101 protein-coding genes and 1 riboswitch (1 of these 102 only partly in view) are annotated in these 112,665 nt (G+C 68.0%); of the genes, 61 read left to right on the top strand and 40 right to left on the bottom strand.

Features of this window, described 5'->3' with window-relative positions; all coding sequences use genetic code 11:
* Positions 1–921: the 5' portion of an FGGY-family carbohydrate kinase gene (locus tag KUV62_RS19500; RefSeq protein ID WP_222605411.1), read on the bottom strand. 687 nt of this gene lie to the left of the window's left edge; 921 of the gene's 1,608 nt are visible here — the first part of the coding sequence; the start codon lies at positions 919–921; the stop codon falls past the left edge of the window.
* A 490-nt stretch (positions 922–1,411) separates the two neighbouring features.
* On the opposite strand from KUV62_RS19500, the gene KUV62_RS19495 reads away from it, so the two are divergent.
* From KUV62_RS19495 to KUV62_RS19465, 7 genes are all read left to right on the top strand, one after another.
* Entirely contained in the window at positions 1,412–2,053 is a 642-nt protein-coding gene (locus KUV62_RS19495; protein WP_222605410.1) for a DUF2291 family protein, read from the top strand.
* Complete coding sequence (locus KUV62_RS19490; RefSeq protein WP_222605409.1) at positions 2,050–3,591, top strand: sugar ABC transporter ATP-binding protein; 1,542 nt, start codon at positions 2,050–2,052, stop codon at positions 3,589–3,591. Before KUV62_RS19495 ends, KUV62_RS19490 begins: the two co-directional genes overlap by 4 nt.
* A gap of 11 nt (positions 3,592–3,602) precedes the next feature.
* Positions 3,603–4,637 (top strand): ABC transporter permease, encoded by a 1,035-nt coding sequence (locus KUV62_RS19485; RefSeq protein WP_222605408.1) that lies wholly within the window; start codon positions 3,603–3,605, stop codon positions 4,635–4,637.
* 93 nt (positions 4,638–4,730) lie between these two features.
* The gene (locus KUV62_RS19480) at positions 4,731–5,681 is read left to right on the top strand and encodes a D-ribose ABC transporter substrate-binding protein (protein WP_222605407.1); all 951 of its coding nucleotides are present in this window, start codon (positions 4,731–4,733) and stop codon (positions 5,679–5,681) included.
* A gap of 211 nt (positions 5,682–5,892) precedes the next feature.
* Positions 5,893–6,153: a type II toxin-antitoxin system Phd/YefM family antitoxin gene (locus KUV62_RS19475; protein ID WP_261395780.1), complete on the top strand. Its 261-nt coding sequence runs from the start codon at positions 5,893–5,895 to the stop codon at positions 6,151–6,153.
* Positions 6,131–6,397, top strand: coding sequence for a Txe/YoeB family addiction module toxin (locus KUV62_RS19470; protein ID WP_222605406.1), 267 nt, complete (start codon positions 6,131–6,133; stop codon positions 6,395–6,397). The genes KUV62_RS19475 and KUV62_RS19470 overlap by 23 nt, the downstream gene beginning before the upstream one ends.
* A 115-nt stretch (positions 6,398–6,512) precedes the next feature.
* The gene (locus KUV62_RS19465) at positions 6,513–8,438 is read left to right on the top strand and encodes a DUF3604 domain-containing protein (RefSeq protein ID WP_222605405.1); all 1,926 of its coding nucleotides are present in this window, start codon (positions 6,513–6,515) and stop codon (positions 8,436–8,438) included.
* 112 nt (positions 8,439–8,550) lie between these two features.
* Here the strand turns inward: KUV62_RS19465 and fba are convergent, their stop codons facing one another.
* The 5 genes from fba to KUV62_RS19440 all read right to left on the bottom strand — a co-directional run bounded on the left by fba (position 8,551) and on the right by KUV62_RS19440 (position 12,672).
* The gene (gene fba, locus KUV62_RS19460; RefSeq protein WP_222605404.1) at positions 8,551–9,585 is read right to left on the bottom strand and encodes a class II fructose-bisphosphate aldolase; all 1,035 of its coding nucleotides are present in this window, start codon (positions 9,583–9,585) and stop codon (positions 8,551–8,553) included.
* 4 nt (positions 9,586–9,589) lie between these two features.
* Entirely contained in the window at positions 9,590–10,558 is a 969-nt protein-coding gene (locus tag KUV62_RS19455; RefSeq protein ID WP_222605403.1) for a class 1 fructose-1,6-bisphosphatase, read from the bottom strand.
* A 63-nt stretch (positions 10,559–10,621) separates the two neighbouring features.
* Positions 10,622–11,083: an RpiB/LacA/LacB family sugar-phosphate isomerase gene (locus tag KUV62_RS19450; RefSeq protein ID WP_222605402.1), complete on the bottom strand. Its 462-nt coding sequence runs from the start codon at positions 11,081–11,083 to the stop codon at positions 10,622–10,624.
* Positions 11,080–11,865 carry a triose-phosphate isomerase gene (locus tag KUV62_RS19445; protein ID WP_222605401.1) on the bottom strand — a complete coding sequence of 262 codons (786 nt, stop codon included), beginning with the start codon at positions 11,863–11,865 and terminating at the stop codon, positions 11,080–11,082. Before KUV62_RS19445 ends, KUV62_RS19450 begins: the two co-directional genes overlap by 4 nt.
* A 330-nt stretch (positions 11,866–12,195) precedes the next feature.
* Entirely contained in the window at positions 12,196–12,672 is a 477-nt protein-coding gene (locus tag KUV62_RS19440) for a 6,7-dimethyl-8-ribityllumazine synthase (RefSeq protein ID WP_222605400.1), read from the bottom strand.
* A 71-nt stretch (positions 12,673–12,743) separates the two neighbouring features.
* Positions 12,744–12,876, bottom strand: a riboswitch (FMN riboswitch).
* Between the two features lie 151 nt (positions 12,877–13,027).
* Here KUV62_RS19440 and KUV62_RS19435 point away from each other — a divergent pair.
* Entirely contained in the window at positions 13,028–14,005 is a 978-nt protein-coding gene (locus tag KUV62_RS19435) for a murein L,D-transpeptidase catalytic domain family protein (RefSeq protein WP_222605399.1), read from the top strand.
* Positions 14,006–14,995: 990 nt separating this feature from the next.
* On the opposite strand, the gene KUV62_RS19430 is transcribed toward KUV62_RS19435, so the two are convergent.
* A complete protein-coding gene (locus KUV62_RS19430; protein WP_222605398.1) occupies positions 14,996–16,090 on the bottom strand; it encodes a ParB/RepB/Spo0J family partition protein in 1,095 nt (364 codons plus the stop codon).
* Positions 16,087–17,391 carry an AAA family ATPase gene (locus KUV62_RS19425; protein ID WP_222605397.1) on the bottom strand — a complete coding sequence of 435 codons (1,305 nt, stop codon included), beginning with the start codon at positions 17,389–17,391 and terminating at the stop codon, positions 16,087–16,089. Before KUV62_RS19425 ends, KUV62_RS19430 begins: the two co-directional genes overlap by 4 nt.
* A gap of 554 nt (positions 17,392–17,945) precedes the next feature.
* Here KUV62_RS19425 and KUV62_RS19420 point away from each other — a divergent pair.
* Together KUV62_RS19420 and KUV62_RS19415 are read left to right on the top strand one after the other, a co-directional pair.
* Positions 17,946–18,629 carry a hypothetical protein gene (locus tag KUV62_RS19420; RefSeq protein ID WP_222605396.1) on the top strand — a complete coding sequence of 228 codons (684 nt, stop codon included), beginning with the start codon at positions 17,946–17,948 and terminating at the stop codon, positions 18,627–18,629.
* Positions 18,630–19,256: 627 nt separating this feature from the next.
* Positions 19,257–20,510, top strand: coding sequence for a hypothetical protein (locus KUV62_RS19415; protein WP_222605395.1), 1,254 nt, complete (start codon positions 19,257–19,259; stop codon positions 20,508–20,510).
* A 284-nt stretch (positions 20,511–20,794) separates the two neighbouring features.
* On the opposite strand, the gene KUV62_RS19410 is transcribed toward KUV62_RS19415, so the two are convergent.
* On the bottom strand, positions 20,795–21,688 hold the full coding sequence (locus KUV62_RS19410) for a LysR family transcriptional regulator (protein ID WP_222605394.1): 894 nt from the start codon (positions 21,686–21,688) through the stop codon (positions 20,795–20,797).
* A 58-nt stretch (positions 21,689–21,746) separates the two neighbouring features.
* Here KUV62_RS19410 and KUV62_RS19405 point away from each other — a divergent pair, with 58 nt between their 5' ends.
* Positions 21,747–22,520 carry an SDR family NAD(P)-dependent oxidoreductase gene (locus KUV62_RS19405; protein ID WP_261395779.1) on the top strand — a complete coding sequence of 258 codons (774 nt, stop codon included), beginning with the start codon at positions 21,747–21,749 and terminating at the stop codon, positions 22,518–22,520.
* Here the strand turns inward: KUV62_RS19405 and KUV62_RS19400 are convergent, their stop codons facing one another.
* Both KUV62_RS19400 and KUV62_RS19395 read right to left on the bottom strand, forming a co-directional pair.
* Complete coding sequence (locus KUV62_RS19400; protein WP_315901602.1) at positions 22,521–22,970, bottom strand: cyclophilin-like fold protein; 450 nt, start codon at positions 22,968–22,970, stop codon at positions 22,521–22,523.
* A 3-nt stretch (positions 22,971–22,973) separates the two neighbouring features.
* Positions 22,974–24,170 carry an MFS transporter gene (locus KUV62_RS19395; RefSeq protein ID WP_222605393.1) on the bottom strand — a complete coding sequence of 399 codons (1,197 nt, stop codon included), beginning with the start codon at positions 24,168–24,170 and terminating at the stop codon, positions 22,974–22,976.
* A 223-nt stretch (positions 24,171–24,393) separates the two neighbouring features.
* On the opposite strand from KUV62_RS19395, the gene KUV62_RS19390 reads away from it, so the two are divergent.
* The 6 genes from KUV62_RS19390 (at position 24,394) to fdhA (ending at position 30,063) form a co-directional block, all read left to right on the top strand.
* On the top strand, positions 24,394–25,482 hold the full coding sequence (locus KUV62_RS19390; protein WP_222605392.1) for an alpha/beta hydrolase: 1,089 nt from the start codon (positions 24,394–24,396) through the stop codon (positions 25,480–25,482).
* A gap of 909 nt (positions 25,483–26,391) precedes the next feature.
* Positions 26,392–27,093: a 7-cyano-7-deazaguanine synthase QueC gene (queC, locus tag KUV62_RS19385; RefSeq protein ID WP_222605391.1), complete on the top strand. Its 702-nt coding sequence runs from the start codon at positions 26,392–26,394 to the stop codon at positions 27,091–27,093.
* Positions 27,093–27,446 (top strand): 6-carboxytetrahydropterin synthase QueD, encoded by a 354-nt coding sequence (gene queD, locus KUV62_RS19380; RefSeq protein WP_222605390.1) that lies wholly within the window; start codon positions 27,093–27,095, stop codon positions 27,444–27,446. The genes queC and queD overlap by 1 nt, the downstream gene beginning before the upstream one ends.
* Positions 27,443–28,153 (top strand): 7-carboxy-7-deazaguanine synthase QueE, encoded by a 711-nt coding sequence (gene queE / locus KUV62_RS19375; RefSeq protein ID WP_222605389.1) that lies wholly within the window; start codon positions 27,443–27,445, stop codon positions 28,151–28,153. The genes queD and queE overlap by 4 nt, the downstream gene beginning before the upstream one ends.
* A 17-nt stretch (positions 28,154–28,170) precedes the next feature.
* Positions 28,171–28,635 (top strand): preQ(1) synthase, encoded by a 465-nt coding sequence (gene queF / locus KUV62_RS19370; RefSeq protein WP_222605388.1) that lies wholly within the window; start codon positions 28,171–28,173, stop codon positions 28,633–28,635.
* A 246-nt stretch (positions 28,636–28,881) separates the two neighbouring features.
* The gene (gene fdhA, locus KUV62_RS19365) at positions 28,882–30,063 is read left to right on the top strand and encodes a formaldehyde dehydrogenase, glutathione-independent (RefSeq protein ID WP_222605387.1); all 1,182 of its coding nucleotides are present in this window, start codon (positions 28,882–28,884) and stop codon (positions 30,061–30,063) included.
* A 622-nt stretch (positions 30,064–30,685) separates the two neighbouring features.
* On the opposite strand, the gene KUV62_RS19360 is transcribed toward fdhA, so the two are convergent.
* The 5 genes from KUV62_RS19360 to KUV62_RS19340 all read right to left on the bottom strand — a co-directional run bounded on the left by KUV62_RS19360 (position 30,686) and on the right by KUV62_RS19340 (position 36,457).
* A complete protein-coding gene (locus tag KUV62_RS19360; RefSeq protein ID WP_222605386.1) occupies positions 30,686–31,978 on the bottom strand; it encodes a TRAP transporter large permease in 1,293 nt (430 codons plus the stop codon).
* 174 nt (positions 31,979–32,152) lie between these two features.
* Positions 32,153–33,154: a TRAP transporter substrate-binding protein DctP gene (dctP, locus tag KUV62_RS19355; RefSeq protein WP_222605385.1), complete on the bottom strand. Its 1,002-nt coding sequence runs from the start codon at positions 33,152–33,154 to the stop codon at positions 32,153–32,155.
* Positions 33,155–33,180: 26 nt separating this feature from the next.
* Entirely contained in the window at positions 33,181–33,666 is a 486-nt protein-coding gene (locus KUV62_RS19350) for a TRAP transporter small permease (protein ID WP_222605384.1), read from the bottom strand.
* A 38-nt stretch (positions 33,667–33,704) separates the two neighbouring features.
* Positions 33,705–34,844 (bottom strand): MaoC family dehydratase N-terminal domain-containing protein, encoded by a 1,140-nt coding sequence (locus tag KUV62_RS19345; protein WP_222605383.1) that lies wholly within the window; start codon positions 34,842–34,844, stop codon positions 33,705–33,707.
* A gap of 35 nt (positions 34,845–34,879) precedes the next feature.
* Positions 34,880–36,457: an acyl-CoA synthetase gene (locus tag KUV62_RS19340; RefSeq protein WP_222605382.1), complete on the bottom strand. Its 1,578-nt coding sequence runs from the start codon at positions 36,455–36,457 to the stop codon at positions 34,880–34,882.
* Positions 36,458–36,603: 146 nt separating this feature from the next.
* Between KUV62_RS19340 and KUV62_RS19335 the strand changes: the two genes are divergently transcribed.
* From KUV62_RS19335 to KUV62_RS19325, 3 genes are read left to right on the top strand one after another with little or no spacing between them, the layout of a single operon-like run.
* Complete coding sequence (locus tag KUV62_RS19335; RefSeq protein ID WP_222605381.1) at positions 36,604–37,389, top strand: IclR family transcriptional regulator; 786 nt, start codon at positions 36,604–36,606, stop codon at positions 37,387–37,389.
* A gap of 15 nt (positions 37,390–37,404) precedes the next feature.
* Entirely contained in the window at positions 37,405–37,830 is a 426-nt protein-coding gene (locus KUV62_RS19330) for a PaaI family thioesterase (RefSeq protein ID WP_222605380.1), read from the top strand.
* Complete coding sequence (locus KUV62_RS19325) at positions 37,827–39,089, top strand: CaiB/BaiF CoA transferase family protein (protein ID WP_222605379.1); 1,263 nt, start codon at positions 37,827–37,829, stop codon at positions 39,087–39,089. The genes KUV62_RS19330 and KUV62_RS19325 overlap by 4 nt, the downstream gene beginning before the upstream one ends.
* Before the next feature lie 44 nt (positions 39,090–39,133).
* Here KUV62_RS19325 and KUV62_RS19320 read toward each other — a convergent pair whose 3' ends face one another.
* A complete protein-coding gene (locus KUV62_RS19320) occupies positions 39,134–40,225 on the bottom strand; it encodes an AbrB family transcriptional regulator (protein WP_222605378.1) in 1,092 nt (363 codons plus the stop codon).
* A 60-nt stretch (positions 40,226–40,285) separates the two neighbouring features.
* Here KUV62_RS19320 and KUV62_RS19315 point away from each other — a divergent pair, with 60 nt between their 5' ends.
* Positions 40,286–40,957: a GntR family transcriptional regulator gene (locus tag KUV62_RS19315; protein WP_315901601.1), complete on the top strand. Its 672-nt coding sequence runs from the start codon at positions 40,286–40,288 to the stop codon at positions 40,955–40,957.
* Positions 40,958–40,996: 39 nt separating this feature from the next.
* On the opposite strand, the gene KUV62_RS19310 is transcribed toward KUV62_RS19315, so the two are convergent.
* Complete coding sequence (locus KUV62_RS19310) at positions 40,997–42,235, bottom strand: urate hydroxylase PuuD (protein ID WP_222605376.1); 1,239 nt, start codon at positions 42,233–42,235, stop codon at positions 40,997–40,999.
* 154 nt (positions 42,236–42,389) lie between these two features.
* Between KUV62_RS19310 and KUV62_RS19305 the strand changes: the two genes are divergently transcribed.
* A complete protein-coding gene (locus KUV62_RS19305) occupies positions 42,390–43,316 on the top strand; it encodes a LysR family transcriptional regulator (RefSeq protein WP_222605375.1) in 927 nt (308 codons plus the stop codon).
* Here KUV62_RS19305 and uraH read toward each other — a convergent pair.
* The gene (uraH, locus tag KUV62_RS19300) at positions 43,301–43,657 is read right to left on the bottom strand and encodes a hydroxyisourate hydrolase (RefSeq protein WP_222605374.1); all 357 of its coding nucleotides are present in this window, start codon (positions 43,655–43,657) and stop codon (positions 43,301–43,303) included. The two genes, KUV62_RS19305 and uraH, sit on opposite strands and share 16 nt — an antisense overlap.
* Positions 43,658–43,871: 214 nt before the next feature.
* Here uraH and KUV62_RS19295 point away from each other — a divergent pair, with 214 nt between their 5' ends.
* Positions 43,872–45,287, top strand: a complete 1,416-nt coding sequence (locus KUV62_RS19295; protein ID WP_222605373.1) for a uracil-xanthine permease family protein — start codon at positions 43,872–43,874, stop codon at positions 45,285–45,287.
* Positions 45,288–45,420: 133 nt separating this feature from the next.
* Entirely contained in the window at positions 45,421–46,911 is a 1,491-nt protein-coding gene (locus tag KUV62_RS19290; protein WP_222605372.1) for an inorganic phosphate transporter, read from the top strand.
* Between the two features lie 44 nt (positions 46,912–46,955).
* Here the strand turns inward: KUV62_RS19290 and KUV62_RS19285 are convergent, their stop codons facing one another.
* Positions 46,956–47,789 (bottom strand): bifunctional allantoicase/(S)-ureidoglycine aminohydrolase, encoded by an 834-nt coding sequence (locus KUV62_RS19285; protein ID WP_222605371.1) that lies wholly within the window; start codon positions 47,787–47,789, stop codon positions 46,956–46,958.
* A 316-nt stretch (positions 47,790–48,105) separates the two neighbouring features.
* Here KUV62_RS19285 and KUV62_RS19280 point away from each other — a divergent pair, with 316 nt between their 5' ends.
* The 11 genes from KUV62_RS19280 to KUV62_RS19230 all read left to right on the top strand — a co-directional run bounded on the left by KUV62_RS19280 (position 48,106) and on the right by KUV62_RS19230 (position 64,137).
* A complete protein-coding gene (locus tag KUV62_RS19280) occupies positions 48,106–50,397 on the top strand; it encodes a FepA family TonB-dependent siderophore receptor (protein WP_222605370.1) in 2,292 nt (763 codons plus the stop codon).
* Positions 50,398–50,470: 73 nt separating this feature from the next.
* Positions 50,471–51,025 carry a TRAP transporter small permease gene (locus KUV62_RS19275; RefSeq protein ID WP_222605369.1) on the top strand — a complete coding sequence of 185 codons (555 nt, stop codon included), beginning with the start codon at positions 50,471–50,473 and terminating at the stop codon, positions 51,023–51,025.
* Positions 51,019–52,290: a TRAP transporter large permease gene (locus tag KUV62_RS19270; protein WP_222605368.1), complete on the top strand. Its 1,272-nt coding sequence runs from the start codon at positions 51,019–51,021 to the stop codon at positions 52,288–52,290. The genes KUV62_RS19275 and KUV62_RS19270 overlap by 7 nt, the downstream gene beginning before the upstream one ends.
* A gap of 20 nt (positions 52,291–52,310) precedes the next feature.
* Positions 52,311–53,282 (top strand): TRAP transporter substrate-binding protein, encoded by a 972-nt coding sequence (locus KUV62_RS19265; protein WP_222605367.1) that lies wholly within the window; start codon positions 52,311–52,313, stop codon positions 53,280–53,282.
* Positions 53,279–54,196, top strand: coding sequence for an alpha/beta hydrolase (locus KUV62_RS19260; protein WP_222605366.1), 918 nt, complete (start codon positions 53,279–53,281; stop codon positions 54,194–54,196). The genes KUV62_RS19265 and KUV62_RS19260 overlap by 4 nt, the downstream gene beginning before the upstream one ends.
* A gap of 171 nt (positions 54,197–54,367) precedes the next feature.
* The gene (locus KUV62_RS19255) at positions 54,368–55,729 is read left to right on the top strand and encodes an ATP-binding protein (protein WP_222605365.1); all 1,362 of its coding nucleotides are present in this window, start codon (positions 54,368–54,370) and stop codon (positions 55,727–55,729) included.
* Positions 55,730–55,785: 56 nt separating this feature from the next.
* A complete protein-coding gene (locus KUV62_RS19250; protein ID WP_222605364.1) occupies positions 55,786–57,432 on the top strand; it encodes a (2,3-dihydroxybenzoyl)adenylate synthase in 1,647 nt (548 codons plus the stop codon).
* Entirely contained in the window at positions 57,429–57,665 is a 237-nt protein-coding gene (locus KUV62_RS19245) for an acyl carrier protein (protein WP_222605363.1), read from the top strand. The genes KUV62_RS19250 and KUV62_RS19245 overlap by 4 nt, the downstream gene beginning before the upstream one ends.
* A 5-nt stretch (positions 57,666–57,670) precedes the next feature.
* Positions 57,671–61,543, top strand: coding sequence for a non-ribosomal peptide synthetase (locus tag KUV62_RS19240; protein ID WP_222605362.1), 3,873 nt, complete (start codon positions 57,671–57,673; stop codon positions 61,541–61,543).
* A gap of 72 nt (positions 61,544–61,615) precedes the next feature.
* Positions 61,616–62,821: an FAD-binding domain-containing protein gene (locus KUV62_RS19235; protein WP_315901600.1), complete on the top strand. Its 1,206-nt coding sequence runs from the start codon at positions 61,616–61,618 to the stop codon at positions 62,819–62,821.
* On the top strand, positions 62,818–64,137 hold the full coding sequence (locus KUV62_RS19230) for an ABC1 kinase family protein (RefSeq protein ID WP_222605360.1): 1,320 nt from the start codon (positions 62,818–62,820) through the stop codon (positions 64,135–64,137). Before KUV62_RS19235 ends, KUV62_RS19230 begins: the two co-directional genes overlap by 4 nt.
* 12 nt (positions 64,138–64,149) lie before the next feature.
* Here KUV62_RS19230 and KUV62_RS19225 read toward each other — a convergent pair whose 3' ends face one another.
* From KUV62_RS19225 to KUV62_RS19210, 4 genes are read right to left on the bottom strand one after another with little or no spacing between them, the layout of a single operon-like run.
* The gene (locus KUV62_RS19225) at positions 64,150–65,184 is read right to left on the bottom strand and encodes a transketolase family protein (protein ID WP_222605359.1); all 1,035 of its coding nucleotides are present in this window, start codon (positions 65,182–65,184) and stop codon (positions 64,150–64,152) included.
* Positions 65,181–66,029 carry a transketolase gene (locus tag KUV62_RS19220; protein WP_222605358.1) on the bottom strand — a complete coding sequence of 283 codons (849 nt, stop codon included), beginning with the start codon at positions 66,027–66,029 and terminating at the stop codon, positions 65,181–65,183. The genes KUV62_RS19225 and KUV62_RS19220 overlap by 4 nt, the downstream gene beginning before the upstream one ends.
* Before the next feature lie 57 nt (positions 66,030–66,086).
* A complete protein-coding gene (gene dhaL, locus KUV62_RS19215; protein ID WP_222605357.1) occupies positions 66,087–67,829 on the bottom strand; it encodes a dihydroxyacetone kinase subunit DhaL in 1,743 nt (580 codons plus the stop codon).
* A 14-nt stretch (positions 67,830–67,843) separates the two neighbouring features.
* A complete protein-coding gene (locus KUV62_RS19210; RefSeq protein WP_222605356.1) occupies positions 67,844–68,656 on the bottom strand; it encodes a sugar phosphate isomerase/epimerase family protein in 813 nt (270 codons plus the stop codon).
* 337 nt (positions 68,657–68,993) lie between these two features.
* On the opposite strand from KUV62_RS19210, the gene KUV62_RS19205 reads away from it, so the two are divergent.
* The 4 genes from KUV62_RS19205 to KUV62_RS19190 all read left to right on the top strand — a co-directional run bounded on the left by KUV62_RS19205 (position 68,994) and on the right by KUV62_RS19190 (position 72,694).
* Positions 68,994–69,749, top strand: coding sequence for an SDR family NAD(P)-dependent oxidoreductase (locus KUV62_RS19205; protein ID WP_222605355.1), 756 nt, complete (start codon positions 68,994–68,996; stop codon positions 69,747–69,749).
* Between the two features lie 152 nt (positions 69,750–69,901).
* Positions 69,902–70,870, top strand: a complete 969-nt coding sequence (locus KUV62_RS19200; protein WP_222605354.1) for a TRAP transporter substrate-binding protein — start codon at positions 69,902–69,904, stop codon at positions 70,868–70,870.
* Entirely contained in the window at positions 70,867–71,424 is a 558-nt protein-coding gene (locus tag KUV62_RS19195; RefSeq protein ID WP_222605353.1) for a TRAP transporter small permease, read from the top strand. Before KUV62_RS19200 ends, KUV62_RS19195 begins: the two co-directional genes overlap by 4 nt.
* Before the next feature lie 13 nt (positions 71,425–71,437).
* Positions 71,438–72,694 (top strand): TRAP transporter large permease, encoded by a 1,257-nt coding sequence (locus tag KUV62_RS19190; RefSeq protein ID WP_222605352.1) that lies wholly within the window; start codon positions 71,438–71,440, stop codon positions 72,692–72,694.
* A 79-nt stretch (positions 72,695–72,773) separates the two neighbouring features.
* On the opposite strand, the gene KUV62_RS19185 is transcribed toward KUV62_RS19190, so the two are convergent.
* On the bottom strand, positions 72,774–73,763 hold the full coding sequence (locus KUV62_RS19185) for a LysR substrate-binding domain-containing protein (RefSeq protein WP_222605351.1): 990 nt from the start codon (positions 73,761–73,763) through the stop codon (positions 72,774–72,776).
* 256 nt (positions 73,764–74,019) lie between these two features.
* On the opposite strand from KUV62_RS19185, the gene kduI reads away from it, so the two are divergent.
* The 10 genes from kduI to KUV62_RS19135 all read left to right on the top strand — a co-directional run bounded on the left by kduI (position 74,020) and on the right by KUV62_RS19135 (position 84,039).
* A complete protein-coding gene (gene kduI, locus KUV62_RS19180) occupies positions 74,020–74,844 on the top strand; it encodes a 5-dehydro-4-deoxy-D-glucuronate isomerase (protein ID WP_222605350.1) in 825 nt (274 codons plus the stop codon).
* Positions 74,844–75,587, top strand: a complete 744-nt coding sequence (kduD, locus tag KUV62_RS19175) for a 2-dehydro-3-deoxy-D-gluconate 5-dehydrogenase KduD (protein WP_261395778.1) — start codon at positions 74,844–74,846, stop codon at positions 75,585–75,587. Before kduI ends, kduD begins: the two co-directional genes overlap by 1 nt.
* A 245-nt stretch (positions 75,588–75,832) precedes the next feature.
* On the top strand, positions 75,833–76,801 hold the full coding sequence (locus tag KUV62_RS19170; protein ID WP_222605349.1) for a TRAP transporter substrate-binding protein: 969 nt from the start codon (positions 75,833–75,835) through the stop codon (positions 76,799–76,801).
* Positions 76,802–76,861: 60 nt separating this feature from the next.
* Positions 76,862–77,368 (top strand): TRAP transporter small permease, encoded by a 507-nt coding sequence (locus KUV62_RS19165; RefSeq protein ID WP_261395777.1) that lies wholly within the window; start codon positions 76,862–76,864, stop codon positions 77,366–77,368.
* Between the two features lie 18 nt (positions 77,369–77,386).
* Entirely contained in the window at positions 77,387–78,664 is a 1,278-nt protein-coding gene (locus tag KUV62_RS19160; protein WP_222605348.1) for a TRAP transporter large permease, read from the top strand.
* 5 nt (positions 78,665–78,669) lie between these two features.
* The gene (locus KUV62_RS19155) at positions 78,670–79,479 is read left to right on the top strand and encodes an NAD-dependent epimerase/dehydratase family protein (protein ID WP_222605347.1); all 810 of its coding nucleotides are present in this window, start codon (positions 78,670–78,672) and stop codon (positions 79,477–79,479) included.
* A 1-nt stretch (position 79,480) separates the two neighbouring features.
* Entirely contained in the window at positions 79,481–81,004 is a 1,524-nt protein-coding gene (locus KUV62_RS19150) for an aldehyde dehydrogenase (NADP(+)) (protein WP_222605346.1), read from the top strand.
* A gap of 142 nt (positions 81,005–81,146) precedes the next feature.
* On the top strand, positions 81,147–82,049 hold the full coding sequence (gene kdgD, locus KUV62_RS19145) for a 5-dehydro-4-deoxyglucarate dehydratase (RefSeq protein WP_222605345.1): 903 nt from the start codon (positions 81,147–81,149) through the stop codon (positions 82,047–82,049).
* Positions 82,046–83,182: a mandelate racemase/muconate lactonizing enzyme family protein gene (locus KUV62_RS19140; RefSeq protein ID WP_222605344.1), complete on the top strand. Its 1,137-nt coding sequence runs from the start codon at positions 82,046–82,048 to the stop codon at positions 83,180–83,182. Before kdgD ends, KUV62_RS19140 begins: the two co-directional genes overlap by 4 nt.
* A 65-nt stretch (positions 83,183–83,247) precedes the next feature.
* Entirely contained in the window at positions 83,248–84,039 is a 792-nt protein-coding gene (locus KUV62_RS19135) for an amidohydrolase family protein (RefSeq protein ID WP_315901599.1), read from the top strand.
* A 39-nt stretch (positions 84,040–84,078) separates the two neighbouring features.
* Here KUV62_RS19135 and KUV62_RS19130 read toward each other — a convergent pair whose 3' ends face one another.
* From KUV62_RS19130 to KUV62_RS19105, 6 genes are all read right to left on the bottom strand, one after another.
* Positions 84,079–85,158 carry a glycoside hydrolase family 105 protein gene (locus KUV62_RS19130; RefSeq protein WP_222605342.1) on the bottom strand — a complete coding sequence of 360 codons (1,080 nt, stop codon included), beginning with the start codon at positions 85,156–85,158 and terminating at the stop codon, positions 84,079–84,081.
* The gene (locus KUV62_RS19125; protein ID WP_222605341.1) at positions 85,155–86,726 is read right to left on the bottom strand and encodes a glycoside hydrolase family 28 protein; all 1,572 of its coding nucleotides are present in this window, start codon (positions 86,724–86,726) and stop codon (positions 85,155–85,157) included. Before KUV62_RS19125 ends, KUV62_RS19130 begins: the two co-directional genes overlap by 4 nt.
* Before the next feature lie 61 nt (positions 86,727–86,787).
* Complete coding sequence (locus tag KUV62_RS19120; RefSeq protein WP_222605340.1) at positions 86,788–88,044, bottom strand: ABC transporter substrate-binding protein; 1,257 nt, start codon at positions 88,042–88,044, stop codon at positions 86,788–86,790.
* A 21-nt stretch (positions 88,045–88,065) separates the two neighbouring features.
* On the bottom strand, positions 88,066–89,178 hold the full coding sequence (locus KUV62_RS19115) for an ABC transporter ATP-binding protein (RefSeq protein ID WP_222605339.1): 1,113 nt from the start codon (positions 89,176–89,178) through the stop codon (positions 88,066–88,068).
* Positions 89,178–90,101 carry a carbohydrate ABC transporter permease gene (locus KUV62_RS19110; protein WP_222605338.1) on the bottom strand — a complete coding sequence of 308 codons (924 nt, stop codon included), beginning with the start codon at positions 90,099–90,101 and terminating at the stop codon, positions 89,178–89,180. The genes KUV62_RS19115 and KUV62_RS19110 overlap by 1 nt, the downstream gene beginning before the upstream one ends.
* A 4-nt stretch (positions 90,102–90,105) precedes the next feature.
* Positions 90,106–90,987: a carbohydrate ABC transporter permease gene (locus tag KUV62_RS19105; RefSeq protein ID WP_222605337.1), complete on the bottom strand. Its 882-nt coding sequence runs from the start codon at positions 90,985–90,987 to the stop codon at positions 90,106–90,108.
* A gap of 203 nt (positions 90,988–91,190) precedes the next feature.
* Here KUV62_RS19105 and KUV62_RS19100 point away from each other — a divergent pair, with 203 nt between their 5' ends.
* Positions 91,191–92,111, top strand: coding sequence for an AraC family transcriptional regulator (locus KUV62_RS19100; RefSeq protein WP_261395776.1), 921 nt, complete (start codon positions 91,191–91,193; stop codon positions 92,109–92,111).
* Here the strand turns inward: KUV62_RS19100 and KUV62_RS19095 are convergent.
* Both KUV62_RS19095 and KUV62_RS19090 read right to left on the bottom strand, forming a co-directional pair.
* Positions 92,083–92,403 carry a cupin domain-containing protein gene (locus KUV62_RS19095; RefSeq protein WP_222605335.1) on the bottom strand — a complete coding sequence of 107 codons (321 nt, stop codon included), beginning with the start codon at positions 92,401–92,403 and terminating at the stop codon, positions 92,083–92,085. The genes KUV62_RS19100 and KUV62_RS19095 overlap by 29 nt on opposite strands.
* 73 nt (positions 92,404–92,476) lie before the next feature.
* Entirely contained in the window at positions 92,477–93,211 is a 735-nt protein-coding gene (locus tag KUV62_RS19090) for a FadR/GntR family transcriptional regulator (RefSeq protein WP_222605334.1), read from the bottom strand.
* A 238-nt stretch (positions 93,212–93,449) separates the two neighbouring features.
* On the opposite strand from KUV62_RS19090, the gene KUV62_RS19085 reads away from it, so the two are divergent.
* Genes KUV62_RS19085 through KUV62_RS19065 form a run of 5 tightly spaced genes read left to right on the top strand, consistent with a single transcriptional unit; the run spans position 93,450 to position 97,951 of the window.
* Positions 93,450–94,472, top strand: coding sequence for an ABC transporter permease (locus KUV62_RS19085; protein ID WP_222605333.1), 1,023 nt, complete (start codon positions 93,450–93,452; stop codon positions 94,470–94,472).
* Positions 94,469–95,371 (top strand): ABC transporter permease, encoded by a 903-nt coding sequence (locus tag KUV62_RS19080; protein ID WP_222605332.1) that lies wholly within the window; start codon positions 94,469–94,471, stop codon positions 95,369–95,371. Before KUV62_RS19085 ends, KUV62_RS19080 begins: the two co-directional genes overlap by 4 nt.
* 3 nt (positions 95,372–95,374) lie before the next feature.
* The gene (locus KUV62_RS19075) at positions 95,375–96,217 is read left to right on the top strand and encodes an ABC transporter ATP-binding protein (RefSeq protein ID WP_222605331.1); all 843 of its coding nucleotides are present in this window, start codon (positions 95,375–95,377) and stop codon (positions 96,215–96,217) included.
* Positions 96,214–96,960, top strand: coding sequence for an ABC transporter ATP-binding protein (locus KUV62_RS19070; protein ID WP_222605330.1), 747 nt, complete (start codon positions 96,214–96,216; stop codon positions 96,958–96,960). Before KUV62_RS19075 ends, KUV62_RS19070 begins: the two co-directional genes overlap by 4 nt.
* A complete protein-coding gene (locus KUV62_RS19065; protein WP_222605329.1) occupies positions 96,944–97,951 on the top strand; it encodes a dienelactone hydrolase family protein in 1,008 nt (335 codons plus the stop codon). Before KUV62_RS19070 ends, KUV62_RS19065 begins: the two co-directional genes overlap by 17 nt.
* A gap of 152 nt (positions 97,952–98,103) precedes the next feature.
* On the opposite strand, the gene KUV62_RS19060 is transcribed toward KUV62_RS19065, so the two are convergent.
* Together KUV62_RS19060 and KUV62_RS19055 are read right to left on the bottom strand one after the other, a co-directional pair.
* Entirely contained in the window at positions 98,104–99,696 is a 1,593-nt protein-coding gene (locus KUV62_RS19060; protein WP_261395775.1) for an ABC transporter substrate-binding protein, read from the bottom strand.
* 42 nt (positions 99,697–99,738) lie between these two features.
* On the bottom strand, positions 99,739–100,887 hold the full coding sequence (locus tag KUV62_RS19055; RefSeq protein WP_222605328.1) for a mandelate racemase family protein: 1,149 nt from the start codon (positions 100,885–100,887) through the stop codon (positions 99,739–99,741).
* Positions 100,888–101,089: 202 nt separating this feature from the next.
* Between KUV62_RS19055 and KUV62_RS22835 the strand changes: the two genes are divergently transcribed.
* The 4 genes from KUV62_RS22835 to KUV62_RS19035 all read left to right on the top strand — a co-directional run bounded on the left by KUV62_RS22835 (position 101,090) and on the right by KUV62_RS19035 (position 104,550).
* The gene (locus KUV62_RS22835) at positions 101,090–101,842 is read left to right on the top strand and encodes a FadR/GntR family transcriptional regulator (RefSeq protein ID WP_315901598.1); all 753 of its coding nucleotides are present in this window, start codon (positions 101,090–101,092) and stop codon (positions 101,840–101,842) included.
* A 158-nt stretch (positions 101,843–102,000) separates the two neighbouring features.
* Complete coding sequence (locus KUV62_RS19045) at positions 102,001–103,062, top strand: methionine ABC transporter ATP-binding protein (RefSeq protein WP_222605327.1); 1,062 nt, start codon at positions 102,001–102,003, stop codon at positions 103,060–103,062.
* Positions 103,052–103,726 (top strand): methionine ABC transporter permease, encoded by a 675-nt coding sequence (locus tag KUV62_RS19040; RefSeq protein WP_222605326.1) that lies wholly within the window; start codon positions 103,052–103,054, stop codon positions 103,724–103,726. The genes KUV62_RS19045 and KUV62_RS19040 overlap by 11 nt, the downstream gene beginning before the upstream one ends.
* Before the next feature lie 47 nt (positions 103,727–103,773).
* Positions 103,774–104,550, top strand: a complete 777-nt coding sequence (locus tag KUV62_RS19035; protein ID WP_222605325.1) for a MetQ/NlpA family ABC transporter substrate-binding protein — start codon at positions 103,774–103,776, stop codon at positions 104,548–104,550.
* A gap of 294 nt (positions 104,551–104,844) precedes the next feature.
* Here the strand turns inward: KUV62_RS19035 and KUV62_RS19030 are convergent, their stop codons facing one another.
* The 5 genes from KUV62_RS19030 to KUV62_RS19010 form a co-directional block, all read right to left on the bottom strand.
* On the bottom strand, positions 104,845–105,894 hold the full coding sequence (locus tag KUV62_RS19030; protein WP_222605324.1) for an L-idonate 5-dehydrogenase: 1,050 nt from the start codon (positions 105,892–105,894) through the stop codon (positions 104,845–104,847).
* A 10-nt stretch (positions 105,895–105,904) separates the two neighbouring features.
* The gene (locus tag KUV62_RS19025) at positions 105,905–107,182 is read right to left on the bottom strand and encodes a TRAP transporter large permease (protein ID WP_222605323.1); all 1,278 of its coding nucleotides are present in this window, start codon (positions 107,180–107,182) and stop codon (positions 105,905–105,907) included.
* Between the two features lies 1 nt (position 107,183).
* A complete protein-coding gene (locus KUV62_RS19020; RefSeq protein ID WP_222605322.1) occupies positions 107,184–107,684 on the bottom strand; it encodes a TRAP transporter small permease in 501 nt (166 codons plus the stop codon).
* Between the two features lie 124 nt (positions 107,685–107,808).
* Positions 107,809–108,786 carry a TRAP transporter substrate-binding protein gene (locus KUV62_RS19015; protein ID WP_222605321.1) on the bottom strand — a complete coding sequence of 326 codons (978 nt, stop codon included), beginning with the start codon at positions 108,784–108,786 and terminating at the stop codon, positions 107,809–107,811.
* A gap of 37 nt (positions 108,787–108,823) precedes the next feature.
* On the bottom strand, positions 108,824–109,522 hold the full coding sequence (locus KUV62_RS19010) for a GntR family transcriptional regulator (RefSeq protein ID WP_222605320.1): 699 nt from the start codon (positions 109,520–109,522) through the stop codon (positions 108,824–108,826).
* 126 nt (positions 109,523–109,648) lie between these two features.
* Here KUV62_RS19010 and uxuA point away from each other — a divergent pair, with 126 nt between their 5' ends.
* The gene (uxuA, locus tag KUV62_RS19005) at positions 109,649–110,863 is read left to right on the top strand and encodes a mannonate dehydratase (RefSeq protein WP_222605319.1); all 1,215 of its coding nucleotides are present in this window, start codon (positions 109,649–109,651) and stop codon (positions 110,861–110,863) included.
* A gap of 1 nt (position 110,864) precedes the next feature.
* Positions 110,865–112,328, top strand: a complete 1,464-nt coding sequence (locus KUV62_RS19000; protein ID WP_222605318.1) for a mannitol dehydrogenase family protein — start codon at positions 110,865–110,867, stop codon at positions 112,326–112,328.
* The last annotated feature ends 337 nt before the right edge of the window (positions 112,329–112,665 follow it).

Raw genomic sequence — 112,665 nt, 5'->3', positions numbered from 1 at the left:
GGCCATGTTGGTCTGCACCTGCGTGACCATGCGCGCATCCGGCAGGCAGATGACATAACCGGAGGTGCCGTTCAGCGTCACCGCGTCGTCGCGCATCGCCTGCATGTGGACGCCGGTCGATCCGATGGTCGAACAGGCGGCCCCGGGCGTTCCGGTATGCACGCCCGCCCCGAGCGCCGTCATCACCATGTCGACATAGCCAAGGCTCACCGGCGTGCCCTCGGCCAGCCCGGTGGCGGCGGCGGCCCGCGCGCTCAGCGGATGGGTGGTCTGGCTGCCGTCGACGATTTCAGGCAGCAGGTGGCGGCGCGCGCTCAGCCCCAGCGCCTCGATCACCAGCTCGGAATAGGCGCGGGTGCGGAAATCCCCGAAGGTGAAGCTCGCCTCCGACGGGTCGGTCGCCCGCACCCCGGTGAGGTTGAGATAGAGCCAGTCCTTGCAGTGCAGCGCCACCTCGGCGCGGTCGAGCCGCTCCGGGCAATGGCGCTGCATATGCGCCATCTGCGCCCCCTGCTGGCAGGTGTTGAGCGCGGTGCCGGTGGCGTGGAAGCGCGCCGCGTCACCGGGCTGCGCCGCCAGCGCGCGGGTGGTGGCGGCGGCGCGGGCGTCGAGCCAGAGCCAGGCGTCGCCCACCGGGCGATCCTCGGCCCCAACGAGCCAGGTGCCGTCGCCCTGTCCCGTCACCGCCAGCGCCGCGGTGCGCGCGGCGAGCTGCTCGACCTTGTCGCCAAGCCCGCGCAGCGCCTCGGCGCATTCGGTCCAGGTGCGGTCCATGTCCTGCGTCGCGGCGCCGTCCGGCGTCGCGAGATAGCGGTTGGGCACCGCCGAGGCCGCCAGCTGGCGCCCGCTCAGGGTGAATGCCACCGCCTTGATGACCGAGGTCCCGGCGTCGATGCCGATGATGATGTCGCGTTCAGCCATGCCGCACCGCCTCACGATGCGTCTGACCGGCCGGGCAATGCCGCTGCGCCATGCCGCTCCTCCCTTTCCAGATGCCGCCGGCTCCTCCTGCCGACGCGGCGATTCCACCGGGCAACACCCGGGGAACGCCCTCAACCATACCGGCGCGGCGCATCATGTCGAGTGTAATTTTTTACTTCCATCGTAATTTATTTCATCTAAGGTGAGGACAGCGACGCAAACACCCTCGCCAACCATTCGGAGGAAAAGGCTGGCGAAACAGAGGGTTCAGCGTCGTAGCGGGAGAATCGCCGGATCACCGGGGCTCTCGCGAAACGGGAGGATCACGGCCCAGACCCCGGTCTGGCCACATCGGATCTCATCCGGGCGCCGCTGCCCGGCCTTTGCCCCGCGAAGGCCGCCGGAGAGGCTTTGCCCGGATCTGTCCAGCCCCCTCCCGCAACGGATCAACCGGCCCCGAGAACGGGGCCCGACGGGAGGAGCGACGGGCATGAGTGCCAGCGAGATTTCGATCAAACCGCGTGTCGGACGGCGGGGCCTGATCCTCGGCGCCGTGGCGCTCTGCGTGGTGGCCGCGATGGCGCTCGACACCACCGTCGTGACCATCGGCTCAGAGCAGGACACCCGCGTCGCCGGCTTCTCGCCCGATGCCTACGGCGCCGAGCAGTTCCCCCGCATCCGCGACGACATCAGCGCCCGCGCCGTCGATGCGGCGACGCTGGCCGCTGCCTTGGCCGAGGACAAGGCGGCCGCCGCCGCGCAATACGGCACCGGCGGTGCCATGCCGGTGCTGCCGGTGCGCCTCACCGGCACCGTCGGCGAGGGCAAGGGCGGGATCTACGATGTCGCGGTCGAGGGCGTCGACGGGGTCCGCATCCGGGTCCAGACCGGCCCGGCGATCAACGGCACCGATCTGCGCGACGCCCCGGGCGACATCGCCTTCGGCGAATTCAAGAACCAGATCGAATACCAGGATGCCGGCGCCGGCATCAACCGCGCCATGAAGGCCGCCGTTCTCGAGGGCATCGACACCTCCGCCCTGACCGGCAAGCAGATGACCGTCATCGGCGCCTTCAAGCTGATCAATCCGAAAATGTGGCTGATCACCCCGGTCGAGGTCACGGTGCAATGACCGTGCAGCAGGCCATCCGTCCCGGCGCCACCGGCGAGGTCGTGATGTCGGCCCGCCACGTCGCCAAGCATTACGGCGCGGTGAAGGCGCTCAAGGGCGTCAATTTCGACATCCACCGCGGCCAGGTCACCACGCTCTTCGGCGAGAACGGCGCCGGCAAGTCGACCCTGATGAAGATCCTCTCGGGTATCGTGACACCGACCTCCGGGCAGATCCTGCTCGATGGCCAGCCGGTGACTTTCAGCGGCGCCAATGACGCGCTGGCGCAGGGCATCTCGATCATCCACCAGGAGCTGGCGCTGGCCCCCAATCTCAACGTCCGCGACAACATCTTCATGGGCCGCGAGATCCGCACCGCGCGCGGTGTCGATTTCGCCGAGGAAGAGCGCGTCACCCGCGCCCTGATGGAAGAGCTCGAGGAAGACATCGATCCGCTGACCCCGGTCGAGGAGCTGCGCCTCGGTCAGCAGCAGATCGTCGAGATCGCCCGCGCCCTTCAGGCCCGCTCGCGCATCCTGATCATGGACGAGCCGACCTCGGCGCTCTCGGCCTCCGAGGTCGAGGTGCTGTTCAAGGTGATCAACGACCTGACCGCCAAGGGTGTCAGCATCGTCTACATCTCGCACCATCTCGAGGAGGCGCTCGAGGTGACCGATCACGCGGTGGTGCTGCGCGACGGCGAGATGACCGCCTGGGCACCGCGCGCCGAGATCGATCTCGAGTGGATCGTGCGCAACATGGTCGGCGAGAATTTCGACCTCGGTAGCCCGCCCGAAAGCGAGATGGGGGCCCCTGCCCTCTCGATCGAAGAGCTCTGCGTGCCCGATCCCTCGGGCCACGGGCTGGTGGTCGACCACATGAGCCTTTCCGTCAAGGCCGGCGAGATCGTCTGCATCTACGGGCTGATGGGCGCCGGGCGCACCGAGATGATGGAATGCGCCGCAGGCCGCCTCGCCGCCAGCGGCGGCGCGGTCAGGCTGCACGGGCAGGACGTCTCGCGCCTGTCGATCGCACAGCGCATAGAGGCCGGCCTGGTGCTGGTCCCCGAGGACCGGCAGCGCGACGGGCTGGTGCAGACCATGACCGTCGGCCAGAACCTGTCGCTGGCCTCGATCGGCGCCTTCACCCGCGGGCTCTTCACCTCGCGCAAGGCCGAGCGCGCCGTGATCGAGACCTCGATCCGCGAGGTCACCGTCAAGACCGATGGCGGCGGCGCGATGATCGGCTCGCTCTCGGGCGGCAACCAGCAGAAGGTGGTGATCGGCAAGATGCTCGCCACCCGGCCCGAGGTCATCCTGCTCGACGAGCCGTCGCGCGGCATCGACATCGGCGCCAAGGCCGAGGTCTTCAAGCTTCTGGCCGAGACCGCGAAGCAGCGCGGCCTGGCGGTGGTCTACACCACCTCCGAGGTCGGAGAATGCCTGAGCATCGCCCACCGCATCGTCGTCATGCACCGGGGCCGCATCGCCGCCGAGTTCGACCACACCGCAACCAAGGAACAGATCATGGCCGCCTCTGGCGAAGCCGTGCACCACTGAGGGAGGCCATCATGGCGGACATCACGACTTCCAAGCCGACAACGGGTGGCAGCAGCATGAATATCGGAAAGATCCTTCTCGAAGGCCGCGCCTTCTTCGCCCTCGTGGCGATCATCATCGTGTTCTCGATCCTGTCGCCGGTCTATTTCAGCGTCGGCAACTTCCTGATCATGTCGAGCCACGTGGCGATATTCGGCCTGCTGGCCATCGGCATGCTGCTGGTGATCCTCAACGGCGGCATCGACCTCTCGGTGGGCTCCACGCTGGGGCTTTCGGGGGTGGTCGCAGGCTACCTGATGCAGGGCGTCGAAATCCCGGCCGCCGGCGTCATCCTCTACCCGCCGGTCTGGGCGGTGGTGCTGCTGACCATCTGCCTCGGCGCCTTCGTCGGCGCGATCAACGGCGTGCTCATCGCCTTCTTCAACGTGCCCGCCTTCGTGGCCACGCTCGGCATGCTCTACGTCGCCCGCGGCGTGGCGCTCCTGATGACCAACGGCCTGACCTACAACAACCTCGGCGGCGACGCCGCCTTGGGCAATACCGGCTTCGACTGGCTCGGCTTCAACCGCATCGGCGGCGTGCCCATCGGGGTCATCGTGCTGGCGTTGGTGGCGCTGACCGTGGGCCTCGTGCTGGCCCGCACCGCCTTCGGCCGCTGGCTCTACGCCTCGGGCGGCAACGAGCGCGCCGCCGAGCTCTCCGGCGTGCCGACCCGCAAGGTCAAGGTCTCGGTCTACGTGCTCTCGGGCATCTGCGCCGCCATCGCCGGCCTCGTGCTGAGCTCGCAGCTGACCTCCGCCGGCCCCACTGCCGGGACGACCTACGAGCTCACCGCCATTGCCGCGGTGGTGATCGGCGGTGCCGCCCTCACCGGCGGTCGTGGCAACGTCCGCGGCACCATGCTCGGCGCCTTCGTCATCGGCTTCCTGAGCGACGGTCTCGTGATCATCGGCGTCTCGGCCTACTGGCAGACCGTCTTCACCGGTGCCGTGATCGTGCTCGCCGTGCTGCTCAACAGCCTGCAATACGGCCGCACCGGCCGCTGAGATTTCGCGGATGCGGGGCGAGGAGACCCCGCACCCGAACCCCTCTGCCGGAACCTCCGGCAGTTCCAAAACCCAACGGGAGGACCCCAAACCATGAAACTCACCCGCCGCACAATCCTCGCCACCGTCGCCGCCCTGCCGCTCATGGCACAGGCCGCGATGGCCGACGGCCTGATCTCGATCATCGTCAACGATCCCTCGAACCCCTACTGGTTCACCGAGGGCGAGGTCGCCAAGGCCACCGCCGAGGAGCTGGGCTACGAGGCCAACGTCGCCGCCCACAAGGGCGACACCAACACCGAGAGCAATCTCGTCGACACCGCAATCACCAACCAGGCCAAGGCCATCATCCTCGACCCGGCCAATGCCGACGGCTCGGTCGGCGCGGTGAAGAAGGCGGTCGAGGCCGGCATCCCGGTGTTCATCGTCAACGCCGAGATCAACCAGTCCGGCCTCGCCAAGGCGCAGCTCGTCTCGAACAACGCCCAGGGCGCGGCGCTCGGCGCGATGGCCTGGGTCGAGGCGATCGGCGGCGAGGGCTCCTATGTCGAGCTCTTCGGCGCCCCCTCCGACAACAATGCCCAGACCCGCTCGAACGGCTTCGAGACCGTGCTGAGCCAGTATCCCGACCTCGAGAAGAAGGCGCAGGAAGTCGCCAACTGGGACCGCACCCAGGGCTATTCCAAGATGCAGTCGATGCTGCAGGCCAACCCCGACATCAAGGGCGTGATCTCCGGCAATGACGAGATGGCCCTCGGCGCCATCGCGGCACTCAAGGAAGCCGGCCAGCTCGACGGCATGATCGTCGGCGGCTTCGACGGCTCCCCAGACGCGGTCGACGCGGTCAAGGCCGGCGAGCTGACCTACACCGTGCTGCAGCCGGTGGCGATCTTCGCCGAGGAAGCGGTGCGCCAGGCGGATCACTTCATCAACACCGGCGAGCTCAAGGTCGCCGAGGAGAAGCAGCTCTTCGACTGCCTGCTGATCGACGCCAGCAATGTCGAGAACTACACCGCCGCCTTCACGCTCGAGCAATCCTCCTGATCGACCGTCTGAACGCAGCGACAGGAAGGGGGCCCGCGCGGCCCCCTTTCTCATGCCACTCCCCCGCCCCGGCACGGGCCAGCGGCCCGCGCCGGCCCTTGACATGTACAGGATTCTGACCATATCAATCGAGACCGCAGCGCCCCTGCCCCGACCAGCCCGTCCGGCGCGTGGCGCAACACCGGCTCCGGGAGGGATCGCCATGAATGTCATGACCTATACAGACGCCCGCAACGGCCTCGCCAAGGCGCTCGACAAGGTGGTCGAGGACCGCGAGGAGCTGGTCATCACCCGCACCGGCCGCGAGGGCGTGGTGATGGTGGCGCAGGAAGAGTGGGACGCGATCCAGACCACGCTCTACCTGCTGTCCTCGCCGCGCAACGCCGCCCGCCTGCGTGCCTCCATTGCCGAGTTCGATGCGGGTGAGGGTCTCGAGGTCGAGCGCGTCGATGAAGATTACGTTCTCAAGTAAGGCCTGGGCCGAGCACCGCCACTGGCAGGACACCGACCGGCAGGGCTTGAAGCGGCTCAACAAGCTGATCGAGGAATGCCGCCGCCACCCCTATGACGGCACCGGCAAGCCCGAGCCGCTCAAGGGTGACCTGAGCGGCTGGTGGTCCCGCCGCATCACCCGCGAGCACCGGCTGGTCTACCGCGTCCGCGGCGAGGGCACGGCGCAGGTGCTCGAGATCGCGCAGTGCCGGTTCCATTATTGAGCGCCGACACTGGAGCGCCGAACAGTTTCGATCGAAAGCTTCAATTCTCGGAAACCGCATGCGATACTCCTTGGGGTTGCACTGCGTATTTCTGATATAATCCTGAGGTCAGTCCATGAAGCTCACGCGTTTCCAAACCCGCAGCACGACCCTGTCAGTTTCCTGGACGATCGCCGCCACCGCATTCGCTGCAAGCCTCACCTGCGCGCAGGCGCAGGAATTCACCCTGAGCGAAGACAGGGTCGCCACCCCCGACACACCCTATTCGCCCTACGTCGATGAGCACTTCCCGCAAAACGTCTATTTCGGTGATACCCATCTGCACACCTCCTGGTCGGCAGATGCCGGCATGGCAGGGGCAACCCTCGGGCCAGACGCCGCCTATCGGGTGGCGCGGGGCGAGGAGGTGGAAAGCCAGAGCGGCCAGCGGTTCAAACTGATCCGCCCGCTCGACTTCGTGGTTGTCGCCGATCACGCGGAAAATCTCGGCATCGCGGATTACCTCGATCGCGGCGATCCGATCTTGCTGGACACGGAAGTCGGACGCCGCTGGTACGACTATTTCCAGGCCGGGACGGGGCTGGATGCCGCCTACGAATGGAGCGCGGCGAATGCCGAGGGCAAGGATCCCATCGACAGCCCCGAGATGCAAATCCGGGTCTGGGACAAGGTGATCGAGAACGCCGAGCGCTACAACGAGCCCGGTGTGTTCACCGCCTTCATCGGATACGAGTGGACCTCCGGTCCCGGCAGCAACAACCTGCACCGCAACGTCATTTTCCGCGACAATGCGGACAGGACCCGGCAGGTCGTGCCGTTCTCGGCCTTCAACAGCGATGACCCGGAAGACCTCTGGCAATATCTTGGCGATTACGAGCAGAACACCGGCGGCCGGGTGCTGGCGATCCCGCACAATGGCAACCTGTCCAACGGCATGATGTTCATGCTCGAAACCTTCGATGGCGAGCCGTTCGACGCGGACTACGCGACGAAGCGCGCGCGCTACGAGCCGCTGCTGGAGGTCACCCAGTCCAAGGGCACCGGCGAGGCGCACCCGCTGCTGTCGCCCGATGATGCGTTTGCGGATTTCGAGCTGATGGATGCGTCGAACCTGACCGGGACGGTGGCCAAGGAACCCGGCATGCTGAAGACCGAGTATGCGCGCGAGGCTCTGAAGCTCGGCATGGCGGAAGAGGCGCGGCTTGGCGTCAACCCGTTCAAGTTCGGCATGATCGGCTCGACGGACAACCACAACGCCATCTCCTCGACGCGGGAGGAAAACTGGTTCGGCAAGATCTACTACGTCGAACCCGGCCTTCACCGGAAGGATGGCGTCTTCATCGAGAGCGCCGTCGATCCGCGCTTCTCCATCTACGACCGCGACATGGGCGCCTCCGGCCTCGCAGCGGTCTGGGCGACGGAAAACACCCGTGAAGCGATCTGGGATGCGATGAAGCGGCGCGAGGTCTTCGCCACCAGCGGCACCCGTCTGCGGGTCCGCGTGTTCGGCGGATGGGACTTCGAAGAGACCGAGGTGAACCTGCCCGATTTCGCCAAGGAGGGCTACGCGCGCGGCGTCCCGATGGGCGGCGACCTGCGGCCCGGTCCCGACGGCGCGGCGCCGCGCTTCCTCGTCCGCGCCCTGCGCGATCCCGACGGCGCCAACCTCGATCGCGTCCAGATCATCAAGGGCTGGATCGACGACACCGGTGCCACCAAGGAGCGGATCTACGACGTCGCCTGTGCCGACCGCGACATCGTGGACGGCGCCTGTGCCGGGGATGTCGGCAACACCGTCGATCTCACCACCGCGACCTATACCAACGACATCGGTCGCGCCGTCCTGAGCGGCTGGTGGGAAGACCCGGAATTCGACCCAGCGCAGCGGGCGTATTACTACGTGCGCGTGATCCAGATCCCATCGCCGCGCTGGACCGCCTATGACGCGGTCTATTTCGGTGTGGAGATGCCCGAGGGCACGGCCATGACCGTGCAGGATCGCGCTTTCACCTCGCCGATCTGGTATACGCCGGAGGGCTGACGGCCGGAGCAGCCGCCGACCGACACACGGTCACGTCAGGAACAGACCGCCTGCTGCGCGTCGCAGACATCGGTCCCCCCGCGCCGCTAAAGATTCAGCCCCCGACCGCCGCTCAATACCGCCGCGCCATCGCCTCCAGCGGGACGGGCGTGATGCTGCTCGCGTGGCCGGCGGTGCCGAAGGCCTCGAAGCGGGCCTTGCAGAGCGCCGTCATCAGCGCCTTGCCTTCCTTGAGATACTTGCGCGGGTCGAACTCGCCGGGGTTGTCCGACAGCACCCGGCGCACCCCCGCCGTCATCGCCATCCGGTTGTCGGTGTCGATGTTGACCTTGCGCACCCCCGAGCGGATGCCGCGCTGGATCTCCTCCACCGGCACACCCCAGGTCGGGCGCATGTCGCCACCGTAGCTGTTGATCAGAACCCGCAGATCCTCGGGCACCGAGGACGAGCCGTGCATCACCAGGTGGGTGTCCGGCAGGCGGCGGTTGATCTCCTCGATGACGCTCATCGCGAGGATCTCGCCATCCGGCTGGCGGGTGAACTTGTAGGCGCCGTGGCTTGTGCCCATCGCCACCGCCAGCGCGTCGACGCCGGTTTCGCGCACGAAGCGCTCGGCCTCTTCCGGATCGGTCAGCAGCTGCTCTTCCGAGAGCTTCTCGGTGGCGCCGTGGCCGTCCTCCTGATCGCCCATGCCGGTCTCGAGCGAGCCCAGCACGCCAAGCTCTCCCTCGACCGAGACGCCGCAAGCATGGGCCATCTCGGTGACCCGCGCGGTGATGTCGCGGTTGTAGGCATAGTCTGCCGGGGTCGTGCCATCCGCCAACAGCGAGCCGTCCATCATCACCGAGGTGAAGCCGTGCTGGATCGCGGTGGCGCAGGTCGCCAGATCGTTGCCGTGGTCGAGATGCATGCAGACCGGCACCTCCGGGAAGGTCTCGACCAGCCCGTCGATCAGCCGCGCCAGCAGCACGTCGCCGGCATAGGCCCGCGCCCCGCGCGACGCCGCCAGGATCACCGGCGCGTCGGTCTCGCGCGCGGCGGTCATGATCGCCAGACCCATCTCCATGTTGGAGATGTTGAAGGCCGGGACGGCGTAGTCGTTCTCGGCGGCGTGGTCGAGCAGCTGGCGAAGCGTGATGCGGGGCATGGGGTCAGGTCTCCTCCCGGATATAGCGGGCAATGGTGTCGATCTCGTCCGACGCCCCGAAGGCCAGCGCCACGTTCTGGTGCGGCGTCTCGGGGATCAGGTCGAGGATGCGGGTGGTGCCGTCGGTGGCGCGGCCGCCGGCGGCCTCGATCATCAGCGCGATGGGCACCGCCTCGTAGGCCAGCCGAAGCCGGCCCTGCTGGTAGCCCTCGCGGCGGTCGGCGGGGTAGATGAAGGCGCCGCCCTTCAGAAGGATGCGGTGCAGCTCGCCCACCGCCGCCGCCAGCCAGCGCATGTTGAAATCGCGGCCGCGCGGGCCGTCCTTGCCGGCGCGCAGATCGCGCGCCCAGGCCTGCAGCCCCTCGGGCCAGTGGCGCTCGTTCGAGGCGTTGTAGGCGATGGTCGAGGCGGTCGGCTTCAGCGTCACGTCGCGGGCGCTCATGCGGAAATCCTGCCCGTCGAAGGTCGCGATCCGGACCCCCTGCCCCGTGGTGTAGCCGAAATCCAGCGAATGCCCGAACGAGGCATAGCCCGCGGCGACCGCCTCCGAACCGCGCCGGCGGAAATCGCGCGGGCCGGTCGGGTAGATCACGAAGAGCATGCCCAGCGGTGCGCCGATGCCGATCGAGCCCGAGCCGTCGATCGGGTCGATGGCGATGTCGTAGAGCCCGTCGGGATCGAGCGTCTCGACCTCCTCGGCTTCCTCGGAGAGCATGTGACGCACCCCGCAGCCATGCAGCTCGGCGAGGATGTGGTCATGCGCGCCCACGTCGAGCGCCTTCTGCGCGTCGCCGCTTTCGTTGTTGCCCACCAGCTCCGCCGGGTTGCCCGGCAGCTTGCCCGCCGCCAGCCGCGCCGCGATGGCGGGCAACGCGTGGGCCAGCGCGCCGATGATGCGCCCCACCCCGTCTTCGGGCAGGCAGGCGGGCAGGATCTCCGCCGTGATCAGGCGGTCGTTGGGCAGGGTCAGCATGGCAGGAATTCCGTGGCTCGGGGAGGCCCGGCTGAAAGCGCGCCGGGCCGGGATGCCCCCTGTTTAAGCCGTGTGATACTTGGCGTCGACCGCGTCGATGGCGCGCACGTTGCCCGCCGATTTACCCATCGGATCGAAGGAGGCCGAGAGGAACGCGTCGGCGATGTCCTTGGCCAGCTCGACGCCCACCACCCGCGCGCCCATGGTGATGATATGGGCGTTGTTGGAGGTCGCGGCCTTGCCGGCGGAATAGGTGTCGTGGGTCTGCGCCGCGCGGATGCCGGGCACCTTGTTGGCCGCAAGGCAGACGCCGATGCCGGTGCCGCAGCACAGGATCGCCTTGTCATAGGTGCCGTCCTTGACCTGCGAGGCCACCCGGTCCGACAGGTTGGCGTAGAAATCGTCGGGCCCGGCCTCGGTGCGCGAGATCTCGGCCACCTCGTAATCGGGGTTCTGCGCGAGATACTCGGCCAGCGCGATGGCGAGGGGTTCTCCGGCGCTGTCGCCGGCCACTGCGATCTTCATGTCAATTCCTCCGTCTTGACGTTTGAGTCCAGCACCGCGCTGCAACGCGCGAGAATGTCGAGATAGCCGGCCACGTCCCAGGCCGAGCGCCCGATGAACAACCCGTCGATATGCGGACAGGCGATCAGCTCGGCGCAGTTGCCCGGGTTGACCGAGCCGCCATAGAGGCAGGGAATGCGGCGCCCGAGGATCTCCTCGGCAACGGCGATGATCTCGGCCTGCCGCGCATCGGCATAGTCGGCGGTGGCGGGGATGCCGTTTTCGCCGATCGCCCAGACCGGCTCGTAGGCCAGCCAGATCTCCGCCTGCTTCTGAGCATCAGAGAGCTTCGAGAGCGCCCCGCGCACCTCGCGCGCCAGCACCTCCGCCGCTCGGCCGCCCTCGCGGTCGGCCAGCGTCTCGCCGATGCAGATCAGCGGCACGAGGCCGTGGCGCACCGCTGCTTCGGTCTTGAGGCCCACGGTCTCGTCGGTCTCGCCGAAATGCTCGCGGCGCTCGGAATGGCCGAGCTCGACGATCTCGAGCCCGCAATCGGTCAGCATCGGGGCCGAGATCTCGCCGGTCCAGGCACCCTGATCGGCCCAGTGCATATTCTGCGCACCGACAAGAACCGGCATCTCCGCCAGCACAGCCTTGACCTCGCGCACCGCAGTGAAGGGCGGGATCACGAAGCTCTGGATGCGCGGATCGAGCTCTGCCGCCGCCAGCCCCTCGGCCCAGGCACGGGCCTCCGCGAGGGTCTTGTTCATCTTCCAGCTGGTGCCGATCCAAACGCTTGGCATCGAGTCGTCTCCTCCGTCGTCGAGAGACATGATAACACCGATGCGCACTTTATCAACATCATTTTTGTTATTTTGTGATTTAGGATGTTAACATCCGGCACGACAAGCACAGCGCACCGCCCTGCCATGGCGACGCCCGATAGGAGCCGGACACAGCCCAAAACCCGCCTGCGCAGCGCTGCGCGGCGGTGTCGGGTGGAGTGATGCATTGATGTGATGAAAGGTGTCGGGCCTTTGCGGCCCTGCCCCGGCACGGCGGCGGCCTGCCGCCCCTCTCCGGGGATCAGCGCTGCGGCCCGGACGCGATCCGGCCCGCAGCTTGAGGCGATATCAGCCGTTGACGACCGACAGCTCGGCGCGCGCCGGCACCACGATGTCGAGCACGCCCTTCACGGCGTGGGCCGCCTCGGCGCCCTTCTTGACGAAATGCTCGGTGAAGAAGGCGTTGTGCACCTCGGTCTCCTGGTAGTGGTGCGGCGTCAGCGAGACGGAGAACACCGGCACACCGGTCTGCATCTGCGCGTCCATCAGCCCCTTCACCACCGCGTCGGCGACGAAGTCGTGGCGATAGATGCCGCCATCGACAACGAAGGCCGCGGCGACCACGGCGTCGTAGCGCCCGGTCTCGGCCAGCCGCTTGGCCAGCAGCGGCATCTCGAACGCGCCGGGCACGTCATAGGCATCGACGCTGGCGCCGGGCAGGATGTCGGCGGCCTCGGCCAGGAAGCCCTCATGCGCACGGTCGACGATGTCGGCATGCCAGCGCGCGCGGATGAAGGCGATACGGGTCTGTGTCTGATCGGTCATTTCGGAACCCTCCGTTGATCACAAAAGGTCCCAGAGCTTTCGAACGCACAGGGCGCGCGAACGCCCGGCACGATACGTCTCTTCCATCCGGACTTTCACCGTCGGCCCCGGAATTCCACCGGATCTGCTAGACCCCTTCGCTTGGAAGGGCGCTCGCGGGCTGTCACCGCCGGTGGGGAATTTCACCCCGCCCTGAGAACTCGGGCACCATAGGCGAGTCGCTCTGTAACGCAAGCGAAGGATGCGGCGCCCGGTCGCCCGCAAGCGACGCGGTGCAATGGAAACAATATTTGATTGCGCAAACGGGGGTCTACTCGTGTTATGACTGTAAAAAACGTCAGGCAGGAGATCCCCGATGCAGTCCGTCCGCCGTCTCGCCACGACCGCCATGACCGTCCTGGCCCTCGCCGCGCCACTGGCCGCGGCCGCCGCCTCGCCCGGCCCCGAGATCCCGGGATGGCTTCACCGTCACGTCGGCACCGGCGACGGCCAGATCGCCCCGGTCGTGCTGCAGCGGGCGCGGGCGCTCTACCGCGCCAACCTCTCACGCGGCAAGGTGACAAACCCGTGCTACCTCGCGATGGATGCCACCCGCCCGAGCACCGCGCCCTCCGGCGCGCCCGGCAGCCGGTTCTACCTGATCTGCGAACAGAGCCAGACCTTCCGCGCGGTCTCCTCCGGCTACGGCAACGGGCGCAAGCTCAGCGGGCATGATTTCTCCAACGGCCGGCAATGCGCCAAGAACTTCAGCAATGCCGAGGGCTCGAAGCTGACCATGGGCGGCAACTATCTCACTGCCGAGACCCGGACCTCGTTCAAGGGCTACTATTCGCAATCCGGCAAGCGCACGCCGTTCTACCGCACCTTCCTGCTGTTCGACGGCACCGGCGAGACCGAGAACGCCCGCGAGCGCGCCATCGGCGGCCACCCGGCGGTGTTCCTGAAATGGCAGTGCCGCTACAAGAACCCGCAGAGCCCGCATGCGGATGACGAGGGCTACGTCCCCTATGGCAGCCTGGTGAACTACACCGGCGGCCGAAGCAACGGCTGCACCACATGGTCGCCCGCCGTCTCGCAGGAGATCCTGTCGCGCGTCGAGGGCAACCCGACGACGCTCTACATCTACCCCGAGGGGCGCGATATCGAGGCGGTGGCAAACGCGGCCAAGGCCGGCCGGTCGCTGGCGCAGGCCGGTCTCTACTGGAACGCCGCCTGCATGAGCGCAATCGGGGCGCCGAGGTTCTGGCCGAAGCGCACGCTGCAGCCCGTCATCGACCGCTGGCGCGCCTCCCTGACCCCGGCCCCCGACCGCCCCCTGCCCGTCTGCAAGTGAGCCGCAGCAGAGCCCCCTGCCCTTCCGGCTGATGCGGCAATCCGTCTGCTGATGCCGGCGGGCGGCGGTGGCTCTGGCAAGATGCGCCAGATTGCTCCCGACTGACAGGTTTCTGCCGTGCCGCGCGGGCTCGCCGCGATGTTTCCTTGTTATTTCAATGATCTAGGCGGCTCTGCTAGGCCGCCACCGGCCCGTTATGCCCTGTGGGCCGCCAAAGCCGCCCTGTCTGCGTGCTTGTCCCCACGGGGACAGGTCATTCTTCGCGACGGGCGGATCATCCTGCACCGCTCCCGCTCGGTGACGCGCACAAAATACGGAGCGGGCTTGGCGCTGTCCCCGCGGGGACAACATGCTGTCGCCGGCCAAGAGACCGCTCCCTTGGCCCCGGCTGGAAACGTTGTCCCCGCGGGGACACACGGATCTTAGGGCAACCGGGGCCATGTGTTGCCGCGGCCACCCTGCCCGATCCGCAGGTCTGTCCCCGTGGGGACAGCACACTTTGTCCGGGTGACAGCCTGCGTTTAGCCCGCATCTCTCGCTCTCTTGGCGGAGTGTCCCCTCGGGGACAACGCGCTGTCACGGTCCAAGAGACTGCACCCTCGCCCCTACTCTGGAAAGGCTGTCCCCACGGGGACACGCTGATCTTCGCGCAACCGGAGCCGTGTATTTCCCGGCCACCCCGGCCAGATCCGCAGCCCTGTCCCCGCGGGGACAGCACGCTTTGATCGGGTGAGAGCCTGAGTTTCAGCCTCCACCTTTCGTTCGCTCGGCAAAGTGTCCCAGTAGCAACAAGCGCAGCTTTGCCATGTGGAGCATAGATCTTGGCGAGGAAAGGACGCGCCATCGGCGCCACGATCGGGCTCGGTTGCGGATGCTGTCCCCGCGGGGACATGCGAGAAAGATCAGGCTCTACGCTGCCCCCTAGAGACAAAGAAGCGGCGCCCGGTTTCCCGTGGCGCCGCCAGCTGTCCTGCGGATTTTCGCCCTGCCCTAATCGTCGAGCGCGGCCATGAATGCGGTCACCGCGGCCTCGAGCCGGTGCCGGTCGATGCTCGAGAAATCGCGCTCCATCTGCAGCTCGACCTTGCCGTCACGCGCCGCGCAGCGGACTGTCCCCGCGGGGACAGTGCAGCGCAGCGTGGTCTTGGCGGCGGCATTCCGCGCCGATCCGGCGCGCGGCTTAGGCGCTTTCGGGGCGGCTTTCAGAAGATCCTGAAGCACCGCCGCCTCGTAATCCGGCGACACCTCGCCAAGCCCCTCGAGCGCCGCGCGCAGCCGGGCCTCGAAGCCCTCCTCCGACGCGAGCCGCTTGTTCAGGTCGAGCCCGAGATTGCGCGAGATCGCCTGAGGGTGCTGCAGCGCGTCGCCGACCTGTTCGATCAGCGAGCCGAAATGCCGGATGTAGCTGCGCTTCTGCCGGCCGGCCGAGGCGAAGAGCACGTCGATGGCCGAGCTCAGATCCTCGGCCGAGGTGCCGGGATCATCGGCATAGCGCAGCGCCAGCACCGCCATCTCGGCGAAGGAGATATCGCGGCGGACGAGGTTTTCGTCGACCATGCGGCGATAGAGCTGCTCGAGCGCGGCGCCGGTGGCGATCAGCCCGGCGGGGATCTTGGCGAAGGCCTCATCGCCGGTTTCGGCGTAGAGCTCGCGATAGGCGCGCAGGCGGCGGAAGCCCTGGACCAGCTCGTAGCCGTCGCCAGAGGGCTCGACCTGGATCGGGTTGGAGAGACCAATCGCTTGAATAGAGTCTTTCAGCTCGCCGATATCGGGATCGGCGCCCGGGCCGCGATCGCGGGTCAGCTTCTCGATGCGGATGGCATCGAGCGGGATCAGGTCGGTGATCAGCCCGGCGCGCTTCAGCCGCACATGCTCATGCGCGAGCCGGTCATTCTCTTCCCGGATCGCGCGCTCGGCCTCGGCGCGCTGGCGCAGCGCGTCGGCATTTTCGGAGATCGCCGCCGCCATCGGCCCGCGCCGCCCCTCGGGGCGGGCTGGCTCGGGCGCTTCGGCCGGCTTTGCCCCGGTATAGACGCCGTCTGCGTTACCGGGAAAATCGATGTCAAAACCGCGTCGCTTGCTCATGCCTCATCCTCCAGCTTGTCCCATGCGGTCAACACGTGGCCGCGGAATTCCTCGTAGGCGCGATCGAAAGAGGCGCGCGCCCGGCGCCAGGTCTCGCGGGTCATCTCACGATAGTCGATCTCGTAGATCGAGCTCAGGAAGCGGCCCGACTGTTCGACCGCGCGGGTCATCTCGATGGCGTTCTCCGTTACCCTGTCTTCCCAGACCTTCTGGAAAGCTGAACGCATCGCGCGGTGCAGCTCGTTGCCCGGCTCGTAGCGGGTCAGCAGGAAGCGGACGTCCTGGAAGACCTTGGGCAATTGCAGTGTCCCCGCGGGGACAACCCCCTCGAAGCCGCTCAGATCGGCGAGCGCTTCGGAGAGCTGGCCGATGAAGGAGGTGGTGGAATCGTATTCCCAGTAGCCGGGGCCGGAGGGGATATAGAGCATGTCGGCGGCGAAGACCGCGTTCATGCTCTGGTAGCCGATGGCCGGCGGGCAATCGAAGATCACGAGGTCATAGGCATCCGGGGGCAGGGCATCGAGATAGCGCGACACCGCGGCGAAGAACGACCACTCGGGATTGAGGTGGCGGTACTGAGCCGAGGCGAACTCGACGAATGCGGCGTTGGCGCAGGAGGGGATGACGTCGATGGTGGGCCAGCTGGTGGGCTTGATGAAATCGGTCACCCGCAGATCGCGTAGCCCCATGCCGGTGATCGCCTCGGGCAGCTTGCGCTGGGGCAGGGCGGAGCCGCTCTCGGCGCCGCGCATGGCGGCGTTCATACGGTCGGTCTCGCGGATCAGGTCTCGCGCCATGATGCCCCAGACGGTGAACTCCTCGGTGATGTCGCTGAGCCCCATCGAATGCGACAGCGTCGCCTGCGGATCGAAGTCGACGCAGAGCACCCGGTAGCCATCGAGCGCCGCGGCATGGGCGAAATGCAGCGCCACGGTCGACTTGCCGGCGCCGCCCTTGAAGTTGGAGATCGCCACGCGGAAGGCGCGCTTGCCGGCGGGCCGCGGCGGCATCATGCTCTTGCGGTTGACCTTGAGCTTGCGGCGGATTTCGTTGATCTCCTCGAGCGCGTACCAGCGCTGGCGGCCATCCTCCTCGACGAGCCCCTGGGGCAGGGAAGGGTCGGCGGCGAGCCGGCCCCGCAGGGTCGACTGGTTGACCTGCAGGATCAGCTCGGCCACCTCCCAGCTCGAGAACCGCCTGAGCCGCTTCTCGCGCTCGGGAGAAAAGGTCTGCTGCCGGATCCAGCTTTGCATCTTGAGGGATTGCGCCTGCATCTGCGCGAGGTCGTCATGGGTGAACATGGGCTCTCCTGTCTGTATCCCTCTGCACTGTCCCCGCGGGGACAGCGGCTCCGGTTGGCTGTCCCCGTGGGGACAGATTGCCCGAAACCCGGGGACGTTAATCTGCTCTGCTTCGTTATTTACGCTGATTTGCCAGATTTGACAAAATCTATTATCGTCGGGACGGCAATTCTGGTTGTTCTGCAAAACGTCCATTTCCCAAGGCGCCCATGGCCCCGACCGCTTCGCCCCCCGATTCGGCAAGCGTTTGAGGAGAGAGCAGAAATATTGGGGGACAGCAGGCAGCGTACCGCCAGATATTGGGGGACATTTTTGTCTGAATAGGGGTCACCCTGCCTGTCCCCCAATACCTAGATACCCAATTTTTCATTCGAAAAAGGGTAGGGGGCCGGGAGGCAAATGCCGGAAGCCTTGACAGAATCGGATATCAGGACGCAAATGAGTGACGAGCTGGAAAGAGCGCTGAGTTAACGGCGCCTTTACCATCACGGGCCATGACACGAGCCCGGAGCAGAGGCAGACCCGGGGATCCGGGCTCAAGGCGAGGGCGGCAGATGCTTGCCAAGAAACCGGTCGGGCGCAATGCCGCGGCTTTCAAATACGACCTGCTCACCGTGATGGGAGCCTACGCGCTCGCCCAGGAGAAGGGCCAGCAGCGTCTCGTTCTGCGCCTGATGACACTGATCACCGCCCGCTACAACTGGGGCCGCGACGAGCTTGCCGTGGGCCAGCGCGAGATCGCCCGGCTCTGGCAGGTCGACGAGCGCACGGTCAAGCGGCAGATGGCCAAGCTGCGCGCCATGGGCTGGCTGGTGGTCAAGCGCCAAGGCGCGCGCGGACGGGTCAGCGAATACGCGCTCGGGATCGAGCGCATCCTCGAGGACAGCCGTGACCGCTGGGCCGATGTCGGGCCCGATCTGGCGCACCGGCTCTCGGGGACCGAGGAGGCACCGGAAAAGATCGTGCCGCTGCCGGTCAAGGGCCGGGTCGCCGCGCCGGACCTCAGCGATGGCAGCGAGTGGACCCTCGCCAAGGCGCTGCTGCATGCCGAGGATCCGGGGCTCTACGGCGCCTGGATCGCCGCGCTGGAGCGCGGCGGCAGGGCAGGGGGCCGGCTGCACCTCAAGGCGCCCTCACGCTTCCATGCAAGCTACGTCGCCACCCATCTCGCGGGGCGCGTGCTGAGCGCCTGCCAGTCGGTGGATGGCGGCATCGACGAGGTGATCGTCGACAGCTGAGCGCTGTGGCGGCGGTTGTCCCGCGGGCTGGCTGGCGTCGGTAGCTGGGGGCGCTGCCCCCGTCCGCGTGCCGCGGACTCCCCCGGGATATTTTTGGCCAGAAGAAGACCGGGGAGAGGGCGATGCCTTCGGGCGCGCCGGGGGACGGCCGTTGATTGCAATGCGCCTCCGTCTCCTGCTGCCTATGACCGCAGATAGAACTGCGCAGGGCTCAGTGTCCCATTTGGTTGGGTTCCTGCCACGCGATCTGGCCTTCGCGCTTCGCAAAGCGCAAGGGCGGTCTCGGCGCGCAGCCGCCTAAGTGCCTGACGCAGCGGGTCCATCGGAGAGCGTCACAAAGGGCAGGAGGGCCGATATTCGCTGCGGTCGCTCTCAGGGGCCGCTCTGCGCGAGAAGCTGACTGAGGTGCATTCCCGGAAAGCTCCCGTTCGGGCAGGGCGCGACGATCGGCCTCTGCAAGCCCAGACTTGCCCTCGTCTCGCCGAAGGGAAACAGAATTCAGGAAGAACGTATCTTGAAATTGATATCTATCAACGTCGATGTGCTCGGGAAACGCTAAACTCCTCGCGGGATCAGTGGACCATCCCGGAACCGGGGCTTCGTCTGCTGTTAAGAGGAGGGAAGACAATGATCACATCGCGTAAGTTTCTCGCGCTCTCGGCTAAGACCGTCCTGTTGGCAGGGGTCGCCGCCGGAGCGCTTTCGCTCGCAACGGTCGATTTCGCGCAGGCGCAAGGCCATGGTTCGGGAGGCAGCTCGGACTCAGGCGGCAGCGGCGGCAGTGCCGGGGGCGGCAGTGGCAGCGGCAGTAGCAGCAGTGGCGGCAGTGTCGCCAAGAGCGGCGGCGGGTCGGTGGACACCGGGAGCAGTTCCACGGGACAGAGTTCTTCTCGCGGGCAGGGGAGCGCCGGCGTGCAGGTGGCGCGTCCCGCCGCGCCTGCGACGCAAGAGGCCGACGAAGACAGCGACCGGCCGGAATGGGCCGGAGGCAATCCGGAGCTGAATGATCATGCCGGCGCCGGCACGGGAAACCCATCTTCCGGTACGAGCAAGGGGGACCTCTACGGCGACATCGTGGTGCTGCTTAGGGATCTCGCAACTGGTGAACCGATCGTCGCCGGGACCAGCGTCGATCCCGAAACCGGCGAAGAGATCACCGAAGTCTACGTCTGCCTCGACGCCGACTGCACCGACACCGTGGCGACGGAGTTCGGGGAGATCCCCGAAGGCACAGCCGCCATCGAGGTCGATTTCGGAAGGTCGTCGGTGGCGCGGTCTCCTGCAAGCGTGACGGATCACGCTCTGGAGGAAGCTCTGGACAAGCTGGAGGTTGCCGAGGACGTGGCCCTCGATGTGTCGGGGAGGATCGTCTACAGCGTTGACGGAGTCTGGTACACGATCGACTCCCCCCTGGAGAACCTTGCCCTCTACACCGATCTCGCGACCGGGCTTGCTTCCGACGCGACATCCGAAACCGAAGCGGCCCTCGATGCCGTCGGCTTGGCCACGCTGGACACCGCCGCATCGCTGCTGGCCGGCCTGGCCGACAAGACAGGGGATATCACGCTCGACTACCTCGTGAACGAGAACGTCATTTCCGGTGTCGTGGAGGCCGGCGACTACTACGATTACGCGACATTCGAGTATGCGCGGGACTATCCGACCGATTACACCTACTGGGTGTCGATCGACGGCGCGCTTCCCGTGACGGCGACGGTGGATATCAACGCGTATCTTGCAGATGAGTCCGTCAACGGCGAGCTTCCCGCCCCCGACGATTACGCGGCACTCTTCGCAGCCGCGGCGGACGATGCTCTGGAGGTGATCGAACTCGTGCATACGCAGATCTACACCGAGCTTCTGCCTGGCACAGTCGAGTGACCTGATGCGATTTGCAGAGGGCGCGGGCTTCGGCTCGCGCCCTTCGCCTGCGCTGTATTGTCTAGGTTACACGGGCAGCGAGGGGCCGAGAGTCCCGTGCCTTGGTCGGCCAACGGTCAGTACAGGACCAATCCCTGAACAGAGCGAACTGATAACCGCGGGTTCCAAGGGGGGCAGGTCCTTCACAGCCCACCGTCCAGCGCTATGGGAAACAGGGACATTCGCTTGCATCTTTGCATGGCACGGTCGGCCTCTGTCTGGTGATAGGGACGACCCCGCGCATGTCAGCTCCTATGCCGCAGCGCCTCCAGAACAGCGCGGAACGCGGGCGAGGGCTGGCGTCGGTTCGGGTAGTAGAGGTGGAACGGGTCGAAGAGCGGGCAGTAGTCCCCGAGCACCTGCACCAGGCGACCGGCCTTCAGATGCGGCTCGGCAAGGTCCACCGACATGTAGGCGCAGCCGAAGCCGGCAAGCGCTGCGTCGAGCACCAGGAAGATATTGTTGAACGCAAGCTGCCCGTCGACCTTGACCCGCAGATCATGCCCGTCCTCGCGGAATTCCCAAGGGAAGTTGCGTTTCGCTGATTGCAGGTGGAAGTTGACGCAGGGCAGGTCCGCCAGATCGCGCGGATGCTGTGGTTTCGGGTGCGCCTCAAAGACCTCAGGCGCGGCGACGACGATGTAACGCAGGGGCTCACCGATCCGGGCCGAGATCATGTCCTTGGCCAGGTGCTCGCCCCGCCGCACGCCGGCATCGAAGCCTTCTGCGACGATGTCGTTGAAGCCGTTGTCCAGCGTGATCTCCACCTTGATATCGGGGTTGGCGCGCAGCAGCGGTTGCAGCTTTGGCCACAGAACTTGGCTGATGCCCAGCTCCGATGAGACGAGGCGCACCGTGCCGGCGGGGGTCTCGCGCAGGGTGCCAAGCTCGTCGAGCTGCGCATCGATCTGGCCGATGTGGTGGCTGATTCCGTCCAGCAGGCGCTGGCCGGCCTCGGTCGTGGCCACCGCGCGCGTTGTGCGGGTCAGCAGGCGCACGCCCAATCGCTCTTCGAGTTGGCGGATCGTGTGGCTCAGCGCGGATTGCGACACGCCGAGACGGGCGGCAGCGCGGGTGAAGTTGCTTTCCTGCGCCACGGCGATGAAGGCGCGAAGGTCGTTCAGGTTTTCGCGGGGCACGGGATGTCTCTTGCGATTTGTCGATTTATCGAATGCGATTACATCCAGATTTTGCACAATGAGCAAGAAGGACAGGCAAGCGATGGCAAGAATTTTCGTGACCGGGTCGACCGCAGGAGTCGGACGGAATGCCGCCACGCGCCTGCTTGAGCAGGGGCACGAGGTCATCCTGCACGCGCGCAACGCCAAGCGCGCCGAGGATATCAGCGGTCTTGCGGCTCAGGCGCAGGTGCTGACAGGGGATCTCGGGGATCTTGCCGCGGTGCGACGCATGGCTGGATATCTGAACGCCATCGGTCCGATGGATGCGATCATCCATAACGCTGGGATCATCGATGCGCAGCGTAACGAGACGCCGGATGGCCTGTTGCGGGTGCTGATGGTCAACGCTCTGGCGCCCTACATGCTCAGCCTACTGGCAGAGCAACCGGCGCGTTTGATCTTCACCGGCAGTTCGATGCACCGCGGCCATGGCGAGGTGCTGGAGGATATGGAGTGGACGCGTCGCCCGTGGTCATCGAGCAGCGCCTATGGGGAAAGCAAGCTGATGGTCATGGCCCTGGCCGCCGCATTCGCACGCAGGCTGGACGGGGTCACCTGCCACACGGTCGATCCCGGTTGGGTGCCGACGCGCATGGGAGGCGCCTCCGCCGGCGATCCGCTGGATCAGGCGCATGTGACCCAATGTTGGCTTGCCACCGGTGCCGACGAAGCGGGCGGCTACTGGCACCACATGCGCAGGCAGCGCCCGGATCCGAAGGTCGAGGACCCGGCGTTTCAGGACACGGTGCTCGCGCGCTTCTCGGAGATGACGGGCGTGCCTGTGCCCTGATCATACCGTCTCGATCCGGACGGGATAGGTGCCCTTGTGCAGCAGGGGCGCCACACTGCCTTCGATATGGCCCAGCCGGATCAGGTCGTCGCGGAAGGTGTAATCATCGTGGAACAGCGCGAGGTTGCCCCAGCCGAGAAAATAGCACAGATCGCCCGGCGTCTCGTCCTCGAAGGCCTCGAAGCCGCCTTCGTCGAGACGGCGCGGCAGGTGCACGATCTTCTCGTTGTTGGAAAAATCCTGGATCTCCAGCTCGGTCGGCAGCATCGAAATCAGGTCACGCACCGTCGGATTGTTGACCAGCTGATAGATCACCTGTTGATCGTCGAAGCTGATCCGCAACCGCATGGCCCCTGTGCCGGACTCTGCGCGGGCCACGGCGGGCAGCAGGACGGTGGATGCCGCGCCCGCGATAACGGAGCGCCGTGTCGGAAGGATCGGGCGTTTCACCGGTCAGCTCTCCGTGTTCGGTTTGAGAAGATTCTGGCCCGTGCCGGTGAGGACCAAGGCGACGAGGGCCAGAAGGACGCTGCCTGCAAAGGTGGCCTCGATCGAGATCAGGTCCAGCAGGAAGCCCCCGATCACGCCACCGAGCAGGATCGACGCCTGGATCACCGCCACCATCAGTCCGCCTGCCGCCTCCGGCAGGTCATCGACGTTGCGCGACATCCAGCTCATCCAGATCACCGACATGGCGGTGTTCATCGCGCCCCAGATCGCCAGCAGCAGGCCCGCCGCGATCACCGATCCCCCGGCGATCAGCAGGGCCGCCGTGCATCCACCCATCACCAGCGCGGGCAGGCACAGCATGCGCTCGACCCGGCCGCCGACCATGCGGCCGGACAGCGACGAACCCACGAACCCCGCGGCCCCAAGCACCAGCAGCAGCACCGAGAGCAGGTCGACGCCCACGCCGGTGACCTGTTCCAGGAACGGGCGCAGGTAGGTGAACATGGTGAAGGCCGAGCCCCAGGTGAAGGTGATCGCCACCAGCCCGCGCCGGAAATAGCGCCGCCGCAGCAGCGTGCCGAAGGTGGACAGGCTCTGGCGCGTCCGGACGGGTAGGGAGGGCAGGGCGATCAGGTGCCAGACAAGGTTCAGCGCCACGATCGGCGTGAGCGCCCAGAACACGCCGCGCCAGCCGACGATGTCACCAAGGTAGCTGCCGAGCGGTGCGGCAAAGGCCGCCGCGATGGCCTGTCCGCCATACATCAGCCCAAGCGCGCGGGGCACGTCACGCTCCGGCACCAGCCGCATGAGGATCGAGGTCGCCAGAGACCAGAACCCGCCCACGCAGATGCCCAGCAGCGCCCGACCTGCCATCAGCACGGCGAAGGATGGCGCCATCGCCACCACGATCAGCGAGATCAGCATCAGCCCGGTCAGCACCATCAGCACCGTCTTGCGGTTGATCCGGCCCGCGATCGTCGTGATCGCAAGGCTGGTGGCCACGGCGAACAACCCGCTGATCGAGATCGCCTGACCCGTCTGCCCCGTCGTCGCGCCAAGGCCCTCGGCCATCGGCGTCAGCAGGCTGACCGGCATGAACTCCGAGGCGATTAGCATGGCGACGCAAAGTGACATGGACCACACCGCGCCCCAGGCGCCGCTCGGTGCGTTGTCGGTCTGCTCCAGAGGGGTATCGGTCAAAGCCTGCTCCGTCGGTTTGTCTTCCCGCTCTTCTATCCGGCGGCGCAGCGCGCGATTATGCGTGAATCTTGCATGCAGTGATGTGTGAAATGGGTCAGAGGGCCGTCTCGGCACCGGCCTCATTCATGAGAAGCCCTCATCACGACATGCGGATTCATGGTCTTAATCGCGCAGTCCCGACGCCCCACCTTTGTTGCAGCAACAGCAACCACAGGGATCACGCATGACCGAGACACCGCAAACCTCCGCCGAAACCGACCTTCCCAACGAACGCCGCCGCAACCTGCTGAAGATGGCCGGCGTCAGCGCCGCCGCCGTCGCCGCGGCTTCCTTTGGCAAGCCGCTGCGCGCCCAGACCAGCGAGTGGGATAAGACCTTCCCGCAAAGCGACGCGGTCGAGCATTCCAAGGTCGAGTTCACGAATCGCTATGGCATCACGCTGGTCGGCGATCTCTATATGCCCGCCGAGCGCCTTGATGGCGCGATGCCCGCGCTCGCCATCGCCGGCCCCTTCGGCGCGGTGAAGGAACAGGCCGCCGGTCTCTACGCCCAGATCATGGCCGAGCGCGGCTTCGTGACGCTGGCCTTCGATCCGTCCTATGTTGGCGAAAGCGGCGGTCAGCCGCGCTCGGTGGCCTCCCCGGACATCAACACCGAGGACTTCATGGCCGCGATCGACTTCCTCGGCCTGCATGATGCGGTCGACCGCGAACGCCTTGGCATCATCGGGATCTGCGGCTTCGGCGGCATGGCGCTGAACGCGGTCGCAGCCGACAAGCGGGTGAAAGCCGTCGCGACGACCTCGATGTATGACATGTCGCGCGTGATGGCGAAGGGCTACTATGACAGCCTGACCGACGAACAGCGCGCTGCGGGGCTCGAGGCAATGAGCCGCCAACGCTGGGAAGATGCGGCCTCGGACAGCCCGGCGCTTGCGGGCGGTCTGCCGGACAGCCTCGACGGGATCGATGACCCGGTGATCCGGATGTATCATGCCTACTACAAGGACCCCGAGCGCGGCTATCACCCCCGGTCGGTGAACTCGAATGACGGCTGGACCGTGACCAACCCGCTGTCCTTCATGAACATGCCGCTACTGACCTATGTCGACGAGATCAGCCCGCGTCCGATGCTGGTGATCGCAGGCTCCGAGGCGCATTCGCGCTACTTCTCGGAAGATGCGGTGGCCGCTGCGGCCGAGCCGAAGGAGCTGATGATCATCGAGGGTGCGGATCACGTCGATCTCTACGATCAGGTCGACATCATCCCGTTCGACAAGCTCGAGGCGTTTTTCGGCGAGAACCTCGCCTGAAGACGCGCGACGCATGACGGGGTGCGGCCTGCCGGGCCGCACCCTCTTTCATTCCGAAGGCCCGGAAGTCGAAGCGGCCGCCGCCGGGCGGTCCGCGCTTTGCATCGGCCGACCGAGTGAAACCACCTTGCACCACGAATGCCCGAGCCGGCCTGGCACTTCGATCCGCTGCGGGCCGGCTGATGCTGCGTCGGGCCGGGCTCTCATAGCATTCTGCCGCATCAGCCGCTCGATCCGGTGCGGGCCTAAGGCGCGCTCTTCCTCGGGCACGTCATGCCAGACGCGGCGGTCGCTGTAGGCGGCGATTGCTGGCCTTGAAGCTCCTGTCGAGAGCGATGACGAGCTTCAAGCCCTGGGTCGCCCGGTCGCTGATCGGTCGCTTGAGTTAGGCGTGGAATCCTGACCGGTAGACACCCAGCATCTCGCACATCCAGCTGACGGGCCCTGTGCGTCGCAACGAATGCGACCGTCCTGTCGCTTCACACGCGAAAAACGCTGCGGCCTTTTCAGTATGTCAGGCTCTCTCCTGAGCTTGGCGACCTCCTTCTTCAGGGCCGCAATCTCCGCCAGTTCGGCGTGCTGCTGCCCGCTTTCGGGAAACGCCATCGCAGGTGTCGAAGGGGCTTCACCCATCCAGCGACGCAGGACGCTCTCCGCAGGTTCCGTATCCCCGGCACGCTTGAGAGACCAAGACACGTCGCTCCGCCACAGGCTTCACCGATGGCCGCGCAGAGCCGCAAGCGCTGCAAGGTTGTCGACGGAGGGCGAACCTGGATGTCGCCACACAGCGGCTGCCAGGAGACTTGGCCCGCGCGGTCCGCCCGGAAGTGCTCTTGCGTGATCGCGGCATCACGACTACACGCCCCCCACCGGTCGCAGCCTACCCGGTCAACAAAACAAGGGTCCAGAATGAAAACTCTCGTAATCTGCTCGGGCGGACTCGATTCCGTGTCGCTCGCCCACATCATCGCCGAAGAGCATCAGCTCACCCGGCTTGTGTCCTTCGACTATGGCCAGCGCCACAGCAAGGAACTCGAATTCGCCGCCGCGGCCGCGCGTCGCCTCGAAGTGCCGCACCACCTCATCGACATGCGGACCGTTGGTGCCGCCCTGACGGGATCGGCGCTGACCGATGACATCGACGTGCCTGATGGGCACTACGCCGAAGAGACGATGCGCATCACCGTCGTGCCGAACCGCAACGCGATCATGCTGGCCATCGGCTTCGGTGTCGCGGCCGCCAACGGAGACGATGCCGTCGCGACCGCGGTCCACGGCGGCGACCACTTCATCTACCCGGACTGCCGTCCCGCCTTCACGCAGGCCTTTGATGCGATGCAGCGTATGGCGCTCGACGGTTATGCTGACGTGCGCCTCTACACGCCGTTCGTGAACCGCACCAAGGCCGACATCGTTATCGAAGGCGCGAAATACGGTGCCCCCTTCGTCGAGACATGGTCCTGCTACAAGGGCGGGGATGTTCATTGCGGGCGCTGCGGCACCTGCGTCGAGCGGCGCGAAGCCTTCCATCTCGCGGGCATTGCCGACCCGACGACCTATGCCGATCCCGATTTCTGGGCCGGCGCCGTTGCCGAGCGGGAGGCCCGCTGATGTTCTGCATCCGAAAGGAATTCCACTTCTCGGCCTCGCACCAGCTCGCGCATCTGCCCGACGACCACCAATGCGCCCGGCTGCACGGGCACAACTACATCGTGGTGGTGGAGCTGGCTGCGCAGACGCTCAACGAGGACGGCTTCGTGCGTGACTACCACGATCTCAAGCCGCTCAAGAGCTATATCGACGACACGTTCGACCACCGGCACCTGAACGATGTGCTCGACATGCCGTCGACCGCCGAGAACATGGCCAAGCACTTCCATGACTGGTGCAAGGCTCGGTGGCCGGAGACCAGCGCCGTTCTGGTCAGCGAGACCCCGAAGACCTGGGCCGAGTACCGCCCATGACGACCCTTCGCATTGCCGAAATCTTCGGCCCGACGATCCAGGGCGAAGGCGCGCTGATCGGCGAGCCGACACTCTTCGTGCGTGCCGGCGGGTGCGATTACCGCTGTTCGTGGTGCGATAGTCTGCACGCGGTGGAGAGCGCCTATCGCCACCAGTGGGCTGCAATGACGCCCGACGCGATCTGGGCAGAGCTGCGCCGCCTGTCCGACGGGCAGCCCATCACCGTCTCGATCAGTGGCGGCAACCCGGCGATCCAGGATTTCGGTCCGCTCATCGCGATGGGGCGCGCCGCGGGCTACCGTTTTGCCTGTGAAACCCAGGGGTCGGTGCCGCGGGCGTGGTTCTCGGATCTCGATACGCTGGTCCTGTCGCCGAAGCCGCCGTCCAGCGGCGAGACGGTCGACTGGAGCCTCTTCGCGCAGTGCGTCGAAGCGGGTCGCGGAGCCCGCGAGACGGTGATGAAGATCGTCATCTTCGACCAGCCCGACTACGAATGGGCGAAGGACGCGCACAGCCGCCACCCCGAGCTGCCGCTCTTCCTGCAGCCCGGCAATCCCGAGGTCGATCCGGCGGTGCCGGTCGATCCGCAGGCGCTCGCCGACCGGCTTGGCTGGCTGACCGAGACCGCGATGGCGGACCGCTGGTTCGCGCCCCGCATCCTGCCGCAGCTCCATGTCCTGATTTGGGGCAACAAGCGCGGCGTCTGATCTTCCGGAGAGATTTCATGACCGACACGATCTACAGCAACCTCAAGCAGCTCGGCGGCGAGACGCGCATTCCCGAAAGCCCCGAGACGGCCGAGCTGGAACGGGTGGCCAACCCGCAGGCGGACGTTCAGTACAACGTGCGTTTCACCGCGCCCGAATTCACCTCGCTCTGCCCGATGACCGGGCAGCCCGACTTCGCGCATCTGGTCATCGACTACGTTCCCGGCGCTTGGCTGGTGGAGTCGAAATCGCTCAAGCTCTTCCTCACGTCGTTCCGCAATCACGGCGCATTCCACGAGGATTGCACCATCTCGATTGCACGCCGGCTGGTGGACTTCCTCGAGCCCGATTGGCTGCGGATCGGCGGCTACTGGTATCCGCGCGGCGGAATTCCGATCGACGTGTTCTGGCAAACCGGTGCCATACCACGAGACGTGTGGATTCCCGATCAGGGCGTTCCGCCCTATCGCGGTCGGGGCTGACGATCCTGCCCGGCGCTCGGAGATGCGCAGCGCTCGGGCGATCCTCTGCACGGGGTTGGGTGCGGACGCTCGGGTGATGGCCTCGGGGTCACGAAAACTCGTTCTGTCGCGGGCGTTCGCGGCGAGGTCGCTTCCCGCCATGTGATCCGGATCGCCAAGGATAGCATCCGGCGAACGAGGCCCTGCATGCCTTCGCATGCCGACATGAGGCGCCTCGCCTGTGCAAGATCTATGGAGGAGACGCACATGAGCAATATCGGGGTTGTGTACACTGGCCCTGGGTCAGTCGAGGTTCAGAAGATCGACGATCCGAAACTTCAGGCGCCGGATGGGCGCAAACTGGAGCACGCGGTCATCCTGAAGGTCATTTCGACGAATATCTGCGGCTCCGACCAGCACATGGTGCGCGGGCGCACGACCGCCGAGCCGGGCCTCGTGCTCGGTCACGAGATCACGGGGGAGGTGATCGAGATCGGGTCCGATGTCGAAATGCTGACGGTCGGGGATGTCGTCTCCGTCCCGTTCAACGTGGCCTGCGGCCGCTGCCGGTGCTGCCGCGAGGGGGACACGGGCGTCTGCCTGACGGTGAACCCGGAGCGCGCGGGCGGAGCCTATGGGTATGTCGACATGGGCGGCTGGATCGGCGGTCAGGCCCGCTATGTCACGGTGCCCTACGCGGATTTCAACCTGCTGAAGTTCCCGGACCGGGATCAGGCGCTGGCCAAGATCCGCGACCTGACCATGCTGTCGGACATCCTGCCCACCGGATTCCACGGCGCCCTGCAGGCGGGTGTCGGCGTCGGGTCCATCGTCTATGTCGCGGGTGCAGGCCCCGTGGGCCTCGCGGCGGCGGCCTCGGCGCGCATCCTCGGCGCCGCGGTGGTGATGATCGGCGACTTCAACAAGGAGCGTCTCGACCACGCGGCCAAGGTTGGTTTCACACCGGTCGACCTGTCGAAGGGCGACAACCTGCCAGAGATGATCGCGGAGATCACCGGCTCTCCCGAGGTTGACGCGGCGATCGACGCGGTCGGCTTCGAGGCGCGCGGCCATTCGGGCGGCGAGCAACCGGCCATCGTGTTGAACCAGATGATGGAAATTACCCGCGTCGCGGGCGGGATCGGCATTCCCGGGCTATACGTCACCGAGGATCCCGGCGCGGTCGACGACGCCGCGAAATCCGGCAACCTGTCGATGCGGTTTGGCCTGGGCTGGGCCAAGGCTCAGAGCTTCCACACCGGTCAGACGCCTGTGCTGAGATACAACCGCCAGCTCATGCAGGCGATCCTGCACGACCGCCTGCCGATCGCGGACATCGTCAATGCAACGATCATGCCGCTGGATCAGGCTGCGGAGGGCTACAAGAGCTTTGATAGCGGTGTCGCGAAGAAGTTCGTCCTCGATCCGCACGGTATGCTCGCGTCCTGATCCCCTTTCCGCAAGCGTCAGGCCGTCGCCCCAAGGGGCGGCGGTCATCTGATATGCCGCGCGCTGCCTGAGGTTCGACAGGACATCCCTATGGGCATCGGTTCTTCGGCACTCGCCGCTCTCGATGCGCTCTACCCGCGTCAAAGCGCTGCCGCCGATGCGACAGGCGCGCTGTCTGCAAAGCGCTGCCCCGTGTCGTTTTCCGTGTGCGACTTGACGGCCAGATGAGCAGAGGCCATCTGGCTCGGCCAGCTGCGATGTGGATGCGCTGCCTCGCGCGATTTGACTCGATGTGCTGCCAGATCAACCTTGGAATGTCTCCATGGCACGAAGAGCCGGTAAGGCCGGGTGCTCCTGGCCTGCGCCCATTTTGGCGGGCTAGAAGCGCATCCGGCATTGCGCCAAATGCAGTGCAAGCGACAGCCGGTTAAGGGGCGCTGCCCCCGCCGCAGCAGAGCTGCGTCTCCCCCGAGGTATTTTTCAACCAGAGAAGGGGGCGAGGCTGTGCGGATTGGGGGAGGCCGGCTTGTTGGCACCGGATGGGGTCTGGGCGCGCGGGACAGGGCGGAGAGGCCGGCCAGAGGTTGGGCTGGCCGGTCTTGTCTCGGGGCTGCCGGGCGGCTTAGCGCGACATCATCAGCTCGGGCAGGAACAGGGTGATCTGCGGGAAGGAGAGCAGCAGCACCAGCACGATGATCTCCATGCCGAGGAAGGGCAGGATGCCGCGGAAGATCGTGCCGAGCGGCACCCGGGTCTGCGCCGCCGCGACGTAGGCATTGAGCCCCAGGGGGGGCGTCAGCAGGCCGATCTCGACGGTCTTGGTCACCACGATGCCGAACCAGACCGGGTCGTAGCCCATCGCCATCGCGGTCGGGAAGGCCAGCGGCATCGCCAGCGACAGGATCGCCAGCTGGTCCATGAACATGCCCATGACCAGCAGCACGAGGATGATGATCGCCATGATCGCCTCGCGCGGCATCTCGGTGGTGGCGACGAATTCCAGCATGGCATGGGTGATGCGGGTGAAGGCGAGGTAGTTGGAGAAGATCGCCGAACAGGCCACGATGGCCACGATCATCACCGTGGCGCGGATGGCGCGGCTCACCGAGGTGCCGAACTGCACGAAGTTCAGCGTGCGCTGCAGCATCACGATGATCAGCGAGCCCATGACCCCGAGCGCCGCCGCCTCCGAGGGCGAGGCGAGCCCGCCATAGATCGCCCCGATCACCGCCAGCAGCAGGATCACCATCGGGATCACGTGAACGCTCTGGCGCAGCGCGCCCTTGAGCTCGAACGGGTCGCCCTTCGGCGCCTGGTCGGTGGTCTGGGCGATGATCTTGATCACCAGCGCGAGCCCTGCCGCAGTCAGGACGCCGGGCAGGATGCCGGCGATGAACAGCTTGCCGATCGAGGTCTCGGTCAGCACGCCGTAGACCACCAGCACGATCGAGGGCGGCACCACCACGGCGAGCGTGCCGCCGACGCTGACCACCGCCGCCGCGAGGCGGTCGGAATACCTGTGGGCGCGCATCTCGGGGAAGGCGGAGGCGGCCATCGCGGCGGTCGAGGCGGTCGAGCTGCCGACCAGAGCGGCGAGGATCACCGAGGCTGCGACGGTGGCGATGGCGAGCCCGCCCTTGACGTGGCCGATCCAGCGCTGGCAGGCGACGATGGCGCGGCGGGTGACATCTCCGGCGGTCAGCAGCTCCGCCATCAGGATGAACAGCGGGATGGCCACGAGGATGAACGAGGCCGAGGTGTCGAAGAAGGTGCGTTCGAGCACCGCCAGCGCCGGGCGGGTGCCCAGCTGGGCGGCGAGACCGACGCTGCCGGCGATGCCCATGGCGAAGGCGATCGGCACGCGGAACACCATCAGGGTGGCGAGCAGCAGCAGGATGGCGAAGAAGGTCAGCATGAAGGGTCCGTGCGCGTCTTGAGGATCGGGCAGCCGCGCGGCTTTGGCGGCTGCCCTCTGGATCGTCGTGCCCCGGTCCTTGTTCGGGTCTTGCCCGGACTCTGGACCTTGCCTCGGAAGGGGGGCTCCGAAACCTCCCCGGAGGTCGTCTTGCTTGGGGCGGAACGCTGCGGCTCAGTGGCCGGTCAGTTCGCTGTAGGTCTCGAGCACCGAGGCGGCACCGTCATGATCGATGCGCGCGACCCAGTCGGTGCTGACGGCGCTGACCGCCTCGGTCACCGCGGCGAGCTCGTCCTCGGAGAAGCTGTAGGTGTCGATGCCCTCGGATTTCCACTGCTCGATGAGCCCGGCGACGGAGGCATCCTGCGCCTCGGCCACATGCGCCGCGGTCTCGGCTCCGAGGCTGACCAGCTTGGCCCGAGTCTCTTCGGGCAGCCCGTCGAACAGATCGCTGCGGATCACCATGACGAAGCTGTAGCCGCCGAAGGAGCCGTTGGTCGAGATGTGGCTGACCACCTCGTTGAGCTTGTAGCCGGGCACCGAGGCGAGCGGGAACAGCACGGCGTCGAGCCGACCGCGCTCGACGGCGGTATAGACCTCGGGGCCGGGGATCGAGATGCCGACGCCGCCAAGGCTGCGCGCGGTCATCGCCTGGGTCGAGCCGGAGGTGCGGATGTCCTGCGAGGCCCAGTCGGCGGGCATGCCGAGGCGTGTCTTGGCGAGCACCTGGTAGGGCGGCAGCACGAAGCCGAAGATCGGTGTCACCCCTGCGGCGAGGAACTCGTCGCGCAGCGGGCCGGCCTCGAGCATGGTCTGCAGCGCTTGGGTGCCCTCGGCGGCGGAGCCGTAATAGCCCGGCAGCGCCACCACCGAATTCAGCGGCAGCACGTCGGCATGGTAGGGGGTACCCAGGAGCGCGGCATCGAGGATGCCGTTGTTGACCGCGTCGAGCTGGGCCTTGGACTTGGCCGCCTGCTGCGAGGGGAAATGCTCGAAGCTGATCTCGCCGCCGGTGGCCTCCTCCACCGCCGCCATCCACTTCGTCGTGCCCTCGACCGACACGATATGCGTCGTCGACTGGAAATCGCCCAGCCGCAGGGTCTCGGCCGCCAGCGGCGCCGCCGCGAGGGCCAGGGCGGTGCCCAGCACCGTCATCACCTTGGTCTTGATCGTCATGGTGTCTCTCCTCCCTTGAGAAATCATCACAAATCTGCCGGTTCGCGTCTCCTCAGCGCGTCGTGCAGCAGTCTCAGGACCAGAACGCCGCATCCCAGGGGGACGACCGCATAGGCCCAACCGAGGGGCCAGTCGACCACCCCGTATTCCACATCGTTGTTGAGGATCGCCTCGAGGGCGAACTCGCCCGACATCACCGTCACCGCGCCGAAGAACAGCGCCGGCAGCAGCAGCCGCAGCCGCGCCACGACACGGCCGAACAGCCCCGGCAGGCGCTCGGGCGTGAGCTCGAGCGCCAGGTGGCCGCCATCGCGGAACACCCGCGACAGCGACAGGCAGGCCAGCGCCGGCATCAGGAACAGCTCGGTCAGTTCGAACTGGATCTGCACCGGGCGGTTGGCGAACAGCCGCAACAGGATGTCGAGATTGATCAGCCCGGCGACCAGCACCAGGCAGAGGCACCCCGCGATGTGCAGGATGTCCTCGAGTTTTCTCAGTCCAGTCTCAAGCATCGGCGCTCCTCCCTTGCCGCTGCGTGATGGACGGGCGCTCAGCGCTTCGGCAGCTCGACGATCGCCGAGCCCATGGCCGAGAGCTCGCCGTCCTGCTGTTCGGCGCGCTGCTGGATCTCCAGCAGGAAGCGTCCGTCCTCCTCGAATTTCCGCACCACGCTGCCGTGGATCAGGATGATGTCACCTTCCGGGTTGTGCCGGCGGACCTGGCACTTGGCCTGGCGCAGGAAGCCGTCATCGCCCATCCAGTTGGTGATCTGGTGGGTCAGCCACGAGGTTCGCTCGGGGCCGTAATCATAGGCGCCGGGGGCGCCGACCTCGAGCGCGAACTCCTCTTCCCAATGCACCCGCTCGGGGCAATCGGGGATGCCGTAGCGGTTCTTCGGGCCGGCGCTCGGGTGCTTCTGCTGCAGCTGCCAGGCGAGCTTGTTGGCGCGGATGTAGAGCCCGCCCCAGCCCTGGGCGTAGGCGATGAAGCCGGTGGCCGTCATCGGGCCCTTGACCATGGTGGGCAGTTCCTCGCCCTCCGCCACGTTATCCCAGTAGCGGGTCTCGGCGCCGCGCACCGTCTCCTGCTCGTAATACTTGTAGTAGCTGTCGAGCTCGTCCTGGCTCCAGACCTTGCGGCCCTTTGCCTTGGCCTCGGTATACTTGGTGCCGTTCTCGCGCGCCTGGTCGCGGTCGGTTCGGAAGCACCAGCTGTCGGCATCGGCCACCAGATCGCCGGTCGCCGCGTCGTAGAAATCGACGTGGTAGATCTGCTGCACGGCGCGGCCGGCAAAGCGGGTCTCGTGCTCGATCAGGTCCTTGAGATAGGCTTCGGTGCGGAATTCCATGTTGCGGGTGATCGTCTTGTGCCAGTTCCAGTTCGCGCCCGACCACATGGCGTGCACCCCCGGCAGACCCCCGACATAGCCGGAGATGATGCGGTTGGTGGCAAACAGGAAGCTCGGCAGAGCGATCACGTCGCCATACTTGGTGCCCGCGGCATAGTCCGGGTCGCACCAGAGCGGATTGTCGTCGCCGATGCCATGGGCATAGTGACGGATATTGTCGCGTGTCGCCTCGTAGCACCACGGCTCCACGGTCTTCTCGATCTTCACCCCGACCCGCTGGCGCAGGTCGTCGAGCCCCTCCTGGGTGATCTTGGGAAATTTTCTCTGGGTCATGTCGTTCATCTACGTCTCTCCTCGAACGTCGGTGGCGGGGCGGATCACTCCGCGGTCTCGAAAGCCTCGGCTTCGCGGTCGCGCAGGATCTTGCGGTTGACCTTGCCGGCGGGGGTCTTCGGCAGCTCGCTGACGAAGACGATCTGGCGGGGGTATTCGTGGCGGGCGAGCCGGGCGCGGACGTGATCCTGAATGTCCTGCACCAGCGCGTCGGCCTCGGCGCCTTCGGGCGGGGCGGCCCGCTTGAGGATGATGTGCGCCTTCACGATCAGGCCGCGCACCGGGTCGGGGGCGCCGATGACGCCGCATTCGGCCACCGCCGGGTGGCTCAGGATGGCGTCCTCGACCTCGACCGCGCCGATTGTCCAGCCGGCAGAGATGATGACATCGTCGGCCCGGCCGCCGTGATAGAAATAGCCGTCCTCGTCGACCCGGCCGAGATCCTTGGTCGGGAACCACTGGCCGCGCTTGCGCACCATCAGCTCGCCGGTCTCGCCCGGCGCGGCGGGGCTGCCATCGGCGCGCTGCACCTCGACCTCGACCCCCGGCACCGCCTTGCCCATGGCGCCGTCGCGCACCTCGAGATCGTCGGCGCCGGGATAATTGGCGATGATCACGCCGATCTCGGTGGTGCCGTACATCGAGCGCACCTTGGTTCCGAAGACCCGCTCGACATAAGCTGCGGTCTCGCTGTCGATGGGCTCGCCGGTGAAGGAGAGTTTGTCGAACTGGTAGCTGAAGCGCTCGGCCTGGCCGGAATTGCGCATCATGCGGTAATGGGTGGCGGCGGCGGTGAGGTTGGTGATGCGGAAATCCTGCAGCGCCTTCAGCAGCCGGACCGGATCGAACTTGCCGCTGAAGGTGCCGGTGGAGACGCCCATGGCGAGCGGCGCCAGCGTGCCGTGCCAGAGCCCGTGGCCCCAGGCCGGGGAGGACGGGCAGAAGAAGCGGTCGCCGGGGCGGATGCCGGTGGCGTAGAGCGCCGCGACCATCAGCGTGACGATCGACTGGTGGCTGTGCTGCACCGCCGCCGGCAGGGCGCGGGTGGTGCCGGAGGTGTATTGCAGCACCGCGAGATCGTTGCCCGAGGTGTCCCAGTCGAAACGGGCGGGCAGGGTGTCGAGCCCCGACAGGAAGGCCTCGTCGACGGTGATGACGTTCTTCGCCCCGCCCTCGATCGCCTCGGGCGCCTTCTCGGCATTGGTGAAGAAGACCTTCGGGCGGCAATCGCCGACCCGCAGTCGGATGCCGTCGGGGCCGAAGAGGGAGAACATCGGCACCGCCACCGCGCCGGCCTTTATGACGCCGAAGAGCGCGCAGTAGAAGGCCAGCGACGGCTCGATCATCACCGCCACGCGGTCGCCCTTGGTGATGCCGCGCCCGGCGAGGTGATGCGCGATCTGCGACGACCGGCGCGACAGCTCCTCGAAGGTGATGATCTCGTCACGGCCATCCGCATGGGCCACCCGCAGCGCCACCGCGTCGCCCTCCACGTGCCGGTCGATGCACTCATGGGCGATGTTGAAGCGCTCCCGCGTGCCGTCGAACAGCTCCCACAGCCGGTCCTTGGCGTAGTGCGTCTGCGCGTCGGCGTAGGACGTGAAGTCCACAAGGCTGGTCATCTGGGGGGCCTCCTCGTTGGCGGGTCGGCGCGGCGCGGGGCGCTGCATCCGGTTCGTTGACAACGGTAGGGATCGCAGGCAATCATTGTCAATACGCTATTATCATTGTATATAGGCAATGAAATCTGGCGAAATCGAGGATGGACATGACCACGGAACAGGCATCATCAGGCAGCAAGCGGGCGGTTCCCGCGGTGACGCGCGCCCTTGCGATATTGAGGTTTCTGGCGCGCTCGGCGGAGCCTGTCGGGGTCAACCCGATGGCGCGCGAGCTGGAGCTCGTGCCGAGCACCTGCCTGCACATCCTGCGGGTGTTGCAGGACGAGGGGCTGGTGGATTTCGATTCGGCCACCAAGCGCTATTCGATCGGCGTGGGCATCCTGCCGCTGGCCCGCTCGGCGCTTCAGCGCAACACGTTTTCGGTGCTGATCCAGCCCAAGCTCTCGGAGCTGTCGCAGGCTTTCGGGGTCACCAGCATCGCGACGCAATTCGCCGAGCCGGGCCAGATGATCGTGGTCGCGCTGTCACAATCGAGCATGCCGTTCCGCTTGCAGGTCGATCTCGGCAGCCGCTTCCCGGCGCTGATCAGCGCCACCGGGCGGCTCTTCGCGGCGCATAACGTGGCCGATCCCGAGAGCCTGCGCGCCCGGTTCGACAAGCTGGTCTGGGATCACCCGCCGAGCTTCGAGCACTGGCTCGAAGAGGTCGCGGAGGCGCGTGCGCGAGGTTACGCGCTCGACCGGGGCAGCTATATTTCCGGCGTCACGGTGATCGCGGTGCCGGTGTTCGGAGCCGGCGGGCGGATGATCCGCTCGCTGGTGGCGATCGGAATCTCGGAGCGGCTGGAGGACCGCGAGATCCCGAAGCTGGCGCAGGCCATGTGTGCCATGCGCGACGAGGTTCAGGATCTGCAGATCGACGCAGGAAGCTAGGAGGGGAGCTTGGAGATGGGTGAGGAGGAGGCCGGCCTCGAGGGCTGGACGCCGATCGATATCGGGGGGTTCATGGGTGAGATCGGGCCGCTGTTGCGGCCGGTGGCGCGTGGCGCGCAGGAGGTCTGGGCGCTGCGGGTGGGCGCGCGCCACCTCAACCCGCTGGGGCTGGTCCATGGCGGCGTGCTGACCAGCCTGCTGGACCAGGCGGTGGCGCTTGCCGCGTGGAAGGCGGCGGGGCGGCAGCCGGTGGTGACGGTGCAGATGGACACGCGCTTTCTCGGCGCCGCGCGGGAAGGCGATCTGCTCGAGACCCGCGCCACGCTGCGCCACGCGGGCGGCGCGCTGCTGTTCGTCGATGCGGAGCTGTGCGCCGGGGAGGCGCCGGTGGCGGCGGCCTCGGCGATCATGAAACGGATGAGCAGGGGGGCAAGCGCATGAGCGACAGCCAGAGCGACCATCGGGCGGAGGCGCGCAAAGGCCCGCTTGCCGGCCTCCGGGTGCTGGATTTCTCGCGCATCCTCTCGGGGCCCTATGCCAGCATGGTGCTGGCCGATCTCGGTGCCGAGATCATCAAGATCGAGCCGATGGGCGGCGGCGACGACACCCGCAACTTCCCGCCGTTCCAGGGCGGGCTCAGCCACTACTACATCGCGCTCAATCGGAGCAAGAAGAGCATCGCGCTCGATCTCAAGTCGGAGGACGGGCTGCGCATCGCGCGCCAGCTCGCGGCGACCTGCGATATCGTGCTGGAGAATTTCCGCCCCGGCGTGATGGACCGTCTGGGTCTCGGCTACGAGACCCTGCGCGCCGGCAACGAGCGGCTGATCTACGCCTCGATCACCGGCTTCGGCGCCAACAGCCCGCATAGCGACAAGCCCGCCTTCGACATCGTGGCGCAGGCGCTGTCGGGGGTGATGAGCGTCAACCGCGAGCCGGGGCAGGCGCCCAACAAGCTGGGGCTGCCGCTGGGCGACATGGCGGGCAGCATTTTCTCGCTCTTCGGCCTGCTCGCCGCACTGCACGAGCGCAACGTCACCGGGCAGGGGCGGCACGTCGAGGTTGCGATGCTCGACAGCATGATCGCGTTGCAGGGTTATCTGTCGCAGATCTACTTCGTCAGCGGCGAGAGCCCGCAGCCGGTGGGGACGCAGCATCCGAGCATCGTGCCCTATGGCGCCTTTCCGACCGCAGATGGTCACGTCATCGTGGCCTGCCTGACCGAGCGCTTCTGGCACAATTTCGCGCGCTGCATCGGCCGGGCCGACCTGATCGACGATCCCCGCTTCGCGGCCTACGAGGCACGGCTGGCCAATCGAGGCGCGCTCGAGCCGCTGATCCATGCGGCGATGGCAGGGGAGGGGACCGAGCACTGGCTCTCCCGGCTGACCGAGTTCGACGTACCCAACGCGCCGATCCTGTCGATCGGGGAGGCGCTGGAGCAGGAGCACGTGGCGGCGCATGGCCTGATCGAGGAGGTCACGCACCCGGAGGCGGGCCCGTTGCGGCTGGTGCGCGGGCCGATCCTTTTCGATGGCGAGGGGCCGTCGCCGGCGTCGCCGCCCTCGCTGCTCGGGGCCGACACCGGGGAGGTCCTGCGCGAGGCGCTCGGGCTCGGCGAGGCGGAGCTGCGCGCGCTCGAGGCGCGCGGGGTGCTGTCCTGCGGGGCAGGGCCGACGCCGCGGCGCGACGCGGGCTAGGAACGGCGGCGCGGGGCGCGGGGAAGGCGCATGGGGCGCCGGCGCTACCTGTGCTTGCCGAGCTTCACGCCGATGAGCCGCGCGGCGATCGGTGCGCCGGTCACCACCAGCAACACCCGCAGCAGGTGATGCACCACCACGAAGCCGAGGTCGGCCCCGGCGATGATCGCCAGCACCGTCATCTCCGCCTGCCCGCCGGGGGCGAAGGCGAGGAAGCCCTCAAGCGGGTCGGCGAAGCCCAGCAGCACTACCATCTCGGTCACCGCCAGCGCCAGCAGGGCGAGGATCAGGACATAGACCGTCCCCGCCAGCACGTCGCGCCGGAGCTCCTGCAGGGTGATCCCGACATAGCCGACGCCGATGCCCATGCCGATGAAGAACTGCGCCGTCTGGATCGCCTCGGCGGGTGGCCTCGTGTGGATCAGCCCGCCCAGCGACAGCGCCGCGGTGACGATCAGCGGCCCGATGATGGTGGCGCCGAAGAGGCCGATGCGCTCGCCGCCCTTCCAGCCGATCCAGCCGGCGGCGACCATCAGCGCCATCTCGTGCCACGGCAGATCGGAGGCGGCGGCGCCCATCGGCGCGTCGAGGCTGAGGTCGAAGCCGCTGATGATGATCATCGGCGCCACGGTGACGATGATCAGCACCCGCGTGGCATGGGCCAGCGACAGGGCACGCACGTTGGCGCCGGCATCCTGCCCGAAGGCCAGCATGTCCTGCAGCCCGCCGGGCATGGCGGCGAAATAGGCGGTGGCGAGGTCGTATTTGCAGACCTTGTGGAAATACGGCACCCCGATCAGCGCGATGGCGGCGATATAGGGCGGGATGAAGGCCACCGAGGCGGCCATCTGCGGCAGCCGGGCCAGCACGTCCGGCGTCACCGAGGCGCCGACCGCGATGCCGAGAATGGTCCGCGCCGCCTTCGAGATCACCCCGAGCCCCAACAGCCGCGCGCCGAACAATGCCGCTAGCAGGCAGGCGCTCATCGGGCCGAAGAGGAAGGGCAGCGGCAGAGAGAGCAGCACGAAGGCCAGCGCGCCCGCGATCGAGAGCGCCAGCGTCAGCAGGCGACGCCGCAGCACCGGCGGTTCGGGGGGCGGGGCGACCGCGAGGATATCGGGCTCATCTTGACGCATTGTATCCACGTGTATACGTACGGATGCATGACAGATGCAACCCGTCCCGACACGAATTCCGTGACTGCCTCTCAACCCGTCGGAGCCTACGCGCTTCTGCTGCAGGAGATCACCTCGGGCCGCCTCGAGCCGGGCACAAGGATCACCGAGACCGAGCTGGCCGAGCGCCTGCAGATGAGCCGCACGCCGGTGCGCGAGGCGCTGCGACGGCTCGAGGCGGAGGGGCTGGTGACCCACAAGCCGCGGGTCGGCGTCATCGTGCGGCAACTGAGCTATTCCGAGCTGATGGAGCTCTACGAGATGCGCTGGGTGCTCGAGGGCACGGCGGCGCGGCTGGCGGCGCGGGCGGCCTCGGACGTGGAGATCGAGGAACTGGCGGCGATCAATGACGAGATGGCGGCCTGCGCCGGCGACGGCGCGGCGCTCTACGCGCTGAACCGGCAATTCCACACCACGCTGATCGCGGCGGCGCGCAATCGCTACCTCGTGAAATCGGTGCGCTCGATCGAGCTGACGCTGCAGATCCTCGGGCCCACGCCGCTGCGCGAGATGCGCCGGGCGCAGGAGGTGATCGCCGAGCACGCGGCCGTGGTCGAGGCGCTGCGCGCCCGCGACGGGGCCGGGGCCGAGGCGGCGATGCGGGCGCATATGGACGCGGCGCAGCGCACCCGGCTGCGCCAGCTGCGCAAGCATGGCCGGCTGTCGGAGAGCGACGACAGCGATCTGCCCTGAGCGGGGGAGGGAACAGGGAACAGGGAACGGGTGGCGGGATCAGCTCTCGCCGGCGGTGACCTCGCGATACCAGATGACGATCTGGCGCCGCGCCTCCGGGTCCATCTGGATGGCGTTGGGCGGCGGCATGGCGTGGCTGCGCCCGGCCTGCATGTAGATCTGCCGTGCGTGGCGGGCGACATCGGCCTCGGTCTCGAGCACCACGCCCTTGGGCGGCCAGTTGAGTCCGTCCCAGGACGGCTCGCGCCCGTGGCACATGGAGCAGTTGCCGATCACCGCGTAATAGGCCTCCTCGAACCCTGCGGCGGAGGCGAAGCGCTCTTCATAGGGCGTCAGCGCGCGGGCCTCGCTCTCCTCGTAGCTGTCCATGCCCGGTTGGGTCGAGAGCCAGGCGATCAGCACCATGATCACGACGGTGACCGGCCAGGTCCAGTGCGGGCCCTTGCCGGTGCGGTGCATGGTGTTGAAATAGTGCCGGATGGTGACCCCGGTGAGGAAGATCAGCGCCGCGATGATCCAGGCGTACTCGGTAGCGAAGGCCAGCGGGTAGTGGTTCGACAGCATCAGGAAGACCACCGGCAGGGTCAGGTAATTGTTGTGGGTCGAGCGCACCTTGGCGATCTTGCCATACTTGGCATCCGGCGTGCGCCCGGCCTTGAGATCGGCCACCACGATGCGCTGGTTGGGCATGATCTGGAAGAACACGTTGCCTGTCATGATGGTGGCGGTGAAGGCGCCGAGATGCAGCAGCGCGGCGCGGCCGGTGAAGATCTGGTGGTAGCCCCAGCTCATGATCACCAAGATCACGAAGAGCAGCAGCATCAGCAGGGTCGGGCGCTCGGAGAGCTTCGACTTGCACATCGCGTCATAGGCCAGCCAGCCGATGGTCAGCGAGCCGCCGGAGATCACGATGCCCTGCCACAGCGCCAGCTCGGCCTTGGTGGGATCGAGCAGGAAGAGCTCGCCGCCGACCCAGTAGACGATCATCAGGAGCGCCGCCCCGGAGAGCCAGGTCGAATAGCTCTGCCACTTGTGCCAGGTCAGGTGCTCGGGCATCCGCGCCGGGGCGACCATGTATTTCACCGTGTGGTAGAAGCCGCCGCCATGCACCTCCCATTCCTCGCCATGCGCGCCCTCGGGCAGCGCGGCGTTGGGCTTGAGCATCAGGTCGAGCGCGATGAAGTAGAACGACGCGCCGATCCAGGCCATCGCGGTGATGACGTGAAGCCAGCGGACGCTGAACGCGATCCAGTCCCAGATGATGGCCATGTCGTACATGCGGGTGTGCTCCCTCGGGTGCTGTCGGCGGGTGGTCTCAGGCGGCTGGCGCCCGGCGTTCGGGTCGGGCCGGTGCGTCGTGGCGCAGCCTATCCCACCGGATTTTATTCTGGTATTTCAGGAATTCCCAAGGAGCATCAAAAAAAGCCGAACAATGTCCTACTTCGACAACATCCGCACCTTCGTCCGTGTCTATGAATTGGGCAGCATGTCGGCGGCGGGGCGGGATCTGCGGATTTCCTCGGCGGTGACCTCGGCGCGGATCTCTCAGCTCGAGGAGCATCTGGGCGTGCGGCTGTTCCAGCGGACGACGCGCAGCCTGTCGCCGACCGAGCACGGCCAGAGCTTCTATCGCGGCGCCACCGAGATCCTCGAGGCGGTGGAGAGCGCCGAGGCGCAGATCGTCAACGTCACCGAGAACCTGAAGGGCTCGCTCTACGTGGCGGCACCGCTCGGGGTGGGGCGGCGGCTGATCGCGCCGCGAGTGCCGGAGTTTCTCGCGGAGTATCCGGAGGTGAGCGTGCGGCTGCGGCTCTCGGACCGCAAGATCGACCTGACCACCGAGGGGCTCGATCTGGCCTTCTTCCTTGGCCAGCCGGAGGACAGCAACCTGCGGATGCGCAAGATCGCCGATGTCGATCGCGTGCTCTGCGCCGCGCCGGCCTATATCGCCCGGCGCGGGATGCCCGCCGATGGCAACGCGCTGATCGCGCAGGGGCATGATTGCCTCAACCTGCGCTTCCCCGGCGCGCAGGAATTCCAGTGGCGGCTGATGACGCCGGACGGCCCGCGCCGCTTCGCCGTGACCGGGCGCTACGAGAGCGACGATGGTGACGTGCTGACCGACTGGGCGCTGTCGGGGCAGGGGATCGTGCTGAAGCCGCGCTTCGAGGTCGCCGATCACCTCGCCTCTGGGGCGCTGGTGCCGGTGGCGGAGGCGACGCCGCCGGCCCCGATCCAGATGGCCTGCCTGTTCACCCACCGCCGCCGGCAGGATCCGAAGACGCGGATCTTCATGGAGTTCATGATCGAGCGCATCGCCGCGGCCTTCGCGCCCGGCGCGGCTCAGGAGCCGCGATAGGTCGAGTAGCCGAAGGGCGAGAGCAGCAGCGGCACGTGGTAATGCGCGTCCGGCTCCGAGATGCCGAAGCGGATCGGCACCAGATCGAGGAAGCGGGGGCTTTCGGCGGGCACGCCGCAGGCGTCGAGATAGGCACCGGCATGAAACAGCAGCTCGTATGTCCCGGTGGCGAAGCCGGCGGCGGGCAGGATCTGTTCGTCGGTGCGGCCATCGGCATTGGTGACGAGCGTTCGCAGGTGGGTCCGGGTCTCGCCGTCGAGCCGGAAGAGCTCGATCGTCAGCCCCTCGGCCGGGCAGCCGCGGGCGGTGTCGAGAACGTGGGTGGTCAGATAGCCGGTCATGGCGCGCTCCTGCAGGAATTGCCGCCAGTCTAGCCGCGCGCGCCCGGGTGCCGCAAAGCGGCTGTTGCCGAAGGCTCCTTCGTGATTTTTTTGAAAATGGCGCGGGATTTTCTCGTCTATCCCTTCGGGAATACAAAAAACATACCAGCTGCACCGCGGGGTCGAAGGCGGCCCGGCGCGGGCGAAAGCGGCATCCAGCGGGAGACGACAGACCATGGCAGACACATCCCTCGGCACGCCGGAGCAGCTGCGAGACCCGGACTACACCCCGCCGCTGATCAAAGCGGTGCCGCTCGGCATCCAGCACGTCTTGGCGATGTTCGTCTCCAACGTCACCCCGGCGATCATCGTCTGCGGCGCCGCCGGGTTCGGCTTCGGCTCGGACTCGCCGGATTTCCCGCAGATGATCTACATGATCCAGATGTCGATGTTCTTCGCCGGCATCGCCACGCTGTTCCAGTCGATCGGCTTCGGCCCGGTGGGGGCACGGCTGCCGATCGTGCAGGGCACCAGCTTTGCCTTCATCCCGATCATGATCCCTCTGGTCGCCGGCAAGGGGGTCGAGGCCGTCGCCGTGCTGATGGGGGGCATCCTGGTGGGGGGCCTGTTCCATGCAAGCCTCGGGCTCGTCATCGGGCGCTTGCGCTTTGCGCTGCCGCCGCTGGTGACGGGGCTTGTGGTGACGATGATCGGGCTGGCGCTGGTCAAGGTCGGCATCCAGTACGCCGCCGGCGGGGTTCCGGCCATCGGAACGCCGGAATACGGCTCGGGGATCAACTGGCTGATGGCCGGGACGGTGATCCTTGTGACGCTGGCGATGAAATTCTTCGCGCGCGGGATGCTGTCGGTCTCGGCGGTGCTGATCGGGCTGCTGGCGGGCTACGCGCTGGCGGTCGCTCTGGGGCAGGTCAATCTCGGCAGCGTCGGGCGCGCGGCGCCCTTCGCGCTGCCCAACCCGCTGCATTTCGGGCTCGAATTCTCTCTCGCGGCGATCCTCGGCTTCTGCGCCATGTCCTTCGTGTCGGCGGTGGAGACGGTGGGCGATGTCTCGGGGATCACCAAGGGCGGCGCGGGGCGCGAGGCGACCGACCGCGAGATCCAGGGCGCGACCTTCGCCGACGGGCTCGGCACCGCGGTCTCGGGCCTGTTCGGCGCGCTGCCCAACACCTCGTTCTCGCAGAATGTCGGGCTGATCGCGATGACCGGGGTGATGAGCCGCACGGTGGTGACCATCGGGGCACTGTTCCTGATCCTCTGCGGGCTGGTGCCTAAGATCGGCGCGGTGATCTCTTCGGTGCCGATCGAGGTCTTGGGCGGCGGCGTCATCGTGATGTTCGGCATGGTGGTGGCGGCGGGCATCTCGATGCTGTCGGACGTGACCTGGAACCGCCGCAACATGGTGATTTTCGCCATCGCGCTGTCGCTGGGGCTCGGCCTGCAGCTCGAGCCGGGGGCGCTGCAGCATCTGCCGGGGACTGTGAAGGTGCTGGCGACCTCTGGCATTCTGCCGGCGGCAGTGATCGCCATCGTGCTGAACCTGCTGTTGCCCGAGGAGCTGGCCTCGGAGAGCACCGACGAGGTTTCGGGCGGGCTCTCGGGGCAGGGGCGAGGGCGCTCGACGGGCGCCTGAGCCCAGCACGGGAGCCCGGCGGACACGGGCGCGACGCGGCCAGAAAGACGCGCCTGACGGCGGTGCTGTCACGAAACTGTTGTGAAACTGTTACATTCGGGCTAGGCGCCCCGGGACAGAACGGGAGCGCAGCATGTCACGAAACGACCTCGATCCGAGCCACCTCGAAACGCTCGATCGCGACCTTGGCCGCGTGTCGAAGCTCAACGAGGCGGCCTCCTTCTCCAAGCGTCCGGTGATCGGGCTCGGGGTGGCGCTGGCCTTCGTGGGCTTCGCGGCGCTACTCGCGGCGCTGATCTTCGGCGGCGCCAGCAACACGCTCGTGGTGGTCATCGCGGCGGCCTTCGGCGCCTACATGGCGCTCAACATCGGCGCCAATGACGTGGCCAACAACATGGGGCCGGCGGTGGGCGCCAACGCGCTGAGCATGGGCGGCGCCATCGCCATCGCGGTGGTGTTCGAGAGCGCCGGGGCGCTGATTGCCGGCGGCGACGTGGTCTCCACCGTGGCCAAGGGCATCATTGCGCCGGAAAGCATGGGCAGCTCGGCCAGCTTCATCACCGCGATGATGGCGGCGCTGCTGGCCTCGGCGCTGTGGGTCAACCTCGCGACCTGGATCGGCGCGCCGGTCTCGACGACGCACTCGGTGGTTGGCGGCGTGATGGGCGCGGGCATCGCCGCGGCGGGCTTTGCCGCGGTAAGCTGGGGCCAGATGGGCGCGATCGCCGCAAGCTGGGTGATCTCGCCGCTGCTGGGCGGGCTGATCGCCGCGGGCTTCCTGTGGTTCATCAAGTCGAACATCATCTACACCACCGACAAGATCGCCTCGGCCCGACGCTGGGTGCCGGTGCTGGTGGGCATCATGGGCGGCGCGTTTGCCACCTATCTCGCGGTCAAGGGGCTCAAGAAGATCATCAAGATCGAGCTAGGCGACGCGCTGCTGATCGGCCTTGCGGCGGGGCTGGCGATCTGGCTGGTGATGATCCCGGTGATCCGCCGCCAGTCCGAGGGGCTTGAAAACCGCAACCGCTCGCTCAAGGTGCTGTTCGGCATCCCGCTGGTGGTCTCGGCGGCGCTCCTGAGCTTTGCCCACGGCGCGAATGACGTGGCCAACGCGGTCGGCCCGCTGGCCGCCATCGTGCAGGCCTCGACCACCGGCGATTTCACCCATGCCTTCGGGATCCCGCTCTGGGTCATGGTGATCGGCGCGCTGGGGATCTCCTTCGGCCTGTTCCTCTTCGGACCCAAGCTGATCCGCATGGTCGGCAACCAGATCACCAAGCTCAACCCGATGCGCGCCTATTGCGTGGCGCTGTCGGCGGCGATCACCGTCATCGTCGCAAGCTGGCTCGGCCTGCCGGTGAGCTCGACCCATATCGCGGTTGGCGGCGTGTTCGGCGTCGGCTTCTTCCGCGAGTGGGATGCCGAGCGCCGGATGCGCCGGGCGCGGGCGGCGATCCCCGGGGCAAACGGGCTGTCGCCGGAGGAGCGCCGCCGCCGTAAGCTGGTGCGGCGCTCGCATTTCCTGACCATCATCGCCGCATGGGTCATCACCGTGCCCGCCGCGGCGCTGCTCTCGGCGGGGATCTTCGTGATCATCCGCGGGGTGCTCGAGGTCTCCTGACCGCGCGGGGCAGGGCCGCGGCGGGCGGCCCTGCCATGCCCGGCTCAGCCGCCGGCGCCGAGGCGCAGCGGCATGTGTCGGTTGACGTCCTTGTAGAGCAGGTAGCGGAAGCGGCCCGGGCCGCCGGCATAGCAGGCCTGCGGGCAGAAGGCGCGCAGCCACATGAAATCGCCGGCCTCGACCTCGACCCAGTCATTGTTGAGCCGGTAGGCCGCCTTGCCCTCGAGCACGTAGAGCCCGTGCTCCATCACGTGGGTCTCGAGGAAGGGAATGACGCCGCCGGGCTCGAAGGTCACCACTGTGACATGCATGTCGTGGCGCAGGTCGGACGGGTCGACGAAGCGGGTGGTGGCCCAGGCGCCGTTGGTGTCGGGCATCGGGGAGGGGGCGATGTCCTGCTCGTTGAGGATCAGCACGTCGGGCTCCTCGAGCCCGGGCGCGGGCTGCCAGATCTTGCGGATCCAGTGGAAGCGCAGCACGCCCTCGGCGCGGTTGTGCAGCGCCCATTGCGCCGAGGGCGGCAGGTAGGCATAGCCGCCTTCGCGCAGCACGTGGGTCTCGCCGCCGACCTCGAGCGTGGCCTCGCCCTCGACCACGAAGAGCACGCCCTGCGCGCCGGCCTCGTGCTCGGGCGCATCCGAGCCGCCGCCGGGCCGCACTTCCATGATGTACTGGCTGAAGGTCTCGGCGAAGCCGGTCATCGGGCGTGCGAGGATCCAGAGACGGGTCTCGGACCATCCCGGCAGGAAGCTGGTGACGATGTCGCGCATGGTGCCGCGCGGGATCACCGCGTAGGCGTCGGTGAAGATGGCACGGTCGGTCAGAAGCTGGTCCTGGCCGGGAAGCCCGCCCTGGGGGGCGTAGTATTTTGCGGACATCGAGGTCTCCGGGTTGGTCGGTCTGGGGTGAGTATGGCGGCTCGGCATTGCCGGTTGAAGCCGCGGGTATCGGTCATCAGTTTTAGGGAAAATTTGATAATTGCGCGGGGCCGCTCGCGGCACCGCCGGCGCTGCCTGCCGCTGCGGCGCCGGGAGCCGGTGTCGGGCTTAGGAGACGGCCGTCGTATAAATACAACAATCCCTACAAATATTGTCAGATTTATGCGAAGCGGTTGAGCCGCCCCTCAGGGAATGCTCATAGGCGGCAAACGCCAGCTATCGCCAGCACGAGTCACGAAACTTGAAAGGACAGTGCATGGCACGCGCACGCGCGAGGCTGGCCTCCGGGTCGGCCCTTCTCCTGTTGTCGGTTGCGGCGGTGACGCCGCTCGCGGCACAGACCCTCCCCGAAGACGACACCGGCGCCTATGATCTCGGGACCATCGTCCTGACCGCCGAGGAACAGATCAAGCAGGCGCTCGGGGTCTCGACGATCACCGAGGAAGATATCCAGCGTCAGCCGGTGGTCAACGACGTTGCCGAGATCATCCGCAAGATGCCCGGCGTGAACCTTTCCGGCACCTCGCCCTCGGGCCAGCGCGGCAACCAGCGGCAGGTCGACATCCGCGGCATGGGGCCGGAAAACGTCCTGATCCTGATCGACGGCAAGCCGGTGCTGTCGCGCACCTCGGTCAAGCAGGGCCGGTCGGGCGAGCGCGACACCCGCGGCGACACCAACTGGGTGCCCGCCGAGATGGTCGAGAGCATCGAGGTCATCCGCGGCCCGGCGGCGGCGCGCTACGGCTCCGGCGCCGCGGGCGGCGTGGTCAACATCATCACCAAGGCCCCCGACGAGGACCTGCTGCAGCTCGGCACCAGCTTCGACATGCCGGAAAGCAGCGACGAGGGCATGACCCAGCGCTACAACCTGCTCTGGGCCAAGCGCCTCAACAGCGATTTCGCGCTGCGCTTCTCGGCCAACTACAACAAGACCGATGCCGACGATCCCGACATCAACGAGAGCGAGGTGAGCTGCGAGATCGATCCCGACAGCGGCGAGGACTCCTGCACCTACCCGCAGGCGGGCTCGGAGGGGGTCACCAACAAGGACTTCACGTTGCGCCTCGACTGGACGCCGAGCGACCGGAACCGGTTCAATGTCGAGCTGGGCTATTCGCGGCAGGGCAACATCTATGCCGGCGACACGCTGCTCGGCAACGAGCGCAGCGCCAGCGAGGACGTGGTCTCGCTCGCCGACGACGGCGAGGAAACCAACGTGATGAAGCGCGGCACCTTCGCGCTGACCCATCTCGGCTCCTATGGCTGGGGCGAGACCAACAGCTTCATCCAGTACGAGCGTACCGACAACACCCGGCTGGCGGAGAACCCGGCGGGCGGCGTCGAGGGCTCGATCAGCAGCACCGACGACTGGGACACCGCGATCCTTGAATCGGTGGTGGTGAAATCCGAGGCCTATATCGGCCACACCCTCGCGAACCGGCCGGCCGAGATGACGCTCGGTGCCGAGTATCGCTGGGAAAAGCTCGACCTGAGCGACTACAGCTCGTTCTCGTCGATCACCACCGATGACGGCAGCATCGACAGCAGCGGCTCCGACGGCTTCACCGAGCAGAACACGCTGGGTATCTATCTCGAGGAAAACATCCTCTGGAACGACCGGCTGACGCTGACCCCCTCGCTGCGCTACGACCGCGCCGACACCTTCGGCGGGACCTTCTCGGGCGGGCTCAACGCCTCCTACGACCTGACCTCGGAATGGACCATCAAGGGCGGCATCGCGCAGGCCTACAAATCGCCCACCGTCTACCAGCTCTCGGACGGCTACGTGTACACCACCCGCGGCAACGGCTGCCCCTACCCGTATTACCGCGACGGGCCGTGCTACGTTCTGGGCAATGATGATCTCGACCCGGAGACCTCGATCAACAAGGAAATCGGCATCCAGTACACCGGGCTGCAGGGCATCAACGCCACGCTGACCTATTTCCACAACGATTACCGCGACAAGATCCAGGCCGGCACCACCCAGATCGGCACCACCACCGTCGACGGTGCGCAGCAGCGTCTCTACCAGTGGGAAAACGTGCCGGAGTCCGAGGTCTCGGGCCTCGAGGGCAGCTTCGCCTGGGATTACAGCGACCAGTTCCGCTTCGCGGTCAACGGCACCTACATGATCTCCTCGACCCAGAAGGTGAAGATCGATGGCGGCACCACCACGGGCGGTGAGAGCTACGATTCCACCGAGATCGAGGTGCCGCTGTCGCTGGTGCCCGAATACACCATCAACGCCTCGGTCGATTACCGGGTCAACGACAAGCTGACGCTGATCCCGTCGCTGACCCATTACGGCAAGATCGAAGCGGCGAAGTATTCCGGCACCACCGGCTACGAGACCGAGGAATCCGAGGATCGCGATCCCTACACGCTGGTCAATCTCGGCATGACCTACCAGTTCGACAACGGCTTCGATCTCAAGGCGGGCGTGACCAACATCTTCGACACCTCGATCAAGCGGTCGGGCGAAGGCGCCGAGACCTACAACGAACCGGGCCGGTCCTACTATTTCGGCCTGACCAAGACCTTCTGAGGCGCTTGACCCCGCCACCGCCCGGCGCGTCCGGGCGGTGGTTTACCTGTTTCTCGATCATGGGCACGGTTCCTTGTCGACCGCATCTTCCTCGCCGGATTCCGCCGCAGGCCGCCTGCAGGCCTTCGACGCGCGCCTCGCGGCCGCCGAACTGCGCCTCGCGGCGCTGCTTCTGCTCGCCATGCTGCTCTGCATGGGCGCGGGCGCGGTGATGCGCAGCGTCGGGCAGCCGCTGATCTGGAGCGACGAGCTGGCGGTGCTGCTGATGGTGGCGGCGGCGTTCTTCGCCGCCTCGAGCAACCTGTCGAGCGGGGCGCATGTGGCCGTCGACCTGCTGGCGCGGCGGCTGCCCGCGCGCGCCGCCTGGCTTGTCGAGGCGCTGCTCTTCGCGCTGCTCGCGGGCTTCCTCGCCTGCCTCTGGGTCTGGCTCGACCCGGTCGGGCTCTGGGGTGCCGGTTCGGGCGCGGCGCTGGCGCGGGAGAGCGGCAATTTCACCTATACCGAGCCCACCATGACGCTGGGCGTCGCCAAGATCTGGTTCTGGCTGCCGATGCTGCCGGCGACGCTGGGCGCGCTGGTTCACATGGCTGCCCGCCTCGCCCGCAGGCCCCGGAGCGCGCCATGCTGAGCCTTGCCGCCTTCGCCCTGCTTCTGACGCTCGGCCTGCCGGTCGCCTTCGCGATGATCGCGGGCGCGGTGCTGCAGATCGTGCTCGGCGGCAACGCGGTGCTGCTCCTGAGCCTGCCGCAGCAACTCTTTCAGGGCATGGAGAGCTACGGGCTGCTGGCGCTTCCGATCTTCGTGCTGCTGGGCGAGCTGATGAATGCCAGCGGCGCCGGGCGGCGGCTCTTCGCGCTCGCAGGGCTCTGCGCCGGGCGTCTGCGCGGCGGGCTGGCGCAGGCGACGCTGCTGTCGAACGCGCTGATGGCGGCGGTGCTGGGCTCTACGGTGGCGCAGATCACCCTGATGTCGCGGCTCGCGGTGCCCGAGATGGCCCGCGCCGGCTATCCGCGCGACATGGCCGCGGCGCTCACCGCTGCCGGCGGGCTGCTGGCGCCGGTGCTGCCGCCCTCGATGCTGCTCATCGTCTACGGGGTGATCGCGCAGGTGCCGATCGGAGACCTCTTCCTTGCCGGCATCGCGCCGGGTCTGGCGATGCTGCTGGCCTTCGTTGGCCTCACGGCCTTCCTCGGGCGCGGCGGGCGCTTCCCCGCCGCCGCCCCGGCACCGGAAGCGCCCGCGCGGGTCATCGCCGAAGCGCTGCCGGCGCTGGCGATCCCGCTGGCGATGATCGGCGCGATCCTCTCGGGCCTCGCCACGCCGGCCGAGGCCGGGGTGGTGGCCGTGCTCGCGGTGCTGCTGGTGGGCGGGCTGGTCTACCGCGAGCTGCGACCCGCCCGGCTCTGGGCCGCGCTGATGGCCACCGCGCGCACCACGGGCACCATCCTCTTCCTGATCGCAGCCGCCAGCCTCTACGCCTGGGTCGCGGCGTGGGAGAACCTGCCCGCCATGGTGGCTGGCTGGCTGGCGGCGCTGTCGGACGATCCGCTGGTCTTCCTGCTGCTGGTGAACCTGCTGCTGCTCGGCATGGGCATGGTCACCGATCCGCTGCCGGCGCTGATCCTCGTGGTGCCGGTGCTGCTGCCGGTGGCCACCGATGTCTATGGCATCGACCCGATCCATTTCGGCCTCGTCGCCTGCATCAACCTCACCATGGGGCTGATGACGCCCCCGGTGGGCGTTGGCCTCTTCACCGCCGCGATGCAGACCGGCGTCCCCGCCGGGCGGCTGGCGGCGCTGGTGCTGCCCTATCTCTGCGGCGTGGCGCTCGTGCTCGCCGCCCTGGTGCTCTGGCCGGACCTCGCGCTCGGTTTGATGCGCCTTCTGCAATGATCTCCCGGAGGACCTTTCCCATGCGACTGAAATCCGCGCTTCTCGGCCTTGGCCTCGGTGCCCTCGGCCTCGTCACCACGCTGCCGGCGCAGGCCGAGCAATACCGGCTCGGCCTGATCACCCCGCCGCCGCACCAATGGACCAAGACCGCAGAGGCCATCGCCGCGGAGATCGCCGAGGCCACCGAGGGCCGGGTCGAGATCCTCGTGATGCCTTCGGGCCAGCTCGGCAACGAGGCGCGGATGCTGCAGCAGCTGCAGACCGGCGCCATCGATTTCGCCCTGCTGACCGCCGCCGAGTTCGCCAACCGCGATGCCGATTACGGCGTGTTCTACGCCCCCTTCATCGCCGACGACGCGCAGGACGCCGCTCGCCTCTTGCGCGGCGAGGTGGCCGGGACGCTGCTGGACCGGATGGACAATTTCGGCCTGCACGGGCTGGCCTGGGGCATGGCGGGGCTGCGCCAGATCGTGACCTCGGGGCCGGTTTCGTCGGTCGCGGATCTTGAGGGTCAGCGCATCCGCACCGTGCCGCTGGCGCCCGAGATGGCGTTCTGGACCGGGCTCGGCGCGGCGCCCACCCCGATGCCGCTGCCGGCGCTTTATGACGCCTTCGCCAACGGGCAGGTCGACGGCATGCAGATCGACCACGAGGGGACGTGGAACTCGGGCTACTGGAAACACGCCGGCACCGTGATCGCCTCCGGCCACATGATCTTCCCGATGGCCGCCGTGGCCTCGGGGCGCAAGTGGCAGACGCTCTCCGAGGCCGACCGTGCCACCGTCTCGAGGATCTTCGAGACCCGGGTGGCCGGGATGGTCGATCTGTATGGCGAGATCGACGCCATCAACCTGGCCCGCCTGCAGGAGACCGGGGTGCCGGTGATCGAGGTCGACCGGGCGTGGTTCGGGCCTGCGGTCGAGGCGTGGTACGAGAGCTGGCGCGCCAAGGCGCCGCTGCTCGCCGATCTCGAGGCCGAGGCGGCGCGATGAGGCTGGTGCTGGCCGTTCTGGCGATGCTCGCGCCTTTGGGCCTGGCCGCCCAGCCCTCGCCCGAGCCGCTGGGGCCGTCGATCCTCGACACCGATTCCGAGGTGGTGGACGTGTGGAGCTTCACCCTGCCGGCGGAAGAGGGGCCGGCCGACCGCATCGGCGTTCTGATCCCGCGCCGCGGCGCGCCCGAGGGCGGCTTCCCGGTGCTCTTCCTGCTTGACGGTCAGGCGGTGATGGAGCTCTTGAGCGACGATTTCCTCGCCACGCTCGATCCCGCGCGGATGCCGGTGATCGTGACGCTGGGCTACGACACCCGCCAGCGCTTTGCCGGCGACGCACGCACCCGCGACTACACCCCGCCCGACGCCGAGGGCGGCCCGGCCGCCGATCCCCGTGGCCGCCCCGGCGGCGGCGCGGCGGCGTTTCTCGAGCGGCTGCGCTCCGAGATCCTTCCCGAGGTCACGTCCCGCGTGGCGCTCGACATGGACCGGAGCGCGCTCTGGGGCCATTCCTATGCCGGTCTCTTCGTGCTCTGGGCTGCGGCCGATCCGGCCTCGCCCTTTGCGCGCCATGTCTCGGCCAGCCCGTCGCTCTGGTGGGACCATGGCAGCTTCCTCGGCCAGCTCTCGGCGCAGATCGCGGCGGGAGGCTGGCGGCCGCGCCGGCTCGATCTGCACAAGGGCGAACTCGAACGCGCGCGCGCCAGCAACCCCGACAATCCCAACGCCCAGAAACTGGTGAAGATGCGCGCGGCGCTGCCCGAGGGCGCGCTCGAGGCGCTCAACGCAGAGCTGCGCGAGGCCGGTGTGCCGGGGCAGCTGACGATCTTCCTCGGTCTGAGCCACGGCGAGACCTTCCGCGCCTCGGTGCTGCGGGTGGTGGGAGAGGCGTTTTCCGCGACGGAGGCGCGCTGACCGCGCGTGTCAGTCGCCACGGGGGCCTGCGCGCGCCCGCTCAAGACCAGGGGCCACCCCGGCCCCGCGCGGCACAAGGCGTGCCGCCCACACAGCCACAGCCTTGCTGCAGCCGACAGGGGTTTCATCGATCCGACCGGACCGGAGGTCCGGCAAGCAAAAGGCTATGACATGACACAGATCCAACGTTCCGGTCTCTGGCTGCGCGGTGTCGCGCTCTCGGCGCTGGTGATCGCCTCCGCCGGGATGGCCGCGGCCGAGCCGTTCTCGGCGCTCGGCAGCTTCGACGGCCGCATCGGCGCGTCCGGCCCCGAGCGCGGCCCGATCCTGCCCGGCGGCGAGGCCCAGATCATGGGGCGCGGCTTTGCCCCCGGCCAGCCGGTGAGCCTGCGCCAGAACGGCGAGGCGCTGGCCGGCTCGCCCTTTGCCGCCGACGGCGAGGGCAACCTCGCCGCCAGCCTGACCATCCCCGGAAGCGCGCAGGCCGGGGTCTACCCGGTGGTGGTCGAGCTGGGCGGTGAGGTGCCCTTCGCCACGACCTTCGATCTCAAGGTCTCGAAGCAGCTGGGCAGCGTGAATGCCGACGCCTACACCCAGACTGCCGCGCAGGTCGCGACCCGTCCCTACCAGGTGGCCGTGGGCGCGGAGGCGCTTTACGTGACCAGCGCCGTGGGCCGCCCGCCGGTCAGGGAGTCGGAGCTTCTGAAGCTCGACCCGGAGACCCTCGAGATCCTCGCCAAGGCGGTTCCCGAGGCGGCCCCGGCGCGCGAGGACGGCTCGGATGGCGGGCTCTTCGCGGTCTATGGCGTGGGCGTCGCGCCGGGGCAGGTCTGGGTGACCAACACAAGGCAGAACACCGTCGCGGTCTATGACAGCGCGGATCTGAGCCTCATCAAGCAGTTCGCGCCGGGCACCGTGAGCCACCCGCGTGACGCGGTCCATCACGACGGCAAGGTCTATGTCAGCGCCACCTTCGAGCCGACCGTGCACGTCTTTGACACCGAGACGCTGGAAGAGCTGGAACCGATCGCGCTCAGTTCGTCGCGCCGCGGGCAGGATTTCACCGCCGCGAGCCTGTCGCTGGCCCCCGAGGCGGGCAAGCTCTTCGCCTCGTCGCTGCGCAGCGAGGAGGTCGCGGTGATTGATCTCGCATCGGGCGAGGAGGTGGCGGTCTGGCCGGTGCCGGGTTCGACCAGCACCATCGGGCTTGCGGCCAGCCCCGATGGCAGCCGGGTCTATACCGTGGCGCAGGGAAATGACGCGGTCACCGTGCTCGACGGCGCCAGTGGCGAGGTGCTGCGGCAGGTCAACGTGGGCGCGAGCCCGCTCAACGCGGTGGTCGATGCCGCGACCGGGCATGTCTATGTCGCGGTGCGTGGCGGCCATGCCATCGCGGTGCTGGATCCGGAGGGCACGCTGGTCGCCAATCTCGAGAGCAACGCCACGCCCAACCACCTCGCCAGCGACGGGGAAGGCCATGTCTTCGTGGTCGATCAGGGCACAGGCAGCCTGACCCGCATCGCCGCGAAGTGACCCTTCCGGGGGTCGCCCGACCGGCGGCCCCCATCCCAAGAGATGAGCGTATCCCCATGACCGAGCCCCGCCAGACCTGGCCCGCCGAGTTCGCCGCGCGCTACCGCGCCAAGGGCTACTGGCGCGGCGAGACCTTCCCGCGCCTCCTGCGCGAGCGCGCCGCCGCCCATCCCGAGCGCATCGCCATCATCGGCGGCGAGACCCGCTGGAGCTATCGCGAGCTCAACGACCGCGCCCGCCGCTTCGGCGCCGGGCTGCTGGCGCTGGGGCTGCGCCCCGGCGAGCGGGTGCTGATCCAGATGGGCAACGTGCCGTCCTTCTTCGAGGCGGTGTTCGGCGCCTTCGCCGCCGGGCTGGTGCCGGTCTACGCATTGCCGGCGCACCGTCGCACCGAGCTGATGCACCTTGCGGGCAAGGCCGAGGCCCGGGCGATCCTCGTGCAGGACCGCATCGAGCGCTTCGACCATGCCGGCATGGTGCTGGGACTGCGCGCCGCGCTGCCCGGGCTTGCGCATGTCATCGTCGCGGGCGACGCGCCCGAGGGGGCGCTGGCGATGGCGCAGGTGAGCGGCGATCCCGCCACGCTGCCGGCCGATCCCGATCCGCAGGCGGTGGCCTTCTGCCAGATCTCCGGCGGCTCCACCGGCCTGCCGAAGCTGATCCCGCGCACGCATGACGATTACCTCTACTCGATCCGCGGCAGCAACGAGATCTGCGGCATCGACGAGACCAGCGTCTACATGGCGGCGCTGCCGGTGGCGCATAATTTCACCATGTCCTCGCCCGGCTGCTTCGGCGCGCTCCATGCCGGGGCGCGGGTGGTGCTCTGCCCCGCCGCCATGCCGCAGATCGCCTTCCCGCTGATCCGCAAGGAAGGCGTGACGATCACCGGGCTCGTGCCGCCGCTGGCGCTGCTCTGGCTCGAGGCGGCGGAGCGTGCCCGGCCCGAGCTCCCCAGCCTGAAGGTGCTGCAGGTCGGTGGCGCCAAGTTCCTGCCCGAGAGCGCCAAGCGCGTGGCGCCGCTGCTCGGTTGCCGCTTGCAGCAGGTCTTCGGCATGGCGGAGGGGCTGGTCAACTATACCGCGCTCGACGATCCCGAGGCGCTGGTCACCGAAACGCAGGGCCGCCCGATCAGCCCCGATGACGAGCTGCTGATCCTCGACGATGCCGGTCAGCCCGTTCCCGAAGGGCGCCCGGGCAACCTGCTGACCCGCGGGCCCTACACCATCCGCGCCTACCACGACGACGACAGCGCCAACGCCCGCAGCTTCACCGAGGACGGGTTCTACCGCACCGGCGACATCGTGCTGCGCCTGCCCTCGGGGCATCTGGTGGTGCAGGGCCGCGCCAACGACCAGATCAACCGCAACGGCGAGAAGATCTCGGCCGAGGAGGTCGAAGACCTGCTGCTCGGCCATGGATCGGTATTCGACGCGGTGGTGGTCTCGATCCCCGACGCGCGGCTCGGCGAGCGCGCCTGCGCCTTCATCCAGCCGCGCGCGGGCACGGATCCGAGCCCGGCGGAGCTGCGCAGATACATGCGGGGCCGCGAGGTCGCCGCGTTCAAGATCCCCGACGAGATCCGCATCGTTTCGGGCTTCGCCACCACCGCCGTCGGCAAGATCAGCCGCCGCCAGCTGCGCGAGAGCCTGCGCGCCGGGGTGCTGGCCGAGAGCAACCAGACAGAAGAGACCGCGAAATGATCCAGACCGCCCTGACCCTCGAAAAGATGCGCAGCGACATCGCCGCCGCGCTCGACATCCCCGCGGCGGAGGTCCCGGACGACGCGCATCTCGGCGATCTCGGGCTCGATTCCATCGCGCTGATGCGCCTGCTCATGGGCTGGGAGGAGCTGCAGCCGAGCCTGCCCTCGGGCAAGCTCTATGAATGCGAGACGCTGGCGGAATTCTGGGCAGCGGCGCAGGCAGAGGCGTGAGCGGGATGGAACTTGCGGAGTGGCGCCCGCTGACCGAGGCGCAGGCAGGGATCTGGTATGCGCAGGCGCGAGATCCGCAGAGCCCGGTCTTCGTCACCGGGCAGGCGCTCTATATCGACGGCCCGCTCGAGGCGGCGGCGCTGTCGCGCGCGGTGGCGCGGCTCGGCGGCGAGGCCGAGAGCCTGTCGCTGCGGCTGCGGGCGGGGCCCACTGGCCCCGAGCAACGCATCGTGCCGGGAAGCGCGCCGGGGCTTGTCGTGAGGGCGCGCGAGGGTGTGGGGCTGGCCGAGGTCGAGGCCGAGATCCTCGCGGAGGCTCAGCGGCCTATGGATCTGGAGCGCGGGCCGGTGGCGGGGTTCACGCTCTGGCGGCTCGCACCCGCGCGCCACATCCTGACCGAGCGCATCCACCACATCGCCGCCGACGGGCAGGCGATGGTGCAGGTGACCCAGCGCCTCGCGGCGCTCTACGCGGCGGAGCTCTCCGGGGGCGATGCCGGCGAGGGGCTGGCGCACTACGCCCGGGCGCTCGAGGAGGAGGCGCGCTTCGGCACGGCGGCTGCGCGGGCGCGGCAGCGGGCCTTCTGGCACGCGCGGCTGGCGGATCTGCCGGAGGTCGAGAGCGTGAGCCGCGGCAGGGCGGACGGGGACGGGCACTGGTTCCACCGCGCCGAGCGGCCCTTGCCCGGGGCCACGGGGCAGGCGCTGGCGCGGCTCTCGGACAGAACGGGTCTGCACTGGACCGACGTGCTCACCGCACTGGCGGGCGCGTATGTCGGGCGGCACCTGCCATCGGTGGCCTCGGGCGAGAGCCGCGACGTGGTGCTGGGCATCCCGCTGCAGAACCGCATGGGCCGCACCGCGCGCTGCGTCTCGACGCAGGTCAACGTGCTGCCGCTGCAGCTGCGGCTCGATGAGGGCGCGCCGCTGCCGGACTGGCTGCAGACCGTCGGGGCAGATCTCGCGGGGATGCGGCGCAACGCGCGCTATCGCGGCGAGGCGCTGCAGCGCGAACTGGGGCGGATCGGGGCCGGACGACGGCTCTGGGGGCCGCTGGTCAATATCCTGCCCTTCGAGGCCTGTCCGGAGATCGCGGGCTGCGAGACGCGACTGAAGATCCTCGGCGCCGGCTCGGTTGATGACCTGACGCTCTGCTTCCGGGGCGATCCCGAGGCCGGGCTGCTGGCGCAGGTCGACGGCAACACCGCGCTTTATTCAGAGGCCGAAACAGAGGCCCATTGCGCCCGGCTCGAGGCCTTCCTGACGGCGGCCCTCTTGGCCGAAAGGCTGCGTGATGTGCCGACGCTGACCAAAGCCGAGACCCGCGCCCATCTCGAGACCCGCAACGCCACCGCGCGGGAGGTGCCGCGCACCACGCTCACGGCGCTGATCGAAGCGCAGATGGCGGCCAGCCCCGCGGCCCCGGCGCTGGTCTTTGGCGAGACCTGCCTGAGCTACGGCGAACTCGACCGCCAAAGCGCCGCGCTGGCGCGGCGGCTGGCGGGGCGCGGCATCGGACCGGGGGCGCTGGTGGGGCTGGCGCTGCCGCGCTCGCTCGATCTGCTGGTGGCGCTCATCGGCACGCTGCGTGCCGGCGCCGCCTTCCTGCCGCTCGACCCGGAGGACGGCTCCGCGCGCCGCGCCGACATGATCGCGCGCGCTGCCCCTGCGGTGATCCTCGCCACCCCGGGCTTTGCCTGCGAAGGCGCGCCGGTGCTGGGGGTCCTCGACGACGGGCAGGAGGCCGAGCCGAGCCCCGCCGGCCCGGAGGATCCGGCCTATGTGCTCTTCACCTCTGGCTCGACCGGGCGGCCCAAGGGCGTCGTGGTGGCGCATGACGCCATCGTCAACCGCCTGCTCTGGATGCGCGAGACCTATGGCTTCGGCCCCGGCGACCGCATCCTGCAGAAGACGCCGACCAGTTTCGACGTCTCGGTCTGGGAGCTGGTCTTGCCGTTCCTGTCGGGGGCCACGCTGGTGGTCGCGCCGCCGGGAGCGCAGCGCGACCCGGTCGCGCTTGCGGGGCTCGTGCGGACACAGCGCATCACCGCGATGCATTTCGTGCCCTCGATGCTGGAGCTGTTCCTCGACGCGCCGGCCTCGCAAGGGCTCGCCATCGCCCGGGTCTTCGCCAGCGGCGAGGCGCTGCCACAGCGGCTGGCCGAGCGCTTCCACCGGCGCATCACCGGGCGGCTCTTCAACCTCTATGGCCCCACCGAGGCGGCGATCGACGTCACGGCGCAGGAGGCGCTGGCGGGGCAGGGGGGCGAGGCGGTGCCGATCGGGCGGCCGGTCTGGAACACCCGCACCTACCTGCTCGATGCCGCGCTGCGCCCGGTGCCCGACGGGGTGCCGGGGCGGCTCTACCTCGCGGGGCGGCAGCTGGCGCAGGGCTATCTCGGCCAGCCCGAGCTGACCGCCGAGCGCTTCCCGCCCGACCCGTTCCGCCCCGGCGGGCGGATCTACGACACCGGCGATCTCGCGGTGAGCGACGCGCGGGGCGTGATGACCTTCGTGGGCCGCGCCGACCAGCAGGTGAAGATCCGGGGCGTGCGGGTCGAGCCGGCGGAGGTCGAGCGGGCGCTGTTCGGGACCGGGATGGTGGCGCAGGGGGTGGTGATCGTCGAGGCCGCCCCGGGCGGCGCGCGGCTGCTGGCCTACGTGGTGCCTGAGCCGGGCGCGACCGCGGAGGCGATCCGCGCGGCGCTGGCGGGGCAGCTGCCGGTGGCGATGTTGCCCGCGCAGGTCATCACGCTCGACGCGCTGCCGCTGACCCCGAGCGGCAAGCTCGACCGCAAGGCGCTGCCGGCGGCGGAGGGGCAGGGGGGCGCGGGGCGCGCGCCCGAGAGCCCCACCGAGCGGATGTTGGCGGCGCTCTACTCCGAGATCCTCGCGCTTCCGCAGCCCGTGGATGCGGAGACGGATTTCTTCCTCGCTGGCGGGGACTCGCTGCGCGCGGTCGCGCTGTCCCTGCGCATCGAGGAGGCGACGGGGCGCGATCCGGGGCTCGGCGCGATCCTCGAGAGCCCGGTGCTGGCCGATCTGGCGCGACGGATCGAGCGCGGCGCGGGCGGCGATGACGGCACCGGGCCGGTGCTGCGGCTGTCTGGCGGCGAAGGGCTGCCGGTCTTCGCGGTGCACCCGGCGGGCGGGCTCTGCTGGTGCTACCGCACGCTGGCGCAGGCGCTGCCCGGACGCCCGGTGATCGGGCTGCAATCGCCGCTGCTCGACGCCGGGTCGCGCGCCCCCGTGAGCGTGACCGAGATGGCGCGGCGCTATGTCGGCCGGATCGAGGCGGCGCAGCCCGAGGGTCCGCTGACGCTGCTCGGCTGGTCTCTGGGTGGCATCATCGCCCATGCCATTGCCGCGGAGGCAGAGCGCCGGGGCCGCGAGGTGGCGCGGCTGGTGCTGCTCGATGCCTACCCGTCGGAGTGCTGGCGCGATGAGCCCGAGCCCGACGAGACCGCGGCGCTGCGCGCGCTGCTCGCCATCGCGGGCTTCGATCCCGAGGCCCATGCCGGGCTCGACAGCCGCGCCGCGATCCTCGACTTCCTGAAGGCGGCGGGGCACCCGCTGGGGCAGGTGCCGCGGGCGGTGCAGGACGGGGTGATCCGCTCGGTGCAGGCCACCAACGCGCTGGTGCGCGGCCATCGCGAGCCGCGCGTGCGCGCGCCGCTCCTGCATGTGGGCGCACTGCGCGACCAGGCCGGCACCAACCGCAGCGCCGCGCTCTGGCAGCCCTTCGCGGGCGACGTGGAGAGCCTGCCGCTCGACTGCCACCACCCCGACCTGATCGCGAGAGAGATCGTCGCGGCCTACCTGCCGGCGCTTTCAGACGCGGTCGAGCCGGTGCTCGCCCGGCCTGAAGGCGCGGCATAGGCGCGTGTCGCGGTGACTTGAAACCGGGCGCCATCGCCGCATCTTCCTGATCGGATGACGAGGGAGGATGGCGTGACCGCGACAGAGGCAACCCGCGATGCGGCGCTGCGTCGGCTCGGCGCCTTTCAGCCGCGCATGGGGCGCGACTATGCCGAGCTGCGGAATTTCGATCTCGGCGCCGGTGCGCATGATCATGTCTCGACGCTCTCGCCCTACCTGCGCCGGCGGCTGCTGACCGAGCGCGAGACCATCGCTGCGGCGCTTGAGGCGCACGGGCCGGAGGCTGCCGGGGCGTTCATCGCCGAGGTGGCCTGGCGCAGCTATTTCAAGGGCTGGCTCGAGCAGCGGCCGCAGGTCTGGGACGCATATCGCGACGGGCTCGCGCGCGATCTCGCGAAGCTGGAGCGGGATGCGGCGCTGCGCGCGCGTGTGGCGCAGGCCTGCGAGGGGCGCACCGGGATCGCCGGCTTCGATGAATGGGCCGCCGAGCTCAACGAGACCGGCTACCTGCACAACCACGCCCGCATGTGGTTTGCCTCGATCTGGATCTTCACGCTCAAGCTGCCCTGGCGGCTGGGGGCGGATTTCTTCCTGCGTCAGCTGCTCGACGGCGACCCGGCCTCGAACACCTGCAGCTGGCGCTGGGTTGCCGGGTTGCACACGCGCGGCAAGCATTACGAGGCGCAGGCCGCCAACATCGCGCGCTTCACAAGGGGCCGGGTGCAGCTGCCCGAGGATTGTCTGGCGCAGGCGACCGCGCCACTCGATGCGCCGCTGCCGGAGCGGCAGGCGCTGCGCCCGGTCTCGGCCCCGCGCGACGGGGTGCCGACGCTGCTGCTGCTGACCGAGGAGGAGTGTCAGCTCTCCGATTTCGCGCCGGAGCGGCTCGACCTGAGGGGCGTGCTCGGCCTCAAGGCCAGCGCGCTGCGCTCGCCGCTGCCGGTGGCGCAGGCGGTCTGCCGCTTCGAGGCGGCGGCGCTGGAGGATAGCGCCGGGCGGCTTGGGGCCGAGCCCGCGTGGGACGCGGCCGGCGACCCGGTGGGGCTGGTGCGCCATGCGCAGGCGGTCGGGGCGGCGCAGATCGCCACCGGCTACATCCCGACCGGCCCGCTGCACGACTGGATCACGGCGGCGAGCCCGGCGCTCGAGGCGGCGGGCATCGCCCTGACCGAATGGCGGCGCGACTGGGATGCGCTGGTCTGGCCCCATGCCACGGCGGGGTTCTTCAAGCTGCGCAAGCAGCTGCCGCACATCCTCTCGCAGGCGGGGCTGACATGAGCGAAGACCGCCCCGGCGCCAGGCCCGTCCCGATCCCCTCCGGCCGAATGACACGGGCGCTGCGGCTCGGCGGCATGGCCGCGGGCATCGCCGGCAACATGGCGATGGGTGCGCTCGGGCAGGCGGGGCGCGGCAGCCGCCCGGAGATGCGCGGCCTGTTGCTGACTCCGACGAACCTCACCCGCGTCGCCAACGAGCTGGCGCGAATGCGGGGCAGTGCGATGAAGCTCGGCCAGCTGATCTCGATGGACAGCGGCGAAGTGCTGCCGCCGGAGCTTGCCGAGATCCTTGCCCGGCTGCGCGATCAGGCCGATTTCATGCCTCCGAAGCAGCTCCGCGACGTGCTCGACGCGGCCTGGGGTCCGGGCTGGCGGCGGGCGTTTCGCGCTTTCGACGTGCGCCCGGTGGCGGCGGCGAGCATCGGGCAGGTGCACCGTGCCGAGCTGGCGGACGGGCGCGAGGTGGCGATCAAGGTGCAGTATCCCGGCGTCGCGCGAAGCATCGACAGCGACGTCACCAATGTCGGCGCGCTGCTGAAGCTCTCGGGGCTGCTGCCCAAGGGGTTCGAGCTGGCGCCCTATCTCGACGAGGCGCGGCGGCAGCTGCATGAAGAGACCGATTACGTCCTCGAGGGCCGCCAGCTGCGCCGCTTCTCCGAGTTGCTGGCCGGGGATCCGCGCTTCGTCTTGCCCGAGTGGCACGAGGATTGGAGCACGCCGCGGGTGCTCACGATGAGCTGGTGCCCCGGCCACCCGATCGAGAGCCTCGTCGGCGCGCCGCAGGAAGAGCGCAACCGGGTCGCCCAGGCCCTGATCGCGCTGTCGCTGCGCGAGATCTTCGGCTTCGGCCTCACCCAGAGCGATCCGAACTTCGCCAATTTTCGCTACCAGCCCGAGACCGGGAAGATCGTGCTGCTCGATTTCGGCGCGGCGCGGGGGCTCGATCCGGGGGTGATCCGCGACGGGCGCGCCCTGCTGCGGGCCGGGCTCGACGATGACCCTGGCGCGCTGCTTCGTGCTCTCGAGGCGCTGCGGATCGCCGCGCCGGGGGATGGGTTCGGCCCGAGGCTGGCGGAGTTGACGCGGATGCTCTTCGCGGCGCTGCGGGCCCCCGGTGGCTACGATTTCGCCAACCCGAGTCTGCGCGAGCGGCTGCGGGCGGAGGGGCTGAAGCTCGCCGAGGCCGGCTACCTGCCGCCCGATCCGCCGATGGACGTGCTCTACCTGCAGCGCAAGCTCGGCGGCATTTCCCTGCTGGCGACGCGGCTCGGCGCGGTGCTGCCGCTAGAGGCGGAGCTGCGCGCCCATCTCGGCTGAGCGCGGGCAGGCTCAGAGCCAGCCGCGAATGCGCGCGGCCACGCGGTCGACCGAAAGCCCGTACATATCGTGCAGTGTTGGCAGGGCGCCGGCCTCGAGGAAGGCGTCGGGCAGGCCGATCATCCGGAAGGACGGCGTCACGCCCGCCTGCAGCAGCGTCGCCGCCACCGCCTCGCCCAAGCCGCCGTTGACGCTGTGGTTCTCGGCGCTGACCACCAGCCGCCCGCCGCGCCCGGCCTCGGCCAAGATCGTGTCGGCGTCGAGCGGCTTGATCGTGGGCACGTGCAGAACCGCGACGTCTACGCCGTCCTTCGCCAGCGCCTCGGCGGCGTCGAGGGCGCGCATGGTCATGATGCCCGAGGCGATGACCAGCACGTCGCGCCCGTCGCGGATCATCTGGGCACGGCCCAGCTCGAACCTGTAGTCGGGCTTGTGACGGGTCAGCACGCTCGGCACCTTGCCGCGCAGCAGGCGGGCATAGACCGGGCCGGGATGGGCGATCATCGCGGGCACCATGCCGGTCACGTCGCAGGCATCGCAGGGGTCGATCAGCACCATGTCGGGCAGGCCGCGGAAGATCGCCAGATCCTCGGTGGCCTGATGGCTGGGGCCGTAGCCTGTGGTGAGGCCGGGCAGGGCGCAGGCGATCTTGACCGGCAGGTTTTCCTCGGCGATCGCCATGGCAATGAAGTCATAGGCCCGGCGGGCGGCGAAGACCGCGTAGGTGGTGGCAAACGGGATGAACCCCTCGCGCGCCAGCCCGGCAGCGGCGGAAAACAGCAGCTGCTCGGCCATGCCCATCTGGTAGAAGCGCTCGGGCAGGGCGTTGGCGAAGACATGCAGGTCGGTGTATTTCGACAGGTCCGCCGACAGGCCGACGATGCGCGGATCGTCCTTTGCCGCCTCGACCAGCGCCTGACCGAAGGGGGCGGAGACGGTGTCGTAGCCCTCCGCCGCCAGCGAGGCGATCATGGCGGATGTGGCGACGGGCTTGCCCTCGGGCACGGTGCGCGGCTGGTATTTGCGGGCTTTCGAGGCGTGGGTCATTGCGGCTTTCCTTGTTCCAGCCGGTCGAGCGCGCGGGCCCACTCCCCGGGCTCGACCCGGACGAAATGGTTCTGCTCACGGGCCTCTAGGAAATCGACGCCCTTGCACATGCGCGTGTTGCAGATGATGACGCGCGGCTTCGGCTCGGGCAGGGCGCGGGCGGTGTCGAAGGCCGCGACCAGCGCGCCGAGGTCATTGCCGTCGACCTCCTGCGCGTGCCAGCCGAAGGCCTCCCACTTGGGGGCTTCGGGGCCTTGGGCGAGCGCGTCGCGCGACGGGCCGTCGGCCTGCTGGTTGTTGAAATCGACGAGGCAGATCAGGTTGTCGAGCCGCCATTGCACCGCCGACATCACCGCCTCCCAGGTCGAGCCCTCGCCAAGCTCGCCATCGGACATCAGGTTGTAGACAAAGCGATCCGAGCCCTTGCGCTTCAGCCCCAGCGCCGCGCCCACGGCGATGCCGAGCCCGTGGCCCAGCGAGCCGCCGGTGATCTCCATGCCCGGCGTGTAAGAGGCCATGCCCGACATCGGCATCCGGCTGTCATCCATTCCATAGGTGGCAAGCTCTTCCTCGGGCAGGATGCCAGCCTCCATGAGGGCGGCATAGAGCGCGATGGCGTAGTGTCCGATCGAGAGGTAGAAGCGGTCGCGCCCCTCCCATTCCGGATCGTCGGCGCGCCAGTCTATGGCGTGGAAATACGAGGTGGCGAGCACGTCGGCCACGCCGAGCGCCTGCCCGACATAGCCCTGCCCCTGCACCTCGCCCATGAGCAGCGCCTTGCGACGGATGTTCCAGGCGCGCCTCTCGAGCGAGACGTTCGAGACCGCTGCGTCGGGACGTGTCATGACCTGTCCTTTCTTGGTGGGATACGCCCGGCCCGCGAGGACGCGCCGGGCCCGAGATCAGTGGCGCGCCGCGTCGGTCATGGCGACGAGCATCACATGCGCCGAGGCCGCGCCAGGGTCCATGTGCCCCAGCGAGCGCGCTCCGAGCTTGGCCGAGCGGCCTCGGCGACTCTCTATCTCGGCGGTGTAGTCGCGGCCGTTGCGGGCGCCCGCGCAGGCGGCCTCGAGGCAGGCGAGCACGTCGCCGCCCGATTGCAGCGCCTCCTTAGCCTTGGCCACCGCCGGCACCCAGGCGTCGATCATCGTCTTGTCGCCAACCTGCGCGCCGCCGCGCGACTGGATGCCGGTGCAGATGCCCTCGATCCACGCCACGGTGGCGGCGGCGTCGAGGTTGAGCCGGTCGGAGACCATCGCGCCCGCCTTGCGGAACGCCGAGGCATAGAGCGGCCCCGACGAGGCGCCGACCGCATCGAGAAACGCCTTGGCCATGCGCTCGGAGATCTCGGTCACGGTCTCGTCTCGTGGATCGGCCAGCTCCTTGCGCACGGCGGTCCAGCCGATATCCATGGTGACGCCGTGATCGCCGTCGCCGATGACGCCGTCGAGCTCGGAGAGCCAGTCGCGATTGTCCCGGATCGCCGCGCCCATCGCCAGCATCATGACGCGGAATCGCTCGGGCGTGATCGGGCCGTCGGTGGCGAGGCTGGCGTGATCGACCGAGGCGCCGACCCCGGCGCTGGCATGGTCGCGGCGGGTGAGCGTTCCGGCGGGGGCGAGATCGCCCGCCACGGTGAGCGCCGGGGTGCGGCAGGGGGTGTCGAGCAGCGCCTTGAGGTCGTCGTCGAGCTTCAGGAGCGTGATCGAGGCGCCGGCCATCTCGAGCGAGGTGCAGTATTCCCCGACCCAGGCGAAATGGATGCCGATGCCGCGCGCCTCGAGGATCCTGGCGGCGCGCCGGTGCAGCAGGTAGAGCTCGAGCGGGCCGGTGGCGCCGAGCCCGTTGACGAGCACCGCGACCTCGTCGCCATGGGTCAGGCCCATGTCGGCGAGGATTGCCTGCATCAGCTCCTCGGCCACCTCGTCGGCGGTCTCGAGCTTGCCGCGGCGCATGCCGGGCTCGCCGTGAATGCCCATGCCGATTTCCATCTCGTCATGGCCGAGCTCGAAATTCGGCTTGCCGGTCTGCGGCAGCGAGCAGGCGCTGAGTGCCACGCCCATCGAGCGGCAATTCTCGTTGGCCCTGGTGGCGGCGGCGACCACGCCGGCGAGGTCGCGGCCCTGCTCGGCGGCGGCGCCGGCGATCTTGAAGACGAAGAAATCGCCCGCGATGCCGCGCCGCTCGCCCTCGCGGCCCTTGGGGGCGGAGGCGACATCGTCGGTGACGGCGAAGGAATGTGCCGGCACGCCCATGGCTTCGCATTCTTCGGCGGCCATGTCGAAATTCATCACGTCGCCGGTGTAATTGCCGTAGAGAAACACCACGCCGGCCCCGCCATCGACGGCGCGGGCGGCGTCCATGATGTGCTCTGGCGAGGGCGAGGCGAAGACATTGCCCACCGCCGCCGCATCGGCCAGCCCGCGCCCGACATAGCCGGCGAAGGCGGGCTCGTGCCCCGAGCCGCCGCCGATCACGATGCCGACCTTGCCGTCGCGCGGGCCGTCCTTCGCGACGATGGCGCGCCCGGTGGCGCCCTCGACCTTGAGCATGTGCGGATGCGCCAGCAGCATGCCCTCGATGGCTTCGGGGATGATGTCTTCGGGTGCGTTGATGAGCTTCTTGGTGCGGATGTCGTCGGTCATGTGGGCCTCCCCCCTCATTGGACGAATGTCTTTGCGGCGGCTGTGGTCTGCTCGATCCAGGGCTGCTCCTTGGCGATGGCGTCCTCGAGCGTGCCGCCCTCGATCATCAGCCAGTGCTCGAGGATGACGCTCATGTCCTTCGGGCAATGGGCGAGCTGGTCGAGCGTCCAGCGGATCGGCGCGCGCCCCGTCCCGAGCGGCACGCCGTGGATGCGGAAGCCGACGCCATAGGTGTCGGGCGTGATCTCGTAATCCTTGAGATGCAGGTTGATGGTGTAGGGCGCGAGCAGCGAGATGGTCTTCTCCGGCCACTCGTTCGCGCAGATCGAGTTGGCCACGTCGAGGCAGACGCCCAGATGATCGTCGCCCACCGCCTCCAGCAGCTCGACCATGCGCGGGCTGGGGTAATTGAAGTGGTTCTCGATGGCGATTTTCATGCCGGCGGCGCGGGCGGCATCGACCCGCGGACGCAGCGCCTCGGCGAGCTCCGGCACCGGCATGTGGCCATCGGCCTCGTCGAGCGCCACGCGCAGGATCTTCGCATGCAGGCGCTTGCCGATCTCGATGTAGCGGTCGACCTCGTCGGCATCGAAGCACTGGGTGCCAAGCTCGAGCGCCAGCCCCTTCTCCTGCGCGAGTTCGAAGAGCCGGTGATGATCGGCCGGCTCGAGCCGGTCGAGCGGCATGTTGTCGGCATATTGCACGACGCTCAGCCCCAGCGCCTCGGCGCGGTCGAGCAGGTCGAAGGCGCTGAGCGGGCGGGCGGGGCGTTGGTCCTTGATGCCAATGGACCAGCGATAGGCGTAGCTGCCCAGTCCGAGTTTCATGATGTCCTCCCAAGTTCCGTCTGCGCCGGTGTCGCGGGGGGACGACCGGCGCGGATGACCAGAAGGGATAGCCGGTTTCGGGCGTCGTAGCTTTGAAGTTCTCCTAACAAGCTCGTTAAGTTTCATTCATTTATTCGCGGCCCCAGCTTTGTCATGGTCCTTCAAACCGCGGCAGGGGAGAGCCGCAGGGGAGGACCAGCATCACAGCCATATCCCCGGGGGATACCGCGCGGCCCGGCCGCCGCTGCCCCCTTGCCCGCAGAGATACCGGACCGGCATGGGCCGTCCGCACGCAGACCGAGCGGGGAGGCCCGCCGAGAGACAGAAGGAAGACCAGATGGGACTGCTGAGTGGAAAATTCGCCATCGTGACCGGTGCCGCCAGCCCGCGCGGCCTTGGCAAGGCGACGGCGAAGCTGTTTGCCGAGCACGGCGCGACCGTTGCGATCACCGATCTTGACGAGGCGCAGGCGCAGGCCGCCGCCGCCGACCTGCCGGGCGAGGGCCATGTGGGCATGGCCTGCAACGTCACGGACAAGGACGCCTGCTTCGCCGTCGCCAAGGCGCTGATCGAGAAGTTCGGCGCGGTCGACATCCTCGTGAACAACGCCGGCATCACCCAGCCGCTCAAGATCATGGAGATCGCACCCGAGAATTACGATGCGGTGACCGATGTGAACCTGCGCGGCACACTCTACATGACGCAGGCGCTGATCCCGCACTGGCGCGAGCGCCAGACCGGCTCGGTGGTCAACATGTCATCGGTTTCGGCGCAGCGCGGCGGCGGCATTTTCGGCGGCCCGCACTACTCTGCCGCCAAGGCCGGCGTGCTGGGCCTCACCAAGGCGATGGCGCGCGAGCTGGCGCCCGACGGCGTCCGGGTCAACGCGATCTGCCCCGGCTTCATCGCCACCGACATCACCGCCGGCAAGCTCACCGACGAGATGCGCGCGCAGGTTCTGGCCGGCATCCCGATGGGCCGCGCCGGCACCGCCGACGACGTGGCGGGCTGCGCCCTGTTCCTGGCCTCGGAGCTCTCGAGCTACTGCACCGGCACCGAGGTCGACGTGAACGGCGGCTCGCTGATCCACTGATCCCACGCAGGGAGGAAACACCTCCCGTCGCCATTCAGCGGTTCACGCGGGCGGCGGGACACCGTATCTCCGGGCGGGAGGACTGCCCGGGGGCAAGCCGGAGATACCGGCGCGGGGCCCATGCGCCCCGGACCAACCAAGGAGGAGACACCATGAAATTCACCCTGACCGGCGCGCTTCTTGCCGCCACCGCCCTGAGCTCTGCCCCGGCCTTCGCCGATGAGGTGATCTTTGCCCACGGCGCCAACCCCGGCAACCCGCGCTACGCCGCGGCCGAGATGTTTGCCGACCTGGTGCCCGCCTGCACCGGCGGCGAGACCACCGTCAATGTCGCGGCCTCGGCCACCATGGGCAACGATGTCGAGATGCTGACCTCGGTCGCCGGCGGCGTCATCCAGATGTCGGCCAACAGTCAGGGCCCGCTGGCGCAGATCGTGCCAGAGGCCGGGATGCTCGGCCTGCCCTTCCTGTTCGAGGACCTGCCCACCGTGTGGAGCGTGCTCGACGGCGAGGTCGGCGAGATGCTCGACCAGAAGGCGCAGAATGCCGGGCTGAAGATCCTGACCTTCTGGGACAACGGCATCCGCCACGTCTCCCACACCTCGAAGAACGTGCCGACCCCGGCCGATCTCCAGGGCATGCAGATCCGCACGCCCTCGGACGAGACCACCATCGCCGCCTTCGAGGCGCTCGGCGCGTCGCCGGCACCGCTGGCCTGGTCCGAGCTGCCCACCGCGCTGCAATCGGGCGTGTTCGAGGGGCAGGAAAACCCGCTGACCAACATCTACTCGGCCAAGCTGCACGAGATCACCCCCTACATCACCCTGACCGGCCACAAGTATGAATCCACCCCGGTGGTGGCCTCGATGGTCTGGTGGTCGGGCCTCGACGAGTCGACGCAGGCGTGCATCCAGGGCGCGGCCGAGCAGGCGGGCTGGTATCAGCGCGGCCTGTCGCTGAGCCAGGGCAAGTCGCTGCGCGAGACGATGGAAGCCGAGGGCGCGACCTTTGCCGAGGTCGAGGACCGTCAGGCCTTCATCGACGCCACCGCCGGGGTCTACGACCAGTATGAAGGCCAGTATGGCGACCTGATCGGGGCGCTGCGCGAGGCCACCCAGTGACCGGCGAAAGCCCCACCAAGGGGAGCGGCCCGCGCCGCTCCCTGCTGCGCCTGCTCCACGTGGTGGAGCGGGTGATCGAAGGCTCGGGCGCGGCGATCATCTTCGCCACGCTCTCCTTCACCTTCTGCGCACTGCTGGTCAACGTGGTGCTGCGCTATGCCTTCGGCAGCGGCCTGGCCTGGGCCTACGAGATCCACGCCATCCTGTTCCCGTGGCTGGTGGCCGGCGGCATCGCCGTGGCTTCGGTGCGCGGCTGGCACATCTCGGTCGACGCGCTGATCGGCATCCTGCCGGACGCGGCGAAACGCGCCGTGGCGCTGCTGGTCTCGGTTGCGATCCTGGCCATCGCGGTGACGGTGATCCGCACCAGCGGGCCGATCATCAAGGCCTCGCAGTTCCAGCGCCTCTCCGAGATCCCGGTGTCGCAATACTGGGGCTATATCAGCCTCTACTACGCCTTCGGCGCGATGGCGGCGCAGGCGGTCATCACGCTGGCGCGGCAGATCCTCGCCCCGGATTACGACCGCGACCTGCCGCAGCAAAGCTTCAGCTGAGAAAGTCCCCGACATGGTCAAGCTCCTGATTATCGTGTTCCCGGTGCTGCTCTTGGTCTCGGTGCCCGTGGCCCATGCCATGCTCGGCGCCACCGCCTTCGCGCTGTGGATGGAGGGCAAGCCGATGGCGGTGATCGCGCAGCGGCTCTATTCGCCGACCCAGAGCTTCCCGATGCTGGCGATCCCGTTCTTCATCCTCGCCGGCAGCCTGATGATGTCGGGCCGCTTCGGCGAGCATCTAGTAACCATCGCCAAGCTGCTGGTCGGCCGCTTCAAGGGCGGGCTGGCACAGGTCTCGATCATCGGCTCGGTGATGTTCGGCGGCGTCTCGGGCTCGGCGGTGGCGGATGCCTCGGCGCTCGGCAACGCGCTGATCCCGGTGCAGAAGAAGGAGGGCTATCCGGGCGGTTTCGCCGCCGCGGTCAACGCCTCCTCCTCGACCGTCTCGGTGCTGATCCCGCCCTCGATCCCGTTGATCCTCTACGGGCTGGTCTCCAACACCTCGATCATCGACCTCTTCGTCGCCGGGATCCTGCCGGGCGTGATGCTGGGCATCGGAATGTTCACCGCCGTGTGGTGGGTGGCGCGCCGCCTCAACCTGCCGACCGCCGAGGTGCCCGGCGGCTTCCGCGCCTACAAGGGTGAGCTGCTGCACGCGATCCCGGCGCTGCTGATGCCGATCTTCGTCATCGGCACGCTGCGCTTCGGCATCGCCACGCCCACCGAGGTTTCGGTGATGGCTGTGGCCTATGCGCTCTTCGTCTCGGGGGTGATCTATCGCGACCTGTCTCTCAAGGACATTTGGCGCGCGATGATCGACACCGGCGTGATGACCGGCGCGGTGCTGATCATCATCATGGCCTCCTCGGCGATCCAGTGGATCCTCACCGCCGAGCGCACGCCGCAGACGCTGGCGATCTGGGTGACCGAGACCCTGAGCGAGCCGTGGATGGTGATCCTGGCGCTGAACCTCGTGATGATCATCGTCGGCACCTTCCTAGACCTGCCGGCGGCGGTGCTGCTCCTGGGGCCGCTCTTCGTCACCATCGCCAACGCCATCGGGCTCGACCTGGTGCAGCTCGGGCTGATGATGGTGGTGAACCTCGCGGTTGGGCTCTACACGCCGCCCGTGGGCACCACGCTGTTCATCTCGGCGGCAATCGCGCAGACCGGGATCGGCTCGGTGGTGAAATCACTGCTGCCGTTCTACGCGGTGTCGATCGTGGTGCTGCTGCTGATCTCCTACGTGCCCTTCCTGACCATCTACTGAGGCTCCCGGCGACCGCGACCTCCTCTTCCGCGCGGGCGTCTCGCGGCCCCGGCCCCCGCCAGCTTCCGGGCGATGTGTCTCAGTCGGAGGTAAACTCCTCGCCCGGAAGCTGGCGGCCCTGCTGCTCGTCAATGCGCAGGCCGAACCCGGTGACCAGATCGCGGGCACGGGCGTCATGCGCGGCGCCGAGCTCGCGGATCCAGTCGGAGAAGATCCGCACGATGCGGCGGTTGGTGTGGCGCGCCGGGCAGACCAGCCAGTAGGCCGGGAAGCGGATCGCCTCGAAGGCGGTGGAGAGCGGCACCAGCGCGCCGCTTTCCAGCTCGGGCAGGGCCAGGGTCGTGCTCTCGAGCACCACGCCCGCGCCGTCGGCGGCGAGCTGCAGCGCCATCGAGGAGCGGTCGAGCCGCAGCGGATAGACCATGCGCTCGCCCATCACCCCATGCCGCGCCAGCCAGAAATCCCAGCGGTAGTGCGTCTTGACCGAGTCGATCAGTTGGGCCTGCCGCAGCTGCCCGATGGGATCGTCGGAGAGCGCGCGCAGCTGCTCGAGATAGGCGGGCGAGCACATCGGCAGCACCACGTCATGCATCACCGGCTCCTGGTGCAGCCCCGACCAGCCGCCCTCGCCGTAGCGCAGATCGAGATCGACCACTTCGGTCTCGAAATCGGAGAAATCCGGCGCCGCGTCGATGCGCACCTGCCAGTTCGGCGTCAGATCGAGGAATTCCTTGAGGCGCGGCGCCAGCCAGCGCACGGCGAAGGAAGGCGAGACCCGCAGGATGAAATGCCGCGCCTCGCGCTGGCGCTGGATCGCCTGCCGCACGTCGCGCATCATCCGAAACGCCTGGCTGGTGGTCTGGAACAGCCGCTCGCCATCCGAGGTCAGCGACAGCCGGCGCTTCTCGCGCCGGAACAGCAACACGCCGAACTGCTGCTCGAACTGGCGGATCTGCTGGCTCACCGCCGAGGGCGAGACGCCAAGCTCCTCCGCCGCCTTCGAGATGCCGCCGAGCCGGGCCACCGCCTCGAAGTAGTTCATCGCGTTGAGATTGATGTCCTTCATCATGAGTGCGGCTTTCCAGTGTCGGGCCAGTGTCGGGCCAGTGTCGAGCTCGGGCCGACTGTGGCCGGGAAAGCGGCGCGCGGCAACCATCGCACGGGCAGCGGGAAGGCCGCTTGGGGAGGCGCGCGCGATGCTCTCTTGATTTGTCATACAGATAATGCAAGTCATATGTCAGAAATCAAAGGGTGGAGCGTCATGTCTGACAGAAGCGCTGCCAGACCGCATCCCGCCCGGCCGGATGACATGCAGGAGGATCATCATGCTGACCGTCGAAACCCGCCACGCCATTCATCCCGATCATGCCAAGGGGATGGATACCGCTGCGCTGCGGACGCATTTCCTTGGCGAGGGGCTGTTCGCCGAGGGCGAGATCCGTCTCGTCTACACCCATTACGACCGCTTCACGCTGGGCGGGGCGGTGCCCGCCGGCGGCACGCTGACACTCGACAAGGTCGAGGAGACCAAGACCGACAGCTTCCTCGATCGCCGCGAGATGGGCATCGTCAATATCGGTGAGATCGGCACCGTCGAGGCCGGTGGCGAGACCTACGAGATGAACCGCGGCGACGTGCTCTATCTCGGCATGGGCAGCGGCGCGGTGCGCTTCGGCGGGCAGGGCCGCTTCTACATCACCTCGGCCCCGGCGCACCGGACGCTGCCGTCGCGGCTGGTGACGGTGGCGGAGTGCGTCGAGGTCAAGATGGGCGCGGCAGAGACCTCCAACAAGCGCACCATCAAGCAGTTCATCCACCCGCAAGTGATGGAGAGCTGCCAGCTGATCCTCGGCTATACCTCGCTCGAGGAGGGCTCGGTCTGGAATACCATCCCGAGCCACATCCACGACCGGCGCATGGAGGCCTATCTCTATTGGGGCATGGACGAGGAGGCGCGCGTGCTGCACCTGATGGGCGCGCCCGACGAAACGCGGCACCTCTTCGTTGCCGACGAGCAGGCGGTGCTCTCGCCGAGCTGGTCGATCCACTCGGGCGCCGGGATCGGGGAATACACCTTCATCTGGGCGATGGCGGGCGACAATGTCGATTATACCGACATGGAGTTCATCCAGCCGAAGGATCTGCGCTGATGGGCGGGCCGTTTTCCCTCAAGGGCCGCAAGGCGCTGGTGACCGGCGCCAATACCGGCATCGGGCAGGCCATCGCGGTGTCGCTGGCGGGGCAGGGGGCGCATGTGGTTTGCGCCGGGCGCCGTGCCTGCGACGAGACCGCGGACGCGATCGCCGCGGCGGGCGGCACGGGCGAGAGCCTGCTGCTCGATTTCGCCGATCCGATGGCTGCGTCCGATATCTTTGACGGGGCGGGCTATTCGATTCTCGTCAACAATGCCGGCATCATCCGCCGCGCCGACTCGGTTGAGTATTCCGAGGCCGACTGGGACGCGGTGATGGACGTGAACCTCAAGGCGCTGTTCTTCACCTGCCAGGCCTTCGGCAAGGCGCTGCTGGCCGACAAGGCGCCGGGGGCGGTGATCAACATCGCCTCGCTGCTGTCGTTCCAGGGCGGCATCCGGGTGCCGGCCTATACCGCGGCCAAACATGGCGTGGCGGGGGTGACCAAGATCCTCGCCAATGAATGGGCGCCGCACCGGATCACCGTCAACGCCATCGCGCCGGGCTATATCGCGACCAACAACACCCAGGCCCTGCGCGACGATCCCGAGCGCGCCGCCGCCATCCTCGACCGCATCCCGGCCGGGCGCTGGGGCGACCCCGCCGATATCGGCGGCACCGCGGCGTTCCTTGCCTCGCCGGCGGCGACCTACATCACCGGGGCGGTTCTCAACGTCGACGGCGGCTGGCTGGCGCGCTGATCCGATCCTCCGACTCCCGGCACGGGCCCCGTCGCATGCGGCGGGGCCTGTTGCATGGTGAGCGGCAAACCTGTCATATCAATCTCGGCGGTGATTTCGCTGCGGGTGCAAAATGAAGTGCCTTAAATCGTTGTAATAATGTATACATTCAAGTCCAAACCATGGCGCTTGACAGTCATCATACAAGTTTGTCATATATCGCTCAGGCAGACACGATATTGCCGACTGTCAGGGAGGACAAAAACATGTTTCGTATGACCACTTCCGCGCTTGCGCTTGCTTTGATTGCCGCCCCCGCCATGGCCGAGACCTGGCGCACCTGGGCGATCCACCCGGAGGGCTATCCCAACGTCACCGCGCTCGAGAGCTTCGCCGAGGACGTTGCCGAGGCCACCGAGGGCCGCATCGAGCCGCAGGTCTATCCGGGTGGCGTGCTGGGCGCGCAGCCCGACGCCATCGAGCAGCTGCGCGCCGGCGCCATCGCCGTCGGCAATTTCAACATGGGCCCGATGGGCGAGATCGTGCCCGCCACCAACGTGCTGTCGCTGCCGTTCATCTTCCGCGATGTCGATCACATGCACGCCGCGATGGATGGCGAGATCGGCCAGCGCTTCTCGGACGCGCTGTCGGAGGCCGGCATCGTCGCGCTGTCTTGGATGGATAGCGGCTCGCGCAGCTTCTACAACACCAAGAAGCCGATCATGACCCCCGCCGATATGGACGGGCTGAAGTTCCGCGTGATGAGCAACGACCTCTACGTGCAGATGGTCGACAGCCTCGGTGGCAACGCCACGCCGATGGCCTATGGCGAGGTCTACCAGTCGCTCAAGACCGGGGTGATCGACGGCGCCGAGAACAACTACCCGAGCTTCGAATCCTCGAACCACTACGAGGTGGCGAAGTACTATTCCATCACCAATCACCTGATCATCCCCGAGTGCATCTGCGTGGCGAAATCGGTCTGGGACGAGACCTCGCCCGAGGATCAGGAGCTGGTGCGCGAGGCGGCGGTGGCCGCGGCGCTGGAGCAGCGTGAGCTCTGGGCCGAGCGCTCGGAGGCTTCCAAGGCGCAGGTCATGGAGTCGGGCGTCGAGGTCAACGAGGTCGAGGATCCGATGGCGTTCCAAAGCGCGATGGAGCCGGTCTATGCCAAGTTCATCGAGGCCAACCCGGATCTCGAGCAGCTGATCCGCGACATCCAGGCGGTCGAGTAAGCGGCCTTGCGCGCCCCGGCCTCCGGGCCGGGGCGTCACGACGGGACGGGGGAGGGAGCGATGCTTCCACAGGACAAGGCACCGGCCGAGATGGGCCGCGTCGAGCGGGCGCTCGATCTGCTCGCCAAGGGCTGCGTGGCGGTGGCCGGCACCGGGCTGGTGGTGCTGGTGGCGATCTTCGGCTGGCTGGTCTGGGGGCGCTACGTGATGAACGACACCCCCACATGGGTCGAGCAGGTGGCGCTTCTGCTGGTGGTCTGGATCACCTTCCTCGGCGGCGCTGCCGGGGTCTGGACGCAGAGCCACCTGTCGATCGATTTCATCCGCGAGATGCTGCCGCGCGCGCTCCGCGTGCCGCTGCACTGGCTGGCGCTCCTGGGCATGCTGATCTTCGGGCTCGTGCTGTTCTGGCAGGGCTGGACCCTGGCCGAGAGCCTCTGGCCGCGCCGCGTTCCGATGCTGGGCATTACCGAGGGGCTCCGGGCGCTTCCGATGGCGATCTGCGGCGCGCTGACGGCGATCTTCACACTCTATCAAGCGGTGGCGCTGGCCACCGCCAAGACTTGACTGGCAAGGACTGAACCCATGGGTCTGGCACTTCTCTTCGGGCTGTTCTTCTTCGGCCTGCTGACCGGCATGCCGGTGGCCTTCGCCCTCGGGCTCGCCACGGTGGGCGGCTTCCTCTACGAGGGCCTGCCGCTGTTCATCGGCTTCCAGCGCGTACTGTCGGGGATCTCGGTGTTCTCGCTGCTGGCGATCCCGTTCTTCATCTTCGCCGGCGAGCTGATGATGCAGGGCGGCATCGCCGGCCGCCTCGTGCGGCTGGCAAGCTACGCGGTGGGCTGGATGCGCGGCGGGCTCGGCGTGGTCAACGTGGCGTCGTCGATGCTGTTCGGGGGCATCTCGGGCTCGGCCGTGGCCGACACCTCGGCGCTCGGTTCGATCCTGATGCCGGTGATGAAGGAAAAGGGCTACGATCCCGACTACGCCGTCAACGTCACCGTGACCTCCTCGGTGGCCGGCGTGGTGATCCCGCCCTCGCACAACATGATCCTCTTCGCGGTGGCGGCGGGTGGCGTCTCGGTCTCCAAGCTGTTCATCGCGGGCATCGTGCCCGGCGTGCTGATGTGCCTCTGCCTCGGAATCGTCGCCTATGTGGTCGCGGTCAAGCGCGGCTACCCGGCCGAGACCTTCCCCGGCTTCAAGTCGCTGGCGATCTCCACCATCGTGGCGCTTCCGGGCCTGATGACCGCGGTGATCATCGTCGGCGGCGTGCTGTCGGGCGTGATGACGGTGACCGAAAGCGGCGCCTTCGGCGCGATCTGGGCCATCCTGGTGACGATCTTCGTCTACCGCGAACTGACCTGGGAGAAATTCCGCGCCGCCGTGGTGACCTCGGTGCGCACCACCGCGCTGGTGATGCTGCTGGTGGCGACGGCCTCGGCGTTTTCCTACCTGCTCACGCTCTACCGCGTGCCCGATCTTCTGGCGACCGCGGTGACCGGGATCTCCGACAACCCGATCGTCATCCTGCTGCTGCTCAATCTCGTGCTGCTGGGCCTTGGCATGATCATGGACATGGCGGCGCTGATCCTGATCACCACCCCGATCTTCCTGCCCGTCGTCGTCGGGCTCGGCATGGATCCGATCCAGTTCGGCGTCATCCTGATGATGAACCTCGGCCTTGGCCTCTGCACCCCGCCGGTGGGCGCCTGCCTCTTCGTCGGCTGCGTCGTGGGTGGCGTGCGGATCGACCAGGCGGTGCGGACGATCTGGCCCTTCTACCTCGCGATCTTCGGCGCGCTCATGCTGGTCACCTACGTGCCCGCCTTCTCGATGACCCTGCCGGGGCTGATGGAGTGACGATGATGATGAACCGGATCCTGATCACCGGCGCCGCCGGAACCTTGGGGACCATGCTGCGCGAGAAGCTGCGCGGCCATGCCAAGGTGCTGCGCCTGTCGGATGTCGCGGAGATGGCCCCTGCGGGCGCAGGCGAGGAGGTGGTGCCCTGCGACCTCTCCGACGGCGCCGCGGTGATGCGCCTCGTCGAGGGCTGCGACGGCATCGTGCATCTCGGCGGTATCAGCGTCGAGCGCAGCTTCGACCTGATCGAGGCCGCCAACCTGCGCGGCGTCTACAACCTCTACGAGGCGGCGCGTGCCCATGGCCGGCCCCGCATCGTCTTCGCCTCGTCGAACCACACCATCGGCTACCACGACCAGACCACCCGGCTCGACCACAGCGCGCCGCTGCGCCCCGACAGCCTCTACGGCGTGTCGAAGATCTTCGGCGAGGCGGTGGCGAGCCTCTACCACGACAAGTTCGGGCAGGAGAGTGCGCTGGTGCGCATCGGCTCCTGCACCCCCAGGCCGGAAAACTGGCGCATGCTGGCGACCTGGTTCAGCCATGACGATTTCGTCTCGCTGATCGCCGCCGTCTTCGCCGCGCCGCGGCTCGGCTGCACCATGGTCTGGGGCGCCTCGGCCAACGACCACGGCTGGTGGGACAACAGTCACGCCGCCTTCCTCGGCTGGCAGCCGAGAGACAACGCCGCCGCCTTCGCCGACGAGATCGCCCGCACCGTGCCCCGCCCGGGGCCCGGCGAGGCGGTCGCGCGCTACCAGGGCGGCGTCTTCACCGATGAACCCATTCATCCATCCCGCAAGGAGGACTGACATGCTGGACCAAACCTTTACCCCCCACGGCAAGCACCTGATCGCCGGCGACTGGATCGCCTCCGAGACGACCTTCCAGTCCGAGCCCGCGCGCGGCCCGGCCCATGCCTTCAGCATCGGCACGCCGGATCTTGTCGACCGCGCCTGCAAGGCGGCGGAGGAGGCGTTCTGGAGCTACGGTTACACCAGCCGCGAAGAGCGCGCCGCCTTCCTTGACGCCATCGCCGACGAGATGGAGGCCCGCGCCGAGGCCATCACCGAGATCGGCACCCAGGAGACCGGCCTGCCCGAGGCGCGGCTGCAGGGCGAGCGCGGCCGCACCACGGGCCAGCTGCGGCTCTTCGCCGAGCACATCCGCAAGGGCGATTATCTCGACCGCCGGCATGATGCGGCGCTGCCCGACCGCGCGCCGCTGCCGCGCCCCGACCTGCGCATGATGCAACGCCCGATCGGGCCGGTGGCGGTGTTCGGCGCGTCGAACTTCCCGCTCGCCTTCTCCACCGCCGGCGGCGACACCGCCGCGGCGCTCGCCGCCGGCTGCCCGGTGGTGGTCAAGGGCCACTCCGCCCATCCCGGCACCGGCGAGATCGTCGCCGAGGCGATCCGCGCCGCCATCGCGTCCTGCGGCATGCCCAAGGGCGTGTTCTCGCTGATCCAGGGCGGCAAGCGCGATGTGGGTCAGGCGCTGGTGCAGCACCCGCTGATCAAGGCGGTGGGCTTCACCGGATCGCTCGGCGGTGGCCGCGCGCTCTTCGATCTCTGCGCCCAGCGTCCCGAGCCGATCCCGTTCTTCGGCGAGCTGGGCTCGGTCAACCCGATGTTCATCCTGCCGGAGGCGGCCCGCGCCCGCGGCGCCGAGATCGGCTCCGGCTGGGCCGGCTCGCTCACCATGGGCGCCGGCCAGTTCTGCACCAACCCGGGCATTGCGGTGATCGCCACCGGCGCCGAGGGCGACGCCTTCGTCGCCGCCGCCAAGGAGGCGCTCACCGACGCCCCGGCGCAGGTCATGCTGACCGAGGGCATCGCGCAGGCCTATCGCGAGGGTAAGGCGCGGTTCGACGGGCGCAACACCGTCAAGCCGGTGCTCACCACCGCGCAGGAGGGCCGCACCGCGCGCCCCAACCTCTACGAGACCGACGCCGCCAGCTACCTGCAGGATCACGCGCTCGGCGAAGAGGTGTTCGGCCCGCTCGGGCTGGTGATCCGCGTCTCATCCGACGAGGAGCGCAGCGCGCTCGCCCGCGGCTTCGAGGGCCAGCTCACCGCGACCATCCACATGGACGCGGGCGACACCCGGGCCGCCCGGGCGCTCCTGCCGATCCTCGAGCGCAAGGCCGGCCGGGTGCTGGTCAACGGCTTTCCCACCGGCGTCGAGGTGGCCGACACCATGGTGCATGGCGGGCCCTACCCGGCGAGCACCAATTTCGGCGCCACCTCGGTCGGCACGCTCTCGATCCGCCGCTTCCTGCGCCCGGTCTGCTACCAGAACGTCCCCGAGGGCGTGCTGCCCGACGACCTGACCTGACCCAGCCGCGGGGCGCGCGCATCACGGGCCGCGCCCCCTCTCACCCGGCCCGCTCTTCTTCTGGCCGAAAATATCCCGGGGTGAATTGGCCGCAGGCCAAGAGGGGCAGTGCCCCTGCACCCCGCCAATAGAGGACTGCCCAATGGACCCCCAACAGATCAAGACCGCCCTCGGATCCGGCCTTCTCTCCTTCCCGGTGACGCCGTTCGATGCCGAGAACCGCTTCGCCCCCGAGCCCTACAAGGCGCATGTGGAATGGCTCTCCGGGTTCGACGCCCCGGTGCTCTTCGCCGCGGGCGGCACCGGCGAGTTCTTCTCGCTCACCCCCGAGGAGATCCCGGCCATCGTCTCCGCCGCCAAGGAGGCCGCCGGCAGCACCGCCATCGTCTCGGGTTGCGGCTACGGCACCGAGATCGCGGTGGGGATCGCGAAATCGGTCGAGAAGGCCGGCGGCGACGGTATCCTGCTGCTGCCGCACTACCTCATCGACGCGCCGCAGGAAGGGCTCTACGCTCACGTCAAGGCGGTCTGCGATGCGACGGGGATGGGGGTCATGGTCTACAACCGCGACAATGCGGTGCTGCAAGCCGACACGCTGGCGCGGCTCTGCGATGCCTGCCCCAACCTCGTAGGCTTCAAGGACGGCACCGGCGATATCGGCCTGGTGCGGCAGGTCACCGCCAAGATGGGCGACCGGCTGACCTATCTCGGCGGCATGCCCACCGCCGAGCTCTTCGCCGAGGCTTATCTCGGCGCCGGCTTCACCACCTACAGCTCGGCCGTGTTCAACTTCGTCCCGGCGCTGGCCAACAGGTTCTACGCCGCGCTGCGTGCCGGCGACCGCAGCACCTGCGAAGACATCCTCAAGAGCTTCTTCTACCCGTTCATGGACCTGCGCTCGCGCCGCAAGGGCTACGCCGTTTCCGCGATCAAGGCGGGCGTCCGCCTCGTGGGCTTCGATGCCGGTCCGGTGCGCTCGCCGCTCTCCGACCTCACCGGCGAGGAGGAGGAGATCCTGAAGGACCTGATCGAGGCCCACGCATGAAGATTGCCGAGATCCGCACCCACCTGCTCGAGCACAGGCTCGACACCGCCTTCGAGAGCGCCTCGATGCGCTTCGACAAGCGGGTGCACCTGCTGGTCGAGGTGATCTGCGAGGACGGCACCACCGGCTGGGGCGAGGCGCTCGGCCCGGCCGGGCCCAACGCCGCGGCTATCGCCGCCTATGCCGGCTGGCTCAAGGGCATGAACGCGCTCGAGACCGAGAAGGTCTGGGCGACGCTCTACAACGCACTGCGCGATCAGGGCCAGCGCGGCATCACCGTGACCGCGCTCTCGGCCATCGACATCGCGCTCTGGGACATCAAGGGCAAGGCGCTTGGCCAGCCGGTCTCGGTGCTGCTCGGCGGGCGCTGGCGCGACAGCGTGCGCGCCTATGCCACCGGGTCGTTCAAGCGCGATGGGGTCGACCGGGTGGCGGACAACGCCGCCGAATGCGCCGGCCACGTCAAGGCGGGCTTCCACGCGGTCAAGATCAAGATCGGCTTCGGGATCGACGAGGACCTGCGGGTCATCGAGGCGGTGCGCGACGCCATCGGCCCCGAAACCCGGCTGATGATCGACGCCAATCACGGCTACGACACCATCGAGGCGATCCGCCTCGGCCAGGGCGCGGCGAAATACGGTATCGACTGGTTCGAGGAGCCGGTGGTGCCCGAGCAGCTTTCGGCCTATCGCAAGGTGCGCGAGGGCCAGCCGATCCCGGTCGCGGGCGGCGAGACCTGGCACACCCGCTGGGGCTTTGCCGAGCCGCTGGCCTCGGGCTGCGTCGACATCGCCCAGCCCGATCTCTGCGGCGTCGGCGGCTTCACCGAGGCGCGGCGGGTGGCGGATCTCTGCACCCTCCACGGGGTCCGGCTGGTGCCGCATGTCTGGGGCACCGCGGTGCAGATCGCGGCGGCGCTGCAATTTATGGCGGCGATGGTGCCCAACCCGGTGCGGGTCAACCCGATCGAGCCGATCATGGAGTTCGACCGCACCCACAACCCGTTCCGGCAGGCGGTGGTGACCACGCCCATCGAGCATGATGCGGGCGTCGTCCGCATCCCCGACGCGCCGGGGCTCGGCATCGAGATCGACCGCGACGCGCTGGCGCGCTTCGCGCCGCAAGCGTCATGATCGCGCGCAAGCTCACGGGGGAGAGGCCCCGGACGCCGGTGCCGCGTGGCGCGGTCGATACCCAGATGCACATGTATCTGCCGGGCTTCGCCATGCGCGAGGATGGCGTGGGCCGCCCCGCCGATCCGCTGCCGACGCCCGAGATGTATCGCGAGACCATGCGCTGGCTCGGGCTCGACGCGGTGGTGATCACGCAAGGCAACGCGCATGGCACCGACAATGCCAGCCTGCTCGCCTGCATCGCCGAGATGGGCGATTGCGCGCGTGGCGTTGCGGTGATCACGCCGGAGACCGGCGAGGCCGAGATCGCGCGGCTCTCGGAGGCAGGCATCGTGGGGGCTCGGATCATGGACCTGCCGGGCGGGGCCGTGGGGCTCGACGCGCTCGAGGTGGTCGATGCCATCGCCGCCGATGCCGGCTGGATGATGGCGGTACAGTTCGACGGCTCGGCCCTGCCGGAGCTCGAGCCGCGGCTCAAGGCGCTGAAGTCGCGCTGGGTGCTCGACCATCACGCCAAGATCTTCGACGGCGCCTCGCCCGCGCATGTCGATGTCATCAAGCGGGTGCTCGACGGCGGGCGCTGCTGGTTCAAGTTCGCTGGCTGCTACGAGAGCTCGCGCAGCGGCGGGCCGGACTTCGCCGACATCGCCGAGGTCGCCCGTGAGATCGGCGTGTACGCGCCCGAGCGCATCGTCTGGGGCACCAACTGGCCGCACAATGCCGCTCAGATGAGCGAAGACTATCCCTGCGACGCGGATCTGCTCGATCTGGCGATGTCTTGGCTGCCGGATGACGCCGCACGGCGCCGGACGCTGGTCGACACGCCCCGCGCACTCTTCGGCTTCGGCCCGGTCTGAGCGTATTGGCCCCGGTTCTGCCGGTGCCCGTCGCGGGGCTCAGGCGGTTTCGGCCGCCAGCCCCGCGCGCACGATTTCGGCGGCGGCCATCATCAGCGGGCCCACCCCCTTGGCATCATCCGCGACGATGCGCTCGCGCGTGTAATAGCCCGGTGAGCCGTCGCGATAGACCCCCTCGAAGCCGCCAAGCCCCGCGACGTGGCAGATCCCGGTCATCCGGGTGACGCCCTGCGCCGCCTCGAGCCGGGTCGTGATCAGCGCCTCCCATGCCTTGCGCCCTGCGCTCGCATCCGGGGCAAGGCCGAGCCGCGCGGCGGTGAGCAGCGCGTAGGCGAACATCGCCGAGGCCGAGCTTTCCTCGTAATTGCCCTCGAGCCCGGGCGCGTCGAGCACCTGCGGCCAGAGCCCCGAGCGCGCCTGTTGCGCCACCACCGCGCCCAGAAGCGCCCTGGTGCGGGGAAGGGGCGCGCGGTCGGGTGCGAGCGCGGCCAGATCGACCAGCGCCATCGCCAGCCAGCCCACCGCCCGCGCCCAGACCGCCGCCGAGCGCCCGGTCTCGGGATCGGCCCAGCCTTGCGCCCGGGCGGCATCGTAGCCATGCACGTAGAGTCCCGCCGGCCCCGCCGTCAGATCGAGCGCACGGTCGAGCTGGGCCATCGCATCGTCGATCAGCTCAGGCCGGTCGGTGCGCTGCGCGTACTCGACCTGGAAGGGCAGGCCCATGTAGATGCCGTCGAGCCAGACCTGCTCGGGGTAGCGCTTCTTGTGCCAGTAATTGCCCGCCTGCGTGCGCGGATGCCGGTCGAGCTGCTCGGCCAGCCGCTCGGCGGCGGCCATGTAGCGCGCATCGCCGGTCTCGTCGGCGAGGTGGAACAGGCAGCGTCCGGCGAGGATGTTGTCGATGTTGAATTCCTCGGGGTCGAAGCCCTGCAGCGCGCCGTCGGGGGCGATCTGCGGCGCGGTCAGCCGCAGCAGGTGGTCGCGCCAGCGCGCCTCGCCGGTGGCTTTGTGGAGCAGCACCAGGCCGCGATAGATGCAACCGTCCTCGTAGCACCAGCGACCGCCCTTGTAATGCGTGTAGCGGCTGGCGAAAGCGTCGAAATAGGCGAAGGGGGTCATTGGCTCTCCCGGGCTCTGGCGGTTGTATCGGTGTCCGGCGCGGCGCTGAGGCCGCCGGACCGGATGGCGTGGCCGGGGGCTGTGAGCCCGGCATGTTCGGCCAAGAGGCCCGCGTGCCGCAGCGGCGCGATGCCGGCGGCCATGAGCGGCGGCTCCGGCCGGGCGTCGGGGTCATGCGACAGCACCTCCACCCGCTCGAGCCGGATCGGGCCGAAAGGTGCCTCGGCGAGGCCGAGGAAGGCGCCGAGCGCGTGGGCCAGGCGGGTGATCCGGACGTCGGAAATCTCGATCCGGCCAACCGAGGGTGTGCCGGGGCCCAGGGGCGCGGGGGCGCGGTCCTGCACCCAGGGGGCGTGGCCGTCGGGGTCGCAGAAATAATGCCCGTTGGCGGCGAAGGCGGTGAGCACGCCGTCCATCGAGACATCGTGGAAGCGGATCGCGTCGACAAAGCCGCCACGGCCCCGGCGCGTCTTGATCCTCAGGCCGCGATCGGTTCCGCGCATCTCGCAATGTTCAACCGTCACGTCGCGCACGCCGCCTGACATCTCCGAGCCGATGACCACGCCGCCGTGGCCGCGCTCCATCAGGCAATGGCGCACGCTGATGCGGGCGGTGGGGCGCAGGTGGGCGGCCTCGCCGTTCGGCCCGCGCTTGCCGGCCTTGATTGCGATGCAGTCGTCCCCGACCGAGAAATGCGTGCCGATGATCTCCACATCCTCGCACATCTCGGGATTGAAGCCGTCGGTGTTGGGGCTGTCATGCGGCGCTTCGATGCGCAGCGCCGCGGCGGTGAGCCGGCGGCAGCCCTGCGGGTGGATCGTCCAGGACGGCGCGTTGCGGATGGTGACGCCGATCAGCGCGGTGTCGGTGCAGTCGATCAGGTGCAGGCCGCGCGGACGGCGCGCGCCTTGCCGTGTCTCCTTGGGCCAGGACCACCAGTCGCCGCGGTCGCCGCCGCCGTCGATCGTGCCGGGCCCGGCGATGGTGAGGCCGCTTGCGCCGATGGCGTGGATCGGGGCCGCGAAGCAGGGCTCCGGCAGGCCCTCCCAGCTGCCGAGCATCCCGCCGTCCCGCCAGGCGGGCAGGATCGGCCAGCCCTCGCGCGAGCTCGGGGCGGCGAGCACGGCGCCCTCGGCGAGTTGCAGCGTCATCGCCCCGCGCAGGCAGACCGGTGCGGCGATGAAGCGTCCGGGGGGAACGTGCAGCGTGCCGCCCTCGGGCGTGGCGGCGAGTGCGCGGGCGATGGCGTCGGCATTGGCGCGCGCGGCCTCTGGCGTGTCGGGGGCGTCTGGCACCGCGCCGTGGCTGCGGATGTCGACGAGCCCGGCGCAAGGCATGGTGCGTAAAGGAAGGGGCGCTGCCCCCTCGACCTCGAATAGATGTTCGGTATCGGGCGCCAGCCCGTGCAGCGGCAGCACCACCGTCGAAGCAGCGCCCTGCGCCACCACCGTGCCCGCAACGGAGAGGCGCCACGGGCGGGCGGGGGAGAGCGCATGGCGCGCTCCGGCAAAGGGCAGGCACAGCGCGACGGAGCGCGCGGAACGCGCGGCAAGGCGGACGGGGGTCATGGCGGGACCTTGGATGGGGTTCGGGCAGCGGCCCCGGCCTCGCGACCGGGACCGCACTTGCTCAGGAGTCGAAGCCGCTCAGCACGTCATTGGCGGCGTCGATGATGATCTCGGCGGCCTCGACCTCGTCGATCATGCCGTAGGAGTATTCCTCGAGCGCGTCGATGAAGGCGCCGCGCAGCTCGGGATGCTCGTTGAAGGGCGAGATTGCCGGGCCGCTGGCGGCCATCGCGATCTCATGCGCCTTGACGATCTCGGGCTTGATCATGCCAGCCTCGATCAGCCGGTCGGCGGCGACCTTCGAGGCGGGCAGGCCGCGGGTGTCCTTCAGTGCGTCGATGCCCTGGGCTTCGGTGAGCAGGCAATTGACGATCTGCGCCGCCGCCTCGGGGTTGTCGGAATTGCGCGAGATCGCGAACAGCATCGAGGGCTTGCGATAGGCACCATCGGTCACCGCGTCCTCGAAGCGGATCGGGGCGACGCTGTCGATGGTCTGGCCCTCGGCGAGCGGGTCGGCATATTTGAAATAGGTGGTGTCCCATTCGTAGGAGCCGGCGATGCGGCCCTGCGCCCAGTCCTGCTTCTCGTAGAGATTGACGTTGCCCTCGCCGGCTTCTTGCTGCTGGCTGCGCACCGCGCCAGTCTCGATCAGGCGTCCGTAATGGGCGATGCCGGCGGCCAGCTCCTCCGGGCTCCAGGCGACGCGGTTGGTCTCGGGATCGACCAGGTCCTTGCCGGTCTTCTGCACCACGGCGAGCGTCACCAGAAGCTGCGCCGTCTCCTTCACCGCGTTGAAGAGGTTGTATCCCTCGCCCTGGCTCTCGCGCAGCGTGGCGGCGGCGGAGAAGAACTCTTCCCAGGTCGAGGGCACGGGGATGCCGGCGGCTTTGAGCGTGGTGGTGTTGAAAAAGAACACCCGGCCCGTGGTCGAGAGCGGCAGGCCGTTGAGCTTGCCCTGCACGGTGACGGTGGCGAGCTGGTCGTCGGACCATTGCGACAGGTCGATGGTGTCCGAGAGCTGGGTCAGGTCGTAGAAGCCCTCGCCATCCTGCGAGAACAGCGGCAGCCACGGCCAGTTGACCTGCACGATATCGGCCTCGGTGCCGCCGGCCATCTGGGTGGTCAGCTTCTCGAGATAGCCGTCGAAGCCGGTGAACTCGGGCGCGACGGTGTGGCCGTATTTCTCGCCGCAGACCTTCAGCGCCTCCTGCGTGGCAACGTGGCGGCTCTCGCCGCCCCACCACGACATGCGCAGATCGGCGGCGGTGGCCTGCGAGGCCAGCGTCAGGGCCAGCGCGGTTGTCAGATGCAGTTTCATCGGGGTCCTCCTCCCAAAGGGTCAGCCCTGCGCGCGCAGGGAGACGTTGCGGCCGCTGTCGCGGTCGAAGATGTGGATATTCGCCGCCTCCGGCAGCAGCCGGATGGTGTCGAGCGAGCGATCCATGCGGTCGTATTCGGCGGCGCTGGCGACGGTGGTGACCTCGCGCCCGTCGAGCAGGGCGTGGAGATAGACCTCGTGGCCCATGAACTCGACGCCGCGTAGCTGGGCCGAGAGCGCGCCGTTGATGCCGGTCGCCAGCGTCAGGTGCTGCGGGCGGATGCCAAGCGCGGCGCGCTCGGGCCGGGCGGTGAGGCGGCTGGTCAGCGCCTCGCCAAGCTGGATCACCTGCCCGCCGGTGCGGAAGGCGCCGCCATCCACATGGCCCTCGATGACATTCATCTCGGGGCTGCCGATGAAGCCCGCGACGAAGAGGTTGGCGGGCTGGTGATAGAGCTCCTTCGGCGTCGCGACCTGCATGATGTGGCCGTCCTTCATGACGCAGATGCGGTCGCCCATGGTCATCGCCTCGGTCTGGTCGTGGGTGACATAGACCACCGTGCTGGCCATGCCCTCGCGCTTGAGGCGCTTGTGCAGGTCGGTGATCCGCACCCGCATCGAGGCGCGCAGCTTGGCGTCGAGGTTCGACAGCGGCTCGTCGAAGAGGAACACGTCGGGCTTCTTGATCAGCGCGCGGCCAAGGGCGACCCGTTGCGCCTGACCGCCCGAGAGCTGCTTGGGCAGCCGGTCGAGCAGCGGCTCGATCTCGAGGATCTTGGCGACCTCCTCGACCGCCTTCGCCGCCTCGGCCTTGGAGGCGCCGCCGATGCGCAGGCCGAAGGCGAGGTTGGTGCGCACCTTCATGTGCGGGTAGAGCGCGTAGTTCTGAAACACCATCGCGATGCCGCGCTTGCCCGGCTCGAGCGTGTTGACGATGCGCTCGCCGATGCGGATCTCGCCGGCGGTGACCTCCTCGAGCCCGGCGATCATCCGCAGGGTTGTCGACTTGGCGCAGCCCGAGGGCCCCACCAGCACCATGAACTCGCCCTCCTCGACATCGAGGTTGATCCCGTGCACCGCCTTGAAGGCGCCGCCATAGACCTTTTCGAGATTTCTCAGTTGCAGCCGTGCCATTATCCCTTGATCCCCCCTGCGGAAATGCCCTCGATGAAGTACTTCTGCGCCATGAAGAACACGGCCAGCGCGGGCGTGATGGTGAGCACCGACATGGCCAGGATGCGGTTCCATTCGAAGGCCTCGGTGGTATCGATGGAGAGCTTCAGAGCGAGGCTCACCGGGTACTTGTCGACCGAGCTGATGTAGATCAGCGGGCCGAGGAAATCGTTCATCGTCCACATGAACTGGAACAGGCAGACCGAGATCAGCGCCGGGGCCAGCATCGGGACGACCACGAAGAGCAGTGTCTGCCACGAGTTGCAGCCATCGACGCGGGCGGCCTGCTCCATGTCGTCGGGAATGGCGCGCAGGAACTGCACCAGCATGAAGACGAAGAACGCGTCTCCGGCCATCGCCGAGGGCACCCAGAGCGGCAGGAAGCTGTCGAGCCAGCCGAGCTCGCGGAAGAGGATGTATTGCGGGATCCGCGTCACCACGTTGGGCAGCAGCAGGATCGCGATGACCGATCCGAAGAGGATCTTCTTCAGCGGAAAATCGAACCGCGCGAAGCCATAGGCCACCATGGTGCAGGAGATCGCCGTGCCGATGGTCTTGGGCAGGATGATCAGGAACGAGTTCCAGAAGAAGCGCCCGAAGGTGTAGGGCGTCGAGGTCTCCCAGCCCTTGACGTAGCCCTCGGTGGTGGGCTCGCGCGGGATGAAGCCGGGATTGGCGAAGATCTCGGCATTGGTCTTGAACGAGGCGCCGACCAGCCAGATCAGCGGGTAGAGCATGACCAGCCCGACGCCGAAGAGGATGGCGTAGCGCAGGATCGCGGAGACCCGGGCGCGGCGTTGCTGGATGCGCTGGTGACGGCGGGCCTCGGCGAGCGCGTCGGCGCCGGCGGTGAAAACATCGGAGGCGTGTGAAATGTCGGTCATCGGCTCAGCTCCGCTTGTCGCCGGCGTAGAAGACCCATTTCTTCGAGGACCAGAAGGCCACGAGGGTCAGCGCCATGATGATGAGGAAGAGCACCCACGCGATGGCCGAGGCATAGCCCATGTCGAAGCGCTTGAAGGCCTCGTCGTAGATGTAGAGCGGCAGCAGGTAGGTGGATTTGAGCGGCCCGCCCTGGGTGATGATGTAGGGGCCGTTGAACTCCTGGAAGGCCTGGACCATCTGCATGATCAGGTTGAAGAAGATCACCGGCGTGATCAGCGGGATGGTGATGAAGACGAAGCTGCGCAGCTTGCTCGCGCCATCGATGGCGGCGGCCTCGTAGAGCGACTTGTCGATGCTCTGAAGGGCGGCGAGGAAGATCACCATCGCCGAGCCGAACTGCCAGCAGCGCAGCAGGGTGATGGTGAAGAGCGCGTTGGTGGGATCGCCGAACCAGTTGACCGGCTCGATTCCGAACCACGCCAGCACCATGTTCACCAGCCCCTCGGTGGCGAAGATGTAGCGCCAGAGCACCGCGATGGCGATCGACCCGCCGAGGATCGACGGCACGTAGAAGGCGGTGCGGAAGAGATTGATGCAGCGCAGCTTGTAATTGAGGATGTAGGCGATGAAGAGCGCGAAGGCGAGCTTCAGCGGCACCGTCAGGAAGACGTAGAGCAGCGTCACCGAGAGCGAGCGGCGGAAGGTTCGGTCGGAGGTGAAGAGCTCGATATAGTTCTCCAGCCCCGTCCATTTCGGCGCGCGCATCAGGTTGTAATCGGTGAAGCTGAGATAGAGTGACGCGAGAAACGGTATCGCCGTGAAGGCCATCAGGCCGAGGATGTAGGGGCTGAGATAGACCAGCCCGAGCATGCGTGTCCGGATCATCTCTGGCCTCGCCGAATGCGTCGGTTTCCTAAGGTAAACGTCAAATCATCCTCCCAGAACTGCGCTTTGCGCCGGGGTTGCGGCGCCGGGTCCGATGGCGTGCCGGGCCTCCTCCGCCCTGTGACATTGCGCCGATCGCAGTTGTATGATGAATTAGTGACAGATCGGAGCGTTAAGATAAATTGACGATCACGGGGGAAAAGATGGACGAATTCGAAGGTGGCGTCCTGTCGCGTTTCCCGCCCGGCGCGCTCACCCTGACGCTGACCCGCGCGGCGATCCGGATGCAGCACGCGACCACCTGGCGGATCGAGAAGGAGAATCCGGTCGAGGATCTGGTGGTGGCGCTCGAGGGCTGCGGGCAGTACCGCATCGGCGGCCGGTTGCAGACGCTCTCGGCGGGGGAGGCGATGCTGCTGCCGCGCGACACGCCGTTCGAGGGCTGGAACGAGGGTCCGGACACCTACCTTGGCGTGGCGCAGCATTTCACCCTGTCGGCGCATGGCACCCACGACCTGATCGGACAGATGCGGCTGCGGCCAAAGGTGCGACTGTCGCGCTGGGAGGTGCTGGGCCCGATGATCCGGCACTACCGCCAGAGCGCGCCGCCCGCCTCGGTGACCCTGCCGCAGCATCACCTGTTCATGGTCATGCTGCTCTCCTTTATCGACGATGCCTTCCTCGGCTGGCGGCAGGAGGCGGTGCCGGTGGATCCCGGCGCGGGCATCGATCTGGCGGTGATGAAGGCGGCCTCGCGCATCGCCGCCGCGCCGCTCGAGGCCGAGATCGCGGCGCAAGTGGTTGCGGACGCGCCCTACAATCCCGATTACTTCCACCGCGCCTTCCGCGACCGCATCGGCCGCACACCGAAGCAATACCAGGAGTTCTGCCGCATCGAGCGCGCCGCGCACCTGCTCGAGTCGGGCCTCACGGTCGGAGCGGCGGGGGCCGAAGTCGGCTATGCCGATCCGTATTATTTCTCACGCTGCTTCAAGCGCATCATGGGGTTGAGCCCGCGCGCGCATCTGCGCCGGGTGGCGCTGTCGCGCGACGGGCAACTGATGGGGCTCGACGAGCCCGATCAGGAGGCCGCGCTTACAGGAAATCGTCCCGGCGCGGGGTGAAGCAGTCGACGAGCTGGCCTGCCTCGAGGCAGACGCAGCCATGACGCGCGCCGGAGGGGATGACGAAGCTGTCACCGGGGCCGATCTCGAACTCCTTGCCGTCGAGGTGGAAGCGGAAGCGGCCGCTTTCGACATAGGTCGATTGCACATGCGGATGATCGTGCAGCGCGCCCTCGGCACCCGGCTCGAAGCGGAACGAGACCACCATCAGTTCGGGCGCGTCGGCCAGGACCTGGCGCTGCACGCCGGTGTCGGGCGAGACCACCGGGAAGGTCTTTACGGGCTCTGTCATGATCCATCCTTTCGTCGGCGCGGCGCGCCGTTGCAAACATGTATGACAGATATGTATGACAGATGAGGAGGCGTCAAGCCTTGCCGAAACTGCCCGCCCGGAGCAGCGCCCGGTAGCGCGCCTGGCTGCCCTTGAGATGCTGCCGCATGGCGGCGCGGGCGGCCTCTTCGTCGCCGTCGAGGATGGCGTTGACGATCTCGTGGTGCTCGGCCGAGATGACGTCGAGATATTCCCGCGGGACCGGCTCGGAGTCACTTTCGGTGAGCACCTTGCGCGGGATCAGGTTCGACCCGATCATCGACAGGAAATCGCCGAAGCGCGGGTTGTTGGTGGCCTCTGCGATGGCGAGGTGCAGGGCGAAATCGGCCTCCACCGTCAGCTCGCCGGCATCTGCGGCGCGGTCGACCTCGCGCAGGCAGCCGATGATCTTCTCCTCCTGCGCCGGCGAACGCCGCTGGGCCGCCAGTGCCGCCGCCTCGGCCTCCACCGCGGTGCGCAGCTCGAGCAGCTCGATCATCGAGGAGATGCGCACGAAGTCGATGTTCTGGAACGGCAATTCCACCGGGGCAGGGGGCGCCAGCACGAACACTCCGGCGCCCTGGCGCGGCTCGACCAACCCGTCGGCGCGCAGCGAGGCGATGGCCTCGCGGATCACCGTGCGGCTGACGCCGAATTCCTGCGTCATCTGCGCTTCGCTCGGAAGCCGGGTGCCGGGCGGATAGGCGCCCGAGGAGATCTGCTCACGCAGCGCTTCGCGCACCGTCTCGACAAGCGTTCGCCCGGTCTCGGAGCGGTCAGAACGGCGCATCTTGGCTGGCATATCCATGGCTTGCTTGCTTACTTCTCATACAGGATAGTGATCTGAAGTATGACATCTGTTCAAATCCTTGTCCATGCGACTTCCGTTATATGTGGCGAAGCGCCACGCTAAGGCGGAAAACCCGAGGGATCCTGAACAAACCTTGACAGATCACAACCTGTATAACAAGTATGTAGATGTGTATGACTGAATGGGGCCGTCAGATTCGACGGCCAGGGAGGGGAACATGCGGCTCGACAGGCGCCGCCTGAATGGCATTGCCGAACAGGGAGTCTCGATCTTCGTGACCCTCTTCGGCCTCTTGATACTGACCTTCGTGATCGGGCGCATCATGCCGGTAGACCCGGTCCGCGCCATCGTTGGCGAGGATGCGACCCGCGAGGTCTATGAAAACGTCTACCGCCAGCTCGGGCTCGACCGGCCCATGTGGCAGCAGTTCCTGCTCTACCTGCGCGACGTGGTGACGCTGGATTTCGGCACCTCGATCCGCACCGGCCAGCCGGTGCTGCAGGATATCGCCCGGGTGCTGCCGGCCACCATTGAGCTCGCCACCTTCGCCATCATTATCGGCGCAGGCCTCGGTACGCCGCTCGGGGTTATCGCGGCGGTCAACAAGGATCGCTGGCCCGACCAGCTGATCCGCGTGATCAGCCTGATGGGCCACTCGATGCCGATCTTCTGGACCGGGATGATCGCGCTGCTGATCTTCTACGCCAATCTTGGCTGGGTCGGCGGATCTGGGCGGATGAGCCAGTTCTATATCGGCATGGTGCCCGAGCGGACCAACTTCCTGCTGATCGACAGCGCGCTGGCCGGCGAATGGGAGGTGTTCCGCAGCGCCATCAACCACATCATCCTGCCGGCGGCGCTGCTGGGCTATTCCTCCTCGGCCTACATCACCCGCATGACCCGCAGCTTCATGCTCGACCAGCTCGGGCAGGAATACGTCACCACGGCGCGGGTCAAGGGGCTGAGCCGGCGCCAGACCGTGTGGCGCCACGCCTTCGGCAACATCCGGGTGCAGCTCGTGACCATCGTGGCGCTGGCCTATGGCGCGCTGCTCGAGGGGGCGGTGCTGATCGAGACGGTCTTCGCCTGGCCGGGCTTCGGGCAATACCTGACCTCGAACCTGCTGATCGGCGACATGAACGCGGTGATGACCTGCGTGCTGATCGTCGGCGTGATCTTCATCGGGCTGAACATCCTGTCCGACATCCTTTACCGCGTATTCGACCCGAGGACGAGATGAGCATGACCCGTGACATCCCCGCCCCCGCGGCGCGCCGGCGGATGCCGCAAAGCCTGATCGCGGCCCGCAACATCGTGCTGTTCCTGACCCGCTCGCCGACCTCGCTCTTCGGGCTGGTGGTGCTGGCGCTGCTGATCTTCGTGGCGCTCTTCGCACCGCTGATCGCCACGCACGACCCCTACGCGCAGAACCTTCAGGCCACCCTGCAGCCGCCGTCACCGGCGCATTTCTTCGGCACCGACGAGCTTGGCCGCGATATCTTCTCGCGCCTCGTCCACGGCTCGCGCATCACCCTCACGATCATCTCTCTGGTGACCGTGGTGGTGGGGCCGCTCGGCCTCTTCTTCGGCACCGTTGCGGGCTATTTCGGCGGCAAGGTCGACACCGTGCTGATGCGCATCACCGATATCTTCCTGTCCTTTCCCTCGCTGATCCTGTCACTGGCCTTCGTGGCGGCGCTCGGGCCGAGCCTCAACAACGCGATCATCGCCATCGCGCTGACCGCTTGGCCGCCGATTGCCCGGCTCGCGCGGGCCGAAACCCTGACCTTCCGGCAGGCCGATTACATCTCGGCGGCGCGGCTGCAGGGCGCCTCTCCGGCGCGGATCATCTGGAAGAGCATCGTGCCGATGTGCCTGCCGTCTGTGACCATTCGCCTGACGCTCAACATGGCGACGGTGATCCTCACCGCGGCGGGGCTCGGCTTTCTGGGCCTCGGCGCGCAGCCGCCGCTGCCGGAATGGGGTGCGATGATCGCCACCGGGCGGCGCTACATGATCGACAGCTGGTGGCTGGTGACCTTCCCCGGCATCGCGATCCTCTGCGTCAGCCTCGCCTTCAACCTTCTGGGCGACGGTCTGCGCGACGCGCTCGATCCCAAGCAGATGAACAAGAGGTAGGGCATGGATCCGGTACTCGACATTCAACGGCTCTCGATCCGTTATCCCGGCGCGCTGGCACCTGCGGTGCGGGACGTGAGCTTCACCCTCGGGCGCGAACGGCTCGGCATCGTGGGCGAGAGCGGCTCGGGCAAGTCGACGGTGGGGCGGGCGATCATGCGCCTGCTCGACACCGCCGAGATCACCGCCGACCGCATGCAGTTCGAGGAGGTCGACCTGCTCAACGCACCCGAGAAGCAGATGCTCGACGTGCGCGGCAAGCGCATGTCGATGATCCTGCAGGATCCCAAGTTCTCGCTGAACCCGATCCAGCGCTGCGGCCATCAGATCGCCGAGGCCTACCGGACGCATGTCAGATGCTCCAAGGCCGAGGCCAAGGCGCGCGCCATCGCGATGCTCGAGCAGGTCCATATCCGCGATCCCGAGCGGGTCTATGATCTCTACCCGCACGAGGTCTCGGGGGGCATGGGGCAGCGGGTGATGATCGCGATGATGCTGCTCACCAGCCCCGATCTGGTGATCGCCGACGAGCCGACCTCGGCGCTCGACGTCACGGTGCGGCTGCAGGTGCTGCGCATCCTCGACGGGCTGGTGCGGGACAAGGGCATCGGGCTGATCATGATCAGCCACGATCTGAACCTCGTGCGCGCGTTCTGCGACCGGGTGCTGATCATGTATGCCGGCCGCGTCGTCGAGACGCTCGACGCGCGCGATCTCGACAACGCCCGGCACCCCTATTCGCGCGGCCTGCTGGCGGCGCAGCCGCGCATCGGTGGCTCCCGCGAGCCGCTGCCGGTGCTGGCGCGGCAGGACAGCTGGCTCGAGCCATTGGAGGCAGACGCATGAAACCGATCTCGATCGACAGGCTCTCCATCAGCTTCGGCCCGGTCCGGGTGCTGCACGATGTCAGCTTCGACGTGGCGGCGGGCGAGTGCTTCGGCCTCGTGGGGGAATCCGGCTCGGGCAAGTCGACGATCCTGCGCTGCGCCTCGATGCTGACCAATATCTGGGACGGCACGGTGCGCATCGGCGATCACGATGTCCGCAAGATGCCGTTGGCCGAGCGCTGCCGCACGGTGCAGATGGTGTTTCAGGATCCCTATGGCTCGCTGCACCCGCGCCACTCGATCCGCACCGCGCTCGACGAGGGGCTGCGGATCAACGGCTTCGACGACCGCGAGGCGCGCCTGGCGCAGGCGATGCGCGATGTGGGGCTGCCGGTGGAGTTTCTTGACCGCTACCCGCACCAGCTCTCGGGCGGCCAGCGTCAGCGCGTTGCCATTGCCCGCGCGCTGATCCTCGAACCGGACGTGCTGTTCCTCGACGAGCCCACCTCGGCGCTCGATGTCTCGGTGCAGGCGGAGGTGCTGAACCTGCTGGTCCGGCTGCAGAAGGAGAAGGGCTTCACCTACCTGATGGTGAGCCACGACCTCGCCGTGGTCGATCACATGTGCGACCGTTTCGCGATCATGCAGCATGGCCGCATCGTCGAGGTGCTCGATCGCGCGGCGATTACCGGGGGCGGGGCGACGCAGCCCTATGCCAAGGAGCTGATCGGCGCGAGCCTCGAATATGAACGGGCGATCTGACCCGCCCGCGCTGCCGGCGTTCCTCGAGCGCCGGCGGCAGGCCCTGCCGATGTCCCTGGCCTTCGCCGCTGCGCGAGGGCCTTTCCGCGTCTGGGAAGAGCGGCTGCGCACGCTCTGGCGCGCCGAGCTGCCCGATTGCGACGCGCCGGCGGAGGGGCTCTGCGACGGCACGCGCGTGACTCTGACGTTCGCCACCGGCGCGGAGGCCGAGGGCGTCTTTCTGTGCCCGCATGGCCCCGGCCCGCATCCGGCGATCCTGCTGCTGCACGAGCATGGCGGGTCTTTCGAGACCGGCTGGGAAAAGCTCTGTGACCTGCCCGCCTCGCAAGAGACGCGGGCGCGGCTCTACGAGGGCAGGGCCCCGGCGCAGGCCTTTCTAGAGGCCGGCTTCGCGGTGCTCTGCCTCGACGCGCCGGGCTGGGGCCGGCGCTGGCAGGGCGGGGGCGAGGCGCAGCAGGCGCTCGCCTCCAACGCGCTGGGGCTCGGCTGGTCGCTGGCGGGGCTGGTCGCGGCCGAGGATGTGCAGGCGGCGCTCTGGCTGGCGGGACAGCCCGGCATCGACGCCGCCCGCATCGGCGCCTTCGGCTTCTCCTGGGGCGGCTTCCGCGCCTGGCAAGTGGCGGCGCTCTGTGCGCAGGTCAGGGCCCACGCAAGCTTGTCATGGATGGCCTGCCGTGCCGACCTGATGCGCCCCGGCGCGCCGCTCTTGCGCGGGCAGTCGGCGTTCTGGATGCTGCATCCCGGCCTCGCCCATCACGCGGATTTCCCCGATCTCGCGGGGCTTTGCGGGGCGAAGCCGCAGTTCTACCGCTCCGGGCGGGGCGACCCGCACATGCCCGAAGATAGCGTGGCCCGGGCCTGGGATAGGCTGGCCGCCATCGCCGCCGCAGCGGGAGGGCCAGCGCCCGACACCGGCTTTCACGACCGCGCCCATACCTGCCCCGCCACCACGCTCGAGGGGGCCGTGGCGTTCCTCGCCCGCAGCCTCTGAGCCTCTCGGCGCCTGGCAAGACGGAACCGGTAAGTGGGAGCGGAAAGCGAGTCCCGCAAAGCGAAATTGGCAAACCGAGACAGGTCAAAGACACTGGAAAACGAAAGGCGCGGGACGGACCCGCGCCTTTCAGCGTCAGCGATGTGCCGACGTCAGGGGAGCTTTGTGACGTCCTCAAAGCGGGTCACCCACGGATCGACGACGATGCCCTCGATGCCGTCCTGGTAGGCGGCGGTGACCACGCGCTCGGAGAACGGCTGGATCGACGGCACGACCTGGTCGATGGTCTCCTGGATATCCTCGTAGAGCTCGATCTGGCGGTCGCCATCGGGCTCGATCAGCGCCGCCTCGATCTTGGCGTTGAGGCCCTCGTCGTAGAACGAGGTGCGCCAGCCCTGGTAGTTGGTCAGCCCGGCCTCGTCGGAATTGTCGGGGTTGTAGATCAGCGCCCGCAGGTTGCTGTCCGGGTGCGGCTGCTGGCCGCCGCCGCCGCGCCCGACGAGCAGCTCGAAATTGCGCTCGCGCATGGCGCCATAGATCTGGCCGCCATCGCCGGTGATGATCTCGGCATTGATCCCGGCCTGCGCCAGCGTGCCTTGGATCGCGGTGGCGCTGTCGAGGAACTGCTGCGTCGAGATCACCCGGATCGAGGTGTCGAACCCGTCGGGATAGCCCGCCTCGGCGAGCAGCGCCTTGGCCTTCTCGACATCGAGCGCATAGCCCGGATCGGGCAGCAGCGCGAAGGCGCCGGAATTGATCGGGCGCTGCTTCTTGACGCCGAAGAAGGGCATGATCGCGCCGTTGATGCCATCATAGTCGATCAGGTGACGCAGCGCCTCGCGCACCTTGGGATTGGCGAATTTCTCGTCCTTCATCGACACTGCGAGGTAGTAGAACCCGGCCGAGGGCACGGTTTCGACGGTGATGTCCTCGTTGGCCTCGAGCGCCTTGAGATCCGGCGCGGCGAGCGAGAAGCCGACGTCGATATCGCCCTGCTCCAGCCCCAGCCGCTGCGACTGGCTCTCGGGCAGGTGGCGCATCAGCACGCGCTTCATTTCGGGCGCGTCTTCCCAGAACTGCTCGTTGCGGCTGAGGATGACGTATTCGCTGGCCTGCCAGCGGGTCAGCTCGAAGGCGCCGGAGCCGGCGGCGTTGTTGGTCAGCCAGGCCTGGCCCCAGTCGCCGTCCTGCTCGTGCTCCATGACCACCTTGCTGTCGAGGATCGAGCCGCGCCCGGCCTCGGCGAGGTTCATCATGATCAGCTTGGGGTCGTCCTGCTGCGGCAGGGTGAGGACGAAGGTCTTGTCATCTTTGGCGACGAAATAGGTGTCGATGTCCTCGGTGACGAAGCCGCGCGATTTCAGCGCCGAGGCTTGCGCCAGGTTCAGCGTCAGCAGCCGCTTGAAGCTGTATTCGACGTCCTGGGCGGTGACCGGGTTGCCCGAGGCGAAAACGGCGTCGTCGCGCAGGGTGAAGGTCACGGTCATGTTGTCGTCGGAGATCTCCCAGCTCTCTGCCAGACGGGGCTCGAGCGCCCGGGTCTCCGGGTTGAGCTGGACCAGCGCGTCGTAGACGTTGTTGAGGATCTGGACGGCCTCGCCTCCCGTGATGGCCGCCGGGTCCATGGTCAGGACGTTGTTCATGTTGAACGCCACGATCAGCTGATCTTTCGGCGTCTCGGCCAGCGCCGGGCTGGCCCCGGCCATCAGCACCGCCACCGCGGCGCTTGCAAGCAGATGTCTCATGTCTCCTCCCTCAGGTTTCGTGACATCCCGGTGCGCGCGGCCTCAGGCCACGCGGTTGTTCTCGATGTGGTCGAAATCGATGTCCTCGCCCAGACCGGGACGGTCGGGCAGGTGGACATAGCCGTCGGCATCCATCGGATCGGACAGCGATTTCAGGTAGTCGAACCCGTCATCATATTCGAGGAACGGGTGCAGCAGGCCGCGCTCGTACCAGCGGCAATTGCGCACCGCGGCCACCACCTGCAGGTTCATCGCGGTGTTGCCGTGCACCTCGCAATTCATCCCGAAGGCCTCGGCCATGTGCAGCGTCTTGAGCGCGGGGGTGATGCCGCCGACATCGTTGACGCCGGTGCGCAGGATATCGCAGGCGCCGGCCTTGACCCATTCCGCCCGCTGCCAGTGCTTGCCGGCGGCGCTTTCCGGGCCCAGCACCGGGATGTCGAGCTGATCGGCCAGCCACTTGTAGGACGACATCGACTGCTCATCCATCGGCTCCTCGATCCAGTCGAAGCCGAGCTTCTCGAGGCCGCGCCCGAGCTCCAGCGCATCGGTGCGCGAATACCAGTGGAAGGCGTCGATCATCAGGCGGATGTCCGGCCCCACCGCCTCGCGCACGGCGGCGCAGGCCTTGAGGTCCATCTTGACGTCGGGCGACCAGCTCACCGGCGGCATCCAGGTGTGCAGCTTGATGCCCTTGTAGCCGCGCGCCACCAGTGTCTCGGCGAAGCGGCCGTAATCCTCCGGCGTGGCGAGCCCGCCCTCGAGCTCGTCGCCGCACATCGTCGAGCCGTAGGCCAGCACCTTGTCGCGGTAGCCGCCGATCAGCTTGTAGACCGGCTGGCCCAGCGTGCGCCCGGCGAGATCCCAGAGCGCGCAATCGACCACCGCCAGCGTGCGGTCGGTGAGTTGCGCCGCCGAGCCGCGCTGCCAGTGGGCGAGGTCCTGCCACAGTCGCTCGCGGTCGCGGTGGTCCTGCCCGATCAGCACCTTGCGGACGTATTTGTCGAGCACATGCGGGCGCATCACCTCGGGCGGGGCAAAGCTGTGGCCCTCGTGGCCATCCTCGGTGCGGATCGTCAGGATGCCCTGCTGCACCTCGTGCTCGGGCCCCGGATGGGCATGGCCGGCGCTGTCGGAATGGCGGCGCGTCTTGTGCCGGAACACCCGCGCGGTGACGTCGGTGATGATCACGTGTTGGTCCTCCCGTGCCGCAAGCGCCTCGACGGTTGCAGGCCTTCAATTCTGTATGACAAGTTGTATTACAGATTATTTGGGGCGGTCAATACGGGATTTCGCAAGGATAGGACGATTGTCCACGGGCATGGGGCTGGACGGCAGGCCGCGCTTTCCGGTAGTTTCGAGATCTGTGTAACAGAAAGAGGGGCCGTGCCGCGTGTCCAAGACAGGTTCAGCCGAGATCGCGGCCCCGAGCTCGGAGCCGCGCCCCGCCCGCACCCGCGTCGCGGTGATCGCCGACGAGCTACGCGCGGCGATCGACCAGGGCGATTTCGCGCCGGGTGACCGTCTGCCGAGCGAATCGGAGCTGACGCGCCGGCACTCGGTCAGCCGCACCGTGGTGCGCGAGGTCTTCGCGCAGCTGCGCTCGGAGGGGCTGATCGAGGCACGCAAGGGCTCGGGGGTCTACGTGCTCGACCCGTCGAAGGCAAAGCAGCGCCCGTTCTCCGATCTCGACACCGAGCGGCTGTCCGGCGTGATCGAGCTCTTCGAGCTGCGCTCCGCCTTCGAGATCCGCTCCGCCGCGCTGGCCGCGACCCGGCGCTCGGGCGCGCAGATCGACAAGATCGTCAAGGCGCAGGGCGAGGTCGCCAAGTGCTTCGAGACCGGCGCCTCGACACGGGAGGCGGATTTCGCCTTTCACTACGCCATCGCCGAAGCCTCTCAGAACAAGCGCTTCCCCGAGTTCCTGTCGCTGATCCGGCCCGGCCTCGTGCCGCGGGTCGAGCTCGAGCCGCGGCGCGGGCCGCCGCGCGCCTACGTGCCGAACCCGGATCTGGTCAGCGAGCACGACCGGATCATCGATGCCATCATCCTCGGCGATGCCGATGCGGCAGAGCAGGCGATGAAGGCGCATCTCGAGGGCAGCCTCGAGCGCTACCGCGACCTGCTGCGCAACAACGCCCGCTAACCGCCGCGCCGCGCAATCCAGCGCCTGGCGGGGATCGCCTGTCGGTCGAGCCTGCGGCCCGGCGGACAACGGGTTTGCACAGACAGCCCCTTGCGTCCGTCCGGCTAATCCGGTCTATCGCGCCGCGGGAGGAGGCCGGACGCTAGCGAGAGGCTCGGATGGCCGAGAAACAGACAACAGGCGCCGCGATCAGCTTCGCGGCCCTTGGCAAGTCCTTCGACAAGAAGGGCTCGGGCCAGGTCATGGCGCTCGAGGACGTGAGCCTCGACGTGCCGGCCGGGACGATCACCGGAATCATCGGGCGCTCGGGCGCCGGCAAGTCGACGCTCTTGCGCATGGTCAACGGGCTGGAGCAGCCGACCACGGGCACGGTGACGGTCGCCGGGCACGATGTCGGGCGCGCCAGCGCCGCCGAGCTGCGCCACATCCGCCGCGATGTCGGAATGATCTTCCAGCACTTCAACCTGCTGAGCTCGCGCACGGTCTATGGCAACGTGGCGCTGCCGCTTGAGATCGCCGGCGTTCCCTCGTCCGAGATCAAGCCGCGGGTCGATGACCTGATCGCCCGCGTCGGGCTCGAGGATCTCAGCCGGCGCTACCCGGCGGAGCTTTCGGGCGGGCAGAAGCAGCGCGTCGGCATCGCCCGGGCACTCGCCACCCGGCCGAAGGTGCTGCTCTCGGACGAGGCCACCTCGGCGCTCGATCCCGAGACCACGCAGACCGTGCTGAAGCTGCTGGCCGACATCAACCGCGATCTCGGTCTGACCATCCTTCTGATCACCCACGAAATGGCGGTGGTGCGCGACATCGCGAGCCATGTGGCGGTGATCGACGGCGGCCGCATCGTCGAAGCGGGCAGCACCTACGAGGTCTTTGCCGACCCCAAGCATCCCACCACGCGCTCGTTCCTTTCGGGGATCACCGGCGTCACCCTGCCGAGCTTCATCGCCGACCGGCTGCAGCCGGAGCGTCCGGAGGGGAAAGCGCAGGAGGTGATCCGCGTCACCTTCGCCGGGCGCCATGCCACCGACCCGATGCTCGCCATGCTGACCTCGGAGCTCGGCATCGCCGTCAACATCCTCGCCGGCGCCATCGAGGAGATCGGCCCGCACCCGTTCGGCAACCTGCTGGTCTCGGTCGAGGCCGGGCGCGGGGCCGAGGCGCGCGCCTATCTCGAACGTCACGAGCTGATTACGGAGGTGCTGGGCTATGTCGGCTAACCTGATCAACATGCTGATCGAAGCGACGCTTCAGACGCTCTACATGGTCGCCATCTCCGGCGCGCTCGGGACGCTGTTCGGCCTGCCGATCGGCGTCTACCTCGCGGTCTCGCAGCGCGGCGAGCTGCTATCGTCGCCGGCGGTCAACAAGGTGCTGGGGCTGGTGGTCAACGCCACCCGCTCGGTGCCGTTCATCATCCTCGTGGTGGCGATCATCCCGTTTACCCGGCTGATCGCCGGCACCTCGATCGGCACCACCGCCGCCATCGTGCCGCTGACCATCGCCGCCGTGCCCTTCATCGCCCGGCTGGTCGAAAACGCCATCCGCGAGGTCGATAGCGGCCTGATCGAGGCCGCCCGCGCCATGGGCGCGACGCCGCTGCAGATCATCCGCAAGGTGCTGATCCCCGAGGCGCTGCCCGGCATTACGCTGGGCCTGACGCTCGCCGTGGTCAGCCTGATCGGCTACTCGGCCATGGTCGGCGCCGTGGGCGGCGAGGGTCTGGGCGATCTCGGCATCCGCTACGGCTACCAGCGCTTCATGCCCGAAGTCATGCTGGCGGTGGTCGTCATCCTCATCGTGCTGGTCCAGCTCGTGCAGTCCCTCGGCGAGGGGCTGGCCAGACTGGTCGACAAGCGCGCGCCGCGCAACCGCGGCCGCTGATCCCACGTTCAAGCATCAGAAGAATGCATCAAGGAAGGAAATCCCCCATGAAGCGACTGATCCCCGTCGTCTCCGCGCTGGCGCTGATCGCCGGCACCGCCTCGGCCGAGGACATCAAGGTCGGCGTCTCGCCCGGCGAGCATGCCGAGATCATGGAAGAGGTGGCCAAGATCGCCGAGCCGATGGGCCTCAACATCGACGTGGTCGAGTTCTCGGATTACGTTGTGCCGAACCAGGCGCTGGCCGATGGCGACATCGAGGCCAACTCGTTCCAGCACGACCCCTATCTCGACAACCAGGTGAAGGATCGCGGCTTCGCGCTGGTGCCGGTGGCGACCACCATCACCACCCCGATGGGCGTCTATTCCGACAAGATCACCGACATGGCCGACTTCCCCGAGGGCGGCTCGATGGGCATCCCCAACGATCCCACCAATGGCGGCCGCGCGCTGCTGGTGCTGCAGAGCCTCGGGCTGATCAGGCTGGCCGAGGGCACCGGCCTGGTGCCGACGGTGCTCGACATCGTCGAGAACCCGCAGGACATCCGCTTCCGCGAGCTCGACGCGGCGCAGCTGCCGCGCTCGCTGGCCGATCTCGACGCGGCGCTGATCAACACCAACTACGCCATCGCCTCGGGCCTGAACCCGAAGGAAGACTCGATCGCGATGGAGAGCGCCGATAATCCTTACGTCAACATCATCGTGGTGCGTGAAGGCGACGAGGAACAGCCCTGGGTCCAGCCGCTGATCGACGCCTACCACAGCCCCGAGATCAAGGCGTTCATCGAAGAGAAATACCACGGCACCGTGCTGACCTCCTGGTAAGCGCTGCGTCATCGCAATGCCTGGAGGGCGGCCCCGCGCGGGCCGCCCTTCTTCTTCTGGGGCCGTCTGTTTCCTTCTTCGGGGGCCGTTTGTTTCCGCGTGAATAGCATCGCAGCGAGGGCAGACGGAGCCTCGGACCGCGTCGCCGGGCGCGGGGCAGAGGGCGCTGCGCAGGGCCTCTCCCATTGGTCGGGGTGGGCGGCGCGGTACCCTGTCAGATTTGCGACGGCGAGCGCCGCCCCACCGCAAAGCCACGGCGCCGGAGCGGTGCGACAGATCAGCCCCGTATCAGGTTCAGAATACCACCTGGACCTTGACCGCCTTTCCCCGGTCGAGGGCGAGATCCATGGCTGCCTGCACCTCGTCCACCGGCAGGCTGTGGGTGACGATGGGCGCGAGGGTCAGCGTCTGGCTGTTGATCAGCTCGACCGCCTGCCCGAACTCGGCATCGAAGCGGTGGGTGCCGACGAGGTTGAGCTCCTTGGCCACCAGCATGTTGAACGGCACCGGCGTGTCGCCCATCACGCCGACCTGCACGATGGTGCCCTGCGGGCGGGTGCAGGCGATGGCCGAGCGGATCGCGGGGCCGGCGGCGGAGCATTCGAAACACAGGTCGAACTGTCCCTTGTCGATCTCGTATTCCGCCAGCGCCTCGGCATCCTTCGCGACGTTGACGGCACGGCTCGCGCCGACCGCCTTCGCCACCTCGAGCGTGGCGTCCTGCAGGTCGGTCACCACGATCTCGGCGGCGCCGAAATGCCGAGAAAGCGCCACGCAGAGCGCGCCGATGGGGCCCGCTCCGGTCACCAGCACGCGCTTGCCCTCGAGCGGGCCGGCGATCTCCATCGCGCGGGTCACGGCGCGGCGGCAGACCGCCAACGGCTCGGCCAGCGCGGCCTCGGCCATCGGCACTCCCTCTGCGATCTTGTGGCATTGCGCGGCCCCGATGGCGATCCGGTCGCGGAAGAAGCCCTGCTCGTGCGGCAGGAACATCGCCGAGCCCTTGAAGCGCATGTTCAGGCAATGCTGATGCGCACCCTCGCGGCAGAACCGGCAGGCACCACAGGGGTGCGACGGGTTCACCGCCACCCGGTCGCCCACCGAGAGCCCATCGACGCCGTCGCCCAGCTCGACCACCGTTCCGGCGGCCTCGTGGCCGATGATGATCGGCTCGCGCACCCGGATCGTGCCGATGCCGCCGTCGGTGTAGTAATGGATGTCGGAGCCGCAGATCCCGCCGGCGCCGATCGCGACGACGACCTCGCCGGGCCCGGCCTGCGGGTCTTCGAGGGTTTCGACGCGCAGGTCCTTCTGGCCATGCAGGCGAGCGATGCGGATCGTCATGGGATCAGTCCTAATTGCTGAGAAGCGAGGGGAGCCAGGTGCTGAAGAACGGGATGTAGGACACCAGCATCAGCACGATCATGTTGGTCACGAGGAAGGGGCCGATGGCGCGGGTCACCTGCCACAGCGACACCCGGCCGATATCGGCGCAGATGAACAGGCAGACGCCAACCGGCGGCGTGGTGAGCCCGATCATCAGGTTGAGCACCGCGAAGACCGCAAAATGCAGCGGATCGACCCCGACCCCGGTGGCCAGCGCCAGGAGCGGGCCGAAGAGGATGATCAGCGCGGCGATGGTCTCCATGAACATGCCCACGAAGAGCAGCACGAGGTTGATCAGCAGGATCACGAGGAACCTGTTGTCGGTGATGCTGAGCACCGCGTTGGCGATCATCTGCGGGATGCGCTCGGAGACGAGGATCCAGCCGAACACGTTGGCGAGCCCCACCAGCACGAGGATCGCCGCGGCGGAGATCGCGCTATCGATGACGATGCGCGGCACGTCGCGCAGCTTGAGGCCACGATAGACGAAGGCGCCGACGACGAAGGCGTAGATCGAGGCGACCACGGCGGTCTCGGTGGGGGTGGCGAAGCCGATCAGCAGGCCGCCGACGATGAAGGCGGTCATGGCGACGGCCCAGAACGCCCCGAGGAAGGCCCGGCCGAGCTCGCCGAAGCCCTGCCACGGCTGGCGCGGGAAGTTGCGGCGGCGGGCGATGATCCAGGCGGTGATCATCATCGCGACGCCCATCAGGATCCCCGGCAGCGCGCCGGCGATGAACATCTTGCCGACCGAGATGCCCGACAGCGTGCCGACGATGATCATCGGCACCGAGGGCGGGATGATCGGCCCGACGGTGGAGGAGGCGGCGGTGATCGCGGCCGAGAAATCCGCCGGGTAGCCGGCCTTCTTCATGCCCGGGATCATCATGCCGCCGATCGAGGCGGCATCGGCGGCGGCGGTGCCCGAGATGCCGCCGAACAGCATCGAGGCGGCAACGTTGGTCAGACCCAGACCGCCGCGCATCCAGCCCACCATCGCCTGCGCAAGACGGACGATGCGCCCGGTGATGCCGCCGGCGTTCATCAGGTTGCCGGCGAGGATGAAGCCCGGGATGCAGAGCAGCACGAAGGTGTCCATGCCGGCATACATCTTCTGCGGGATCACCACGAGTGGCATGCCCTTGAACGACAGGTAGGCCAGGGACGCGACGCCGAGCGTCACCGCGACCGGCAGGCCGATGACGAGACCGCCGAGAAAGCAGGTCAGAAGGATGGCGAGTTCCATGTCAGGCGTCCTCTTCGAGACGGTCGGGTTTGCCGTCGGTCGTTCCGGTCAGCATCCCGATGATGCGCAGCGCCGCGAACAGGCTCAGCGACAGCAGGGCGACGAGCACCGATGCGTGGATCCAGTCCATCCGCACCCCCAGCGAAGGCGCGGTCTGGCGCGCCCCGACCGAGACGTAGAGCCAGGTCGCCTTGACGAGCACGAGGCCGAACGCGCAGGTGATGACGGCGCAGACCAGCCGCAGCAGCCAGGCGGCGCGCTCGGGCAGCGCCTCGCAGACGATGTCGACATTGACGAGGTTGCCGGAGCGGTAGCTCAGACCGACGCCGAAGGCGGCGAGGAAGAGCAGCGCGAAGCGGGTCAGCTCCTCGGTCCAGACGACCGAGCTGATGACGCCCGAGCGGCCCAGAAGCTGCACCACCACGGCCACGATGATGACCATGAAGGCGAGGCCGGTGGCGGCCCGGGCGATGACGGTCAGGACCGAGGTGAACTTTTCCATGGTCGTCCTCGTCGGGAGGGGGGAAATCCGGTGGCCCGGGCGTGATGCGCCGGGCCGGGGCAGGGGGCGCGGGCCCGTCAACAGAGAACGGGCCCGCGTGAAGATCCTCGAAGGGTCTGGCCGATCACTCGGCGAAGAGCTGCTCCACGTCGGGGCGGATCTCTTCGGCGACCGAGCTCAGCACGGCTTCCTTGGCGGCGGCGGCAAAGGCCGCGCTGTCGACCTCGACGAACTCCATGCCGAGCTCCTCGAGCTGCGACTGCAGTTGCTGCTCGTCGGCGAGGAACTGCTCGCGCTCCCAGGCCTGTGCCCGCGCGGCGGCTTCCATGACCGCGGCCTGATCCGCTTCCGACATCTGCTGCCACGCCATGTCGGACAGGGTCAGGTAGATCCACGAGCGCACGTGCTGGGTCAGGTTCACGTAGTCCTGCACCTCGTTGAAATTGGCCGACTTGATCAGCGCCAGCGGGTTCTCCTGCGCCTCGATGGTGCCGTTCTGCAGCGAGGTGAAGACCTCGGAGAAGGCCATCGGCGTCGGGTTCGCGCCAAGCGCCTTCCAGACGTTGAGGAACAGCGGCACGTTGGGCACGCGCATCTTCAGGCCGTTAAGGTCATCGGGCGACGCGATCGGCCGGTTCGAGGTCAGGTTGCGCGGGCCGCGGGCGAAATAGGCGATCGGGCGAATGCCGACCTTCTCAATGATCTGCTGTTCGATCTTGTCGCCGAGCTCGCCGCCGGCCACCGCGTCCATGTCCTCGAGCGTCTTGTAGCCGTAGGGGATCGCCAGCAGTGCCGCCATCGGGGCGTAGTTCTGCAGCGACTCGCCGGTGATGGTCATGTCGGCGGTGCCGAGCTGCATGCCGTTGATGACGTCCATTTCCTTGCCGAGGGTCTCGTTGGGATAGACCTCGACCTCGATGCGGCCTTCGGTCAGCGCGGCGACCTCCTCGGCGAACTTCATCGAGGCCTTGTGCCAGATGTTGTCCTCGTTGGCCGGGTGGCCGAGCTTGAGCGTCATGTCGGCGGCCATCGCCGATGCGGTCAGCGCGACGGTCGCGATCCCGGTGAGCATGAGGGTCTTGAGAGACTTGGTGACGAACATGGTTTCCTCCCTTTCATTCGCCTTGGAATTTTCGCGACTATTCTCCTGACGGGTCGAAATAGTCGGGAAAGCCTTCACGGATCGCGGGCAGATCCTGCAGGATCATCTGCAGGTGTCCGCGCATCGCCTGTTCCGCAGCCTGCGGGTCGCGCGCCTCAATGGCGTCGACCACGGCGTTGTGCTGCGTGATGAGATGGGCCAGCGGGAAATTGGTCGACGTCATCTGCCGCACCCGGTCCATCTGGGTCTTCATGCCCTCGATCACCGCCCAGGCGTTCGGCCGCCCCGCCGCCTGTGCCAGCGTGTGGTGGAACATGTCGTCGAGCGGCACGAAGGCCGTCGGGCGGTCGTCGGCCAGCCGCTCCTGCGCGCGGATCTGATCGCGCAGCTCGGCGACCAGCCCGGGGGCAGGATCGGCGGCGCAGGCCTTGACGATATCCGCCTCCACCGCCTCGCGGACAAAGCGCGCGTCCATCACCGCCTCGAGGGAAATCTTGCGCACGAAGGAGCCGCGCTGCGGGCGGATTTCGAGCAGGCCTTCTTCGGAGAGCTTGATGAAGGCCTCGCGCACCGGCTGGCGCGAAATGCCGAAGCGGGCGCCGATCTCGGCCTCGGAGAGGCGGACGCCGGGCTTGAGCTGATTGCGGATGATGGACTGGCGCAGGGCCGCGGTGAGCTGCGCTCCGACCGGAGCCGACAGGTCCAGTTGTCCGATGTCGAGCGACTCGATGCCCATTGCGTTCCTCCCTTGGCTCCGCACCGTGCTGGATACTACCATACTAGTCAACAGAATTCTGATCTGCTATGGATTGGCACGAGACGGGCCGGGCTCCGGCCATGACTTCCGAGGGAGGAATTAGCGATGCGTCAGACTTGGCGTTGGTTCGGTCCGCGGGACCGTGTGAGCATCGACGACATGATGCAGGCGGGCGTCGAAGGCGTTGTTTCCGCCCTGCACCATGTGCCGACGGGCGCAGTCTGGACACCGGAGGAGATCGCGCAGCGCCAGCGCGAGATCGGCACCCGCAAGGATGGCCGCCCCTCGACCCTCAGCTGGGACGTGGTCGAATCGCTGCCGGTCTCCGAGGACATCAAGAAGCAGAAGGGCGACTGGAAGACCCATGTCGAGAACTGGAAAGTCTCGATGCGCCACCTCTCCGAGGCCGGCATCGATGTCATCTGCTACAACTTCATGCCGGTGCTCGACTGGACCCGCACCGACCTCGCGTGGGAGCGGCCCAACGGCGCCCGCTGCATGCGCTTCGACCTGATCGACTTCGCCGCCTTCGACATCCACATCCTGCAGCGTGCCGGTGCCGCCGAGCAGTTCCCCGAAGCTGTGGTCGCCGCCGCAGCCGAGCGCTTCGCCGGGATGGACGAGGCCCGCCGCGAGCAGCTCGCCGGCAATGTGGTTTTCGGCCTGCCCGGCGCCGCCGAGACATTCACCCTCGAGGATGTGCGCGCCCATCTTGCCGAGTATGACAGCATTTCGGAAGATCGCCTGCAGGGCCACCTGATCGACTTTCTCTCCGAGGTCGCCCCGCTGGCCGAAGAGCTTGGCGTCCGGCTCTGCTGCCACCCCGACGATCCGCCTTTCCCGCTGCTCGGCCTGCCGCGGATCATGTCGTCGGAGGCGCAGTACCGAAAGATCCTCGACGCGGTCGACCTGCCCGCCAACGGCGTCACCCTTTGCACCGGATCGCTCGGCGCGCGGCCCGACAATGACACCGTCGCGATCTTCAAGGCGCTGGCCGACCGGGTGCATTTCCTGCACCTGCGCAACGTCGCCATCGAAGGCGATGCGGTGATGAATTCCTTCTACGAGGACGAGCACCTGAGCGGCCATACCGACATGGCCGCAATGGTGCGCGCCATCGTCGCCGAGGAAGCGCGCCGCAAGGCCGCGGGCCGGGCCGACTGGTCGATCCCGTTCCGCCCGGATCACGGGCAGGACATCCTCGACGATATCGGTCGCGAGGCCCAGCCCGGCTACCCGGCCATCGGACGTCTCAAGGGGCTGGCCGAGCTGCGCGGGCTCTACCATGCCTTCCAGCATCCCCTCGTCGCGGAGGCCTGACATGCGGCTCTCCTCTCTCGATCAGGTGCCCGCCGCGCTGCGCCCCGGCTATGATCCCGCGGCGCATGGTGTCGGCATCGTGCATCTCGGCCTCGGCGCCTTCCACAAGGCGCACCAAGCGGCGCTGACCGATCTCGCGCTCGCGGCCTCCGGCGGCGATTGGCGCATCCTCGGCGTGTCGCTGCGCTCGCCAAGGGCCTCCGAGGAACTGCATCCCCAGAACGGGCTCTACACCCTGATCGAGAAGGGCGCCGAGGGTACCAAGGCGCGGGTCATCGGCGCCATTGCCGACGCGGTCTGCTCCGCCGGAGACTCCGATCCGGTGCTCGCCACGATGGCAGGTGAAGCGACGAGGATCGTCTCGCTGACGGTTACCGAGAAAGCCTATGGCCTCGATCGCGCGGCGCGGGGCTGCGACCCGTCGCACCCGGCGGTGGCCGCCGATCTCGCGGCGCCGGCTGCACCGCAGGGCGTGCTCGGCCTGCTGACCGAGGCGCTGCGCCGGCGCCGTGAGGCCGGTCTGGCCCCCTTCACCGTGCTCTGCTGCGACAACCTGCCGGAAAACGGTGTGCTGCTGCGCGGCGCGGTGGTCGACTTCGCCCGCCGCCTCGACCCGGCGCTCTCCGACTGGATCGCTGCCGAGGTCGCCTTTCCCTCGACCATGGTCGACCGCATCACCCCCGCCGCGACCGAGGCCACCCGCGCCGAGGCCGCCACGCGTCTCGGCTGCGAGGATCTGGCGGCGGTGGAGACCGAGCGCTTCTTCCAGTGGGTCATCGAGGACAATTTCCCGCTGGGCCGCCCCGACTGGGAGGCCGCCGGCGTGATCTTCACCAGCGATGTCTCGGCCTTCGAGGCGATGAAGCTGCGGATGCTCAACGGCAGCCACTCGATGCTGGCCTATGCCGGTTTCCATGCCGGCGACACCTATGTGCGCGACGTCATGGCCGACGCGCCGCTGGCGGCGCTTGTCCGGCGCCACCTCGCCGCCGCCGCCGCGACGCTGCCGCCGATCGAGGGCATCGACACCGGCGGTTACGCCGAGGCGCTGCTGCGACGGTTCGAGAACCCGGCCATCGCCCACGCGACCTTCCAGATTGCCATGGACGGCTCAGAGAAGATGCCGCAGCGCATCTTCTCCGCCATCCCCGACGCGCGCCGCGGCGGCGTGCCGCTGCGGGCCTTCGCCTTCGCCACCGCCGCCTGGCTGCGCCATGTCTCGGGGCGCACCCATGACTGCGCCCCCTACGATCTGCGCGATCCGATTTCCGGGCGGCTGCAGGCCCTTGCCGCGGATCTGGACGCGCCGGAGATCGTGGCAGGGCTGCGGGACTCCGGGATCCTCTCGGCGTCCGTGGCCGGCGACGACGCCTTTTGGGAAGAGGTGACGGAGATTCTCGCGCCGATGCTGACGGAGCCGATGACCAAGATCATCGGCCTGGAGACGGGCGGCCTGAGCGGCTAACTGTGCGGGCCTGCGCCGAGACGGCCGTTCGAGATCGGGTCTGATCTCGAACGGGCGGTCGGCCCGGGTGCGCCCACACGACAAGGCGATCCGCTTCCTCTCGGGGCGCGAGCATATAGACGTGTCGAGGCTGCTCCGCAGGCTCAAGAAGCGTCATTGTGTGATCTGGCGACCATAATATTACATAACGCCTATTCTGCGTATCCAGTGAGGCGAAGGGTGCGCGCTACCCTCAAGTGCGACTCCCATTAGAAAACAGATGGTTATCTAATGGAGAGAGCCTGCCATGGGAGCGGTATACACGCAACTGAGCGTCAAGGAACGTGTTCAGATCGAA

The organism is Salipiger bermudensis (assembly GCF_019801965.1).
Taxonomy (GTDB): domain Bacteria; phylum Pseudomonadota; class Alphaproteobacteria; order Rhodobacterales; family Rhodobacteraceae; genus Salipiger; species Salipiger bermudensis_A.
The sequence above is the reverse complement of the archived record's forward strand: the minus strand, read 5'-3'. Positions and strand labels throughout refer to the sequence as shown.

Coding starts and splice junctions, on each gene's coding strand:
- KUV62_RS19495 (WP_222605410.1), top strand. CDS start 1,412: ATGAGTGCCAGCGAGATTTCGATCAAACCGCGTGTCGGACGGCGGGGC.
- KUV62_RS19490 (WP_222605409.1), top strand. CDS start 2,050: ATGACCGTGCAGCAGGCCATCCGTCCCGGCGCCACCGGCGAGGTCGTG.
- KUV62_RS19485 (WP_222605408.1), top strand. CDS start 3,603: ATGGCGGACATCACGACTTCCAAGCCGACAACGGGTGGCAGCAGCATG.
- KUV62_RS19480 (WP_222605407.1), top strand. CDS start 4,731: ATGAAACTCACCCGCCGCACAATCCTCGCCACCGTCGCCGCCCTGCCG.
- KUV62_RS19475 (WP_261395780.1), top strand. CDS start 5,893: ATGACCTATACAGACGCCCGCAACGGCCTCGCCAAGGCGCTCGACAAG.
- KUV62_RS19470 (WP_222605406.1), top strand. CDS start 6,131: ATGAAGATTACGTTCTCAAGTAAGGCCTGGGCCGAGCACCGCCACTGG.
- KUV62_RS19465 (WP_222605405.1), top strand. CDS start 6,513: ATGAAGCTCACGCGTTTCCAAACCCGCAGCACGACCCTGTCAGTTTCC.
- fba (WP_222605404.1), bottom strand. CDS start 9,585: ATGCCCCGCATCACGCTTCGCCAGCTGCTCGACCACGCCGCCGAGAAC.
- KUV62_RS19455 (WP_222605403.1), bottom strand. CDS start 10,558: ATGCTGACCCTGCCCAACGACCGCCTGATCACGGCGGAGATCCTGCCC.
- KUV62_RS19450 (WP_222605402.1), bottom strand. CDS start 11,083: ATGAAGATCGCAGTGGCCGGCGACAGCGCCGGAGAACCCCTCGCCATC.
- KUV62_RS19445 (WP_222605401.1), bottom strand. CDS start 11,865: ATGCCAAGCGTTTGGATCGGCACCAGCTGGAAGATGAACAAGACCCTC.
- KUV62_RS19440 (WP_222605400.1), bottom strand. CDS start 12,672: ATGACCGATCAGACACAGACCCGTATCGCCTTCATCCGCGCGCGCTGG.
- KUV62_RS19435 (WP_222605399.1), top strand. CDS start 13,028: ATGCAGTCCGTCCGCCGTCTCGCCACGACCGCCATGACCGTCCTGGCC.
- KUV62_RS19430 (WP_222605398.1), bottom strand. CDS start 16,090: ATGAGCAAGCGACGCGGTTTTGACATCGATTTTCCCGGTAACGCAGAC.
- KUV62_RS19425 (WP_222605397.1), bottom strand. CDS start 17,391: ATGTTCACCCATGACGACCTCGCGCAGATGCAGGCGCAATCCCTCAAG.
- KUV62_RS19420 (WP_222605396.1), top strand. CDS start 17,946: ATGCTTGCCAAGAAACCGGTCGGGCGCAATGCCGCGGCTTTCAAATAC.
- KUV62_RS19415 (WP_222605395.1), top strand. CDS start 19,257: ATGATCACATCGCGTAAGTTTCTCGCGCTCTCGGCTAAGACCGTCCTG.
- KUV62_RS19405 (WP_261395779.1), top strand. CDS start 21,747: ATGAGCAAGAAGGACAGGCAAGCGATGGCAAGAATTTTCGTGACCGGG.
- KUV62_RS19390 (WP_222605392.1), top strand. CDS start 24,394: ATGACCGAGACACCGCAAACCTCCGCCGAAACCGACCTTCCCAACGAA.
- queC (WP_222605391.1), top strand. CDS start 26,392: ATGAAAACTCTCGTAATCTGCTCGGGCGGACTCGATTCCGTGTCGCTC.
- queD (WP_222605390.1), top strand. CDS start 27,093: ATGTTCTGCATCCGAAAGGAATTCCACTTCTCGGCCTCGCACCAGCTC.
- queE (WP_222605389.1), top strand. CDS start 27,443: ATGACGACCCTTCGCATTGCCGAAATCTTCGGCCCGACGATCCAGGGC.
- queF (WP_222605388.1), top strand. CDS start 28,171: ATGACCGACACGATCTACAGCAACCTCAAGCAGCTCGGCGGCGAGACG.
- fdhA (WP_222605387.1), top strand. CDS start 28,882: ATGAGCAATATCGGGGTTGTGTACACTGGCCCTGGGTCAGTCGAGGTT.
- KUV62_RS19360 (WP_222605386.1), bottom strand. CDS start 31,978: ATGCTGACCTTCTTCGCCATCCTGCTGCTGCTCGCCACCCTGATGGTG.
- dctP (WP_222605385.1), bottom strand. CDS start 33,154: ATGACGATCAAGACCAAGGTGATGACGGTGCTGGGCACCGCCCTGGCC.
- KUV62_RS19350 (WP_222605384.1), bottom strand. CDS start 33,666: ATGCTTGAGACTGGACTGAGAAAACTCGAGGACATCCTGCACATCGCG.
- KUV62_RS19345 (WP_222605383.1), bottom strand. CDS start 34,844: ATGAACGACATGACCCAGAGAAAATTTCCCAAGATCACCCAGGAGGGG.
- KUV62_RS19340 (WP_222605382.1), bottom strand. CDS start 36,457: ATGACCAGCCTTGTGGACTTCACGTCCTACGCCGACGCGCAGACGCAC.
- KUV62_RS19335 (WP_222605381.1), top strand. CDS start 36,604: ATGACCACGGAACAGGCATCATCAGGCAGCAAGCGGGCGGTTCCCGCG.
- KUV62_RS19330 (WP_222605380.1), top strand. CDS start 37,405: ATGGGTGAGGAGGAGGCCGGCCTCGAGGGCTGGACGCCGATCGATATC.
- KUV62_RS19325 (WP_222605379.1), top strand. CDS start 37,827: ATGAGCGACAGCCAGAGCGACCATCGGGCGGAGGCGCGCAAAGGCCCG.
- KUV62_RS19320 (WP_222605378.1), bottom strand. CDS start 40,225: ATGCGTCAAGATGAGCCCGATATCCTCGCGGTCGCCCCGCCCCCCGAA.
- KUV62_RS19310 (WP_222605376.1), bottom strand. CDS start 42,235: ATGTACGACATGGCCATCATCTGGGACTGGATCGCGTTCAGCGTCCGC.
- KUV62_RS19305 (WP_222605375.1), top strand. CDS start 42,390: ATGTCCTACTTCGACAACATCCGCACCTTCGTCCGTGTCTATGAATTG.
- uraH (WP_222605374.1), bottom strand. CDS start 43,657: ATGACCGGCTATCTGACCACCCACGTTCTCGACACCGCCCGCGGCTGC.
- KUV62_RS19295 (WP_222605373.1), top strand. CDS start 43,872: ATGGCAGACACATCCCTCGGCACGCCGGAGCAGCTGCGAGACCCGGAC.
- KUV62_RS19290 (WP_222605372.1), top strand. CDS start 45,421: ATGTCACGAAACGACCTCGATCCGAGCCACCTCGAAACGCTCGATCGC.
- KUV62_RS19285 (WP_222605371.1), bottom strand. CDS start 47,789: ATGTCCGCAAAATACTACGCCCCCCAGGGCGGGCTTCCCGGCCAGGAC.
- KUV62_RS19280 (WP_222605370.1), top strand. CDS start 48,106: ATGGCACGCGCACGCGCGAGGCTGGCCTCCGGGTCGGCCCTTCTCCTG.
- KUV62_RS19270 (WP_222605368.1), top strand. CDS start 51,019: ATGCTGAGCCTTGCCGCCTTCGCCCTGCTTCTGACGCTCGGCCTGCCG.
- KUV62_RS19265 (WP_222605367.1), top strand. CDS start 52,311: ATGCGACTGAAATCCGCGCTTCTCGGCCTTGGCCTCGGTGCCCTCGGC.
- KUV62_RS19260 (WP_222605366.1), top strand. CDS start 53,279: ATGAGGCTGGTGCTGGCCGTTCTGGCGATGCTCGCGCCTTTGGGCCTG.
- KUV62_RS19255 (WP_222605365.1), top strand. CDS start 54,368: ATGACACAGATCCAACGTTCCGGTCTCTGGCTGCGCGGTGTCGCGCTC.
- KUV62_RS19250 (WP_222605364.1), top strand. CDS start 55,786: ATGACCGAGCCCCGCCAGACCTGGCCCGCCGAGTTCGCCGCGCGCTAC.
- KUV62_RS19245 (WP_222605363.1), top strand. CDS start 57,429: ATGATCCAGACCGCCCTGACCCTCGAAAAGATGCGCAGCGACATCGCC.
- KUV62_RS19240 (WP_222605362.1), top strand. CDS start 57,671: ATGGAACTTGCGGAGTGGCGCCCGCTGACCGAGGCGCAGGCAGGGATC.
- KUV62_RS19230 (WP_222605360.1), top strand. CDS start 62,818: ATGAGCGAAGACCGCCCCGGCGCCAGGCCCGTCCCGATCCCCTCCGGC.
- KUV62_RS19225 (WP_222605359.1), bottom strand. CDS start 65,184: ATGACCCACGCCTCGAAAGCCCGCAAATACCAGCCGCGCACCGTGCCC.
- KUV62_RS19220 (WP_222605358.1), bottom strand. CDS start 66,029: ATGACACGTCCCGACGCAGCGGTCTCGAACGTCTCGCTCGAGAGGCGC.
- dhaL (WP_222605357.1), bottom strand. CDS start 67,829: ATGACCGACGACATCCGCACCAAGAAGCTCATCAACGCACCCGAAGAC.
- KUV62_RS19210 (WP_222605356.1), bottom strand. CDS start 68,656: ATGAAACTCGGACTGGGCAGCTACGCCTATCGCTGGTCCATTGGCATC.
- KUV62_RS19205 (WP_222605355.1), top strand. CDS start 68,994: ATGGGACTGCTGAGTGGAAAATTCGCCATCGTGACCGGTGCCGCCAGC.
- KUV62_RS19200 (WP_222605354.1), top strand. CDS start 69,902: ATGAAATTCACCCTGACCGGCGCGCTTCTTGCCGCCACCGCCCTGAGC.
- KUV62_RS19190 (WP_222605352.1), top strand. CDS start 71,438: ATGGTCAAGCTCCTGATTATCGTGTTCCCGGTGCTGCTCTTGGTCTCG.
- KUV62_RS19185 (WP_222605351.1), bottom strand. CDS start 73,763: ATGATGAAGGACATCAATCTCAACGCGATGAACTACTTCGAGGCGGTG.
- kduI (WP_222605350.1), top strand. CDS start 74,020: ATGCTGACCGTCGAAACCCGCCACGCCATTCATCCCGATCATGCCAAG.
- kduD (WP_261395778.1), top strand. CDS start 74,844: ATGGGCGGGCCGTTTTCCCTCAAGGGCCGCAAGGCGCTGGTGACCGGC.
- KUV62_RS19170 (WP_222605349.1), top strand. CDS start 75,833: ATGTTTCGTATGACCACTTCCGCGCTTGCGCTTGCTTTGATTGCCGCC.
- KUV62_RS19165 (WP_261395777.1), top strand. CDS start 76,862: ATGCTTCCACAGGACAAGGCACCGGCCGAGATGGGCCGCGTCGAGCGG.
- KUV62_RS19160 (WP_222605348.1), top strand. CDS start 77,387: ATGGGTCTGGCACTTCTCTTCGGGCTGTTCTTCTTCGGCCTGCTGACC.
- KUV62_RS19155 (WP_222605347.1), top strand. CDS start 78,670: ATGATGAACCGGATCCTGATCACCGGCGCCGCCGGAACCTTGGGGACC.
- KUV62_RS19150 (WP_222605346.1), top strand. CDS start 79,481: ATGCTGGACCAAACCTTTACCCCCCACGGCAAGCACCTGATCGCCGGC.
- kdgD (WP_222605345.1), top strand. CDS start 81,147: ATGGACCCCCAACAGATCAAGACCGCCCTCGGATCCGGCCTTCTCTCC.
- KUV62_RS19140 (WP_222605344.1), top strand. CDS start 82,046: ATGAAGATTGCCGAGATCCGCACCCACCTGCTCGAGCACAGGCTCGAC.
- KUV62_RS19135 (WP_315901599.1), top strand. CDS start 83,248: ATGCACATGTATCTGCCGGGCTTCGCCATGCGCGAGGATGGCGTGGGC.
- KUV62_RS19130 (WP_222605342.1), bottom strand. CDS start 85,158: ATGACCCCCTTCGCCTATTTCGACGCTTTCGCCAGCCGCTACACGCAT.
- KUV62_RS19125 (WP_222605341.1), bottom strand. CDS start 86,726: ATGACCCCCGTCCGCCTTGCCGCGCGTTCCGCGCGCTCCGTCGCGCTG.
- KUV62_RS19120 (WP_222605340.1), bottom strand. CDS start 88,044: ATGAAACTGCATCTGACAACCGCGCTGGCCCTGACGCTGGCCTCGCAG.
- KUV62_RS19115 (WP_222605339.1), bottom strand. CDS start 89,178: ATGGCACGGCTGCAACTGAGAAATCTCGAAAAGGTCTATGGCGGCGCC.
- KUV62_RS19110 (WP_222605338.1), bottom strand. CDS start 90,101: ATGACCGACATTTCACACGCCTCCGATGTTTTCACCGCCGGCGCCGAC.
- KUV62_RS19105 (WP_222605337.1), bottom strand. CDS start 90,987: ATGATCCGGACACGCATGCTCGGGCTGGTCTATCTCAGCCCCTACATC.
- KUV62_RS19100 (WP_261395776.1), top strand. CDS start 91,191: ATGGACGAATTCGAAGGTGGCGTCCTGTCGCGTTTCCCGCCCGGCGCG.
- KUV62_RS19095 (WP_222605335.1), bottom strand. CDS start 92,403: ATGACAGAGCCCGTAAAGACCTTCCCGGTGGTCTCGCCCGACACCGGC.
- KUV62_RS19090 (WP_222605334.1), bottom strand. CDS start 93,211: ATGCGCCGTTCTGACCGCTCCGAGACCGGGCGAACGCTTGTCGAGACG.
- KUV62_RS19085 (WP_222605333.1), top strand. CDS start 93,450: ATGCGGCTCGACAGGCGCCGCCTGAATGGCATTGCCGAACAGGGAGTC.
- KUV62_RS19080 (WP_222605332.1), top strand. CDS start 94,469: ATGAGCATGACCCGTGACATCCCCGCCCCCGCGGCGCGCCGGCGGATG.
- KUV62_RS19075 (WP_222605331.1), top strand. CDS start 95,375: ATGGATCCGGTACTCGACATTCAACGGCTCTCGATCCGTTATCCCGGC.
- KUV62_RS19070 (WP_222605330.1), top strand. CDS start 96,214: ATGAAACCGATCTCGATCGACAGGCTCTCCATCAGCTTCGGCCCGGTC.
- KUV62_RS19065 (WP_222605329.1), top strand. CDS start 96,944: ATGAACGGGCGATCTGACCCGCCCGCGCTGCCGGCGTTCCTCGAGCGC.
- KUV62_RS19060 (WP_261395775.1), bottom strand. CDS start 99,696: ATGAGACATCTGCTTGCAAGCGCCGCGGTGGCGGTGCTGATGGCCGGG.
- KUV62_RS19045 (WP_222605327.1), top strand. CDS start 102,001: ATGGCCGAGAAACAGACAACAGGCGCCGCGATCAGCTTCGCGGCCCTT.
- KUV62_RS19040 (WP_222605326.1), top strand. CDS start 103,052: ATGTCGGCTAACCTGATCAACATGCTGATCGAAGCGACGCTTCAGACG.
- KUV62_RS19035 (WP_222605325.1), top strand. CDS start 103,774: ATGAAGCGACTGATCCCCGTCGTCTCCGCGCTGGCGCTGATCGCCGGC.
- KUV62_RS19030 (WP_222605324.1), bottom strand. CDS start 105,894: ATGACGATCCGCATCGCTCGCCTGCATGGCCAGAAGGACCTGCGCGTC.
- KUV62_RS19025 (WP_222605323.1), bottom strand. CDS start 107,182: ATGGAACTCGCCATCCTTCTGACCTGCTTTCTCGGCGGTCTCGTCATC.
- KUV62_RS19020 (WP_222605322.1), bottom strand. CDS start 107,684: ATGGAAAAGTTCACCTCGGTCCTGACCGTCATCGCCCGGGCCGCCACC.
- KUV62_RS19015 (WP_222605321.1), bottom strand. CDS start 108,786: ATGTTCGTCACCAAGTCTCTCAAGACCCTCATGCTCACCGGGATCGCG.
- KUV62_RS19010 (WP_222605320.1), bottom strand. CDS start 109,522: ATGGGCATCGAGTCGCTCGACATCGGACAACTGGACCTGTCGGCTCCG.
- uxuA (WP_222605319.1), top strand. CDS start 109,649: ATGCGTCAGACTTGGCGTTGGTTCGGTCCGCGGGACCGTGTGAGCATC.
- KUV62_RS19000 (WP_222605318.1), top strand. CDS start 110,865: ATGCGGCTCTCCTCTCTCGATCAGGTGCCCGCCGCGCTGCGCCCCGGC.